This window comes from Thermodesulfovibrionia bacterium, from assembly GCA_030646035.1.
Classification (GTDB): domain Bacteria; phylum Nitrospirota; class Thermodesulfovibrionia; order UBA6902; family UBA6902; genus JACQZG01.
This window is the reverse complement of the sequence record JAUSMY010000010.1, coordinates 57,672-173,014: the sequence shown is the minus strand read 5'-3', so window position 1 is coordinate 173,014 and position 115,343 is coordinate 57,672. Positions and strand designations below refer to the sequence as shown.

Below are 115,343 nucleotides of genomic sequence, written 5' to 3'. Positions count from 1 at the left end.
TTGTCTAGGGCATTTGCCGAATCAGGTGAAAAGGTATTGCTAATTGACGCCGATCTTTTCAACCCGTTAATTGCCAAGTTATTTAAGTTAAAACATGACGTTGGCCTTATTGACTATATTTCTAATAAAAAGGGCATAGAGGACATTATATTAGAATCATCTTTTCCTAATCTTCATATTATTCCAGGGGGACTTATCCCTCCTAATCCTTCTGAAATGCTTGCTAATGAAAAAATCAGAACTTTAATTGAGGCAGTGAAGAATAATTATGACATTGTCATCATTGACAGCCCTCCGATATGCACCGCGCTTGAGGTTACAGTTTTAGGAGGGTTTGTTGATGCTATCATACTTATTATCAAGTCAGAAAGTACCCCGCGTAATCTTTTGAAAGATGTTATTGATTCTTTAAAACTTGCAAAGGGCAACATATTAGGTGTTGTCCTGAATTTTCTGCCGGTAATTCGAGGTAATATCAGTTATTATTATAAGTATTATGAGTACAATAATTATGATAATAAAGATATATAAAGTCTTTACCATCAGATTTTTCAGCACGTTACTTAGAGGTTAATATTTCACCACCCTGTATCTTGATCTTATTTTAAATGATTAAAAATGTTTAACTTTACAATGTAATAAATAAGAGTGAGCTATGAAAAAAAATAAAATCTTGGTAACCGGTGGCGCAGGCTTTATCGGTTCTCATATAGTAGACCGGCTTATTGATGAAGGCTTTGAAGTTGTTGTAGTTGATAATCTTTTAACTGGCCATAAAAGGAATATTAACAAGCATGCTAAATTCTACAGATTAGATATTCAAAGTTCGAAGATCGAATCTGTTTTTAAGATAGAGAGGCCTGGCTATGTCTGTCACCAGGCGGCTCAGAAGGATGTGCGGCTTTCTGTTTCAGATCCTGTTTTTGATGCCAAGATAAATATATTAGGCACACTAAACATTCTTCAGAATTGTGTTAAATATAAAACAAAGAAAGTGGTTTTTGCTTCAACAGGCGGTGCTATTTATGGAGATCAGGAAGTTTTTCCGGCCTCGGAAAGCCACCCTACAAGGCCTATCAGCCCGTATGGCATAACCAAGCTCACTGCGGAACACTATTTGTACTATTATAAGAAGGTTTATGGATTAGAGTATACCGCTCTTAGATATTCTAATGTTTACGGGCCTCGGCAGGATCCTCATGGGGAAGCCGGTGTGGTAGCCATTTTTATTAAGATGATCTTAAACGGTATATCTCCTGTTATTAATGGAGACGGGAAACAGACCAGGGATTATGTCTATATTGACGATGTTGTTGAAGCAAATATCCTATCGCTGAAAGATAACCTCAATGACAATGTTTTTAATGTTGGCACAGGTATTGAGACTTCTGTTAATCAGATTTTCAATTCCCTTAAGAGGATAATAGGCCCTTCAATAAAAGAAAAACATGGCCCTTCAAAACCCGGGGAGCAGGAAAGGAGTGTCATCGACTATTCAAGAGCAAAAAAATACCTGCATTGGAAACCTGCGACATCGTTAAATGCAGGACTGGAAAAAACTTGTGAGTATTTCAAAAATATACCTGCCCTTTAATATTTCTTCTTATGCTTTTCAGAAGTGTTCTTCCCGGTATCTTAAAATTACATTCAAGGGATTATTAGACAATTCATTATTCTTGGTATGAAATATAATTAATAAAAGATGGTTAATATCTCTAATATCAAATCCTGGATACTTAAACATAGTAGTTTAGTTATCGCGGTCTTCATCAGTTATCTGGTCAGTCTGCTTCTCCTCGACAACTATGCGTATGTGTTGGTAGGGGCGGTAGTAGTTGTTCTTGTCGCTATTTTTATAAGATACCCTAGGGCTTATGTGTATTTTATAGTTACTACATATCCTATAATGGGTATTCTGCAGGAATTTTTAGCATTCAGGGTAGGCGGCTTATACACCGGGTTCAACTTAGGAGGGGTATTTGTTGCTTTTGGGGTTCTCTATGGGGTTATATATATGCTTTTGAAAAGACCGCGTATATTTAAATATGAATTAACAATCCCGATATTAATTTTCTTTGGAATAGTAACGCTCTCTCTAACTTATATAGAAAAATATAAATTCTTTGCATTTCGTGACATTATAAGATTGTCTACACATATGCCTTTATATTTTATTATTCTGGATAATTTTAAAGACATGAAAGATGCTAAGAAGCTGTTAGCCGCATTAACATCTGTATTTGTGCCTATGTTCATATACTTCGTTGCAGTAATATATTTCCCCTCGCTGGGTGGCAACATAATGAGAAATATGGAGGCGGAAATAAGTTCTGAGATATCTATGCCTCGGCTTGGCGGTTTCCTGCATGCAACAAGTATAGGGTCTTACATAGTAATCTTTTTTGTAATATCCATATATTATTATTATCAATTAGAGCAAAAGGATAGATGGAAATGTTATGTCATGTTTGTGATGTTGCCTTTCTTATTGTTTAATGCCCTTGCGCGTAATGCATGGATTACTTTTGTGTTTGTCTTGATTGTAGTAGGGATATTGAGATACCGGAAGTTAGTTGTGGTTTTTGTATTGGCATGTATTTTTGTACTCATGATCAGGCCTGATGTGACAAATATAATCTGGCTGAGAATGCAGCCGGATCCCTCATCAAATTACAGGTTAATACTAAATAAACTTGGTTGGGCACTTTTTGTTCAGAAACCGATTCTTGGCTGGGGACAGGCATACGTTCACATATATACCGGGGAGAATATTTCTTCATCCATAAATCAATACGGAGTTGGCGGGGTCGATCTTCATAATGAATATCTAAGAATAATGATAGAAACAGGTATTGTGGGGCTTCTTTCATACCTGTATCTAATGTACAAAGGGGCAAAGATGAGTTTTAAGCTCTTCAGGCTGCCTCAATCAATTGCTAAGGATTATGCACTTGTCTCTCTCACAGTAATAATATCAGTTATGATAAATGGGGCAACGGGTCAAGGCTTTAGGGATATGGCTATTTATTTTTGGATATTCATGGCTATATGTGAAGCTTATCTGATCAATTTGCGGTCTCAAGCGCAGGATACACAAAATTTAACTTAACGAGTTTTTTCAATAAGTAGCAACCCCAATCATGGGTTTATACAGTTATGAACATCCTTCAGATAAATAACAATCATTTTATAATAGGCGGGGCTGCTACCTACTATTTTATGACAGCGGAGCTGTTAGAAAAACATGGACATAAATCTTATTTTTTCTCGATGCACTGGCCAAAAAACTTTCCATGCGATACAAGTGAATATTTTATGCCGTATGTGGATTTAAATGCGGAGCACAGTTTATTTAATCAGTTAAAGATTGCAGGGAGGATACTTTATTCTTTTGAGGCAAGAAGCCGTTTGTCAGATTTCTTGGATAGATACCCTGTTGATATTGCTCATCTCCATAATATCTATCATGGATTTTCGCCGTCTATTCTACATGAGTTAAAAAAGAGAAAGATTCCCATAGTCATGACCCTTCACGACTACAAACTTGTATGCGGTTCATATATCCTGTTTTTAAGGGGGGGAACTCGCGGGCATATCTGTGAGAAATGCTCAGATGGGAAATATTTTATGACGGTTAAGAACAGGTGCGTTAAAGAATCTTATAAAAAAAGTATCCTTACTGCTTTAGAGATGTACTTTCATCACAAGATTCTTGACATCTACCGTAATGTTGATATTTTTATAGCTCCGAGCCTGTTTCTGAAGAATAAATTTGAGGAAATGGGTTTCACAAAAGAGATAGTTAACCTCCCGTATTTTATTGATACTGAAAAATTGAAGAAATATGATGAAAAGATCGATAGTCAGTATGCTGAAAAAGGAAACTATATAATTTATGCCGGGAGGCTTTCTGTTGAAAAAGGGCTGTTGACATTGCTTGATGCTGTAAAGCTTTTATACGATAAAAAAAAGGATTTTGAAATAAGAATTGCCGGTGAAGGCCCCATGAATGAGTTGCTGCAGAAGAAGGTCAGGGAAGATGGCATTGATAATGTGAGGTTCTTAGGATTTCTTAAGAGTGAAGAAGTATATCATGAAATGAAAGGCAGTCTTGCGGCTGTTCTCCCTTCTGAATGGTATGATAATTATCCGATGTCGATCATTGAGACCTTTGCAATGGGGGTGCCTCTGATCGGAGCCAGAATAGGCGGAATTCCTGAGATGGTTATAGATAATGAGACAGGACTGACTTTTGAGCCAGGGAATGCGCAAGATCTGTGTCAGAAGCTTGAATATGTTCTTGATAATCCTGGCAAAGTTTCAATAATGGGTAGAAATGCCAGGGCATTTGTTGAGAAGAATCTTAATGCTGAAGACCATTATGAGAAATTAATAAGAATATATCAGCAGGCAATCCATAAAAACACAGAAAATTGATCTGTTAGTAGTTTTATTGCAAACCGGATAATACTGTAAACTTTAATGTAATTATGTCCTGAGCTATTTGTAGAAATTCCACGAGGAATAAGATTATGGATATTCATCACGACGAACTATCTGATATTCAGAGATATATAGAGAACAATAAAAACATGACCTTGGTAAAAATGGGGTAAGTTGCAATATGATGGCAGCGATTTGGAGTTGACAGAAAACTCTATATCTTGTGATAGAAATATTCAGGCGCAGGGGGATGATATGAAATTAAAGCCTTTGGTTGTTGGTATGATAACTTATCTTCCTGGTTTCAATAAGTTTTTTGGTAAAGGCACCGGCGGCACTAACTCAGCCAGATACTGTTATTCTGTCTGGATGCGCCATTTAGTAATGGCAAGGAATAACGGGCTAAATACGAACCTGAATGTGGTTGCAGAATTGGGGCCGGGGGATTCAATTGGCAGTGGATTGGCAGCGCTGTTGTCTGGTGCTGAGGAATATTTGGCTTTTGATGTTGCTGAGTATGCAAACATAGAAAGAAATATCGAGATTTTTGACGAGTTAGTTTTAATGTTCAAGAATAGAGAAGATATTCCCGGAGAGGATGAATTTCCTGAAGTAAAGCCGGATCTGGAAGATTATACATTCCCAAAGCATATACTTACTGATGAACGTCTGGAGCAGGCGACAGATGACTGCCGTATTAGAAAAATCAGGCATTCAATATTACATCCAAACCATAAAGACTCATTGATAAAATATACGGCTCCTTGGTTCGGATCTAGTATTGTGAAAAAAGAATCGGTTGATATGATCTTTTCTCAAGCAGTACTTGAACATGTTAACGACCTGAAAAATGCGTATCATGTCATGTATTTATGGCTTAAAAAAGATGGTTATATTTCTCACCAAATAGACCTTAGATGTCATGGAACGGCAGATGAGTGGAATGGACATTGGACATATTCTGATTTTATATGGAGATTAATGAGAGGAAGACGTCAATATTGGCTGAATCGGGAGTTGTTTGCATTTCACAGTAAGATTCTGGAAGAAGAATGCTTTGAAATATTATGTACTAAGCGCATTAAAACAGCATCGAATATTATGAGAGTACAGCTGACTGAAAAATATCAAGATATTTCAGATGATGATTTATCTTCAAGCGGTTTATTTTTTCAGGCAATTAAGCGGCAGTGTGCCTAAAGCAAATTTGTTAAACATATTTCTTGTCTCCTAAATTTTCTAAATAAAACTATCTCTTCCATGTATAACATTAGAAATAAAATTAAAAATTCAATTAATGACAGAAAATCGGTATTTCTCTTTACCGGTGATAAAGCTTCTACGCTTTTGATGAGTATTGTTAACGATATGGATATGAACATTGTTTTTATAGATACTGGATTCCATTTCAATGAAATTATGGATTATGTCAAAACATCTGCTGCTGATATAAATATTATTCGCAATATTAATGCCCTTGCTGATCCGGCAATTGATATGTCTGAATGTTGCAGCCAAAGAAAGGGAGGGGCTTTAAAAGAGTATCTGGAGATGGCTAAAGCAGAATGCTTAATTGTCCCATTTAGAGATGAGGAGAGAGGAAACGGGATTGAGGATTCTTATCTGAAGCGCATTGATAATATTGAAATAATAAGGCCGTTGGCTGAGTTAACAGAAAGTGATGTTTGGCTAAGGATTAAAGAAAGTAAGTTGCAGTTTTCAAGTATTTATAATAAGGGGTACAGCGTTGTTGATTGTAAGTGTTGTACGGCCCGTCATGGCAGGAAAAGGCAAGGGGAAGAGCTCAAAACTGATGTGATGGACAAGGAGACAGAAGAAAAACTGAAAGCATTGGGATACATGTGATTACTTATAAAACAGTATAACGAAAAATAGTTTTTAATTTAGAGATTGATATAGGGCAAAATGTCTGTAGATCCAATAGAACAACACAAACAAAAGGAAGATAACTTAAGAGTTGGTGCCAGGGGCGGGGCAGTGGCTTATATCCTGCAGATAGGCGGTACCGCATTGGGATTTATTAATCAAGTTGCTCTAGCAAGGATGCTGGGCACCAATGGAATAGGAGAAGTTATTTTGGCTTTGACTATTGTGTATATATCAGGTTTGTTAGCAGCTTTTGGAATGCAAGGTGCAATGATGCGTTTTGTTCCTCAATATGCTGAAAAAGAAGAAAAGGAAAAACTTAAGGGCATAATCTATTTGACGTTGATATTTTGTTCTTTGCTGTCAATAGTGTTTGCTGTTGTAATATTGATAGCTTCAAAATATATCGCACTAAATGTATTCCATGCACCTGCGCTTTTAAAGTTGTTGCCGATTGTGGTTATTGCGTTACCTTTGAATGTGTTAAACAGTTTAATACAGGCTATTTTAAAGGGATATAAGAATACATTTAAAGCATTACTGCCGCATGCGGTTATATCCCCATTAGTTAGATTAGTATTTTTCTTGCTCTTGTCTTTTTTTGAAGTTTCATCCTTATATGCGATTGTTGCTTATATTTTGGGAGAATTAATTGCTCTGGTGCTTTCTTTAACATTCTTATTTAATAAAATGAGCGGTACCAATGCATTATACCGCTGGAATGAATTCAAAGAAATTATCAGGGTCGGGCCAACAATGATAATTGCTACTTTCGGCTGGTTTCTTTTCAGTGAAGCGGATATCTGGATAGTAGGAATGTATTCCTCAACAGAAGCCGTAGGGATTTATGGTGTTGCTGTCAAAATGTGCACATTTATAATTTTTACTCTTTATGCTTTTTCCACCATTATGCCGCCTATTATATCTTCACTTCATGCATCTGGTGACACTAAAGAACTCAGAAGAGTAATTAGTGAGAGTTCACGTTGGATACTAACTTCATCAATGCCTATTGTTTTGATATTTATACTTGAGGGGGACATTATTTTGAAATATATGTATGGATCAGAATTCTCCAGCGGATATATAGTATTGGTGATCTTGTCACTTGGACAGCTTGTAAATGCAGGATCGGGATTAACAGGATGGTTTTTGCAAATGACCGGCGGGCATATGGCTTTTATGAAGATCACAATCTTCTGGGGAATTTGCAATGTTATATTAAATATTATTTTTGTGCCTCGTTTTGGGATCATTGCCTCAGCCGTTTCAACCTCATTTACCCTCTCAATGGTTAATATTATGTCTGTCTGGCTTATTTATAAAAAATCTTCAATCCTCACTCTGGCAAAAGGTTTGCAATTTGATATCGTTTTTATTGCCGTCATTGCCTCGCTGTATTTTATACTGAGGATTAACAATGTTAATGCGGGGCAGCATTATCTTTTGATTGCAGCTCTTGTTATCTACATGTGGAAATCTGTTGCCTGTGGAGATTTCCCCTGGAGGTATTTGAAAACAAAATCAATACTATAGGTGGATTCCAATGTCAAGCTATCCAGACGATGGGGGTCACTTAGACAGCAACTTTTAGAATTATGATTTAATTATGAGCATTCAGATACTCAATAAAAACAAGACGCTCATGGTTTTGCTTGTTCAATCTATTATATTTATTTTTTTAGTTTTTGTGTTTGATCTGATTCTATGGGCGTTTTCCCCTGTTTCTCTCGACAATAGAATGGTAGAAAGTTTATTAACGCAGGATTTACCTGGCTTAAAGAGTACTATTGTGTATAAGAGTGGGAAATATGGCTTAAGATCGTTATCTGAGATCGACGATGTTAAGCCGAATAATTTGATCTCTATACTATGCTTGGGGGCATCAACCACTAATCAGCCCACTCAAGAAACTCAAGATACCTGGTGCGGGATACTTGAAACTAAACTTCAAGAGTATTATGGGCATTCTGATTTAAAATTCCAGACTATGGCTTTTGGGGTAGGCGGCTTTCGGGCATCGAATGATGCTTTATGGATACAGGAGACGTTTGATAAGATAAAGCCGGATATTGTTATTACTTTGCTGGGAATAAATGATCTGGCCTGGAATGGAGGGATAGATTATAAATATAGTAGTATCAATGAAATATTCTCAAAAAAAAGAGATAGCTCAATCATAAAATGGCTAAAGAAATATTCACAGATTTTCCGGAGAGTTGTATTTATAAAAGAAAAATTAATGACAAAAATAATGTTGAAAACCGGAGGGTTTGTAGAGTGGCATAGCTCCAATCTTCCGGATCTGAGGGGTAAATACCAAAATTACCCATACATTGAAAATCTTATAAGAAATCCTGATCCGATTAACGAATTTCGTGATACCATAAGCTGGATAGCTACATTTTTAAAACAAAAAAAAGTGCAGGTGATTATGCTGGGGCAACCAGTTCTATGGAAAGAATCTTTTGACCCTATCGAATTTAACAGGTTATGGTTTTCGGTGAGTACTCCAAAAGGCCCGGTAAGACCTTCTGGGGCCTGGCTAAAAAGAGAAATGGCCAGATACAACTTCGTTCAACAATCGATCGCTTCTCAGTCGGCAATTAGCTATATAAATTTAGACGATAACATTCCCAAAACGTTAGATTATTATTTTGATGATTGCCATTTTACAGACTTGGGGAGTATGGCTGTTGCAGATAATATATTGCCTGTCTTAATTAATGTGGTTGATAATCTATTAGTTAATAAAGGATTGGAAAAGCCATGAATGTGGTCGTATCTCTCGTTTCGCTTACTTTAAATCAGCCGTCAAACTGTCCAGACAATGGGTCTACCTATACTATTAAAACTGTATCAATACTAAAAAAAACTGTAAAGACGATTAGGTTGATGAGGAGATCATGAATGTTTGATACCGAGGTAGCAGAGGGAAAACGCTTTGAATTTGGGAAGAACTGGAGGGGGTTCCTATCTGTGCTTAACGATGAACGTATCTTACAGGCGGAACTGTCTTTAAAGCAGATGCTTGAAGTTGAGGATTTGAAGGGGAAAAGTTTTCTTGATATTGGTTCTGGCAGCGGGTTGTTCAGTCTTGCTGCTAGGCGTCTTGGTGCTAGAGTCCATTCTTTAGATTATGACCCCCAGTCAGTTGCTTGCACAAGAGAACTCAAGAACCGTTATTTCCCTAAGGATAATAATTGGATCATTGAACGAGGCTCTGTACTTGATGCAGAATACCTGGAATTGCTCGGCAAGTTTGACATTGTGTATTCATGGGGAGTGCTTCATCACACAGGGGACATGTGGAAGGCATTAAATAATGTTCAAATCCCTATAGGAAGGGAAGGGGCTTTATTCATAGCAATTTACAATGATGAAGGATATAGATCGAAATTTTGGACAAGAGTTAAACAAATATATTGTTCTGGTTTTTTTGGCAGGACGATGGTGCTGGGAATCTTTCTGCCTTATTTTATATTGTACGGCTTTGCTGTTGACGTGCTGCTTGTACGGAATCCGATCAGGCGTTACTCTGATTACAAAAACAACAGAGGGATGTCACTCATATACGATTGGATTGACTGGCTCGGCGGCTATCCATTTGAAGTAGCAACTCCGGAAGAGATCTTTAATTTTTATAAAAAAAACAATTTCATGCTCTCACAATTAAAAACTGATTTTAGCTGTGGCATTAATCAATTTGTCTTCAGGAAACCATATTAATGCAGAACAGGTTTGTGGTTATTTTGACAATGATATTCGTGAAAGCAAGAATAAAATATCTGATCAGGACATTGGCGTGCCTGAGAAGTCAATAGGCATATTTTGAAGAAGAAAGTAAAGGTAGTTTTTTTAATCCCAGGATTTACTTCAGGCGGAGCTGAAAGGGTATTGTCCATTATCCTTCAATATCTCGACAGGGATAAAATCCAGCCGGTCTGTATTGTTTACGAAGATTGTCACCGTGCATACGATATCCCCATAGACGTAAAAATCTACAGTTTGTATCTTCCCGGGGTAGATAGTATTTATAAAAAAATAGTTTATGCAATTAAGAGAATAATGAGAGTAAGAAAAATAATAGCATTAGAAAAACCTGATGTTTTATTCAGTATGCTGAGCGCTGTTAATCTTATCGCAATATGCGCAGGGTTATTAACAAAAAAAAGTCTTAAAGAAAACCTGACTATAATGGCAAGTGTCAGGACATATCCCTCTATCGCGCTTGAAGGGGAACAGTATGGTTTGAAGTTTCTTATAAAGGCCCTTTATCCGATGGCTGACAGGATTATTGTTAATTCAGAGGGGATGAAAAAGGATCTTGTTGAGAATTTTAACTTGTCTGAAGATAAAGTAGACGTGATCTATAATCCACTTCCAATAGATAAAATAAAGGAGCTTTCAAATCAGGCGGTGACTGAGCACCCATGGTTCGGGGAAGACATACCAATTATTATCAATATCGGTTCAGTTGATAGATATCAGAGGAAAGGCCATGATATTTTGTTGAGTGCCTTCCGGCATGTCAGGGAAAAGATCCGATGCAGGCTTGTCATAATAGGGAAAGGGGAAGATAAAAATCTAAACATACTTAAGCAGATGGCATCAGAACTGGAGATCAGTGATGATGTGGCTTTTTTGGGCTTTCAGAGCAACCCATTTAAGTTTGTCCGGCGGTCTGCGGTCTTTGTGCTTTCTTCAAGGGTTGAAGGATTCCCAAATGCATTGCTTGAATCCATGGCATGCAGCGTGCCGGTTGTATCGACACGCTGCCCTTCAGGGCCTGAGGAGATTATAACTGACACAGTGAACGGGCTCTTGGTTCCAGTTGAAGATGAGAAAAAGCTTGCGGATGCGATCATCACGGTTCTTGATCATCGTGACCTGGCTGAATCGATGATAAGTGAGGCAGAGAAAACAGTTCTGAGCTTTGATGTCAGCACTGCAATTAAAAATTATGAGAGGTTGTTTATATCTAAATGTGCGGAATAGCGGGAATAGCAGATAGAAGAGGACTGGATCCGGAAATGCTGATAGGGATGCGCGATACCATGATTCATCGCGGCCCTGATGACGCAGGGCTTTGGATGAGCCGGGATAAAACAGTTGGCCTGGCACACAGAAGGCTTTCTATTATAGACCTGTCTGATGCCGGCAGGCAGCCTATGTCAGACCGCGAAGGTAAAATATGGATTACCTTTAATGGTGAGATATACAACTTCCAGGAAATCCATGAGCAACTGACTAAAAAGGGTTACGCTTTCAAAAGCCGCTCTGACACCGAGGTTATTATCAACGCTTACAAAGAATGGGGGACTGACTGTATAAGTAAATTCAACGGGATGTTTGCCTTTGGTATTTACGATGACAACAGGAAGATCTTGTTTTTGGCAAGGGACCGGATCGGGAAGAAACCATTATATTACACTCTGGATAAACGATCCGGCGGTTTCGCCTTTTCATCAGAGATCAAAGCGCTTCTAAGGATTAAAGACATCTCCAGAGAATTCGACCTCCAGGCGCTTAATTCCTATTTGACCTTTGGTTATGTTCCTGGTGAGATGAGTATTTTTCAAGCCATCAGGAAACTCCTCCCTGCCCATGCAATGATCTACAATTTAGACAATGGGGAGCATAAGATATGGAGTTACTGGGATGTGCCGCGGCTTGCAGAGAAGATCCCCTCTGAAGAGGAACTTCTGGAAACACTGGAAACACTTCTTACAGATGCTGTGCGTATAAGGATGATAAGCGATGTGCCGCTTGGGGCTTTTTTGAGCGGAGGGGTGGACTCGAGCCTTGTTGTGGCGTTGATGAGTAAGATTTCGAGCCGGCCTGTAAAAACCTTTTCCATAGGTTTTGAGAATAATGCACACAATGAACTTCCTTACGCAAGGATAGTTGCTGATCATTTCGGCACAGAACATCATGAGCTTATTGTGAAGCCCGATGCCTTCTCTGTCCTTCCGGATTTAGTCCGCCAGTTTGACGAGCCATTTGCTGATTCTTCAATGATACCCGCATACTATGTTTCTAAGGTCACAAGAGAGCATGTTGCCGTAGCTTTATCAGGCGACGGAGGCGACGAGATCTTTGGCGGCTATACGGTATATCTTGCAGGCCTTTTTGATTATTACGCAAGAATGCTGGTGCCCTCCTTTCTGAGGGAAGGGCTGGCTGGAGCGGCAAAACATATTCCTGATGATACGGCAGGCAGGATAAAAAAGCAGATGCTGCTCTTGAAACTCGACTTGCATGATGTTTTTGTTGAGCGCTATACCCGGGCTTTTTTCGATGAACCTGGCAGGAGAAATCTTTTAAACAAAGATATCACAAGAAGTTTAGAAAGTGCATTCACTGCTCCTGAATTATCAAGGCGAAGCTTCCTGGGACTGAGGAATAAAGATTTTATTACAAGTATGACTTATGCTGATCTAAAGACATATCTTCCTGATGATGTCATGGTAAAGGTTGACAGGGCCGGCATGATGGTCTCACTTGAAACGAGAGCGCCGCTTCTGGATTACAGGATAGCGGAATTTTCATTCGGGAATATCCCCGGGAACCTGAAGGTGAAACAGTTAACAACAAAGTATATTCTTAAGAAACTGGCGAAAAAGCTCCTGCCTGAAGAACTTGACATAAAAAGAAAATGGGGCTTTTCAGTCCCAATATCTGATTGGTTCAGCGGCCCTCTGAAGTCACATGTCAGGGAAGTTCTAATGGGTGACAAAAGTGAATATTTCAACCATTCAACTATCAAACAGTTATTGGATGAGCAGGAACACGGCATTGATCATAGTGCGCGGTTATTTAATCTGTTAGTGTTCAGTTTATGGAAGAGAGAGTATCTTGGGAGTGGATAGAAGATGAAAAGGATTCTGATAGTCTCGACATCCATTCCGGCTTCTGTCAGCGCTATGGAACCGGTTCATGTCGGAGGAGCGGAACTTGTGGCATGGAAGGTGGCTACGGGATTGCTCAGCAGATTTGAGGTGCATGTGCTGACTACAGGAGAGAGGCGTCTTGACGAGAACAAGCATGGCATGATGATCCATTATGTGCCTCATCATCGCCCCCTGGCGTTATATTATTCTACGTTAGGCAAAAAGTATATAGATGAAATATTTTCCAGGTACAATTTCGATTTGATAAGCATTCACTTGGTCATGCCGTGGGGATATATCCTTCGGAACTATCCCGGGAAGAAAGTATTGACAGATATGGGTATGAGATTCTATGTTGAGAAAAGGAACCTTCTTTCAGTCCAATGGGATAAATATAAAACAAGAGCTGCATTTAATAAGGCTTCAGCAATAACTACGGTAAGCCGGAAATTCGGGGAAGTGATAAAGCGTGATTTTGGTGTCAGGACTCAATATATTCCGATAGCGGTAGATCTGGAGCGTTTTTCTGTGGATAACAGCAATGAGAGATCCAATATAATCTTATTTATGGGCAGATATGTGGAACTTAAAGGGATTCGATATTTGCTGGAGGCTGCGAAACAACTTCCGATGTATGAATTCTGGTTTACAGGGAAAGGCCCTATGGAAGGGCTCATACAGGGAGACAATGTAAAAAATCTTGGTTATGTGGAAAAACCTGAGGATATGGTAAAGCAGGCGACTATTTGTATATTCCCTTCGCTGGTTGAATATGCGCCTCTGGTAGGGCTGGAAGCTATGGCAAGCGGGAAAGCAGTTATTGCTACGAACACTGGTTTTCTTGAATATATGGAGCACGCGAAGGACGGTTTCATCATAGAAACAGGCTCTGTCGATGCCATTGTAAATGCAATTAATTATCTGATGGGAAACAAAGAACTGCGGAGCATGATGGGAAGCAATGCGAGAAAAAAGGCGGAACAGTATTCATGGGATATTATTTGCAAGCAGTATGCAGAGCTTTTTCAGAAAGTGATCGACGGTGGAAATTTCATTAAATGAACAGCGGGATTGCTAAAAATGGGTTAGACATTTCTGACAGGAAAATACGTTCCATACGTTTTGCTGTCATGTGTAGAGGTACCTCTTTTACAGCATGGGAAGCCGACTGCCTTCAAAAGCTTCTGTCTTTGCCGAATGTGGAGATTGCCCTTCTTATTATTGACGATAATACGTCAAAGGCATATGGGAATCTCAGGAAGTTTAAGATATTATGGAGTCTTTATTGGCGGTTTCTGGTGATGTTCAGGTCACGCGCCTATCGGTGCGTGGACATGTCTTCTGCTCTCTCGCAAGTCCCTTCAATCCGCTGCATGACACTCAGCAACGGAAAACAGCCTCAGTCTTTCAAAAGCTCCGATATCTCGGAAATACGGCAATACGATCTGGATTTCATCCTGCGCTTTGGATTTGATTTTGTATGCGGGGAGATACTGGAGGCGCCGCGGTATGGGATATGGTCTTTTCACCATGGTGATGAGGAGAAGTATCGGGGATGCCCACCTGCTTTTTGGGAGATTTATCACGGTGATAATGTGACAGGTGCGGTACTGCAGCGCCTCACCGGCAGGTTTGATGCCGGGATAATCCTTAGGAAAGGGTTTTTCAGGACGTTGACAACGTCATATGTCAACAATCTTGATGAGGTGCTGTTTCAGACATCAGGATGGCCTGCTCAGGTATGCATTGATATTCAAAATGGCACCGCAGGTTACTTTGATGCGCCTCCTTCAGGCACATTCGCTTCTGTTCAAAATAATCCGGGCAACCTTCAGATGGGATTATTTTTCATTAGGATAGCAGGCAACTTTTTTAAAAAAATGTTCAGGTATCTTTTTTGCGATCAATGGAATATTGGGATAGTAGACAGTCCTATCCATGATTTTTTAACTCCTGACTTTACACCTGAGATCAAATGGCTTCCTGTGTCTTCTGACAGAAATTTCGTTGCCGACCCCTTTGGTATAAAATATGCCGGACAGATCCATATACTTTTTGAAGAGCTTGATTACCGTTCGACAAAGGGACATATTTCATCAGCAAGCTTTAACGGCCTGGATTTTTCTTCTGCCAATACTGTAATTAATGAACCTTTTCATATGTCATACCCTTACCTGATTGAGTATAAGGGTGGAATTTACTGCATCCCTGAAACGGGGGCAGCCGGAGAGGTAGCTCTCTATGCCTTTGAAGAATTTCCATTCCGTTGGAAGAAGGCAGCTACTCTTATTCGTAACTTCTCAGGTCTGGACAGCACGGTATTTCAATATGACGGACTCTGGTGGCTTTTTGCCACAGACCAGAATGACGGTTTCAATTATAAACTTAAGATCTGGCATGCAGATGATCTCTTCGGCCCATGGCAGCCTCATGCCAACAATCCGGTAAAGATGGATATCCGTTCGTCACGGCCTGCAGGTACCCCTTTTTTTTACAACGGATATCTGTACCGTCCTGTTCAGGATTGCTCCCATACATACGGTGGGCAGATCTGTTTTAACCGGATACTGCGCCTTACGGCTTCAGAATTCAGAGAAGAAACAGCGGTTGCGGTAGAACCTTTTAAGAATACTCCGTATCCTGACGGCCTGCATACTATCTCAGCAGTTGGAGATATGACTCTCATAGATGCAAAGAGAAAAGTATTCATCGTGAAGAATCTGTCCATGATGGTATATAAAATAAAAGATATTTTCAGTAAACTTAAGGGCAATTAATCATGAGCAAAGAAAAAGTCATAATCATCCTTTGTGATACACTGAGGGCGAAGAGCCTGCCGCATTACGGCAACTCACGAAATACCCTGCCGAATCTGGCACGGGTTATTGATAATGATTTTATTGTTTACAACAGGGCATATGCCCCGGCTCCCTGGACTACCCCCTCGCATTTATCTCTGTTTACCGGACTGTATCCGTCACAGGTCATGGAAACGAAGACCTCTTTTAATCTGGATCCTATATTCAAAACATTGGCGGAATTATTTCAGGATTCGGGTTACAGGACCTTTGCCTGCATCGCAAACGCCCTGATTGCAAAACAGTTTGGATTTGGCAAGGGGTTTGACACATTCCTGCAGTTATGGCTTCCGGATCCCGGCGGCGATGAGATATCTTTGAAGGTGGAGGGAAAAGACAGGCTTGAAAAGATAATGAGACTGCTGCAATCAATTGCGGCAGGCGACAATAGAATGGATGTTATAAAGGGGATGAGGGAGAGGATTCACAAAAGATACCGGGATATCCTGATAGATGCCACTTTATCAACGAATAAGGCGATGAAATCCACGAAGCGGTTTTTATCTGAAAACAGCAGCCAGCAGGTTTTCTGTTTTATAAATCTCATGCAGGCTCACAACCGTTATAATCCGCCCCGTGTAACACGGAATACCTTTGTTAAGCGCAATACAGCACATGAGCGCTATTACAATGAAAGGATACCGTTAGATCATTATGCAACAGGGCCGTTCAGCAGTGAACTGATTGAGTACATTAAACTGAAGTATGAGGAAGAGATACTGTATCTTGATCTGGTCATTGCCGATTTTATTGATTTTCTGAAAAGGAGCAGTCTGTATGATGACTGCACATTAATTATCACGAGCGATCACGGCGAGCATTTCGGTGAGAAAGGCCATGTTCAGCATCATTTTTCAGTTTATGAGCCACTGACGCGGATTCCCCTATATATAAAGTGGAGCGGAAAGGCAGAAAATCATGATAAGCATATAAACAGCTTGGTAATGCTCCAGGATCTTTACACTACATTTCTGAACAAATTAAATCACTGGCAGCCATGTCCGGAGAGTTCTTTTGATTTGAATTCTTCCGATAAACGTCAATGGGTGATATCTCAACTGCCGGATGTTACTCATGATATTCAAAGCTGCAAAGAGCGAAGCCCGTCGTTTTCTATGTCAGACATAGGCTTGGAAGATACCACCCTTACAGCTTATGTTTTCAATAATGGGGAAAAAATTATTGAGAATGGCAATAAAACCCTGTGTTATAATTTAAACATTGACCCAGAGGAAGATAAGCCCTACTCGACATCCGCCGAATCATTGAAGGTAATAAAAGAAATAAAGAGCTCCCTATAAAAAATGATGACAATCTCTGTGGCTATTCCAACAAAAAACAGATGTGAAGACCTGTTAAACACCCTAAAGAGTATCTTAATACAGGCTTATTTACCATCTGAAATAATAATAGTTGACCAGAACATTTCACCAGATGTTAATAATGCAGTATTATCTCTATTCAATAACTTGGATGAATCAACGAAAAGCGGAATCAGTCTTAAATATATTCATGCCACTGAAATAACCGGATTGGCCCAGGCAAGAAATGTAGCATTGAAAAGGAATAAAAGCGATATCCTGCTTTTTCTGGATGATGATGTGCTTTTGGAAGAGGATTTTATTTTTCATATACTGGAGACATACAGAAAAGATCCCTCTCTTTACGGAGTAGGCGGTACAATAACGAATCTTCATCAGGGTTTTATCGGCACTATCTTGTATAAATATTTTATGCGCGGCAATTTTACCGACAAACGGATGTTTATCTATTCAAATCCCCGATATAATGATATGGAATATTTAGAAGTGTCCACATTGCCGGGTTGTGTAATGAGTTATAAGAAAGAGGTTTTTCAGGAATTTTTATTTGATGAAAATTTCATTGGATACGGGTTGTCTGAAGATTTTGACTTTTCATTCAGGGTGTCGAGAAAATACAGGCTTGCGATGACCCCGAAAGCAAGGCTGGAGCATGTGTGCTCTAATGCTGGAAGAGCTGATGATAAAAAGTTGATAGAGAATGTGATATTGGCGAAACATTATTTTTATAAGATGAAGTTACATAAAAATATTTATAATTTTATCTGCTACATGTGGCTTCACTTAGGATACGCGGTCTTCGGATTTTACCTTGCAGTTGTCAGATTCAATCTCGATGGCCTTATTGGCTACACAAGGGGAGTTAGGAAAATTATTAGAGGTGAGAGTAGCGATTTTATTTTGCCAGGGAAAGCATGAATATTCTTCACATTAACAACTTCCATTACTTCAGAGGCGGGTCTGAGTCTGTCTATTTCAACACAGCAAAATTATTGGAAGAACATGGACATCATTCCGTCTTCTTTTCAACGCAGCACCCTGAAAACATACCCTGTGAAATGGATAAATATTTTATGCCATATGTGGATTTTAGTGCGAGACACAGCATCATTGACCAGCTTAAAATTGCCGGGCGGGTTATTTATTCTCTTGAAGCAAAGAAAAGGTTAACAAGATTAATCGAGGAATATCCTGTTGATGTGGCCCATCTCCATAATATCTACCATGTTTTTTCGCCTTCAATACTGCATGTTTTAAAAAAGAAGAAAATTCCAGTTGTTATGTCTTTGCATGATTATAAGATGGTTTGCGGGTCATATACGCTTTTAAGGCGGCACCCTATATATGGGACAGTATGTGAAGAATGCAGTGGAGGCAAATATTATAAGGCGGTCAAGAACAAATGTGTCAAAAACTCTTTTGCAAAAAGTCTTTTGACAGCAGTGGAAATGTATCTCCATCACAAAGTTCTTGATATTTACAAAAATGTAGACATCTTTATATGTACCAGCAAATTTGCAAAAAGCAAACTGGAGGAAATGGGGTTTAAGAAGAACTTTTTTTATTTGCCGAATTTTATTGATACAAAAAAACTCAGTGCGTTCAATTTTGCTGCTGGCAAAATTGAGAAATCAAAGGCGGTGCTTTATATCGGCAGACATGTCCCGGAAAAGGGATTATGGACTTTGCTTGATGCCGCCGGGATTCTTTATAAGAAAAATAAAACTATTGAGATTAAATTGAGCGGAGAGGGTCCATTCACTGAAATATTGAAAGCTAAAGTTAAGGAAGAGAATATCGGCAATGTCAGGTTTCTTGGATTTTTAAAGTATGAAGATCTGTGCTGTGAGATACAGAATAGTGCAGCAGTTGTATTGCCGTCAGAATGTCATGATAACAACCCTATTTCGGTAATAGAATCTTTTGCAATGAGTGTCCCTGTCATAGGGGCAAGAATGGGGGGGATTCCGGAACTTGTAAGGGACTATGAGACGGGTTTGACTTTTGAGGCTGGCAACGCTCAGGACTTAAGTGAAAAGATTGAATATGTAATTGATAATCCTGACAAAGCTGCAGATTGGGGAAAGATGGCAAAGAAATTAGTGGAGGAAAAACTGGGTGCTGAAAAATACTATGCTGACCTTATGGAAATTTATCAACTTGCAAGCAAGAAGGCTGTTAGTTATGCTTCATAGGTCATAAATCTGGAATTAATATATCCATACAAGGAGAAAATTATTCTGTGAAAACTGTAATGAGTGGGCAAAAAATATCTTTTCTCGATCGAATATCATCAATGTTGTATATTTTTCATGCTTATCGTACAGGTCTTTTTGGAGATGCAAAAGGGGAAATAAGTTTTCATAAGCAGCTTCTGGAAATTTTCAGGGCTAACGTTAATATTGATATCAATAAAGCAAGAATACTTGATTTAGGGTGTGGGCAGACTGCTGTACAAACGATTCTTTTTAAAGCTGATGGTGCTGATGTTACAGGCATAGATATGGAGGTTCCAACATATAAGATGGGGATAAAGACCTTTATGCGTGTTATAAGAGCTAATGGTATAGAACGTGCTGTTAAGTCACTGGCAAGGCATCTTTTATTTGACAGGCGATTTTTTTCAGAACTATTTTCCGGATACGGGAAAAGTATTCCGCTGAATGAGTTAGATATTCGCATTATGAATGCAACGGATCTTTCTTTTCCTGATAATCATTTTGATTTTATTTATTCTGCCTGGACCTTTGAACATATTGAAGATGTCCCAGGTGCGATAAGGGAGATTAACCGAGTTTTAAAGCCATCTGGAATCGCCTGGATCGGGATACATCTTTTCCCGAGTTTATCAGGGGGGCATCATCTTGATTGGGCTGAACCTGATAAATCTCTCTCAGACAAAGTGTCGCCATGGGATCATCTGTTAGATAACAAATATCCTGTAAATACATATCTGAATAGATATCGTTTGGGTGACTACAGAGAATTTTTCTCCAGGCACATGAAGTTATTAAACGAAAAAAGAACTTATGAAGGAGAATCACTATTAACGGCAGAATTAGAAAAGATGTTGCAACATAAAGATTATACGAGAGAAGACTTAATCACAAGGATTGTTGTCTTTTTATGCAAAAAAAATAATGTGTAATGTTTAAGTGATAATCTGCCGCATCTGTTGTGCGTTACTTTAAAGGGAAGCGGCTATTGTTATATAGGTTTAGTTTTCACTATCAACTGAAGCGCCGGAAGCCGGGAGGGAAACGATATATGAAGAATGTTATGAGCGGGCAGCGAATACCGTTTTTTCACCGCATGCTGTCATTTCTAGATATTTATCGCGCTTACAGGGCTGGGCTTCTTGGAGATGCTGCATCAGAAATAAAATTTCACAACGATTTACTGGACATATACAGGAAACACACCGGTATTGAAATCAGCCAAGCTAAAATACTTGATATAGGATGCGGCCAAACTGCTGTACAGACGATTCTTTTTAAAGCTGATGGAGCGGATGTTACTGGAATAGATCTGGAAATACCAACATATGAAATTGATCTTGCAAAGTTCATTCGTATATTAAGGAAAAATGGCATGGAACGGGCTGTTAAATCACTGGCAAGGCATCTTTTATTTGACAAGCGTTTTTTTTCAGAACTGTTTTCAGGATACGGGAAAAATATTCCACTGAATGAGTTAGATATCCGCATTATGAATGCAACTGATCTTTCCTTTCCCGATAATCATTTTGATTTTATATATTCAGCCTGGGTATTCCAGCATATGGATAATGTTGATGGAGTTGTCAGGGAGATAAGCCGCGTGCTCAAGCATTCAGGAACAGCATGGATAGGAATACACCTGTTTCCCAGCGTGTCCGGCAGTCACCATATGGAGTGGAGCGAGCCGGATAAGTCCCCTTCAAAAAAAGTACCTCTATGGGATCATCTTTTGGAAAATCAATATCCGGTAAATGCATATTTGAATAAATTACGACTCAATGAATTCAGGGAAATATTCAATAAGTATGTAGAAGTTATTGAAGAGAAGTTTATTTATGAAGGAGAAAAATTATTAACTCCAGCCCTTGAGGCCGTTTTATTGAGCAAAGGATATACAAGGCAGGAATTACTTACAAGGGTTGTCGTCTTCATCCTTAAAAAGAAATGAAATATTCACACTACACATCCAGATGGAAATGACAGTATGATGTTTGTTATCAGTCACATAATCAAGGGTGTTGCTACCCATATCCCCGGCATGTATAAACCAGTCTCCAAAGGGACCGGGGGTGGTGCGATGTTGGCAAGATACTGTTATTCTGTATGGCTAAGACACCTTGTCATGGCATACAAGAACGGCCTTTCTATTGACTTGCATACCGTTGCCGAACTTGGCCCAGGGGATTCCCTCGGAATAGGACTGGCAGCCCTTTTATCTGGAGCGGATAAATATTATGCTTTTGATGTGGTGAAACATGCCGATAATGAGAGGAATGTAAAAGTATTCAATGAGCTTGTTGAACTATTTAATAAAAGGGAGAGGATTCCCGATGAAGTTGAGTTCCCAATGCTTAAGCCTCTTATGACCTCATATGAATTCCCGCATAATATCTTAACAGCTGAAAGGATCAAGGCTTCACTTGAAAAAAAGCGGCTTGTAGCCATAAGGAATGCCATAACAAATATGGGAAGTGACAGTGGCAATAATATACAAATCGCTTACTATGTTCCTTGGTATAATGCTGATATTCTTAAGGAAAAATCAGTTGATATGATTTTTTCGCAGTCTGCTCTAGGGCATATTGATGATCTTGAGCATACCTATGAAGCCTTGGCCAGATGGGTCAAGCCGGGCGGATATATGTCCCATGTTATTGACTTCAGTTGCTGCGGATTTGCGCGGGAATGGAATGGACACTGGGCATATTCAGACCTGACATGGAAATTAATAAGAGGCGGAAGGCCATATCTGATAAACAGACAGCCATACTCTGCCCATGTAAGATACCTCGATAAATTCGGCTTTGATATAGTCAGCAGCGTGAAAACCTTAAATAATTCCGGAATCGGGAGAGAAATGCTCGCATCAGGATTTCAGAACATGCCTGATGAGGATCTGACAACATGCGATGCCTTGATACAGGCCGTAAGAAAACAGGTGTAAGGAATATCCTTTAAAGATGAAAAAAGAGCGTATAATCTTATCCGCTATTCTGCTAATTGGTTTGGCTGTCAGGATATTTATTTTCAATAACGAAGTATATGTCGGTATTGACGGCGTATCGTATATGCGTCTCGGAAAAAACCTGATAGAAAACGGCAGATATGCCTTTGGTGAAAATTATAACTGGGGTGTCTTCTTCCAGCCGATGTATCCGATATTGATCGGCATGACAGATCTCCTCTTTAATGATCTTTTCTTTTCAGCAAAATTCGTATCCTTGTTTTTCAGCGGAATAACCATATTTTTATTTTACCTGATCGGGAAGGAGTTGCATAATGAAGAATCAGGCTTGTTCGCCTCTTTTATTTATGCGTTTCACCCCTCGATGCTTGAAGTATCTGTCAGGGTTGCTACAGAGGCATTGTTCTTCTTTCTATTATTCCTTTGCATCTACCTGTATATGACTTCAATCAGAAAGAATAAATTTTACAGTTACATGCTGCTTGGAATTCTGACAGCATTTTTGTATTTAACAAGGCCTGAGGGTATTTACTTGTTGTTATTGCCTTTTCTGTCATTGGTTGGGAGCAATCCGTTTAAGAATAAAAAAAGATTGCTGGGAGTTGCCGTCGCAATTGTATTTTTCTTCCTGATTTCATCCCCGTACTTATTTTATATAAAGAATTCCACTGGCAAGTTTGCGCTGTCCGGTAAGGCTGTTTATCTTCCTGTAATCCTAGATGCGGGAGTTAAATCAGAGGAGGTCGAATATGATAAGGCAGCTTATTCGCTGAATGATAGAAAAACACACTTGCAGGCCTTTGATGTCACCAGTAAAGCGTCTATCATCAGCGTCATAGCAAAGAAGCCGGCTGAATTTGTTAGAGGTTATATAAGCAATTCAAAGATAGCATTAAAAACGGTGTTGCGGTTTTTAATGTCTGTTTTAATGCCTCTGCTTTTTGCTTTCTTCAGCAAAGATTTATTTAAAGACAGGAACAAGATGGTTCTGCTTGTATTTTCATTTGTATTTTTTGCGGTTTATCCTTCTTTTTTCATCCTTGAAAAACTCATGTTTCCAACTGCTCTATTTCTGGTTTTAATTGCATCATTGGGTTTCGTCCGCTCCACTGCGGCTATATCTGCAGCAGCAGCTTATTATTGCATCAGGGATAATAGAGTCGTCCTGTGTCTTGAGAAGAATATTAAATGCATAATCATTATGCTTTGCATTTTGACACTTTGTTTCTTCAATGCATTCAGAACCGATATTTTTGGCGAGAAAGAATTTCCGGTTGAGCATATGAAGGCCGGTTTATTTTTAAAGAACAGAGTTTCGTCAGAATATGAAAAACTTAATGTCATGCATCGTACTCCATGGGTCAGCTTTTACAGTGATGCGAGATATACTATGTTGCCGTATGCCAATTCCTCTGATGTGGTAAATTTTGCAAAGAGATATCATGTTGACTTTATTGTGATTGACGAGCGCTCATCTGTATCTGAATGGGAAATGTATAATGAATTAATAAATATGGATAAGTATTCTGATGAGGTTGACCTTGTATATGAGGACGATTCAGAGAAGCTTATCAGGATGTTTAAGGTTAAATATTAGCGGATAAACATAACTCTTCAGTATTTAATTCAGTAATCCTTCGTTTCTTATCTTCTCATATATAGTATTTGAAATAATTGAATTAGCCTTGGCATTAGCATGGGGGTCCTCAAGGCTGACCCATAAAGATTCAGGTTCCTGATCGGCAAGATACGGGAGGAGATCGAGAAAAGGCACTTTGCCTTCTTCTGAGATCTGAGATATATATTGCGTTGCAAATCGAAAAGGATAATTTTTAAGGTTATGCAGTTCCGGGATGTTTACTATAAGCAATTTTATGTTGTTTGCATTACATAATGTGATAAGTTCTTCCAGTGATTTTTTGTTTGATGCAAGGTTGTCAGGATTATGAATATACAGATCCCCGTAGTATTTTTTCCAGTCATAACTTTGATCCAAAGCTGTTTTGAATTTAATAAAGCGGTCAAGCAGGAAAGCCATGAAATAAGAATTTCTTCTTGTCTTATATTCTAATGGGGTCACATTATGAGGGGTTGGCTCAGCGTCATTAATGAAATACATAAGGATCACTAAGTCAGGGTTAAGGCTTAATCCTTTTGATTTAAATAGTTCGGTTTCCATGATGCTGTTATAGTTACCAACACCCATATTAATGACCTCATAGCTGTTTTGGTTTTCATTTAGCGATTTTTCAAGTTTTTTTGAATAAATATCTTCAAATTCAACCCCCCAGCCCAGCGTAAATGAATCCCCGATAAAAACAATTCGTTTTTTGTCTTCGGGTTTTTTGAGAGTATACTCAAAATCTCTGAAGCCCATAGAATTAGTCTTTATTTTGGCATTGTAATAGACACCTTCTTTATTAGGGTAGTGATGAAATGGAAGTCGTTTATTGTCTAATGGCTGCTTTATTTCTGCAGCATATCTCCACATCTCCATATTATAATTTGAAAATCTCGGATAAAAGGCCCTAATGCTGAACTCGCCAAAGAGAAACAGCATAGTACAGATAATTATGAAGGCAATTAATGAAAAAAGTATTTTCTTCATTTCACATCTTAATGTTGACGTTTATTGCTTCCATGTCAGCAGTCTCCATATCCATGAATATTACAAATGTGTTCTAAATGTGGTTGTTGTCAGAATTGCCTGCTTTAAAAATGATACAGTAATTAATAGGAAAAAATAAACAGGAGATCCTATAATATTATTAACGTCTTAATAATTATCAGGTTGAGCATATCACTGCTAATTACGACTCAAATTCAAGAAAAACATTCGTAGAAAGGTTAGAATACTCAGTAATTTCATAAACAGTTTCCTATAGTTATATAAGCCAAAAAAATGAAAAGTAAATTTCTCAACATAGCCATTTCCATTGTCAGTATACTTCTGATGTTGTTAGTTCTGGAGGTTGCGGCAAGGATATATAAAAGTGAATATAGTTTCAAGAATTTTGTTGATGAAAAGAGTATGTTTTTCCGTTCCGCCTATCCTGCAGAATTTGATCCTGAGTTATTGGGGTGGATACCGAAAAAAAGTGTATCGAATAAAGAAAATGTCTGGGGAACAACCCTTACAATCCTGGAGAATGGAATCCGCTCAAACGGCCAGGATAGTCCTCAGTCCGGTTTATCCGATTCTGCCCCGGTTTTAGTTGTGGGTGGTTCATTCACTTTTGGCGATCAGGTTTCAGACCATGAAACATTTCCGGCTATTTTGGGGAAGATGCTGCAGAAGAGGGTGATTAATGCAGGAGTTTTTGGATATGGGACTGATCAGTCTTTCTTAAGAGCAAGGAAGCTCATCGATATTTATAAACCTGATATTTTAATTATGGATGTTATGTATGATCATGTAATGCGTGCTGAACAGTCGGTCAGAAGAGGAGTTGGTAAACCTTATTTTGAAGCGTCAGGCGGGAAGCTAATTCTAAAAAACATTCCTGTACCACCGCCTTCTCAGGAACAGGCAATTCTGGGCAAGTTTCGCAAAGTTCTTGGGCACAGCTTTTTTATTCATATATTTATGATGAGAATAAATCCGGAATATTGGCTTCAGGGGATATGGAACGATACAACCGAACATGCTGAAGGAGTAAAAGTAACCTGTCTTATTTTTAAAGAACTTATGGATATTGCTAAAACAAAAAACATAAAGGTATATATTCTTCTTCAATATCATGACATGACATCCCAAATACATGAAGTACCGTTGCCGGAGATGCTTGAAACCATGGGCCAGCTAAAAACCTGTCTTAAGGGATCATCTCTTACTGTAGTTGATTTGTGGCCGTCACTCCTGGAGCTTAAAGAAAATAATGAAGAGGAATATAAAAGCATGTATAAAGGGCATATGACCGCAAAAGGCAATGCCTTTGTCGCAGCAAAGCTTAAAGAAGCCATGGGATTATGATGCTGTTTTTCTTTGAGTTAACCGTGGCATGGATGCAACCCTTCTTTAGTTATTATCAATATAAATGTATTGATTTGACCAAAAAATGTCCAGAAAGATATTAAGACTGAAATACAGGATTGCATGGCATATATTAGCTATAATTTCTTTCCTGTTATTTTATTCCGGGATTCTCCCTTTATACACATACCTGCTCAGAAAGGTCTTTAAAAAGCATAAAGCTGTTGTATTGATGTATCACCGGATCGGCAATAGCAATGATATACCGGATATGACAGTCCCCGTAAAAAACTTTGAGAGTCAGATATCTTACCTTAAGAATAATTATAGAATTATATCTCTGGATGAAATGGTAGATGCGTATCTGTGTAATAAGAAGTTTGATATTGATACAGTTGCCATTACATTTGATGACGGGTTTAAAGACAATTATACACATGCATATCCTGTGCTGAAAAAAAATAATGTTCCGGCAGCAGTATTTGTTGCCTCTTGCTTCATAGGGGATAAAGAAGGACTGAGCAAAGACGATATGGCCATAATGCAAAAAGGCGGGATAAGATTTGGCGCGCATACTATGACACATAAAGTTCTGGCTGAATTAATCAGAGATGCGGCTGTCCGTGAAATCTGTGATTCAAAATCAGCGCTTGAGGAAATTCTTCAGGAAAAGGTTAATTATTTCGCATATCCATATGGCAAGAGAGGAAGAGATTTTACAGATGAGACAATGCAGGTTGTTAAAGATGCCGGTTTCATTGCTGCTTTTGCAACGGACAACGGATTTATTACTGAGGAAAATGATATTTTCGCGCTAAAAAGAATAGGCGTGAGAAACTTTCCTTTGTTTGTATTAAAGGCCCGGCTTTCCGGCATATTTGAAAATAGCTTAATACATATTTTTCGTAAATGTTTTCGGATATGACAATAACAGGCAGGTCATAATCGTAACTTTTCCCCGTGAAGTTGTATAATAATATAATCTTTTCTTATAAAAATGAGGGGTAACTATTCATGGAAAGCGCGGTTGTTGTAACTTACCGGTGCAACGCGAAATGTCAGATGTGCAATACGTGGCAGCATCCGAGTAGAAAGAGTGAAGAGATCGGCCCTGAAATCATGGATAAGATCCCCTCGGGACAGCATCGGATCAATCTGACAGGCGGAGAAGCTGCTCTTCGTGATGATCTAATGGATATTGTAAGCGTGCTTGTTAAAAAAACTCCTCGCCTTGAGATCAGCACGAACGGTTTTTTCACCGAGCGCCTTGTCGCGGTCGGAAAAAAATATCCGCAGGTTACTTTCAGGATAAGCCTTGAGGGATTACCTGCGCTGAATGATGAGATAAGAGGCATTAAAAATGGTTTTGACCATGCCATGAAGACAGTCCTGGGCCTTATGGAAGCGGGTGTTAAAGATGTAGGTTTTGGAATGGTGGTTACCGATAAAAACGCTAACGACCTCCTGGATCTTTACAGGCTATGCAGTTATATGGGGGTTGAGTTTGCCACATGTGTTATGCACAATTCCTTTTATTTCCATAAGCATGATAATAAAATTGAGGATCTTGATTTTGTTGTGCGGAAAATGAATGATTTTATAACTGCCTTGCTCGCTTCCAAAAGGAAGGATCTACGGCTCAGGCTAAAGGATATGGGAAGGGCCTATATCAATTATGGTTTAACCAGATACATGAAAGGTGAGATCAGAAGTCTTCAATGCGGAGCGGCAAAGGATCTTTTCTTTCTGGACCCCTACGGCATGATCTTAGCCTGTAACGGATCTGAAGAACCATGGGTAATGGGAGATTTGAAAACGCAGGATTTTGATAATATCTGGAATTCTCCGAAAGCGGAAGAAGTCAGGCAAAATGTGAAAAAATGCGGCAAGAATTGCTGGATGGTCGGCACGGCTGTTCCGGCAATGCGTAAAACTCCGTGGATTCCCCTGCTCTGGATAACGGAAAACAAATTGCGGTTAAAGTTCAATAAAGAAATATGCCTCGATTAAAAATATCTCTGCCTGTTAACCGATCATGAAATTAAAGATAGCAGTGCTTGGCGCCAAGGGCATCCCGCATCCCGGAGGGATCGAGCATGTGATGGAGGAAGTCGGCTCCCGTCTGGTCAATAAGGGGCATCAGTTTGATATATTTGTGCGCCGGGATTATATGAAGGATCAGCCCATTAGCAGCTATAAAGGAATGGGTCTGCCCCGCAGTCCGGGCATTCACAGCAAGAATCTTGATGCGATAACCCATTCACTTACCGCCTTAGTAAAAATACTGTTTGGTGGATACGAGATAGTCTATTTTAACTCGGTGGGGTTATCGGTATTGAGCTGGATACCCAGGCTGTTTGGCAAAAAATCAGTTGTTCACACGCATGGCCTTGATTGGAAAAGAGAAAAATGGGGCAGAATTGCAAAAATGCTGATACGTTTTTCTGCATATACAACAGCCAGGTTACCGAACCTTACGATATGCTGCGGGCAGACTGATAAAATCTTTCTCGAAAAGCATTATGGCAGCAGTTGTCAGTTTATCCCGAATGGAGCTCCTCCCCCGGTTTTTCGCAAGCCTGAACTGATAAAGGAATATGGACTCAAAGGGAAAGACTATGTTTTATTCATGTCACGATTAGTTCATTCAAAAGGATGTCATTTTCTTTTAACGGCCTGGCAGGAAATGTCTTTGGAGCAGAAAAATGGAATGAAGCTGATCATTGCAGGAGATAGTAATTTCAAGAACGAATACACAGATAACCTTCGTAAAGAATATGAAAAACTGGAAGATGTTATTTTTACTGGATTTGTAACAGGAGATTTAAGAGAAGAATTACTAAGCAATGCATATTGTTTTGTGCAGCCTTCTGTACTTGAAGGATTGCCTCTCTCTGTATTAGAGGCGCTGAGTTATGGTTTATTTGTTTTGACAAGTGATATTCAGGAAAACAAGGATGCGATACGGGATTGCGGTGCGACTTTTAAAAGCGGTGATGTGGATGACTTAAAAGAAAAAATTAAGAAAATTATCAATATGAGCCGGGATGAGATTGAAAAAGAAGGTATCCGGGCCAGGGAACTTGCGCGTAATGAGTACAACTGGGATCAGGCGGCTGATAAGCTTGAAAAAAGTTTTATTAGCCTGTTTGAAAAACAGAATTCTAAAATGAAGATAGCAGTGCTTGGCGTCAAAGGCATGCCGCATCCCGGAGGGATCGAGCATGTGATGGAGGAAGTCGGCTCCCGCATGGTCAACAAGGGGCATCAGTTTGACATATTTGTGCGCCACAGCTATATGAAGGATAAGCCTATCAGCAGCTATAAAGGGATGGGTTTGCTTCAAAGTCCGGGTATTCACACAAAGCATCTTGATGCTATAACTCATTCACTTACTGCTTTAGTAAAAATACTTTTCGGTGGATACAAGATAGTTTATTTTAACTCGGTGGGGTTATCGGTACTGAGCTGGATACCCAGGGTATTCGGCAAAAAAACAGTTGTTCACATACATGGACTTGATTGGAGAAATGATAAGTGGAACAGATTTGTGAAAAAGTTGCTGCGGATCTCTGCTTATTCATCAGTTAAGTTTCCTAACATTACGTTTTGTACTAATATAAGACATAAAAATATGTTGGAAAAAGTCTATGGCATGGAAACTATTGTTTTAAGAAATGGAGTTCCTGAAGCTAATTTACGTCAGCCAAAACTTATTTTACAATATGGTATTAATGAGAAAGATTATATTCTTTTTCTGTCAAGATTAGTTCCTGAGAAAGGCTGCCATTTGCTTTTAAAGGCATGGGAAGGATTGCCGCAGGATATTAAAAAAGGAAAAAAACTGGTTATAGCAGGAGATACTAAACACAGAGATAAATATTATAAAAGACTTTTAAAATATGCAAAACATGAGGATATTATTTTTACGGGATTTGCCATAGGCGCTTTAAAAGAGGAATTATTCAGCAATGCATATTGTTTTATTCATCCTTCCATTGCTGAGGGGCTGCCGGTTTCCGTATTAGAGGCGCTTAGTTATGGCCTTTATATCCTGGCCAGCGATATACCGGAAAACCAGGATGCGCTTCATAATTGTGGCGCTGTATTTCAATCTGGTAACATAATTGACTTAAGGCTGAAGATCGAAGATATCATTAATGTTAAACCTGAGATTATGGAAAACGAAAGGATTAAAGCTATTGAACTTGCCAGAAAAGAATACAACTGGGATCCGGTAGTGGATCACCTTGAACAGCTTCTTTTGGAACAATTAAAATAAATATATGACAACTGACTATCCGGTACTAAACAGATTAGGTAAAATATTCCTTGATAATCTTCTTACAATATCTTCGTTTTTCGTTGCTATATCTTTAAGGAATGCCTCACTTAATCTTTATGAGTTCGGTTCTGCAGTCGAATGGGATCAACATCTGCTCATCCTTATAATAATTGTTATTGTCTGGAGAGGGCTTTCCGGTTATCAGGAAGCTTATACAGGGCAGCGATCTACATCTTATCAGTATGTAGGACAGAGATTTACTACCTTAAAGACTGATATCCTGATTGTTTTGAGGACGGTCTTGATTGGATCTCCTATTGTGCTCTCCATTGCCTTTTTAATAAAATCAGATTTCCCCAGAACCCTTATGCTCTTTTTCGGAGTTGTGAATTTCGTAATGCTTGCTGTAGAAAATGTAATTTTATTCCAGGTCGTTAAATACTTGCGAAAAAAGGGAAGGAATATAAGAAATATCTTAATCCTGGGGACAGGGGAGGTTGCCAGGGAATTTATTGATTCTGTTAAGATGCATGTGGATTGGGGGGTTAAGATAATCGGCCTTATCAGCAGAGAGCAGATTAATGTAGGAAAACAGTTTTTTGGCTACGAGACAGTAGGTTATGCAGGAAACCTTTCAGAAGCTTTACACTCTTATCATATTGATGAAATTGTTGTGGCTTTGCCTGCCAAGCATTTAGGAGATATTGAGGAGGTAATGGCTGTATGCGATAAAGAGGGTGTGCCGTTCAGCATTATCTCTCCTTTTTTCAAAAACCTTATTTCAAAGTCCAGGACTGAGCTTATTCACGGCATTCCGATAATTAAATTTCTGCCTGTAGAAAGAAATGATCTGGAGATGGCAATTAAAAGAATAGCTGATATAGCAGTATCTTTTGTCGGGTTGACCGTGCTTGCACCCTTATTTGCTTTTATAGCAGTACTTGTAAAGCTTGATTCTTCAGGCCCTATATTCTACAAGTGGAAGATACTGGGGCTCAATAAACGTCCCATGACAAGCTATAAGTTCAGAACGATGCTTAAAAACGCAGACATTTTGAAGGAAGACCTGATCAGATTCAATGAAATGAGCGGAGCGGTTTTTAAGATGAAGGATGATCCAAGGGTTACAAGGGTTGGGAAATGGCTTAGAAAATACAGCCTTGACGAACTGCCGCAGCTCTGGAGTGTTTTTAAGGGAGATCTGTCACTGGTTGGCCCCCGTCCTCCTCTTCAGAGCGAAGTAGAAAAATTTGAAGGCTGGCACAGGAGAAAACTTTCTGTAAAGCCGGGCATTACCTGTCTGTGGCAGATAAGCGGAAGAAATGCTATTAAAGATTTTGATGAGTGGATGAAACTCGATCTGAAATATATTGATGAGTGGAGTTTATGGCTGGATATTAAAATACTCTTCAAGACGATTTATGTAGTCTTCAGGGGTACGGGCGTATAGTATTTAGAGTGGTTGAAAGGAGGCTGGAGTGCATATATTAGTTACAGGCGGAGCAGGTTTTATCGGATCACATACTGTGGACAGGCTGATCGGGAAGGGGCATAAAGTAAGGATCCTTGATAACCTTCAAAAACCTGTCCATTTAAAAGGCAGGCCGGATTACATCAATAAAGATGCAGAATTTGTATTAGGTGATGTCAGAGATAAAACAACCCTTGAAGATGCGTTGAAGGGTGTAGACGCAGTTTATCACTTTGCCGCATACCAGGACTATCTCCCTGACTTCAGCACATATTTTCATGTCAACAGTGTAAGCACCGCGCTTATTTATGAGATAATTGTTGAGAAGTGCCTTCCTGTTAAAAAGGTCATCGTGGCTTCATCTCAGGCAGTTCTTGGTGAAGGGCTTTATTCATGTCAGGAACACGGGGAACTTATCCCTGATATCCGCCTTGAAGAACAGCTATCCAAGGGTGACTGGGAACATCACTGCCCTCACTGCAGCCAATATATGAAACACCTTGCAACGCCGGAAGAGAATATCAATCCTCAGAATCAGTATGCGATATCAAAATATACACAAGAGATCACAGCTATAAACCTCGGCAAAAGGTACGGCATCCCCTCGGTTGCAATGAGGTATTCAATCGTCCAGGGTCCGAGACAGTCTTTTTACAATGCATATTCAGGCGCGATGAGGATCTTTTCATTACATCTGTATTTCGATAAACAGCCAACCATTTATGAGGATGGAAGACAGAACAGGGACTACATTAACTATCTTGATGTTGTCGATGCCAATTTATTGGTGCTTGAGGATGACAGAGCAGACTATCAGTGTTTCAATGTGGGCGGCGGTAAGGAGTTCACTGTGCTCGATTTTTACGAAAAGGCCCAGAGCGTCACAGGAAAACGGATAGATCCTATTATTTCAAAATGTTACCGCTATGGGGATACAAGGCATATTTTGTCTGATATCAAAAAGCTGAAGTCATTAGGTTGGGCTCCCAAGGTTCCGATAGAGGAGAGCATAAGCGAATACTGGGATTATTTAAACAGCCAGGCAGATATAGAGGATATCCTTGATTACACTGAAAAGACCATGAAGGGCCGCGGTGTTGTCAGGGCTGTTAAGTAATGAAGGCCTTTTTGCTCGCTGCCGGAAAAGGCACACGCCTGCAGCCCTTGACCCTTCACACGCCGAAATGTCTCATTCCAATTGCCGGACGGCCCTTAATTGAATACTGGTTCGATCTTTTTGTGCATTACGGTATTGATGAAGTGCTGATCAATACTTCATATCTGGCAGATACCGTCATGGAATATATGAAGAAACATTCAAGGAACCTTAAGATAAGGATCACCTATGAAAGTTCTCTTCTTGGAAGCGGCGGGACAGTAAAAAAAAACTGGGACTTTGTTGAGGAAGAGGAATTTTTCTTTATTATATATGCTGATAATTTAACTAATATAAACCTGAAGAAAATGTTTGAATCACATAAACAAATAAAAATGGATGTTACACTTGCTGTTTTTAGTGTTCCAAATCCAAAAGAGTGCGGCATTGTTGAGGTGGATGAGTCATTGAGGGTGGTCTCTTTTACGGAAAAGCCTGAAAATCCTCTATCCAACCTGGCGTTTGCAGGTATCATGTTGAGCAACAGGACGCTGAAAGACTTTTTTCCGGACAGGGATATTTTTGATCTGGGGTTTGATGTGCTGCCTAATACCATAGGCAGGGCGGCGGCGTATATTGTTGAGGATTACCTGTTAGATGTTGGAACTCCTGAAAAGCTTAAGCAGGCAGAACATGATGTTATCAATAAGGTGTTCAGCATTTAAGTTTGTGGAAATTGTAAAATACATTACAGGTTATATGGTAAACAATGCGAAAGTATAGAGGAAATAATCAATGGTAATATCACAGACTCCGTTAAGGATATCTTTTGTCGGCGGCGGTACGGATCTTAAGTCATTCTACAGCAAGGAAGACGGGATGGTTCTTAGTGTAGCTATCGATAAGTATGTATATGTGGTCGTTAAAGAGCGGTTTGATGAAAAGATCTATATTAATTACAGTCAAAAGGAGATTGTAGACAATGTCTCTGAGATAAAGCATGATCTGGTACGTGAGTCGATGAAGAAGGCCGGTATATCTTCAGGCGTAGAGATCACGACCTTAGCTGATATCCCGTCTGAAGGTTCCGGGTTAGGTTCTTCAAGCAGTATTACCGTATGCCTCCTTAATGCTCTATACAGCTATGCAGGGGTACAGGTAACCAATGAGCAGCTTGCATTGGATGCTTGTGAGATCGAGATTGATATCTGCAAAAAGCCTATTGGGAAACAGGATCAGTATGTTGCTGCTTACGGCGGGCTGAATAAAATAACTTTTCATACTGATGAATCTGTATCTATTTCGAGGCTGCCTATTTCGAGTGATGATTTCAGAAGATTTGGTTCTAATCTTCTGCTCTTTTATACGAATATGACCAGAAGCGCAAATGTGATACTGGAGCAACAAAATAATGATACAGAAAATAACAGAGAGTCATTAAGAACAATGAGGAATTTAGTTCCTCGTTTTGCAGACCTTCTTATTGACGGCAGAATCGATGATACCGGGAATATCCTTCATGAGAACTGGCTTCTGAAAAAATCACTGGTAACCACCATTTCAACTAATGATATTGATAATATGTATGAAACAGCTATGGCTGCAGGTGCATTGGGAGGCAAGATTTGCGGAGCAGGAGGAGGAGGTTTCCTTTTGCTTTATGTGCCAAGAGACCGGCAGGATGGGGTTAGATATGCGTTGAAAGCATATAGAGAGCTTCCTTTTATGCTTGAAAAGTTTGGAAGCAGGATAATATTTAATTATAGAGGGTATCCGTTTAAGTAAAGTTTTCAGTGTAGCTTTAAAGTATATTCATGCTTATGAAAAAGTTTAGAAATCATATACTAACTTATGATATTAAAGTAAATTAGATAGAAATGAATAAGGTAATAAGTGTTCAATACATTGATCAGCTAAAGGAACTTTTAGATGTCTTCCCCCATGATAAATTTGCAGAGATTGCCCAGATACTTCTTTCTGCTTATGATGAGGGCAGGCAGATTTTTATTATGGGGAACGGCGGGAGCGGTTCGACAGCATCCCACTTTGTTTGCGACATAAACAAAGGCAGCTGCCTTGAACTTAAGAAGAAATTCAAGGTTATCTGTCTTAATGATAATCTTCCGACCATTCTTGCTTATGCTAATGATCTTTCCTACAACGATATTTTTGTAGAACAGTTGAAGAATTTTTTTAATCCTGGAGATATTGTTATTGGTATTTCCGGAAGCGGTAATTCCCAGAATGTGCTTATTGCAATTGCATATGCAAATAAAAACGGCGCCAGGACAATTGGCTTATCAGGTTTTGATGGAGGCAAACTGGCAAAGATTGTTGATGTTCCCTTAGTGGCTGCTATAAATGATATGCAGAAGGTTGAGGATGTACATTTAATTGTTGTTCATATGCTGATGCAATATCTCTGCAGGGTATTACATATCAGATAGAAGAATATCAAACGACGAGAATCCTTATTACACAATATGACTAAATGAAAATTGTAGTAATCGGCACGCGCGGGTTTCCTGAAGTTCAGGGAGGTATTGAAAGTTATTGTGAGCATTTATATACCCATATGGCTGAACTTGGAACGGATATAACGGTCTTTACAAGGAAACCATATGTTAACCCTGAGGTTACCACATATCAAGGGGTTTCATTGGTTGCTGTTGATTGCCCCAAGAGCAAGTATTTTGAGAATATTGTTCATTCAATCAGGAGTATTTTCAAGGCACGCAGACTTCAGCCTGACATAGTTCATATCTATTCATCTTACATATTTGCGCCGCTCGTAAAGATGCTTGGCATCAAGGTTGTAATAAATGTTATGTGCCAGAGCTATAAACATAAGAAATGGGGGTTCTTTGCTAACCTTTTCTTAAGAATTAACGAGGCACTGGGTGTTAAGTTTGCGGATAGTGTCATTGCTATATCTGAACCTATAAAATCTGCTTTAGAAGAGCAGTATCATAAGCCTGTGGTCTTTATCCCAAATGGCGTTTATATGCCTGAGCTTTCTGTTACTGATGAAATATTGCCTGAACTTGGCTTGAGCAGACAAAAATATATTCTTTCAGTAGGCAGATTTGTAGAGGGGAAAGGATTTGATGATTTGATAGAGGCTTTTATTGGTGCAGATAGCAAAGACTGGAAGCTTGTTATAGTTGGACGTGCGGATCATGAAAGTAGCTATAGCAGGGGTCTGGAAGAAATGGCGAAAGAGAATGAAAATATTATTTTAACAGGCTTCATATCTCGCAAACATCTGCAGGAACTCTATAGCTATGCCGGTCTTTTCGTTTTGCCATCGTATGATGAGGGCATGCCAACTGTTTTGCTTGAGGCAATGAGTTATGGTTTGTCTTGTCTGGTAACTGATATATCTGCAAACAAAAACCTGGGCCTGCAAGGTGACAGATTTTTTAAAGCTGGGGATACTAATAAACTTAGTGAGAGGATTGTGGAGTGCATTAATGTCCCAATCTCTCAGGATGAAATGAAAGCACAGATTAAAATGGTTGCTGAGAGGTATAGCTGGAGTAATATAGCCTCTGAGACACTTAAGGTTTATAAAAAGGTTTTATCTGAACGCTAAGATTGTTTTGCAGGTTATAAAATGAAATGTATATTTTCAGTCGATGTTGAGGATTGGTTTCATATATTAGACTTGCCGTCAACACCCGCAATAGAGGAGTGGGGTGGGCTGCCATCCCGCGTGGAAAAAAATTTTATGAGACTCCTCGATATTTTCAGTGAAAAAAATGTTCATGTCACATGTTTTTTTCTTGGATGGGTTGCTGAGAGATTTCCTCACTTGGTAAAAGAGGCTGGAAGCAGGGGTCATGAAATAGCTTCTCATGGATATTCTCATACCTTGGTATATAAAATGACAGAACAGGATTTCTTTCACGATGCCGTCAAGGCAAAAGACATAATTGAGAACATATCTGGTCAATCTGTTCTTGGATACCGCTCTCCCGGCTTTTCCACAACTGAAAGAACTCCTTGGTTTTTTGATAAACTCATTGAAGCAGGATACCGTTATGACTCATCCGTATTTCCTGCTTCCAGGGGGCATGGCGGGTTAAAGTCGGCATGCTTCTCTCCGTATTTAGTAACTCGTGGGGAGTATAGTATTATGGAATTTCCCATAACCGTAACTAAATTATTTGGGAAACCATTTTGCTTTTTTGGCGGAGGCTATCTCAGGCTTTCACCCTATTATCTTCTGAGGAGAATGACCCTAAAAACACTGAAAGAGGAGAGGCCCGTTATTTTTTATATACATCCAAGGGAGATTGACGAGGGCCAACCTCGCCTGCCTATGAATTTAAAGAGAAGATTCAAGTCCTACGTTAACCTGAAAACGACACAGGATAAGATACATAAAATACTTGAAGATTTTGAGGTTACAACATTTCAGCGATTTATGGATGGCTATACTTTTGCAGGGAGATAACTATGCCAATAAATAGAACATCTGATTTTTTCGATATGTATGCTCATGGGTTCAATGCTATTTACGGCAATAAAAATAATCTTCTAAATAATTTTATAAATAATATATTCAGAAAGAGTATGAAGATAAGATTTGTAAAGGTTATTGAAGGTTGCGAACCGGTTGAAGGGAAAAGTGTTATGGATATAGGTTGTGGCCCAGGTCATATTGGTATATCACTGGCCAAGAATGGAGCTGGCTATGTATTTGGAATAGACTTTGCCGAGGGAATGATTGAATTAGCAAAAGAGAATGCAAAATTGGCTGGTGTGGAACAGAGATGTGAATTTATTTTAGGTGATTTTATGCTGACTGATATTGAAAATAAGTTTGACTATTCAATCGTCATGGGCGTTATGGATTATATAGCGGAACCGGCTGAATTTATAGAAAAAGTGCTATCAGTGACAAGATCAAAGGCGTTCTTCAGTTTTCCTGAGGATGGTGGCGTATTGGCTTGGCAGCGCAAGCTGAGGTATAAAAAGAGATGTGATCTTGTTATGTACAAAAGAGAGAGTTTGAACGAGCTTTTCTCAGGTTTTAAATGTAAAGATGTGAGTATCGAAAAGATCAGCCGTGATTTTTTTGTTACAGCTTTTATGGAATGAAGTTAAAGCTGTCTATTTTGAATTTCTGCTGAGAGCTTTACCCTTTATCTGTAAAGGAACCTTGGGGACGTTGTTAATATCTAAGACTAAAGCCTGCAATAACAATTGAAAACCGAATATTAGGGTTACAACGGAGATCATAACAGTGCCGGTAGGAGTGGGGACAGAAGCAACAGCATTTATAATCCAGTTATAAAGGCCGAAGACAAAACCAAAGATAAAAAGTAAAGAGCCTGAAAAAAGAAAAAGTGAGACTGCGGTAAAATCAGCAATAAAATATCTCCATAATATTCTCTTAACTAAAGAACTTATCAGGAAAAATGGGAATGTCATGGATACTTCTAATAAACTCAGATGGCTTTGCTCGGTGCCGTATTGAGTCGGTATTTGTATGTCTTGAACAACTGCCTTAATTTTATATAGATTGATAAGCATATCAGACTCAAAGAAAAACCCATGGTTTATCTTATTCAGATTAAGGCGAGAGAGCGCTTCTCTGTGGATAGCTGTAAAACCGCTTGTAGGATCAATAATATCCCAATAACCTGATACAATTTTAGTAAGGAATGACAGAATGATATTACCGACAAGCCTAACCGTGGGCATCTGCCTAATAGTTTCGATATCGAGGAAGCGGGCCCCTTTAGTGTAATCGGCCTCACCATTTTTTATTGGAGAGATAATATCAGGGATTAGTTTGGGGTCCATCTGTCCGTCCCCGTCTATTTTTATAATAATATCGGCCCCTTCTTTGAGTGCATATCTGTATCCTGTGACCATAGCACCGCCAACACCGGTATTGCTCTCATGCCTGATTAATTCTATTCTTTTGTCCTTCAGTGAGGATACGGTTTCATAGGTGTTGTCTTTGCTGCAATCATCGACAACAATTATTTTGTGTATTTCTCCAGGTATCTGTCTGATAACATCAGAGATGTGTTTAGCCTCGTTGTATGCTGGTATTACGGTAAAAATTTTCATTGTATGACCTTGTGAATAGTTTTTTTATGATGATGTCTGTTTTCGTGTGCTGATAAGATTGTATATAAATATAGCAACGATAGCAATTAATAAAAGGTCAAATGGAAGCCTGTAACGAATCCTTGTTAAAAAAATCCCTAAAAAAAAGGCTTGAGATAAATAAAGAACAATAAGCAAAAGCTCATACTTGGAGATATTGAAGTGTTTTAGAAAGATTATTCTAAGAAAAAAAATAAACAATAATGGCCAGTATGTAAAGAGCATGATTATATCTTTGAACCTGCTTGTATAAGTCCCTAGTTTTCCAGAATATTCATTATGATAATTAAAGTAGTTCAGTGTTTTTAAGAAATAAAGTTTTAATGTTTTTGATTTATTATTTTTAATAAACTCAACGGCTTTTGAAGTCAAGTATGAGTTTGCTTCAGTTTCGTTCATTCCCCGTGACGCGTCATAGTATTTTAAAAGATCCTCCTTTGTTGGTCCTGAATTCGGAAGAGTATGTTCAGAGTTGCCCTGAATTAAAGCGCTTCCTGATGAGGTTGAGATAAGGACAAAAGAGTTAAAGACTGAATAGTTCCTTGCAGACCAAAGGAATATAACGAAGAATGCTGCAAAAAGAATGATGATGGAACTTCTTATTCTTCTTTCTTTCTTGAAAATCAAGACCCAAAAAGAAACAATGAACAAGGAAAAAAGGAAAGTCGGGGCAGTAAGTATAAGATACCCGAAAAGAAGACCAACCAGAAGAAAGGGTTTTACTGAGGTTGTTTCGGCCTGAAATAGGATAAATAAAATCAGCATAAATAAAGTGGTTCCGAAGGTCTGTGAATAGAGAGTTCCTGCAGTGTAAAAAAGTACAGGGTAGCATATTACAATGACAACGCTGATCAAACCTGCTGATGGAGAGGATAATTTCTTTGCTATATTATAAAGCAGATAAATGGAAAAACAAAATGCAATAAAATTTACAATACGAAGCTGGATTAGTGATGCACCAAGTGATATGAAGAGAGAAAGAAAAATCGGGTATCCAGGTGGCCAGTATGCGGTGGGATTTTCACCATCTAATGTGTAACTATGTGTCGAAATAATATTCTTTGCTATTGTGAAATAAGCTTGTTCATCCCAGAATTGTATCTTATCACCAAGGTAAAATGAATAAATTATTCCACAAAAGAGAATGAAACCGGATAAAAACAGAACCATACGGTCTTGCTTTATTTCTGTAAGTGGTAATGATTTCTTTGCAATTTTGTTTGACATTTCATTGAACAATCATTGATTAAATATAGCCACATTGTTAGAAAAAAACTTTTATATGTGAATTGATATTAAGTTGAAATAAATGTTGTTCAGGTTGGTTTTTTCCAAGCCACAAAAAGATGGTTGAGGCACCATTGTGTCCCAAAATACTTCTTTGTAATATGAATAAAACCGGCCTTTTTGAGTCTTGGAATAATTTCTTTATCTCTCAGATAATATTCCTCACCTTCCTGCATGCCGCGTTCTGAATCAAGGTCAAACTTTGTCCCCAATAACTTGTCATAATATTCGACCACCTTGTGTGTTAATAATTCAGCAAGCGGGTTCCCCATAGTCACAATAATATTACCACCTGGTTTTAGGCAGCGATATGCTTCAGAAAGTTCAATGTCTCGCAGGTGTCTTGGTATATGATTAATATTTGCAATGAAGGTAACAGAATCAAATGTGCTGGCATCAAAAGGGAAGCTGGTAGGGTCTTTCAATATATGCTCATCAGAAAGTCCTTCGTACTGATAAACATCTATTCCCACTCCATTTCCGTTCAGGTACTCATTTATAAATCTATTATGTCTGCCACAACCCACATCAAGACAGTATCCGGTTACTTCAGAACTCACATAATCAAAGCGTTCAGAAGCAAGTGAGGAAAACCCTATTTTATCTTTATCAATAAGAGTAAAGGCTCGAATTGGAAAAGACAAAAAGTCTTTGAGCTTTTTTTGTGGTGATCTCTTGAGCATGTTTTCAATAAACAGATGTAATGCTTTACCGTTAACAAAACAGTGATTACAGTATTACAAGCGGACGATTTTCTAAAACAGGGTATAGATAAAAGGTGCCAGCGCTGAACCTTCTGAGAATATTATTAAAGCTCCCAGTAAGATCATGAATATAACTATTGGTGCCAGCCACCATTTTTTTCTAACTCTCAAGAAATCCCAGAATTCTGACAAGATAGATAATTTGCTCATTTAACCTTTCACCTCACAATATAGAATTTAGATTATTTAATACGTAAATCTATCAGAACTGTTTTTCATATCTATTTTTCTCTAAGGTTGTTTGTTCCTTTGTAATCCAGTAACTCTCAGCGTCAGTATGAAATTTCTTATCAAGAAAATGTTTTCCAAAGAGACCGGCGATAAGTCTTATCGGGGTAAAGACAAGGAAATACAGGATAGCGAGAATCACTCTTGTCATGAACCAGCCCATAGTAACTGCCATGCCCATCCATGCTTTCTGTATTGGTTTTAATATGGCTGGAGCAAGTAAACCTGAAAGGATAAGGCAAGCTGCAAGGGTCAGAAAATAAACATAATAGTCTTTCCCGCGCCAGAATAGTAATCCTCCAAAAATTCCGAAGACAATCCCGACAGTCAAACCGAACTTCCTCAGGTCGGTTGTTTCACTCCTGATATTTTTGATATCTTCTTTAAGCATCGTATCTTCTTAATCCAGTTCGAACTCTTTCTGCCATTCAGTATCTTTATCCAATGGTTTCTGGTCATTTTTAGCCAGGAGAAAGTTGCCCATTATCAGGTAATCCATATTGGTCCGCATAAAACAGCGATATGCATCTTCAGGAGAACATACAATGGGCTCTCCTCTTACATTAAAAGATGTATTGATGATTGCATAGCATCCGTGTTTTTCACCCAGCTTTGAGATCATTTTATGATATAAGGGGTTAGTATCTTTGTCTACTGTCTGAACTCTGGCTGAATAGTCAACATGTGTTATAGCAGGTAAGCTTGAACGGACAACATGTAATTTTTCCATGCCGAAAAGTTTCTGCTCGTTGTCAGTCATCTCACGGCGTATATCCTTTTTCACCGGTGCTACTAAAAGCATGTAAGGGCTTTCACTGTCTAATTCGAAATAGTCTGAAACTTTTTCCTTTATAACAGAAGGTGCGAATGGTCTGAAGCTTTCACGGAATTTGATCTTTAAATTCATTATCTCCTGCATCTTGGATGATCTCGCATCACCGATGATAGAGCGGGCGCCGAGGGCTCTTGGGCCAAACTCCATCCTCCCTTCAAACCATCCTACTACATTTTCACTTGCTATAAGATCTGCTATCTTTTCCGGCAGTTCCTCGTCTTTTAATTCTGTATATGGAATGTTTTCACGTTTGAGGTAATTTGCGAGAGATTCTTTATCAAATTCCGGGCCAAGATATGAGCCTTGCTGAAAATCTTTTTTCCCGTCAGCCTTTCTGCTGTTCTCCAAATACTGGTACCAGACAAAAAGTGCAGTCCCGAGAGCATTGCCGGCGTCACCTGCAGCCGGTTGTATCCAGATATTTTCAAATGGGCCTTCGCGTAAGATCCTGCCGTTGCCAACGCAATTAAGAGCGACTCCGCCTGCAAGGCAGAGGTTTTTCTGCCCTGTAACTTTATGGACATGGCGTGTCATACGCATCATTACCTCTTCGGTCACTTCCTGCACAGAACTTGCCAGGTCCATTTCTCTTTGTGTCAGGGCTGTTTCAGATTTTCTAGGGGGAGATCCAAAGAGTTTATCGAATTTTCTGTTTGTCATTGTCAGGCCGACGCAATAGTCGAAATATTCCATATTCATTCTGAAAGAGCCGTCTTCTTTCAGATCCATCAGCTCAGTAAGTATCAGGTCCTTGTATTTAGGTTCACCATAAGGAGCTAATCCCATAACTTTATATTCGCCTGAATTGACCTTAAATCCGGTGTAGTAAGTAAAGGCTGAATAGAGAAGTCCGAGAGAATGGGGGAAGTGGATCTCAGATAGAATATTTATATTATTGTCTTTGCCTATGCCAAAACTTGTTGTTGCCCATTCCCCCACTCCATCCATTGTGATAAATGCTGCTTCCTGAAAAGGGGAGGGGAAAAATGCAGCTGATGCGTGTGATTCGTGATGCTCAGTAAATAATATTTTTCCATTATACCCAAGATCATCTTTTATCAGTTCTTTAGTCCATAGTTTTTGCTTTATCCATAGAGGGGCGGCTTTAATAAAGGAATTAAGGCCAAAAGGCGCATAAGAGAGGTATGTCTCAAGTATCCTTTCAAACTTTAAGAATGGTTTGTCATAAAAGGCTACAAAATCAATATCGCTTGGCGAAAGCCCGCTATTGCTTAAGCAGAATTCAATTGAATTAATTGGAAAGGAAAAATCATGTTTTTTTCGGGTAAATCGTTCTTCCTGAGCTGCGGAGATGATTTTGCCATCCTGCACCAGGCAAGCGGCACTGTCATGATAAAATGCTGATATGCCAAGTATATTCATTAGTTATTATCTTAAGGAAAAAATATTAATATAGCTAATAAGCTTAAAAGTTATTATTATATTAACATTTAACTGTTTTGAAAACAAATTGCTTTAAATCTTCCTTTTCCGGTTATTACTTAGAAGGGAGGAAAGAGGATTTGTTTTGTTCAAACTCCTGGACGGCTTTTTCATAATCATCTTTATTCCCCATATCAAGCCAGAAGGCATCTGAGGGGAAGCCTATAACCAGTTCTTTAGCCTCGATCAGCCTTAGAACAAGTGTTGGAAGATCCAAGTATGTATTGGGTTCAATAAAGTCTAATGCACGGGGCCCGTAGACATATATTCCGGTACTGACTGGAAATTCTTTTACTGGTTTCTCATCATAGCCAATGATCCTGTTGCCGTTATCCAAGTGTAAAACACCCAGGTCTATCTTTACACTTTTTTTTGCGATGGCAATTGTAAGTGCAGCGTCTTTCTCTTTGTGGTACTGAATCAATTTAGAATAATCAAGAGATGTAAGTATGTCCCCGTTCATAACAAGAAAGGAACTATCAAGACCCTCAATAGTAGCTAATGCACCAGCAGTGCCTAAGGGCTTATTTTCTCTATGATATCTGATGGTAAGTTCTTTGGAAAGCTGGTTGTTCATGAAATAGGCCTGAATTAATTCCGCAAGATACCCACATGCAAGAATTGCCTCTGAAAAACCGTAGTGTTTTAGTTGTCGGAGGATTATCTCCAGAATAGGTGTATCCCCGATAGGCAGAAGCGGTTTTGGAAAAACTGTTGTATATGGAGCTAACCTTGTTCCTTTACCGCCTGCTAATATTACTGCTTTCATTACTGAAGTAACCTCCTAAACATGGTATGTATCAGTGCTGTAGAAACTCAGGTTTTGCTTAATCCACTCTATAGTTTGCTTAAGTCCTTCATCCAGGCTTACTTGTGGAGTCCATTCAAGAATTTTCTTTGCCTTATCAGTATTGGCCATTAATCGTTCAACTTCACTTTTTTCAGGCCTGAGCCTCTCCTCCTCGGTTATGAGCCGGGGAGATTTATCGAGAAGATAAAATATTTTCTTTGCTAGGTCTCCAATTGAAATTTCACGAGATGAACCTATATTTATTACCTCACCAACAGACTCAGGTATTTCTGCAACTTTTAAAAATCCATTAACTGTATCTTCTACGTAATTAAGGTCTCTTGTCGGGCTGAGTGCTCCAAGCTTGATTGTATCGGATTTTAGTGCCTGTGAAATAATGGTTGGTATCACAGCTCTTGAGGGCTGCCTGGGACCATAAGTATTAAAAGGCCTGATTATTGCAGCTGGAAATTTAAATGCACAATAGTAGCTTTCGACCAGTTTGTCTGCTGCGATTTTGCTGGCAGAGTATGGAGACTGCCCCTGTAATGGATGTTCTTCATCAATAGGAACGTATCTGGCAGTGCCGTAAACTTCGCTGGTGGAAGTATGAATGAATTTTTCAATATTTTCTGAGAGACACGCATTAACCAGATAAGATGTACCAAGAACATTTGTCTGAACATAATCTATAGGGTGTACATAGCTATAAGGTATCCCGATCAAGGCAGCAAGATGAAATACAATCTCTTGGCTTCTGACAACTTTTTGAACTGCGTCAGGGTCTTTAAGGTCACCCATCACAACTTTTATTTGTGACCTGATATCATTGGAAAGGAGTTCGAGTGAACCGTGGCTGCCTCTGGAGTTATAACGGATAAAAGCGGTTACAGAAGCGCCAAGCTTTACCAGTTTTTCAGTAAGATGACCTCCAATAAACCCGCCGGCCCCTGTTACTAAAACTTTTTTATTTTGCCATTTCATTTAATATCCACCTTTTTTCTATTATAAACCAAAATATCTTCTAAAGTTTTGTCTAAGGGTATAAGTGGCTTCCAACCGGTCTCATAGAAAATTTTAGAGTTGTCGCCAGTCTGGATATTTATCTCACCTATTCTTATTCTTTTAGCAGATGTTTCTACCTTAATCATTTCATTGCTCATTGATAATAATTTATCAAGAATGAATTTTATAGGGTAAGCAGTTCCAGAACATATATTGTATATTTCACCATTTCTCCCTTTTTGAGCTAATAATGTCAAACCTTTGACTGTATCTCTTACATCAGTAAAATCTCTCATATCATCCAGATTGCCGACACTAATAACGGGCGCCTTGATGTTATTTTCAATATCAACGATCTGCCTGGCAAAAGCTGTACATGCTAAAAAAGGATTTTCCCTTGGGCCTGTGAAATTAAATGGCCGAGCTATTACTACATCCAGACCATGATTTCTATTGTAATACAATGCTATATTTTCCTGGAATACTTTACTTAAACCATAATGAGTGGATGGGAACAACTTGTTGTCTTCAGATAATTTAAGTTTGTCTTTTTGAATTCCATAGACAGCGCTTGAACTGGTTAAAACGATTCTGGACCTGCATGGATTTTCTGCCAGAGCATCAAAAAAGGTGAGTGTTCCTTCAACATTTGTATGTGTTATTGCTTTTATGCTTTCCGAGCCCAATGCAGACGCTAGAAAATATATATGGTCAGGTTCAGATTCACGCAAGATGTTGATTATGTTTTTTTTATCACTGAGGTCGATATTGAAGACTTTGATTTTCCCAAGAATATCATTAACATTTATTAACGAGTCGCTTTCTCGTTTTGTTCCGAACACGTTATGTCCGCTTTCAAGCAGAAATTCAGCCAAGTGGCTGCCTGCACAGCCTGTTATTCCAATAATTAAGGATCTCAACATATTGTCTCAGTTTAAGTTTGTGTTACTGTCTCTAACAGAAGGTTCCTGAATAATGTAATAAGATTTACAATAAGTATAAATATAATTTATACTATTTTAAAGATAAAATACTTATATATCTTCTTACGCTATATACTTTTACGCATACTTGAAACTATAAATTCATTACATCATTGTAATAGCATACTGATTTTGATCAAAAACTTTAAGTTATGAAACTTGAAACAGTTAATTTAGAAATATTGAAAGGCATATCGGCGCAGGTTGTCGATGGTCTTGACTCAGACCTGTCATTTTGCCATCCCGGGATAACAGGTATTAATAAAATTGATCCTGTAAATGGAACGATAGTTCTTGAAGTCCGTGGTGATTTATCTGAGGATGATCTCGCTGACCTTAGAAATCAGGCTGCTAAAGTTGTTAAAATGTCAATTGAATCATTTCGATTTGTCGAAGAAACCTCTCCACTTTGGCACCACAGACCAAGTGTTGCGTATAACGGAAATGATTCGGTAAAAGCGTTTACAGAGCTTCATATGACAACTCTTGGCCCCGGGCAGTATGCTTATCACGGGCCTGCGAACAGACTCTTTATATATTTTTCTAACAGGATAAACAAAATAGCTCAAGAAATGAATGCGGAAGGATGGTTTTTGCCCAGTATTGAAATGACCAATGATCTGATACCTGAGACCGGGTATTTCTCATCTCATCCGCAACTTATCACCTTCGGTTATCGTCTTCCTCCGCATTATGAAAAGATAAAGAGTTTCGCTGAAACTGCAAAAGAAAAAAAACTTACCGCTCCTGAAGACTGCGGGATTCTTGAACCTACAGGTTTTATTCTTGAGCCATTTGTATGTCACAATATTTACCGCAGTCTGAAAAATGAAAGGATTGACGGAGGAAGGGTAATATCCGCGCAGGGGAAGTGTTATCGTTATGAAGGGTTTCGTTTTTCTCCGCTTTTACGGCAGTGGGAATTTTCAATGCGTGAGATTGTTCTTGTTGGTGAGCACGATTTTGTTGTAAAGACAAGGCAACGCGGGATAGAGCTTACTCAGGAAATGGTTTCAGAACTGGATATTGATGCAAACCTTCAGATAGCTACGGATCCATTCTTTGTAAGCACTGCTGCTTCTGCAAGGACTTTTCAAATGATGCAATCTACCAAGCTGGAGCTTTTACTGCGTATTGATGATGGTAAAAGAACAGCGGCAGTATCTTTCAATATTCACGGCAAGCATTTTACAACTCCTATGAAGATATACGATAAGGACGGTGTGGAGCTTGAAACATCCTGTCTGGCATATGGGATCGAGCGTTGGATGGCAGCTTTTATTGCCCGATGGGGTGAAGATCCTGCAAAATGGCCTGATTTTGTAGGAGCCTGATCTTCAGAATCTCACATGCTAAATAATCAAATTTGGAGACTCGGGAAGGTATGACAGATAAAAAGTTCAATGCTACACTGTCAGAGGTGTTGAAAATAGGTGAAGACACAATCACTGATGAAACTTCGCCTGATAATGTTGCAACATGGGATTCTATGAATGCTCTGCTGTTAGTGACAGCATTAGAGACCGCTTATAACATTAGATTTACTGCAAGGGATATAGTTGGCGTAAAAAATGTTGGAGATATAAAGGAAAGTCTTAAGCGGCATGGGGTGAATTTAAGTGCTTAGTGACTTTGTGATTTTATTACTATCTACTTACACGCTACCTGAAATATATAGACATAACAATTTCCCCCCCCCAGACTTTGAAGCAGTAGCTGTCTCCTCTATTTACTATGTTATTTAATTCCGTAAATTTTGCAATCTTTTTCATCTTTGTTTTTGGTATATATCTTGTGCTTAACCATAAGTGGCAGAACAGGATGCTGCTTATGGCCAGCTATGCATTTTATGCTGCATGGGACTGGAGGTTTTTATCCTTGATTCTGACATCAACTGCCATTGATTATTTTTGTGGTATTCAAATTGATAGTTCGTTAAATATTAAAAGAAAAAAAATGTTTTTGTTGTTTAGTATAATCGTCAACCTGAGTATTCTGGGTATCTTCAAGTATTTCAACTTCTTTTTTTACAACTTACAGGCACTTGCTAATATTCTCGGCTTTTCTTTTGAACCTCGTTTTTTCAATATAATTCTTCCTGTTGGAATCAGTTTTTATACATTCAAGACTATGACATACACAATTGGCATATATTGGGAACAGATTAAACCGACAAGAAAGTTTCCTGAATATGCACTTTTTGTAGCATTTTTCCCGTCTCTTTTATCCGGTCCTATTGACCGTGCAGACAGCCTTCTGCCTCAGATTCTTAAGCCAAGAGAAATAACTTATGACAAGTTTTATAAAGGCAGTTTTTTAATATTTTGGGGTTTGTTTTTAAAGATGTTTATTGCAGATAACATGGGAAGCATTGTTGATCCCGTATACTCGACACAGGCCATTTACAATGGCACAGAGGTTTTGCTTTCTATGTATGCTTATGTATTTCAACTTTACTGTGATTTTGCGGGCTATTCATTTATTGCAATAGGGCTTGGCAAAGTCATGGGATTTGACATGATAAATAATTTCAACCTGCCTTTATTCTCTTCCAATGTGGCAGATTTTTGGAGGCGGTGGCATATAAGTTTGAGCAATTGGGTAAGAGATTATATATATACTCCATTATTTTTAAGTCTAAGAAATATTCAGGGGAAGATGAGATTGTATGTGACGTTGATGATTACAATGTTTGTGCTTGGATTATGGCATGGTGCTGCGTGGCATTTTATTATTTTTGGGATATATTATGGAGGCCACCTTGTTCTTTATCATGTTTTTCAACCCAGAGTTGCAAAGATTATGAAAACCGGAAACCCGGGTTTAAACATTATTTGGCTGATTGTAAGCATAGTATTCATGTTTCATGTAACTGCAGTAGGATTTTTACTTTTCAGGGCAGAATCGATCTCACAAATATGCAGTATGCTAAACAGTTTGATCTTTAATTTCAGGCTGGCTGATTTCTCTTTTATAACAGCGGGGAAGATAATCTCTTTTGCTTTATTGTTACTTATAGTAGAGAGTATTCAGTTTAAGAAGAATGATTTGATGATTGTTTTACAATGGAATACCTTAACAAGGGCGACATTCTATTTTATATGCTTTTATCTGGTAATTATCTTTGGGGTTGAAGGTGGAAAAGAATTTGTTTACTTCCAATTTTAATAAACTCCCAAAGGGATTTATAATTGCCTTGATTCTTATACTTCTCTTGGAACTTGTCAATTTTACCTTTGATAATTATTTTTACAATCCGCATATGGCATTATTGACTGGATTACAATTTAAGATCAAGAATGAGATTGCTCTATCAGAAGAAAATAATTTTGATCTCTTAATCTTGGGAGATTCACATAGCCTGAACGGTTTTATCCCACGGGTGATTGAAGAGAATACCGGATTGCGCAGTTTTAATTTTGCTTTATCCGGTAACCAGAAGCTCATAGGGTATTATTTGATTTTCAAGAACTATATTAAGGCACACTCAACTAAACCAAAATATGTCGTTATCGGTTTTGTGCCTTATACAACATACCCTGTAACTAAATCCGATTATAGCAAAGATGCAATCAATCATTTGGCAAGCTTAAAAAATGGGAATGTCAGGGAATTCATAGAAGAGTTCGGTATAGTTCAAGGTGTTAAATATATATTCCCTTCCTTAAAGCATCAGGCCCGTTTTAAAGATTTTATTAAAGCCCCTTTTTCTTTTAACTTTCTCAATAAGGCCCAGATTAATGAAGTTGTCAAACAGATTTATGATGGCAAGGGATATTATCCGCACCCTGGCGAAAAAAGAATATATAATAGTGACAGAGTTAATGAAAGATTCATGGATGAATATAACTCGTTTTCAATAAAAGATGATGTCACAAACTTGACAATATCCCCTTTTTCCTATAAATACTTAAAGGCCATTTTAGACCTTGCCAAGGAGAATAATATAACTCCTATATATTACGTTCCTGTTTTCCCCCCGGTTATTTATGATGAATTTAAAAAATATGTGTATTTTAAAGAGCTTGATGAATTTCTCGACTCTTTAAAGAAAGAGTATCCAGAACTTATTGTTTTTTATGCCCAAAATATCCTTAACGAAAACAATATGTACAAAGATATATATCATTTAACTTCAGAAGGTGCCGTTGTATTGAGTGAGGCATTATCCAACAAAGTTAATGAGATAGAATAGGAATAATCATGAATGATAAACCGTTAATATCATATATCCTCCCTGTATATCAGGCTGAAAAATTCATTTATGGCAATCTGTCTCTTTTTAACAATTATATTGCTGAATCTGGTTTGATTAGTGAGTTAATAGCTGTCAATGACGGGAGCACCGATGGCACGCATGCTATGGTTGAGAAATTCATAAGAGACCAGAAAGATGTTTCATCGATTAAATATTTAAACCTTGAGAAAAATGTAGGCAAAGGGCTAGCCATAAAAAGGGGATTTGAAGAAGCAAAAGGAGAATATATCGTCTTCACCGATTGTGATTTGCAGTATTCATTTAATAATATAAAAGACCTTGTTAATGCTTTGGTTTATCGCAAGAAGAAAATAGTTATTGCAAATCGAATGCGCAGGGACAGTGTTTACAAGATAAGATCAGAAAATCTCACATACATATATATAAGGCACACTGCAGGAAGGGTCTATAACTGGCTGATAAATTTGTTTACTAATTTAAATATAGAGGATACTCAGGCTGGTCTGAAAGGGTTTGATCGTGATACAGCGGAATTGATTTTTAGTAAAATGACAATATCAGGTTTTACTTTTGATGTTGATATATTGGTCTGCGCTAAGGAAAATAACATTGATATCTCATCCATCCCCATAGAATTCAATTATGCCGAAGAGATGAGTACGGTAAACTTTGTAAAGCAGATATTTATAATGTCACTTGACCTTTTTAGGATTTTATTTAAACGTATTTTAGGGTTTTATAAGAGATAGTACTTATGGGTGTTAGAATTATTGCTGATGATTACGGCATGTCTCTTGAAATTAATAACGCTATTTCCGACCTTATTAGCAGGAATATTATTTCTAAAACAAGTGTCATGGCAAGTGATATTTGTACGTATGTACCGACTGATATAGAAAAAGCAGAAACAGGACTGCATATCGATTTTGCAGTTCCGATGAAAGGCGCTATAATTAGTACCCCACCACAAATCAGCCTTATTAGGCTGCTTTTTTTTATATTCATAAATAAATTTAAAGCTGGGCATATGATAGACGTGATCAAGTATCAGCATGATCTGCTGAAATCAAAAGGCATTAAGGTTTTATATCTGGATACTCATAAACATGTTCATATAGTTCCCAGAATACTTAATGCGTTGATATTTTATGCAAAGAATAATGGCATAAAATCTATACGCTGTCTTACAATGGAAAGGAAGTATTACCTGTATTATTTACGTTCATTGATTAGGCATGGTTTTTTAGCGCAGATACCGAAGATGATTTTACTGTATTCTTTAGGTGTATTGATGAAAATGAAGTTGGATAAATCCGAAATCCATTACAGTAATAATCTTTTCCTAATGCCCTTAGCTTTGAGAGGTAATTATTCAGGGTTATTAATGGATTTGTTAACTAAGCTTAAAGATGAGGATGCTGAAATAGTAACACACCCTGGATTGGAAACTGAATGTATTGGTGCAGATACTTATATAAAGGGGAGGTATATTGAATATTCTTCTCTGCTAAAGTTGATTTAAGCGGGTATTATTTAAGATTTATTAAAAAAACAATCTTCACTAAAGTCATCTGGTGTCTGTTAGCACTAAGCTATTAATTCAGTTTAATGATTTTTCCCTGACTTTTTCATTTCTCTGTAAAATTTAAAAAGATCACGGAAAGCCTTAAAGACCACTTTGGGATTTGCGCCGGATTGTTCCCCTTCTAACCTGGGATAATGGCTGACAGGAATCTCTTTTATTTTGTAGCCAAATGATCTTGCCTGTGCAAGTATTTCAGTGCTCACCATTGCACCATTTGAAGAAAGTTTCATGTTTTGAAAAATTGATTTGCGGAATAATTTAAATGCGCAATCAATATCTTTCACCTTAAGACTTAGTAAAATATGTATCAACAAGTGCCAGCATAACGCATTGACGCGTCTATGGAAAGGATCCTTGCGCTTTACCCTGTAACCAACCACTAAATCATATTCATTTATCCACTCCAACATTCTTGGCATCTCTGTAAGATCGAATTGCAGGTCAGCATCACATAGGAATATAAGGTCGAACCTGGATCCATAGATGCCTGATTTGACCGCCCCTCCGTATCCAACGTTTGTATCGTGCTGAATAAGTCTGACCTGGGGATGTTTTGATGCTACTTGTTGAACTATTTCAGCTGTTTTATCTTTGCTGCCATCATCTACAACAATAATTTCATATTGTTCAGCAAACTGAGGTAAAATTGTAAGTGCTTGGTTAATGCTCTTGGCAATATTTGCCTCTTCATTATAAGCAGGAAAAAACAATGAAATGCTACTGCATTTTTTTATCTTATCTGGATACATATTAATCATATTACAACTAGTTTATAATGGTTAAAAAATGAATACGCATATTTATTATCAGATAATTATTAGGTACTATTAAGAACTATTTTTTTGATTGAGATTGTCACAGTTGTATTATCTATTATACGTTAGCTAACTATATTTCTGCCATTAGTAATGTGGTGACTATTGCCGGGATGGATTCTAAACTTATTTAATCATCACTAAGAATATATTTAACCATATTGGTATTAAATAGTAATATTGCCGGTAATATATTAAAATACAATCTGTTCATATATGGAAAAGGGAAGAATTACAGAGGAAAATAAGTTTTTTAATTTTAACCTGATATTGGTTATTGTCATATACCTGGTCTCAGACATTATATTGCAATGGTATTACCGATATGAAGGATTAAACGCAAACACGATCGGATATTTAACCGTGGCTCTGGAATATTCAAGGGGTCATTTTCACAACGCTGTAAATGGATTCTTCCCACCGCTTATTTCATGGTTGATGGTGCCGTTTATTAAGCTGGGAATGACGCCTGTCTTTGCCTTTCGGGCTCTGAATTTAGTCACTGGGCTGTTTATCCTGATAGGGGCAAAGGCGTTGTCGTATAAATTCAATATTGCCGACGGCATCAGAAATGCCCTGCTGCTGGCTCTTGTCCCGATTCTTCTGTATTATTCAACATATCTTTTCCCTGATATGCTTGCTTTGTGTTTTCTTGTCTATTATACAGTCATTATCTTTGATAACAAGTATCCTGACAGGGTAAAGAATGGTTTATTATGCGGGGTGCTGGGCTCATTAGCGTATTTCAGTAAAAATTATGCCTTTCCTTTTTTTGTCGCGCATTTTTTAATGTTGAACGCTCTCTTTTTTCTAAGATGCAAGACGGCAATAGAAAAGAAAAATGTCTTTAGGAATGCCGTTGTGGGCCTGGTTGTGTTTTTCATGGTCAGCGGTGTATGGGTTTACCTCATAAGCAGTAAATATGGCTCTTTTACATTCGGAACAGCAGGGGATTACATGTCTAAACTATTGGGGCCGGAAGTGAGGGCTGATTACCAGTTTGAAGACACGCAGGAAGATGATCCTGTATACTGGGCCGGACTTTTAAAACCTTCTTACGAAACTGCGCTGAGCGCATGGGATGACCCTTCGTTCATGCTGAATAAGTTTTATCCTAAAACCGTAAAACTCACGAGCGATCCGAAGTATCTTGTTCAACGCATGTTGAAAAACACACGTATTGTTATCCAGACAGTATTTGTTAAGTGGTTCTCATTTTTATCTATACCGATTATCATTGCGTATATATTGTTTTGCATCCAACCGCTTGATAAACTTCTCCAGCGGGGTGATATTATTTATCCGCTTGCAACCGTAGTTTTGTTTTCGGCGGGATTGACCCCGTTTGTTGTCAATATTGACAATGTCAGATATTTCTGGTTCGACAATATATTGCTGTTGCTCATGGGCGGGCAGGTGCTCAGTGTATTGATTCGCAATGAATTCTTCAGCGGCCTCAGAATGAGTATCTTGATAATTTTCTTTGTTCTTTCGTTTATTGCAGGACCTCTGAGGAATGTTATTCAGAAACCGGCCAGGGGCGAAGATAATTATGCCTTGTTTGAAAAATTGAAGGCCTATAATGTTCAAGGCAATATCGCTTCAGATGACAAGTGGAGCGATGCTCTGCAAGTGGCGTATCATCTAAAATTGGATAACGATGGTACTTTTTTTTATGGCGTGCCCAAGAAAAATCAGAGCGGGGAAGCGTTATTGCATGAACTGAAGTCCCATAATATTGATTATTATTTAGTATATGGTGAATCAGGCCTGCCTGGTTATAAAGAGATAACTGATGGCAGGATTCCGGGTTTGAAAGTATTTTCTATGAAAGAAGGGGAAAAGTGACGGGAAGAAAATCCTTTCTTTTCATACTGCGAATATTCTTTGTATTGTTCTCACTTCAATTTCTTCAAGATGCATTCTATAAGTGGGATGGGTTTTCCTACTATATGCGATTTGCAGATTTCCTCCCTGATCTATCATTGGCATTCTTTTTATGGACAGTATTGGGTCTAATCCTATCGGTTATCTTATGGTCTGTTATATTCATATTTTATAGAATTATTCCGAAATCTATATTTCATATTAGCCTTGATCAGGTAACTGTATTTTTTGTTTGTATTTTGCTTTTGATTTTTGTAAAACAAGTATTACTTGGCACTTTTTCTTTATCTTATTATACCGGTTTAAATCACTATTCACTGTTAGCCATTGGGTTTATTTTAACAATTTTGACGTTCTGGATCAGTAGAAAATATATTATAAATAATGCTCAAAAGGCGTTAGATGGCTTAAATACTCATATTACTCCCTTAGTGTGGTCATTTGCTCTTTTGTTTGTTTTGTCCATACCGTTATCAATTTTAAGAACTGAACCTTCTGATATTGTAAATGAAAATGGCATTAACGTTCATTCAGTATCAGATAAAGAAAGTTCGTATTCTGACTCAAACAAAATGAAACGGCCAAATATTCTTTTTATCGTTTTAGATGCACTTACAGCAAGGGATATGTCTCTTTATGGGTATGATAGGCCTACAACACCGTTTATATCGAAGTGGGCAGATGATGCTATCGTATTCAACAGGATCTACGCTTCTTCTAACTGGACAAGTCCAACGGTTATGAGCATGATGACCGGGCAAAGGCTTTGGACGCATGGAGTTTGGTATGCTGCCAATCGCCATGCAAGCCGAAATTATGAGTCCAATTTACCTAGAGTCCTAAAAGATTATGGCTATGACGTATACGCTTTTGTCCAAAACCGGTATGCACATCCTGAAACATTAGGTATTAAGGAAGCTTTCTCAAAAAGAGAAAATTATCATACTTACTGGTTAACAAGCGGTTGGTGGTTTGACGATATAGCAAAGCTTTTTGTAAATAGAAATATTGTGATGGAGTGGATATTTGAAACCAATGCTTATGCGGAGTTTATAAATTCATTCAGGCCGCCTAATGATTCTACTCTTGTTCCTCCAGAGAATGTTTATAATTATTTTTTAGAGTTCATTTCCAAGGCAAATCAGGAAGGGACGTCTGCAAAAGTAAATAAACCATTTTTTGCATGGCTTCATATTTATCCGCCTCATGAACCTTATTTGCCACCTCCCCCCTATTTTGGCAGGTTTGGTGATGCCGACAGATTTTCTAATGACATGGAGCTGAAGGAGAGTGGAATAGTTGAGACAGAATACAAAACTGAGATGCAGGCACAGGTAGATATCCTCAGAAAGCGTTATGATGAATTCATTATGTACTCTGATAACCAATTTGAGATATTTATGACACGTCTTGCAGGCGCTATCGACCTGTCAAATACTATAATTATTCTTTTGTCAGATCATGGAGAAAGTTTTAACCATGGCTATCAGGGGCATAGCGGTTCTAACCTATACGAATCGATGGTTCATGTCCCTTTAATAATAAAACTACCATTTAATACGGAAGGTAAAGTAAGTAGTATGCCTGCAGAGCAGATTGATATAACACCAACCATACTTGACCTTATTGATATCCCTGTGCCTGAATGGATGGAAGGAAGGTCGTTGTTTCCTTTTATAAAAGGGATACCTATGAAGCCCAAACCTGTTTTATCTATGCAGTTTATAGAAAATCGTGCTCTTGGTGAGCCGATAACCAAAGGTACTATAGCTGTGTGGGAAGGAGACTATAAACTTATACACTATCTTGAGGAAGACAAGTCTTTGCTTTTTAATCTAAAGAGTGACCCGGATGAGATCCTGAATATTATTAAGGATCAACCTGAAATAGCAGAGGAACTTCTTGTATTTATCAAAGAGAATCTTTCCCAGGCGAATAAGAAAAATAATGCAGTCAAATAAAGTGAGTGGAGTAACATACTGAATTTGATGCTGCGTAATTAGAAAGATAGCATTTATATTTCAGGGAAAAAGGAGATCAATGACAGCTAAGAAATCTTTTCTCATAATATTCCGGATAACTCTTATTTTATTCTCGCTTCAATTTCTTAAGGATGCCTTATTTAAATGGGATGGTTATTCCTTTTACATGCGTTTTATCGATTTTCTCCCGGAACTTGCATTGGCTTATGTTTTGTGGACAATCACAGCTATAGTCATTGCAGTCTTTTTATGGTTTATATTATTTGTCGTTTATAAGCTCATTCCTGAAACTCTTGTTCCAGCATCTCTTGAATACCTTGTTTTTTTCATGATCTTTATTTTATTCCCCATATTCATAAAACGAACCTTTTACAGTACTCTATCTATAAGTGAGTTAATCGGTTTAAGTCGTTTAGCAATCATATTTATGGGTATTTTTATTGTGGCAATTGTTATATTGTTTGCCCGTAGAAATATTAATAAAAAAATAAGCGATATACTTTATGGCCTTGATAGCAGGATAACGCCTCTGGTGTGGCTTTTTATATTCATATTTTTCATTTCATTGCCGATGTCTTTTTTTAAGAAAAGCTTTTTTGAGAATGAGTACAAATCCGGTACGGACATTTCTAATAGATTACAGATTAATGTTAAAGAAGCCAGCCGTCCCAACATAATCTTGATCATCATGGATTCTTTATCATCAAAAGACATTGATGTATACGGCTACGAGCGTTCCACTATGCCTTTCATATCGGAGTGGGCAAAAAATGGCGTGGTATTCAAGAACATTTATTCATCATCTAACTGGACAACACCTGCTACCATGAGTCTGCTGACAGGCCAAAGAGTGTGGACACATAAGGTATGGTATAGCGCTTTCAATTCCCCAGTTAAAAACTATAAACATAATTTAGCCAGGGTGCTTAAAGAAAATGATTATAATGTTTATGGCCTTGTACAAAATGGGAATGCGCATCCAAGCACATTAGGGATGCAGAATGATTTTTTATTTAGTGATAATTATCTTTCATTTCAAGTGACTAAAAAATGGTGGTATAGCAGGTTTCAGAATTTATTCCCTGACAGGCCTATTGTTAATAAATGGATTTTTCATGACAGTTTTATTGCTAAAAAAATAGCTTCTTACAGCCCTGAAGAAAACTCTAATACTAAGCCAGCTGAAATGGTATATAACAAATTTCTGGACTATATGTCTGAAATAAAGCAAAAAAAAACTCAGCGTCCTTTTTTTGCTTATCTGCATGTCATGCCTCCACATTACGCATATCTGCCCCCTGCGCCTTTTATGGGTGTGTTCGGGGACTCTGAGAAATTCTCTTCAGACGAGGCACAATGGAAGGGTTTTGCTTTTAATAAGGAATATGATTTTAATAAGCAGAAAGATGTAAATGTTCTCAGGAAGCGCTATGATGAATTTGTTTTATATTCTGACAAACAATTTGAGCTGTTTCTATCTCATCTCAATGACGTTATTGATATGACAAATACTATAGTCATCTTTTCATCAGATCATGGAGAAAGTTTTTCACATGGCTGGTTGGCTCATAATGGCCCTCATCTTTATGAGCCGCTTGTGCATATACCTCTAATAATAAAGATGCCCGGCAATACAAGCGGTAAGGTAGTCGATCTAACTGTTGAACAGATAGATATTGCTCCTACAATCCTTGAACTTGCAGATATCAATGTCCCTGACTGGATGGAAGGGGTATCTTTATTGCCGTTAATTAAAGGAGAAAAAATTGCAGCCCGTCCTGTGTTGTCAGTGGATTTTCAAAGAAACCGTTCTTTTGGACATCCTATCACGAAGGGGACCATGGCTGTTTGGGATGGAGAATATAAGCTTATTAAATATATAGAAGATAATAAAATTCTTCTTTTCAACCTGAAGAATGACCCTGATGAGTTAAAAAATATAGCTGATGTTCAGCCTGAAATAGCAGAACGGCTTTCAAAATATATTGATCATACCCTTGCCGTAGCAAATGAAAAAATTGTTGGATTTAAAGAATAGTAATATTCATTTAATCTTCTCTGTCATCACTTCTGAACAGAATCAGGTATTGGTTTTTACCAAGCTGTAAAAATATTAATAAGTAGTATAATATTATACTAATCCATCAGACTGTAATGAGTTGCTTTCTGATAAAAAACAGGGATAAAGATTGACAGCTAAAAAGTCGTTCTTAATAGTTCTGCGATTCCTCTTTCTTTTATTTTCACTCCAATTTCTCAGAGACAGTTTTTATAAATGGGACGGGTATTCTTATTACATGCGGTTTACCGATTTTCTTCCCGATCTATCTCTTGCGTATATTTTATGGACAATTATGGGTGCAATTGCAGCGGTTGCTTTATGGTTGATTGTATACGTGATTTATAAAATAATCCCTAAATCCATCATTCATATCCGCCTTGAACATGTAATATTCCTTCTATTTCTGGTAATAGTCCCGCAATATATTAAAAGGACATACTTCAGTAATTTTTCTTTTAGCGGATCTTTCGGTATAAACCGTCTGGTAATTATTACAATTGGAGTCTTGATATCGGCAGTTATTATCTGGTTTGGATATAAATATATAGAAAAAATAGTCTATGAAGTAAACAGCCGCATCACGCCTCTGATATGGATTTTTGGTTTATTTTTATTTGTTGCAGTTCCTCTTTCTTTTATGGGAGGAGAATCTTCTCAGGCTGGACGCAAAGCTGACAATATTTCACAAGATGTTTCGCAGTTCAACGCCGGCGCAAGCAGTAAACGACCCAACTTTATTTTTATTATAATGGATACGCTGGCTGCGCGCGACATGCAGTTGTACGGATATAAACGCCCGACAACGCCGTTTATTTCAGAATGGGCTAAGACCGCAGCAGTTTTTAACAGGGCATATGCGGCGGCTAACTGGACGACGCCTGCTGCGATGAGTATTATGACCGGGCAAAGGGTGTGGACCCATGGGGTCTGGCATTTAATTTACTATCATCCTTTTGAAAATTACGATAACAATCTTCCAGCGTTATTGAGGGATTCGGGATATGATGTATACAGTTTTGTTCAAAATCCTTTTGCACATCCTGACACTTTGGGGATTAAAGATCCATTTTTGTTAAGAGACAAAGCACATACCTTCTGGTTACCTCCGGAATGGTGGATGGATATTCTGAAAGGATTTTTCCTTAATAAACCAGTTGTGAAGGAATGGATTTTTGAAAGGAATGTTTTTGCGAAAAAGATAAACTCTTTCCGCCCCGAGTCTCATGTCACTGATGTCCCACCGGATATTGTTTATAATAAATTCTTGAAATTTATTTCTGAAAGGCAGCGTGAGAAAGACAAATCACAGACTCCATTTTTCGCATGGCTGCACGTTTTTCCGCCGCATGATTTCTACCTGCCTTCGGAACCGTATATGGGCATGTTCGGCGATGCGGAAAAATATAATTCAGACAAGAAGCAGTCAGAGATAGAGATGCTCGGCAGTGCATATGCGCCTCAATTGCAGCCTGATGTGGACATATTGAGGAAACGCTATGATGAATTTGTCTTATATTCTGACCAGCAATTTAAAACATTTATATCAGGCATTGCAGAGAAATTAGATTTATCCAATACGGTTATTATTCTGCTGTCAGATCACGGGGAAAGTTTTTCGCATGGCTGGCTGGCTCACAAGGGCACGCATCTTTATGAATCCCTGGTACATGTGCCTCTGATAATAAAATTGCCGGGGCAAGCGGCAGGCAGGACAATTGATATGAAGGTTGAACATACTGATGTTGCTCCTACTATACTTGAACTTGCAGGCATTTCAATACCGCCATGGATGGAAGGGCGGTCTTTGTTTCCTCTTTTGAACGGGGAAACCATGCAGTCTCAGCCGGTTTTTTCCATGCAATTCAGCAATAACCCTGTGATCGGCAGCCGTCATATTGACAAAGGGACAGTGGCAGTGTGGGATGGAGATTACAAGCTTATTAATTATCTGGATAACAAGAAATCATTGCTTTTTGACCTGAAGAATGACCCTGATGAGAACAATGACCTTTATTTAAGTAACCCTGAGACAGCGCAGCGTCTTTTGCAATTGATCACAGACAATATAGACCGTGTCAACAAGAGGATTACTCATTGAGGCGATATGGGAAATGATTTGTTTTTTGAATCATGGGGAAGATTTCCAAAGGTGTCGCACCTTGGGATGTTTGCCCCGCAATGTGTTGATAAAATCAATGATTTGATTCAATCATCTGATTCCCTGATTTTGCCGAGAGGCTTGGGGCGGAGTTATGGAGATTCATGCCTTAATGAGGATGGTTATCTGCTTTCGACAAAATGGCTTAACAAGTTTTATGCCTTCGATGAAAATACAGGGATCCTTAAATGTGAAGCAGGGGTTACCCTTGATGAAATACTTCAGACCTTTGTGCCGAGAGGCTGGTTTTTGCCGGTAACGCCCGGGACTAAATTCGTTACAGTCGGCGGCGCTATTGCCAATGATATACACGGGAAGAACCACCACACTGCAGGCACTTTTGGAAATCAAGTGATCCGCTTTGAACTGCTTAGATCAGACGGGACAAGGCTCCTCTGCAGCAGGGAAACCAATCCGGACTGGTTTAAAACTACGATAGGCGGGCTTGGTTTAACCGGAGTTATTACATGGGCTGAGTTGCCGCTGAAACCGATAAAAGGGCCGTATATTGAAATGGAATCCATTAAATTCAACAATCTCAATGAGTTTTTCAGTATCTCCCGCGAATCTGCAACTGATTATAAATATATTGTTTCATGGCTGGATTGTATTAACAGCGCTGACATACGAGGCATATTTATGAGGGGCAATCATTCCAACACTACGGAAACTGATGCATCAAAGATATCTCATAGTGTTTCCTCATGGAAGACCTTCCCGGTGGATGCTCCTTCATTTTTGTTGTCCGCCGCAACAGTTAAATTGTTTAATATGTTGTATTACCATAAGCAGATTAAAAAACATGAGAAGAAGATTGTGCATTATGACCCATTCTTTTATCCTCTGGACGGCATAAATCACTGGAACCGTATGTATGGGAATAGGGGTTTTCTGCAGTGGCAGGGTGTAGTGCCTTTTACAGAAGAGAATGAAGCGATTCGGACTATTTTAAGTGAAATTATAAAAAGCGGACTTAGTTCGTTTCTTGTTGTTCTAAAGGAGTTTGGCAGTATTCCACCCTGTGGGATGCTTTCGTTCCCAATGCCCGGAATAACCCTGGCGGTAGATTTTCCAAATGTGGGCGGGCGCCTGTTCTCGCTTTTTGACAGGCTGGATAAGGTTGTCATTAATTCCGGCGGCAGGCTTTATCCTGCAAAGGACGCCCGTATGGCACCTGAAACATTCCAGAGTTCATATCCTGATTTTGAGAACTTCAAAAAATATATTGATCCCAGGTTTTCATCGAGTTTTTACAGAAGGATAAGGGGAGAGAATAATGGCTAATCCATCCAGTATTTTAATTTTTGGCGCTACATCTGCAATCGCATATGAAACCTCAAAGCTTTTTGCAAAAGACGGTGTATCGTTATACTTATGCGCAAGGGATGAGGTTGATTTAAAACGTCTGTCAGATGATTTAAAGGTCAGGGGAGCTAATGATGTCTGGTATTCTGCTTTTAATGCATTAGATGATGATTCAGCTATAAGAGCTATAGATAACTGCCTCAAAAAATTCCCCGGCCTTGACAGTGTGCTTGTCGCGCACGGCTCTTTACCGGATCAAAATAAATGTGAGGCAAATGCTGATGAGACTAAGAAAGCCATACATATAAATTTCACTAACATTGCTGTGTTACTCAATTACATTGCTAATCATTTCGAGAAGCAGGGTAAAGGGACTATTGCCGTTATTTCATCTGTTGCCGGAGACCGTGGCAGGCAGAGTAATTATGTCTATGGCTCTGCAAAGGGCGCTCTCACGGTCTTTTTATCAGGCTTAAGGCATCGTCTTTGTAAGTCAGGCGTTAAAGTAATTACGATTAAGCCTGGTTTTGTAGATACGCCAATGACTGTGGATTATGAAAAAGGGCTTTTATTTGCAAAACCGGCCGCAGTTGCCAAAGGCATTTATAAGGCGATGTCAAAGGGAAAAGAAGTAGTTTATTTGCCATGGTTCTGGAGGTGGATCATGCTCGTTATCAGGAGTATCCCGCCAAAAATATTTAACAAAACGAAGTTGTAAATAGAATTTATACCTCAGTAACCCATTTTACTGTTGATTTGGTTATGATATTATCGGATAGAATTGTAGAACTTTATATTAAAATGTTTAGAAAAGGAATTGCACATGTTTAATGTTGGATTGATACCTGCAGCCGGACAGGGATTAAGACTGTATCCTTACAGCACAAAAATGCCCAAGACGCTCATTGAGATCGGCGGTAAATCCCTTATGCAGAGGAATCTCGAAATCATGAGGGACAAGCTGGGGATAAAGACAGTTTATATTATAACCGGGCATCTCGGCGAAATGATAAAGGAAAAATTCGGCAATGGTTCAGGTCTTGGAATAAAAATAGAGTATATAGATTGTAAAGATATAAATAGCGGTTTGGCAAAAGGCATTTATCTGGCAAAGGATTACATAAAAACAAAATTTGTTGTCATGCTAGCAGATGAATTTTATCTTAACTCCAATCATGAGGAATTAATGAAATTCTCAAACACGGATTTTAACGCAGTCTGCGGAGTAAAAATTACCGGAGATACTACGATCATCAGGAAAAACTATTCTATAAAGATAGAGAATAACAAGATTGTATCATTGCAGGAAAAGCCAAAGATAGTTGAGAACAACTTCGCAGGCTGCGGCACCTATCTGTTCACGCCTCTTATCTTTGATTACATAGAAAAAACAGAACCATCTCATGAGACCAGCCGTGTGGAGCTGACTGATGTGATAAATAATATTGCAAAAAATGAAGACAAAGTTTATCCGTTTTTCTTAAAGGGAGAATATACGAATCTTAATACTTTTGATGATGTCAATAAAGCAGTTTATATATGCAGGGGAGCGACTCTCAAGGATTACAAGGTAAGCGTAATCATACCTGCATATAATGAGGAAGCTTCAATCGGGCATGTTATAGACGAATTTAAAAACATGGTTGATGAGGTGCTTGTTATGGAGAATTGTTCGAAGGATAAAACTGCTGTTATTGCCAGAGAGAAAGGAGCCAAAGTAATATCAAAAGAACTGAAAGGATATGGCGACGCATTGAAGCAAGGAATGGATAATGCGTCAGGAGATATTTTTATCCTTGTAGAGGCTGATGCTTCTTTTAAAGCGCATGATCTCCCAAAGATACTGGAATACCTTAAAGATGCTGACATGGTGATAGGGACGAGGACCACCAGGCAGATGATAGAGCAGGGGGCCAACATGGATTCTTTTCTCAGATGGGGGAATGTGTTTGCAGCAAAACTGGTTGAATTGTTATGGTGGAATAAAGAACCCCGTTTTACGGATCTTGGCTGCACATATCGCGGCATCTGGAGAGATGCGTACTTGACCATTCGTGATAACCTTAAAGGCGAAGGGCCTGAGTTTTCTCCGGAGATGATGGTTGAAATACTCCGTGCCAGTAAAAAGGTCATTGAGATACCTGTAAGTTACAGGCCCCGCATCGGAGGAGAGTCAAAACATTCAGGCAGTAAAATTGGTATCCTAAAGACCGGCTTTAAAATGATGAAGCTTGTATTAAGAAAGCGGTTTAATTTGTCTTAGACATATAAGCTTTTGAGCCTTATATGCCAACCGAGAATAATAGTGAAGTGCACCTAAAAACATCTTTCAGGATGAAAACCAATTATCAGGAACTGACATCTAAAGTTTTACGGCAAGTATTATTGGCAGGTGCGGTTCTATACATTATTATTTTCTTAATTCTTGTGTTTTACCGTATCCGATATCCTTTTGAACTTGAATGGCAGGAAGGATCCATGGTTGATCATGTACTGAGGATTCTTAATGGGCAAAAATTATATACAAGCCCGTCCATCGAATTCGTAGCATCAATATATGCCCCTTTATATTTTTATGTTGCTGCTGCAATTTCAAAGATTACCGGAATAGGATTTTTTCCGCTGAGACTGGTTTCTTTCATCTCATCACTCGGTAGTTTCATTACAATTTATCTCATCGTCAAACGGGAGACGACAAGCAGTTTTGCAGGCGTATTGGCATCCTGTTTGTTTGCGGCTACTTTCCAGATAAGCAGTTCATGGTTTGATATTGCAAGGGTAGATAACCTCTTTCTGTTTTTGCTGCTGATAGCCCTTTACTTGATCAGATTCCGAAACTCATCCGGCTCACTCGTCCTTGCGGGAGTATTTATCTCACTTTCTTTCCTGACAAAACAAACTGCATTGTTAATTGCTTTGCCAATGATGCTTTATTCTTTTTTGCGGGACAGGCGTTCAGCTAATTTCTTTATATTCAGCTCGCTGTTACTAATGGGCGGAAGCACTTTGATTCTTAATTATATTCATAAAGGATGGTATAACTTTTATCTTTTTGATCTTCCGAAACAGCATCCTATGGATATGGGAATGCTTACAACCTTCTGGACGCAGGATATATTATCTCATCTGTCCATTGCATTTATTATGGGACTGGTTTATTTACTTACATTGTTGTTCTCTTGTGACAAAGAAACTATTTTTTTTTATTTCTTAATGGCAGCCAGCATGATAGGTGCATCCTGGGGCAGCCGGATACATGTTGGAGGCGCTGAGAATGTTTTATTGCCAGCTTATGCGGCCATCTCCATTCTGTTTGGACTTGCATTCCATACAGTTTCTCAATTTATAACGGCTATCTCCACAAACAAACGGAATTTATTAATGGCATCATTTCTTTTATTGTGCACTTTTCAATTTTATCTGCTTAAATATAATCCTATGCGGCAAATTCCGACCGAAGAAGATTTAGAGGCGGGCAGGAAATTTATTAATATAATGTCGCAAATAAAAGGCGAGCTATTTATGCCTGAGCATGGGTATTTGCCGACGCTTGCCGGGAAGAATGGATATGCATTTTCAATGAGTATTAACGATGTCATTAGAAGCAATGCGATAGAGGTTAAGGGGACACTGCTTGCCGAAATTAGACAGAATATTCAGGAGAGGAGATATGCCTCTGTGATCCTCAGCGACTTTGAACCGTTTCAGAAAGATTATATTGAACAATATTACAAAGTTGAAAGAAAAATATTTGATAGCGAAGATGTCTTTTATCCTGTTGCAGGGCTTAAAAGGAGGCCTGAATATATTTATGTTCCTAAAAACAGTGTTCCTATTGAAATAAATAATGATTTTTTAAAATGATATTGAATTAAGAACAGGATGTCTTTTTGTAAAATAAAAACCTGTTGAAGGACTTTTCTAAAATCATACAGCAGTAGATAAATATTGGTAATAAGATTAAAGTGATAAATATCCCCGGATACCACCCGTATTTTATTACTCCTAATTTGAATAAGCTTTTGTAGAAGAAGAGGTGAAAAAGATATACGGAGTATGAATAATTACCTAGTACTATAAATATCTTCTTAAGGGGCAATTTCGGATTTATCGCAATAAGACATAGACAAAAACTTAAAGCAGATATTATTAACAATGGCGCAATATAGGTCGCTGTAATTTCAAATGTGTTTCGGTTGAAATTTATCGCAAGTAAAAAGAATATTAATGATATATAAAGTAGACGCTTATCATTGAATTTATTTTGGTATCGTGAAATTATGGAAGGCAAAGCAATGCCGAACGAAAAAAGAAATATATGTCCTAAGAAGAATCGTCTATAGACAAAAGGGAATAGGTTTTCTCGTAATGATGTGTTGATATAAAACAGATAAGCCAACAACATTAATAATGAATTAATTATTATGTATTTCTTTAATCCAATTTTATTGAGACAAAGATAAAGAAACGGCGCAACCAGGTAACACTGAAAAAGTAATGTTATGAATATATAAACTTGATCAAGGTGGCAAAATGGGGGGATTAGAAAATAATTTCTAAGTTGGCATAGCCTGTGAACAGCAAAGTATGATAGAGATAAAGAGAGCCAAAAAAGCGGAATTATCCGACCGATACGATTGTGAAAATATATAGTGATACTACTGAGAGTTATCACTTTGTTTTTTTGTAGAGAATGGAATATGCCATATCCGCTTACGATAAAGAACAATGCGATTATTCCATTTGCATATCCTCGATATCCTTCCGTAAAATATAAATTAATAAAATGGTTAATTAATACAGATGTGATGGCAAGCCCTTTCAGGTATGATGTTATTTCTCTGTTTGTATTAACTTGTATTGACATAGAGTTTAAGTAAGCATATCTATTTCAGTAAAGATTATTTAAGGTCGAAAACTTAAACAAATGAAAGCGCTATTATTTTAACTCAGCCAGGTCTTTGGGGATTGTTTTATTGTTAGATTTTATTATTTGTTCAATTGACGGCATTATTGTTTTATAAATACTTTCTGCATATATTTTATGTGTTTTACTGTTGGGATGCCTGTCGCCGACATAAATAATTGCTTCCTTTTCATTGGAGCCGTAATCTTCATTATATGTGTCAACAAGGCCAAATCCATATTTTTGGGATAATTTTACTAACTCACTGCTAACTCCAAGCTTTTCATTGAAGAATTTCATTGGGCGTAATGCAACTAAAAAAACTCTTTTCTCTGATACGATTTTGTTTATTTGATCCAAATAGTAGTTTATCGTCTCTTCCGGAGCTAAATAATTTGACATGGATTGAAGTATTATAAATTGGCGCGTATCAACAATTGGTATTTCTTTATATATTTTTCTCTCATAATCAAACATGAAAAAATTCTTTATTTTGCTTATTGAAACGTTAATAACTCTTTCTTTTATTCGAAGCATGAATTCATTAGCAATGGCTCCAACAAAAAAGAATTCTGAATATGGCCTATGTAAAATAATCTTTATCAAGTCTACCTTATTTCCCTTAAATTCCTGAGTCTTGTGAAATCCAGTTTTACCCCACCCATAAGCATCGATCAGTATTATATCCGGATCGAATTTCATGCCAAATGTTGACAAAACATTTATTACGTCATCCATGCCATAGCCCGCAATAGCAAGATTAATTACCTCATAATTGATTAAGGGATCCTTATTGTTTTCATTGAGTATTCTTTCTAAATGTCCTGCGTAAGCGTCCCCCTGTTCAACCCCTGAACCCATTGAAGTTGAAGATCCACAAACTATGATCCTGACTGTATTATTGTCTTTTATGAAAGACCTGTCTTTATCTCTAAACCCTAAATTATTAACATAAAATGTTTTGCCTTTTAAAATTCCTGTGGAACCAGTTTTCAATCCAGTAAATGAATTATTATCATGCTCAATATTAGCGTAAGTTAATGGATCGCCTGCATCTGTTGGAATATATCTTTGGAAGTGCCTTATTCCGTCCAGTCCAAAATAGTTTAATCTAAAATAGACTTCCCCAACAGTTAAAAAAACAATTCCTGAAATAAAAATAATTGAATATATAGAACGATATTTTTTATGAATAACGAATATTGATAGCAGACAAATTCCCCCAAAAGCTATTATATTAAATTCTGCAATCCCGCTAGTAATTAAGTAATATGTAAGTATCAGATAAATTACGCTATAAAGACAAAGTGTCATATTATGTTTTGAAATAATATTTTTTATATCACTTACGTTGTTTTTAAAATTGAAAATAGATAAAATCACGACCGCCTCCAATCAAAGCATCTTCGCCAAGCGCCATTACATATATGAATAAATATGAAATAATCAAAACAAAAGAGGTTTTGGCATATGTAGGCCACTTTAATACAACCATAAGGTCATCATAAATATACTGAAATATTTGAATTGTTAATAGGAAAAATATAAAAAATATAAAATAAAAAAGCATATGAATAACATCTGGAGTGATTGAAAAATTAAAGAATAAGCTATTTAGCATTTCAAGTACCTGTGAAATGGATCGTGCTCTGAATATGAGCCACCCAACGCATATTACCTGAAAGAAGAATATGATACGTATTAAATGCCATATCTTGGTTATAATTATGTTGTGGAAGGAAAAAGTTTTTATAAGAGGCTGAAATATTCTCTGTAAAACCAGCAGTATTCCATGATATGCCCCCCAAATTACAAAAGTCCATGCCGCTCCATGCCAGAGTCCTCCTAACAGCATAGTTAAGAATAAATTTCTACATGTTCTTATAACGCCTTTTCGGTTGCCTCCCAAGGGTATGTAAAGATAGTCTCTAAGCCAGGTAGACAGGCTGATATGCCATCTTTGCCAGAATTCGCGGGGATTTGTTGAAAAATAAGGCATGCGGAAGTTGACCATTATATCGAATCCCATTAGTCTTCCGAGCCCTCTCGCTATGTTGCTGTATCCAGCAAAGTCACAAAAAATCTGGAACGCAAAAGCATATATCGCTAAAAGTACTGTAGCGCCGTTATAAGTTGGGCCGGCAAAAACAGGATTGACTATCCTCGCTAAGTTATCCGCAATAAATACTTTTTGAAATAATCCCCAGAATATGAGATAACAACCTTCATAAAACCATGTTAACTTCAGTTTTCTGGTGGCCACTATTTGTGGGAGAAGCTGATTAGTCTTTTCTATTGGACCTGCGATAAGTTGAGGGAAGAAAGAAACGTAAAGTGCGAAATCCAAGAATTTCCTAGCAGGCTCTATCTCTTTTCTATAAATATCAATAGCGTAGCTCATTGCCTTGAAAGTATAAAATGACAAGCCGACTGGAAGAATAAAATTTAAAATGCTTAATTCCACGGAAACGCCGAAGTAATCGAGTAGGCCGCCGAGGCTGCTTGCGAAGAAATTATAATATTTAAAAAATCCTAAAATAGATAGGTTACCTAATATGCTTAGGAATAGAAATGCTTTTCGCTTTTTTATCTCTGTTGATTCATGTATTTTTATACCGCAGATGTAATCAAAAGTTGTTGATATAAATATTAACGATAAAAACTTCCAGTTCCATGTTCCGTAGAAAACATAGCTTGCCACAAGCAGCATTCTATTTTGCCACTTATTATTAAGTAGGAGATAAAGGGTGTAAACAATAATAAAAAAAGCGGCAAATTGAAAAGAATTGAAGAGCATTATTAATTATATAATATTAAAATAGCACTATCATGCTTGGATAAGAATATAATTTTTATTACACAGAAGAGTATTATCTGTTACAGAGAGAAATCTTTACACTATGATTATATCTTTCCCAAATCTTCAAGCCAGTATTCAACAAGCTTTAATTCATCTTTCGGGATTATTTCATCTTTACTTAGCTGCTCATAAGCCTGATACAATCTGTTTTCAACAGAACCAGAAAATGATATGGAATTTAAGATATCAATGATGGTTTGATTATTCAGGTAACCGGGTATCTCCTGCTCGAAATCCTTTAGAAGATTATGAACGTTACGCTCCTGATAAACAGTAGATGAATGGAAGCTGAGCAGCCATCCTTTTGACCACATCACTGCTTGTGAAATAAAACTTCTCCAAATATCTGTCATTCGAAAAGAGACATTAGAGGGCAGATATAATAGAGGAAAAGCATCTTTGTAGGTGACAGTATTCTGAGAGTTGAAAGGGCACATAGTGCCTTTGTCAAGAATCACAGGGCTGCGCTTTGAAAAGTTTATATCCCTGTATGGATGAATAAGCCTGAAGACTGCATCAACATCGGGGTTTCTATCTGCAAGGAACTGCTGTATATGGCATTCACAGGAGAAAGAATTTTTATCAGCCTTTGTTTCACTGCTGACCTTCTCCAGAGGGAAGCCTCTGGGCCAGATATGCTCATTGGAAAACTCTTTATAGACGTTGAACCATCCTTTTGCAGAAATAAGCTCACCATTTACAATTATTTTAAGATCCGTTCCAAAATCTTCATATGGAATGTTGTCATCATCAGTCTCAAGTATAAGTTCTGCCCCATCTTTTATAGCGATTAGATAACCGATATTTTTCCTGGCATAATGGTTGAAGGGAAGGGCAGCAGCAAGTTTTAATCCGGAAGCCTCTTGATCTTTAATACTAAGGTAACCGGCATTAGTTACAGAGAAGTCTTGAGGCGATTTTTTATCTCCAACAATAACAATATTAAAAGAATCCCCCAACTGTCTGCATATATCATTAACAGCTTTGGTAGGATATTGAATGGTTGTTATAACAACTGCTTTGCTACTCATATGCCACGCCTCTCACTCTCTCAATAAAACATACCAAAAGGCCCCAAAGCGCATTCAGAACATATTTGCGAGGGACCCTTTTAACTGGATTAGTATAATTAATCGGGACTTCAGTGTAAAAGAGATTTTTGGCTCTAAAACGAATTTCTGTTTGAAAAAAATGTCCGGTTGAAACCATCTTCCTTGAGATAATGGTTTTAAGAATATCTGCCTTGAAAGCTTCGAATCCGGAGGTGGTGTCTGTCAGTTTCGTCCCCAATAAAGCATTGGCGATGATGGTGCCGCCTCTACTGAAAAAAAATCTTTTAAAGCTTGCTTTCATTTTGGCATTCTTAATGAATCTGCTTCCAAAAACACAATCATAACCCTCGATCAGCTTATTTACGAAAAGTGGTATTTCATGAGGCAAATGTGTATATCCTCCATCCATTTCCAAAACAAAATCAGATTTGTCTTCAATTGCAGTTCTGAAACCTATCAAATATGCATCTACTACTGACCTGTTCTGCGGAGCCCAGATAAGATGTACCCGCTGATCTTGCGTAGAGAGGGCTTCAACAATTTCGCGGGTGTTGTCTTTACTTGCGTTGTCAACAATAAAAAGAACTTTTATCTCCAGTTTATCTGCAAATTGTGCGATGTTTTCTGCAACTTCTTTATAAAAGCGTTCCAAAGTTTCAGATTCATTTGCGACTGGGATAACAATAGATAATTTTTTCTTAATTTTATTTTCCATTCTAAATTTACTTCTTCATGATTGGGGAAAAGAAGTTTCTCTAACATACCAGTTGTATGTCGTTTGTATCCCGGATCTCAAACCTATATTAGGTTTCCATCCAAGAGATTCTATTTTTGATACATCAAGGAGTTTTCTTGGTGTTCCTTCAGGTTTTGAAAGGTCATATTTTATTTCGCCCTCATAGCTGACTATTTCTTTTATAAGTTCTGCAAGATCTTTTATTTTAATATCTTCACCTGTGCCAACATTTATAAATTCACCGATAGCCTCGTAATCATAATTTTCCATTAGATAAACAGATGCATCCGCAAGATCATCTACATATAAAAATTCTCTGTATGGTTTTCCAGCCCCCCATAGCGTTACATGCTCTGCAGAAATGCCGAGTCTATCTAGAGTATTGACAAGGGTTTCATTTCTTTCAGGAATTATATTTCTTTCTAATTCGAATCCCAAAGGATGACACTGAAAATCATTTTTTATTCCGTTAAAGTCCTGATTTCTCATAAGCTTGGCAAGATGAAACTTTCTTATAAGTGCCGGAATAACATGTGCGGTTTCAAGATTGAAGTTATCGTTTGGGCCATATATATTTGTCGGCATGACTGATATATAATTTGTACCATATTGCTCATTGTAATATCTGCATAATTTAATAGCGGCAATTTTTGCTATAGCATAAGGTTCATTCGTAGGTTCTAATGACCCAGTAAGTATATTTTCCTCTTTCATAGGCTGCGATGTAAATTTCGGATAAATACAGGAAGACCCAAGGTTTAGAAGTTTTTTTACTCCATATTTATATGAAGTGTGTATTATATTTGTGGCAATTGCTATATTGTTATAGATAAACTCCGCCTTATATGTGTTATTGGCCAGTATACCGCCAACTTTTGCTGCAGCTAAAAAAACATATTCAGGTTTTGTTCTTTCAAAGAAGAGTTCTACGTCGGCTTGCCTCGTGAGGTCAAGTTCAGAATGTGTTTTTGTAATGAGGTCATTATATTTTTTGTGTTGGAGCTTCCGTACAAGGAAAGAGCCTACCAGTCCTTTGTGACCTGCCACATATATTTTTGAATCAATTTTCATATTTAATGAAAAGAGGAAAAGATCAGATAATAATTGCCTGAAAAAACCTATATTATAGTTACTCGGTTGGTTGTCCAGTAAATCTCTTTACTGCTTAATATGACTTTACCTTCACCAGGCGGATCAAGACCTATCAACTCAAAATCTGCATCTACCATTATTTTTATCAATTCTTCAAACGTAACCTTAGGCTCCCATCCAAGTTTCTTTCTGGCTTTAGAGATATCTGCAAGAAGAAAATCTACCTCTGCGGGACGGAAATAACGAGGGTCTATCTCCACTAATACATCGCCGGTATTTACAGGCAAGTTCGGCGCAGATGAACGGACAACGCCTTTTGTGTCCAGCCCATCCCCCTTCCATTCAAGCTCAATCCCTGAATAATTGAAGGCATGTTCTGCAAATTCTCTGACTGAATGGCTATTGCCTGTACCTATAACATAATCATCAGGCTCATCCTGCTGAAGCATCAGCCATTGGCACTCTACATACTCCGGTGCAAAGCCCCAGTCTCTTTTTGCATCAAGGTTACCGAGATAAAGTTTTTTTTGTTTTCCTGCAACAATATTAGCAACTGCAGATGTTATTTTCTTAGTGACAAATGTTTCACCTCTCCGGGGTGATTCATGATTGAAAAGAATGCCGTTGCATGCAAACAGATTATACCCTTCCCTGTAGTTTACAGTCATCCAGTAAGAATATACCTTTGCAGCTGCGTAAGGGCTTCTTGGGTGAAAAGGTGTTTTTTCATTTTGAGGAGGAGGCGTGGAGCCGAACATCTCTGAAGATGAGGCCTGATAGAATTTTGTTTTTATTCCGCTTCGGTGTATGGCTTCAAGAATTCTTGTAGTACCGATGGCAGTAATATCTCCAGTATATTCAGGCATATCAAAACTTACCCTTACATGGCTTTGTGCACCAAGATGATAGATTTCATCTGGCTGAATATTATAAATAAGATTTGTAAGCTGTCCGGAGTCAGATAGGTCGCCATAGTGAAGGAAGAGCTTTCTGCCCGGGATATGCGGATCGATATAAAGATGGTCAACTCTTCTTGTGTTAAATGTGCTTGCTCTGCGAATAAGGCCGTGTACTATATACCCTTTTGATAGAAGCAGTTCTGCAAGGTAAGAACCATCCTGTCCAGTAATGCCGGTTATTAAAGCTGTTTTTGATGATAAACGCTGAATGCTGGATTTTGTTTTATCAGGGAGTACCATGCTTTTCCTTATTTTTTAATATACCTTACGGTGTCGTTTCTTTTCAACGAGTCTTAAAAACTATCCTAATATTGTAATAAACTTAATTAATAAATTATAATTAATTATACAGTGTTTTTTTACTTATTTGTAAACGATTACCAGATAATAAATGAAATCAGATAAAAAAAAGAGTTATTATTTTTGGTACGCCATTCCGGCTGGAGTTGTCTTGGCAGTTCTTTTTTTTATGCGGGGAATTCCTTTTGAGGACGATATTTATATTTTATACCGCTATGCCGAGAACTGGGCTTCAGGACATGGGCCTGTTTTTAATATCGGCGAGCATGTAGAGGGAGTTTCCACTTTTTTATGGGAAGCCATTGTAACCTTGGGCGTTTACTTCTCATTGGATCCTGTCAAATTTACCCCATTACTAAATTTAATAGTAGGGCTTATGTGTCTTTTTCTTATAAGCCATCTAAGCAGTTATATACAATTTTCACGGCCCAGATTCATGGCCTTCTTCCTTCCTCTTTTATGCGCGCTGTCTTATGGTTTCTATTATTATGTTGCTTCCGGTATGGATGCGATAATCTTTTCACTTATTTTAATGATTTGCATATTAAGCCTTTATAAAATATTTATCAGCGGCAAATATTTTCATGCTATTATCCCTCTTATTTTAATGAATCTTGTAAGGGCAGAGGGCTTTATTTACTCTGTTGTTCTGATTTTCATGCTTCTGTTATTTACTTTTATTAACGATAAAAAAATATCCAGGCAGCTTTTTTTGACGACCTTAATATTTACAGTGATCACATTTATGTTATTTGTACTTCGCTATAGCTTTTATCATGAATGGATGCCTGCAACTGTAATGGCTAAAGGTTATGGTACTCATCTTTTAAAAACTGCGATATTAAGCGGGGATCTGACAGCGCTGAAGGAGTTCCTGATAGTAATCAGAAGCGGTATTAAGTATGAATTTTTTCTTGTGGCATTGGGGGCATGGATACCATTTATTCTGCTCCTGTTCAAGGCTAACAGGGGCAACTTTCTTCTCTGGCTTATTGCCATTAGTATTGGTATGAATGTTTTTGTTACTGTCCTGGCAGGCGGTGATTATTTCTTTTACAAAAGGCATTTCATTGCTGTATTGCCGTTAATGATTATTTTTTTTGGATGGGCAGTTGATCTATTGTTTCAAAAATACTGGGATGGCTCAATTTTCAGGAAGTCGTTTTTGGCTGTATCATTAGCTTTACTGCTGTTGTCTTGGAGTGTTTTTTTAATTAATCCTGCTATTTTTCTCAAGGATTATAAATCAGAAGAGGGCCGTTCATTATTTCTCAGGCAGTTAGGAGAAGCTATGCGTGATATTCCAGAGAGGACGGTATTGCTCAGCCAGATGCTTGGAAAGATATCATATCATGCCGGCACAAATGTTTACTCAAGAGATATTTTGGGCTTGACTGATATACATAATGCTAAATATGGTGATGAGTGGGGGTTTAATGACGATGGCAGGGGGCCGTGTGGGAGAACGGACTTTGATTATTCATTCTCTACCCCTTTTGATGTTTTTTTCTATAATTCCAAAAACATGCATAAGAGGTTCAGTTCTTTTTGTAATGAAAACCCTTCTAATTGTGAAAAATACAGATTTTTCATTAAAGACGAGTGGATCAATTCAGCATCTTTTGTTATCGCAAACATAAACCATCCTGTTTCCAAGGTGTTGGAGGACAAATTCGGGGCTGTTGCTATTTCTATTGATGACAGTTTGAAGTATGTTTTGGAGGCGAATTGATCTGAATTTAGTGTGACACCAGATTAATTTATGCGTGCTGTAAGAGGGAAAGAAATATAGCTCATCACTATTTGTATTCATGCCATAATCATGAATGATACAGGTTGTTCAAAAATAAGTTAAGCCTTTAATAGCATATGTATTTTTAAATCAGAAACAGCCCCAACTTATTGGTATCTAAATAGTATTTCATGTATTATATATAATAATTATATCCTAACATTAAGAAGTTTTAACTATTCATTCACCTATGCATAAATCATTTTATTCTGGAAAAAAAGTCTTAATAACTGGTGGTAATGGATTCATTGGTTCAGCACTTGCCGATAATCTAATCAAGTCTGGTGCAGAGACAACGATTGTCGGGCAAGCTTCCAAAAGCAGCCTGAATAATGTATTTAGGGTCTGGAATAATAACAAGCTGAAATACAAGCAAGAAAGCTGGGGCTATCAAGCAGAAGATGGCAATAAGTTCATAAGAGTAAACTTAGAATATTTTCAGGACACACTTAACGCGCTCAAAAATCAAGAAATTGTATTTCATTTAGCAGCAAATTTTGGAGGGCGGGGTTATATAGAAAATTATCCTGCAGATTGTTGTGAAAATTTCGCTATTAATCAAAATATTTTCAAGGCAGCGCATTTAGCTGGAATAGAGAGAGTTCATTATGCTTCATCGGCCTGTGTCTATCCTATTGAACTTTTGGAAGACTATGACTCTGAATATTTATTAAAAGAAGAGGATGCTTATAGAGGCAACTGGGCCGGATCCGATAGTGAGTATGGATGGGCAAAACTTATGGGGGAAAAAAACCTGCTGGCATATATAAAGCAATATGGATTAAAAGGGTCGATTGCTCGTTTTGTAAATGTATATGGTCCTTGGGAAAATGAAACTCATGCACTCATGGCTCTGATAAGAAGAGCATTGGCAAAAGAGGATCCTTATTTAATCTGGGGGACAGGCAGGCAGACGAGAGATTTTACATATATAGACGATGTTATCAGAGGGAGTATGAAGGCTTGTGAAATAATAACCAATGGAGAGGCTGTAAATTTTAGCATTGGCAAACGTTATACTATTGTGGATCTGGTTAATACGATCTTTGAAATAATACGCTGGAGACCGAAGAAGATATTCTTTGATACGACAAAACCTGAAGGATCAAAATCAAGAGCTCTTGATATTACAAAAGCGAGAAAACTTCTCGACTGGGAGCCTGAAGTATATTTGAAAGAGGGATTAGAGAGAACTATTGCGTGGTTTATTAAGGAACACACTAACTCTATTGAAACAGTTGTCAAATGACATTAAATAATATCTTAGATTTAAATATAATTCTTCCTGTACATAATGAAGTTAAAAGTATTGAGAAGGTACTTAAAGAATGGAAAGACGAAGTAGATAAGCTGGAGATCAGTTATGAATTTGTTATTTGTGAAGATGGGTCAACTGATGGGACAAAAAATCTATTAACTAACCTAAAAGACAGCTATCCGATAAAGCTGAGTCAGGAAGATACGCAGAGAGGTTACGGTAAAGCTGTTATCGATGGGATCAGGATGGCAAATTCGCAATTTGTTTTGTGTATTGATTCTGATGGCCAGTGTAACCCGAATGACTTCAGTGAATTTTGGCGTAATAAAGATACAGCGGATGTATTGATTGGTTGGCGGACTAACAGGCAAGATACTTTTTTGCGGAAGCTGTATTCCGGATCATTTAAGAAATTTTTCAATATGCTTTTTTCTCCTGATTTACATGATCCAAGCGCCCCATTTGTTTTATTTCAAAAACAAAAGATCATTAATAATCTTAATTACTTGTATTTTTTACAGGAAGGTTTTTGGTGGGGTTTTGTAGCTATGTGTTACAAAAAAAAATTGGTGATAAAAGAACTTCCTATTAATCACAGGCTTAGAATAGATGGGGGAACCAGAGTATTTATATTTAGCAAAATTCTAAATATAGCTTTAAGAAATCTTGTGGGCCTGGTTAAGCTAAAATTAGCTAAATAGATTTGAGCCTGCCTTATGAAAACAGCACTCTTTCTTTCTCTATTTTAGACTCAATCCAATTATATAGCCTGCGTAGTCCTTCTTCAAAATCAACAGAAGGTTCCCATCCCAATATTTTTTTTGCCTTATCATAATTAGCGCATCGCCCTTTATCCCCCTCTGGTTTAGCCGAATCATACAGGATCTTAATATCTTTCTTTGATATTTTTACAATGGTTTCAGCAATATCTTTTATGGATGTACAAACATCCGGCCCAATTTGGATTGTTCCTTTTCCGAGCCCTTTCTCCATAGTTAATATGAGTGCATTGACAATATCATCGACATGGACAAAGGCTCGTCCCTGAGATCCGCTGCCAAAAACAACAAATGGAATCTCCGGAGAAAAGATAACTTTACGGATCAGAGACGGAATAACCTGACTCTTTTCTTCTCCAAAATCACAAGGAGCCCCATAGACATTATGCAAAACAAGTACAGAAACAGGGATATTGGACTCAAGCTCCATTAAAAGAGCCTCATATTCACCCATTAGTTTGCACCAGCCATAAGCAGATTCGGGAGCAGCAGGGTATTGTTCTTCCTCCTTTAGCGGCAGTGCATCTACTCCAGATTGACGAGATGCTGGAAAACTGCATGCAGTACCGGTATAAATAAATCCTTTGACCGGATATCGCCTCACAGATTCTATGACATTAGAATTAATAAGCATATTCTGACGAAAAACAATTCCTTGATTATTAAATACATACTCGATACCAGCTACTATGTCAGCCAGGTGATAAACATAGTCAACTCCATTTAGGATATCATCACACATTCCCGGCTTGGATAGATCACGATTGAAAAAATTCCTTTTTAGATCAATTACCGGTTTTCCATGAACATCGTGTAAATATTCCAGTTTCCCTCGCCAAAGATTATCCACGACCGTCACTTCATGCTCAAGGGCAACAAGTCTTTTGACTAGATTTGACCCTATCATGCCGGCACCACCTGTGATAAGTATCTTGCTCATTTGATTTATTGGGAAAAATAAATTAATTTGTTTTTCAAGTTATTATATGGATTATCTCTTTTTTTTATATTTCATTTCTGTTTCAGGTGCCTATCAATCGCTTCAGCAAATAATTTATAGCCCTCAGCATTATAGTGACCATACAGCCGGAGCGGGATAAGAGAAAGAGGGTCTTTATGCTTTGCAAGTACTTCCTCATGCAGGTCAATGATCGGAATCTCTAATTTTCGAGCTATTGATAATACATCTTGCCGGTGACGCAATTTGTCATAATCCGCATTCTTGGAATATCTTTGAAAGTGAGGCAGATATACAAAATATAAGTTACCTCCCCATTGAGAAACTCTATCTCTGGCTTGCTTGAGAATTTCCTGGAATAGGAGATCCGGCTGGGGAGTTGAGATTGTTTCAGTTTCAGCGCCTTTATTAAAACGAATCAGCATAGTTTGTATGTGGCTTAACCTTAAAAAGTTTAACAACTTATTTTGGGTTCTGTAATTATTGTTTTCATTTTCTATTTCTTTTTTAATATAATCTCTAAGAATATTATCTATTTCTTCCTGACGGTTAATCAGATTTTGTAAAAAATCATTTTGCATATACTTAAGAAGAATAGTGGATTCTTTCTCTTTTTGGAAGTCTATTAAATCATTGTCCTCATAATAAACCCAAAGCACATTTTTAGGTCTCATCGGTTCAACATATTCTTTTAAGGTAGCCAATTCAAATAATGGTCCATTGCCGCCCATTCCAACATTTAATCCATTCCATCCTAATTTACGCAATTGTCCTGTCATGTCTTCTCCTGGTTTTACGCAAATACCCTGAACAAATGAATCTCCAACCATCATTAAGTCCGGTTGGCCTGTTTCCCAGCTGTCGGGCGGATTATTAAAACCGTACTTATCAGACAGATAGATCACATATTCCCCGCCTTCGTTGCAAAGGATTGTTGTAGCTTTGGAGATATTACCAAGGAAATAAAAATCAGGCTTTAATCCTTTGGGAAGAAGACGGGAGGGGAATACGATAGGATAAGCATTAACTCCATTTTTACGTAAATCATGAAGGACCTGCAATTTTGTTCTGCGGTCAAAAGAAATACCTGCTTCTTTAGCATCCTTAACTATATCGATACGGTTTTTTGGCACCCACAAATAGATGAAGATTTCAAAAGCATAAAGGGATAATATTAAAGAAATTAATATAAGGGTTACATTGACCTTTATTTTAGCTTTTAGTTTCAGGGCTGATAAAAATAAAATCAAGCATATAATAGGAGCGATTATTTGTTTAGTTATTACTTTATCAAGTGTGAAATTGCTTTTCCATAAGACGAAGAGTAGAACGAATAAGCAGACCAATGCTCCAACTAAAAAGATCCCATTGGCGATTTTAACACTCTTTGTCAATGCTTCTTTTGTTGTCATGGCTTTTCATAAATATTATATAAGAATATAATGGATAGACACAATATTGATTGTTTCAACATCAGAATGCTCCTCATGATATCGAATTGTAAACCTCTACCAGCTAACGTATAATAAGTTTGTTAATAAGGCATATTTATTGATTATTTTGTATTTATTATTAAGCTGCAATGGGTTGCCGACATTTAATTGTCAGGTTATTTGAATTTATTAAAACCGCAACTTACGGCAATAACTGTATCATATTTCATTTTTAAATAATTTTGAATTCTTGCATCTGTATTGGTTCATAATACTGAAAATATGAAAATCAAAAAGCCCCTGCTTTCTGACCAACGCATCATTACCTGTATTATCGTTTTGTCACTTGGTTTGTTCTCATTTCTGACCTACTATGACATCCTTGGATTTTATTTTACCGGGACTGATACGTTAACTTTAATTGATACAGGACGAATCAACTCATTTGACGATCTGCTAAGAATCTTTAGTGAGCCGATGATGAATAGTACCGGATTTATTGACATTGCGAGATTTTACCGTCCGATATCAGTGCTATCACATAGTTTGGATTACTCAATTTGGAAGCTGAACCCTTTTGGGCATCATTTGACTGATTTATTTCTTCATAGTTTAGTTTCAATATTGGTTTTCTTTATTATCCGATATATCACACATGGCAGACACTTCACAGCCTGGTTGGGTGCTTTAATATTTACAACGCATCCTGCTTTTATTCAAAGTGTTCCTTCAATCGAAAACAGACAGGACATTATAGCTGCACTTTTCTTGCTTATCTCTTTATTATTATTTTTAAATTATTTATCTGCGGCATCGCACAGAAAAAGCTATCTATTTTTTTCGCTATTATCCTATGTACTTGCATTAGGTGCAAAAGAGATTGCAGTTATCCTTCTACCGCTTATCTTCATTTATGTGTTAATTAACACGTTTTCAGATAAAGAAACTTTCAAGAGTAGATGGTTGAATTCATTTAAGACATGTCTCCCATATTTGGTTCTTACCATTGTCTATCTTGTTTGGCGCACATATATTTTAAACGGGATAGGCGGTTATGTTAATGAGCCATCAGGCATCTTTTCGGCAAGTAAGCAGATGTTTCAAATTGTTATTGTTTATTTTCAATTATTGCTATATCCAGTTGATTTTTTCTTCTATAAAGCCAGGGATATATTATTGATTTCATCTTTATTTGTTCTACTGTTATCAATATGTTGTTTAATAGGGTGTTATCAGTACGTTAAGCTAAAAAAACATGGTTTTAATGTGATACATGATAGATTAATAGTTTTTTTATTTCTTTGGATGTTATTGCCGCTCGCGATTCATATGTTAACGTTAAACATTCCTTATTGGGGGATGTATATTCCCGGGATTCCTTTTAGTGCTATCTTTTCCATCATGTTGGTTGATAGTTTTCAATATACTATGAAAAAAATAAAGGGGTACTGTTTTTCAACTTTTACCCTGCGGTCATTATTTATTGACACAAGAGTTTTAAGTTTCTTGTTAATGGCAGCATTACTGATCTCACTATTGGCGCATTCCCCTCTTGTTAGAAAATACAGGGGATGGGAAGAGAGCGGAACAGTGTCTTATCTTGTTTTGGATAAATTACTGAGAGTTGTTGATAAGATACCAAATGACTCCGTTATTGAAATATATAATCTTCCTAAGGATGTTCCTGCATATGAATTCGATATCCTTCATACAGTTCACATTATATTTTTATTACATAATCATAGTATAAAGTCATGGTTAGATTTGAATTATCCGGACAATAATTTTAAAGTTTTTATACGCAGTAGATTCAAACCTGCAACTTATCCTGAAGATTTTGATTTGGAAGTAAAAGCCGGGAAAACCGGCAATATGGAAATGAATTTCAATTACTCCAAAGCAGGGGAAAACGTAAAATAAGAATGAAGCTTAAAAATATTAATATCGCTAATAAAAATATCTTAAACGTACTTATGGTGTGTTCAATAGCCTTAATTACATTTCTTGCTTATAAAGATATTCTTAGCTATTTTTTTACGGGCCTTGATAGTTTGAATTTAATTGAGGAGGGCAGGTTTCAATCATTAAGTGATGTTTTAAAATTATTTTTTAGGCCGATGACACAGGAATTTGCCTGGTATCGTCCGCTTGCAGAACTTTCTTACGGGATAGACTATTTTATTTGGGGGCTCAATCCTTTTGGTTTCCAATTAATGCAGTTATTGTTACATATTTCTGTATCTATTTTAGTATTCTTTTTTGCTCGATTTTTGCTAAATGGTAAAGATGATATTTCTGCTTGGCTTTGTGCCCTTATCTTTTCTCTTCACCCGATACACGTAGAGGTCATTCCAGTAACAGCAAGAAGGAATGATATGATAATAACCCTTTTCATTTTACCTTCGTTAATGTTGTTCATGAAATACTTCACTTCAGGTTTGCGCAGAAGGAGCTATTTGCTCCTTTCCATTTTCTTCTACGCGCTTGCTCTTCTTACAAAAGAGCTTGCGGTTATTGTGCCTGTCATGATTTTCTCCTATGTTTTTATTTTCTCTTTTACGGATAACGCATCTTTTGTTAAGACGTTTATATATTCATTAAAGAGATGTATCCCATACTTAGCTATAACTGTAGCATACCTGTTGTGGCGCATGCATATTTTAAGCGGAATGGGTGGATATGCTTCATCATTTGGTGAGTCCCGTGGAATTTTGACTTTAACTTACTCCGGCTTTGACATTGTCTTTTCCTATTTTCAGGATCTTATTTATCCTGTTGATTTTTTGCGTCTGGATCTATTATTTGATCCTTTCACGACAATATTTAGACAAACTGTCTTTGTCTTAGCTTTACTCGTTGCTTTTATGGGGCTTTGCTTTTACAGAAAGAAAGTGTTTGATATAATGTGTTGTGAAGAAAATAGAATAATTAATAATATTAAAATACTTTTAATGACAGTAATGATTTCATCTGTAATCTCAATTTTAATGTATCCCATAATTTCTCCTTCTATTAACAGTGTAATACAGCAATCTTATATTGGGAAAGGGCTGGAAATTCTTTCAAAGGCAATGAGTAATGTGGGCAGTCATACGGTTGAGACCTATTTTTATAAAGCAAGAGATATCATCCTGAGACCGCTTCTTTTTTTAATCCTCTTTTCTGTTATTTGTTTAATGGGAATCCATAAGCGGAAAAAGTTATTGGAGTTTTTCATTTGTTCGGAACATGGGAAATTAATCACTTTTCTTGTAGTCTGGATGTTAATACCTCTTGGTATCTACATCGCTACGCTAACATTTGACCATCACGATATGTACGTTTCTGTAATACCTTTCAGCATGATAGTCTCTATTGTTTTATGTGGAAGCTACAGGACTGTTTTGCAAGGGATTAGAAAATCCCGGGCATCTTCCTATTCGCTGAAAATATCTTTTCAAAATACTAACATTCTTAAGTTAATAGTAATAGCTGCTATGGCAATCTCTCTCTTTCTGTATTCACCACTTTTAAAAAAATACGGGGAGTGGGAAGCCACAGGTACAATTTCTAGGGAGATCCTTGAGAAACTTTCAAATATCATCACTGAATTGCCTGATAATGCGGTAATTTATTTGGTGGACTTCCCAAGTGGCATAGCCTCTTATAAAAAGTTAATTCCTCATTCAAGAGAGGTTGGGTATTATGCTGAATTCAGTATAGAGTCATGGATAGTTATGACTTATCCGGATCGTCGCATAAAAGTTCATATAAACAGTAAAAGAGAGCTGTCTGATTATCCAGATGACATAAAGCTTCAATTGGATTATATATCGGATAATAATGTGATAATAAATATCATTTACAATAAAGAAGAAACCCATAACTTATGAAGATGTCTTTGTTCATTACCGGGGCAAGCGGGTTTATCGCTATGAATTTTCTTAAAAAGATCAATTTTAAGGAATATGATAATGTTTATTGTCTCAGCAGGAACGAAAACGTGACTCTGGGGTCTTTGTCAAAGTATAAAAATTTCAAATTTATTAAAGGCAGCTTGTTTGATACTGATCGTTATGCGCATCTTCTGGCTTCTGTTGATGCAGTTTTGCACTTTGCAGCAGCAACAGGAAAAGCAAGGCCAGAAGATTATTTCAGGACTAATGTAGAAGGGACAGAGCTTTTAATTAAATTGTGCGAAAAGGCATCGGTAAAAAACTTCTTATTTATCAGCTCGATATCTGTTAAATTTGATGATATTTCAAAATATTACTATGCTCAGTCTAAAAAAACAGCAGAAGAATCAGTTAAGAAATGTACAATGAATTACACAATTGTAAGGCCAACGATAGTTATAGGAAGTGGGTCTTCAATTCTAAAGAGCCTGCTGAAACTTGCAGATAAATCAATAGTTCCGATATTCGGAGATGGAAAATCAAAAATACAGCCTGTTTATGTGGATGATCTGTCTGACTGCATCTTATCAATTATTAATGAAAATATATTCAATAACGAGATTTATGAAATTGGCGGGCCGGAGGTGATTACAATTGAGGCTTTCATAAAAAGTATTCATCGTCATATGTTTAATAAAGAGCCCAAAACCTTTCATATTCCTTTGAATTTTGTCATAAATATACTTTCTGTTTTTGAAAAGTTTTTTTATTCCTATTTGCCTGTTAATATAGGACAATTATCCTCATTCCGCTATGATGGGACTGCTGAGGATAACGCAGTTTTATTAAGGCGTATTCCAAAGATGAAAAGTATCGATGAAATGCTCACGCTGGCATTGAATAATATTTAATTATGAATTCAAGCAGATTAGATAATGAATGCAAGGCGTTTTATCAATACCTTATAAGTGGAAATCCTGATAAATATGTGCTTGAAAAGTATAACAATGCTCACACTTTAGGCAGCCCGGGCCAGAGTGGTTTGAGTAATTTTGACAAGGTTCTGCTTGCTGTTGCCCAAAGAGGCACCTTTTTCACTAAGCTGGTTGATGTGTACACAACTATATTCTTCAAGAATGCCATCTTCAGGAAAAAACTGATCTTGCTGATAGCAATCCTTGAGAGCTATGCTCCTGTATGCTACAAACTTGATTCAGTGACTGTACGGAGTAAAACAATCTTTTTCATTAAGGTTTTCTCATGGTTCCTGGTTTTCGCCTTCAGCCTTCTTATTGCGGTAGTATTATTTATGCCGTTACATGTTTTTCAGAAATTTATTCCAAAGGCAGATAGTTATTAAATTATGAATAAAGTATTAATTGTCGGCTCAGGCGCAAGCGGTGTTCACTTTGCATTATCTGTGTTGAAAAAGGGCTATGAAGTGACAATGCTTGACGTAGGGTATAAGAAGCCTGAGGCTGTAAATCCTGATGATACTTTAAATGGCCTCAAGGAAAAATTAGATGACCCTGTTAAATATTTTCTCGGAGAAAACTATGAGGCGGTTATCTATCCTGACTATGGATCTGAGTATTATGGGTTCCCTCCCAGTAAAAATTATGTTTTTTCCAAGCCACCCGGTTTTGGGCTCAGCTTGAAAGGATTTTCACCTGTTTTATCATTCGCCCGCGGAGGGCTTGCAGAGGCATGGACGGCAGGTGTTTGCCCTTTTGATGATGTAGACCTTGCAGACTTCCTGTTTAACTATAATGAAATAGAACCTTACTATAATGAAGTAGCTAAGAGGATTGGGGTGACAGGGGAAAGGGATGATCTTGTGAAATTCTTTCCATTTCATGAGAATTTATCAGAACCTCTTAATCTGGATGAGCACTCAAAACTTCTTTTGTCTGAGTATGAAAAAAATAAGCACTATCTTAACAATAAGCTTAGATGTTACATGGGACGTTCCAGAATAGCCGTGCTCAAGGATGATTATGAAGATCGTAAAGGATGCAGTTATTGCGGTAGATGCCTATGGGGGTGTCCTTTGAGGTCTCTTTATACTCCGTCTGCCACTTTGTATCAATGTCAACAATATGACAATTTCAAATATGTTCCTGATGCATACGTAAGTCATTTCAAATATGACTCAAAAAACCATATTACAGATGTAGTTGCTCAGTCTATTACTGGAGGAATTAACCACGAGTTTCCTATTGAAAAACTTGTCCTTGCCGCCGGGACATTATGTTCCTCAGAAATTTATTTAAATTCGGTTTTTAAGAATACCGGTGAGATAATTAAATTGCGCGGGCTTATGGACAACCGTCAAATTTTCATACCATTTGTAAATCTAAACATGATAGGAAAGCAGTTCAACCCTGAAAACTATCAGTATCATCAGCTTTCAATGGAACTTGAACGGGAGAACCCTAAAGAATATATTGATATTCAACTCACGACATTAAAGACTGCAATGATCCATCCTCTGATCCAGAGTATGTTTTTTGATCTGAAAACTTCTTTGTCTATTTTTGGGAATATACATTCAGCGTTGGGGCTTGCCAGTGTCAGTTTTTTTGACAGCAGAAGGACAGAGAATTACCTTACTCTTGAGACTGACGACAAAACTTCACGATTAAGGCTGGGGATAAACTATTCATCAATGTGTGTTGAAGATAAAGAAATTAAAAAGGTTCTTAAAAAGATAACAAAAGCTTTGCGGAAATTAGGATGTATAGCTCCGTCTGCGGCTAATCACATACGTCCTATGGGGGCCAATATTCATTATGCCGGTACGATTCCGATGTCTTTGGAAAGAACCCAAAACACATTATCTAAAGATTGTCAAAGCCATGATTTTGATAATCTTTATATTGTTGATGGAACCTCTTTCCCATGGTTGCCGGCAAAAAATTTAACATTTACCCTAATGGCGAACGCAGTCCGGGTATCAGAAAATGCATTTTAGTTTATGAGAGGCAGGTTTGGGAATAACCTCTTCAAAATCTTTATAACAGTTTTTCCGCTTCTTACCGTAGCCCTTATAGCTATTCTGACTTATCAAGATATTCTTGGTTGTTTTTTTACCGGCATGGATGCCATATCTTTAATTGATACATGCCGGATTAATTCCTTCAGTGACATATTTAGAATATTTACTGAGCCGGGACTTAATGCTATTCCGGATGCACTGAATTTCCATAGATGGTACCGCCCTATTTCCGTATTATCATATAGCATGGATTATTACATGTGGAAACTGGATCCCTTTGGTTATCATTTGACGGATCTGATTCTTCATTGTTTAGTGTCTGTTCTGGTTTTTATGATTGTAAAATTTCTTGCTAATGGCAGGCAAACCATAGCCTGGTTAGGAGCAATTATCTTTACAACCCATCCACTTTTGGTTGAAACTGTACCGGCTAATGTTCGAAGAATGGATATTTTATCAACACTGTTTGTGCTGCTATCGATATTATCATTTTTTAAATATTACTCTATGAAATCACGCGGAAGAATATATTATTTATTTTCTGTTTTGTTTTATTTGATTGCAATTGGTGCAAAAGAGATAGCTATTATATTACCGCCTTTGGTTTTCTCATATGTAATGATTTCATATTTCTTAGATAATAAATCTATCAGGGCAGGGCTGGTTCAATCTCTTAGCAAGTGTTCTCCATACTTGATAGTTACCTTAATATATTTTTCAATGCGTATATATGTGTTAGGCGGCATCGGTGGATATGCTGAGAGGCCGCATGGAATTCTCGAAATATCTAAAGTTCTTATTGAGATTCTTTCGAGATATTTTATAGTCCTTATATATCCTGTTGATTTCCTTAAGTTCGGCACATCAGTCTCTTCCCTCTCCCCTGTTGCGGTACAAATATTTGTAATTTTAGTTTTTGGTTTAGCTTTTATAAGAGGAAGTTATCATAGTGAAAAAATAGTAAAATATTTTGTTGAAATAAATCATTTGAAAGCGGCAGCTTTTTTACTGATTTGGCTGTTTTTGCCTCTTTGTGTTTACATGGCGACACTAATATCCGGCCGTTACTATCTTTATATCTCCACAATTCCCTTCAGTGCGTTACTCTCAATTTTACTCATTGAGAGTTATATTTCTCTTGTTCAAAAGATAAGAAAAGGAGGTTTCGGGACTATTCACGGCAAGTTATCTTCTGTTAGGGTTTCTGCCATAATATTTACATCAACATTTGTGATATCAGGCTCACTTTTATTATATTCGCCGCTTATTAAAACCTATGGAGAGTGGAAAGATAGTGGAGAGATATCCGATTTACTTTTTGGAAGAATTGCTGAAACCCTGCCAACATTGCCTGATAATGCAGATATATATATATATGATTTTCCTGATGGTATCGCTTCTTACGGAAATAAGATTCCATATGCCAAAGAAGTTGAATATCCAGCCGGATACAGCATCAAGTCATGGCTGGATTTGAATTTCCCTAACAACAGTACAAAAAAAATTGTTATTAAAAGTAAAAAAACAATAATGGCATATAGGGACAAACTGTCTTTAACTGTAACGAATGATTATTATAAAGATAATATAGTAATGTTTACTGTTGAATTTTAATGGCAAAAGCGTAATATGAAAGTCCGGAACCTTTTTTTAATTGAAAATATTGTTTAAAGAATAATTAATTTTTATACTTATTGTCTATTTACATAATGTTGAATATCAATTATTGAAAATGAACCAGATTAAAAACTTATTTATCAACATCATTCTGATTTTAGCCAGTTTAATCTTATTGCTTGTATTTTTAGAATTTATTGTTTTTCGATTTATATTATTCCCTTCTGAATTTCCTAAACTTGATTTTGTTAATGGTGTCATAAAGTACACACCTAATCAAACCGGTGTGTTTAGGGTTAAAAATGAGGTTGCAGCTAAATACCGTGTTAATGCAAATGGATGGAACTCCGGGCATGACAACTACACACTTAAGAAAAATTCAGACAAATACAGGATAGCTGTTATTGGCGATTCATACGTTGAGGCTCATGTATTGGATTTTGATGTAAGTCTGTCGGAGAAGCTGGAGAGCAAGCTTGGAAATAATAAATTTGAAGTTTATCGTTTTGGCATTAGTGGGGCTCCTATGTCCCAATATCTTCATATGCTGAGAAATGAAGTAATGAAATATGAGCCTGATCTGGTAATTGTAATATTGGTTCACAATGACTTTGATGAATCATATGAGTTTTTACAGGGATCCTATGCAAGTAATTTTATGAAATTAAAAATTGAAAACGGTGATGTTATTGAAGAAGAGCCTAAACAGTTTGTCAGGCCATGGTATTCCTCACTAAGGGAAAGTGCCATATGGAGATATTTAGTTTTCAGGCAGAAAATACCTATTGACTATATTAAAGATATTCTTCTTGGCAATAAAATCTACTATCAGGGGAATATCTCTATTACTGCCATCAATGCTAAAAAAACCAGCAATGAAATAGTTACTAACTATGTGTTCAGTGAAATGAAAGAATTATGTGATAATAATAATGCAGAGTTATTGATAGTTATGGGCGGTGTTACCGAAGTAGTTTATGGTATGGTTGATAAAGTAGAAAGCGTTAAAGCAGGTGCGTTGAGTTTGAATTTAATTGCAAAAGAAGCTGCACGTCAAAATGGCATTGATTTTCTTGATCTTGAGCCAGTTTTTGAAGATTATTATAAACAGAAGCAAAAAAGGCTGACCTTTATACATGACGGGCATTGGAATGAATTCGGCCATGAGATTGCAGCGAATGCTATTTATGAGTATATGAATAAACAGGATACTTTTGAGAAAAAATAATGAGATGGATACTGAAGAATATTCTTGGAGTGACAGGAGGAAATAGTGGTTAAAGAATATATTGAACCGTCTAAGATCAAGCATAATTATAAGAAAGTTATTCTTCTTGGTATGGATGGACTGGATCCCAGGATTTTATCTGCTTTAATGAAAAAAGGTGAACTCCCGAACTTTTCCAATCTCAGCAAGTCAGGTTCTTTTTCTTCATTAGCAACAAGCAATCCTGCGCAGAGCCCTGTCGCATGGGCTTCGATAGCAACTGGGAACAATCCCGGGTATCACGGGGTATTTGATTTTATTGGCCGCAGAGCTGTTGATTACATGCCGGAGCTGACCATTATGAAGGTGAATCCCAAGAATATGTTCGGGAAGAGGGAATTGATGTTCCTGCCCGTCATGCATGGAGATGCTTTTTGGGACATTACTTCCGCTAATGGAATTTCTTCTACGATATTAAAATGGCCTGTAACTTTTCAGCCAAAACAGAATAAGGCTAAATTGTATGCCGGCCTTGGAGTGCCTGATATAAAAGGAGGGCTTGGGAAATATTCTTTTTATACTTCCAGACAGGTATCTAAAAATGAGGAGGGTATAGAAAAGGTCATTAAAGTAAATATAAATGAGAATAATATAAAGACATATATATCAGGCCCAAGGGTCGCAAAATTAAATAGCAGGGAAGAAGCTAAAACTGAGATGGCCGTCAGCATTTTTTCGGATGATTCAGGGATTGAAATAAATATTGACGGCAATAAAGTAACTGTAAAAAGGGCGGCCTGGAGTGAGTGGGTAGAGGTTAAATTTAAAGTCGGCCTGATGAAGACAGTATCCGGCATAGTTAAATTTTACCTGAACGGGATAAAGCCTGATTTTGAACTTTATATGTCTGCCGTTCAGATCAACCCAAAGGACCCTGCCTTTGTGATTACCAGTCCTGACGAATATATTCGCGAACTTGCCGGGGATCTTGCCCTTTTCTATACACTGGGCATGTCTGAAGATACCAAGGCCCTTGAAGAGGGTAGGATCGATGAAGATGCTTTTATAAAAATGTGTGACGAGATCATTGATGAACAGGAAGAGATGCTCTGGAGTGAACTTGAGAAATTCAGGGAAGGATTATTTGCGTTCGCGTTTTTTACTACAGACAGGGTACAGCACATTTTCTGGTCAACAATCGACCCTGAACACCCGCTTTATGATGAAGGGTATGCAAAAAAATACGGCCATGTAATTGATGACTATTACAGGAGGATGGATCGTATCCTCGGGCAGACGATGGAACACCTTGATGATGATACCGCTTTTATGGTTTTCTCTGACCATGGGTTTTCAACATTCAGAAGGGTAGTGCACCTTAACTCATGGCTTGTTGAAAACGGATTTATGACATTAAAACAAAAAGTATTGCCCGATGATAAAGAAGGCGGGCCTCTTTTTAAGTATGTTGACTGGAATAATACAAAGGCTTTCTCTACCGGCTTCGGCAGCATATACCTTAATATCAAAGGCAGGGAAAAGCTCGGGATCGTGGATCCTGCTCAAGCTGATGAAATAATGGATCGGATATCAGAGAAGCTTCTTGCTCTGACTGATACAAATGATGGCAAGCCGGCAATTATGCAGGTTTATAAGAGCAGGGATATTTATTCAGGCCATCAGCTAACCAGTTCCCCTGATATGGTTATTGGGTTTCATGAGGGCTTCAGGGCGTCATGGCAGACCGCGATAGGCGGTTCCCCATCGAATATTTTTGATGATAACCTTAAAAAGTGGAGCGGTGATCATATAATGGATCCCTCTATTGTTCCCGGCATTTTGCTTTCCAATTTCAGGATAAACAGTGATTCTCCCAGTTTGATGGATATTGCTCCTACCGTATTATCCTGCTTTGGGATGTCTTCCCAAGATATGGAGGGTAAAACATTAATGCCTTAATTAATGTATATAAATGCAATTCATCAATCTTGAATTTAGCAAAATTGGATGGTTTGAGTTATTGACTATGAAGGCATCCTGTTGTTATTATAAAATTAGTAAATATATTTATAATAAGTGGCTCACACTGGAGGGATTATGAAGAGTTATAGTGAAAAAAATAGTTATTGCAGGTATGTTATGTCCTTGATTGTAGTTTCTTCCTTCTTTTTTGTACCAGATAAAGCGGAGGCTTATATAGACCCTAATACAGGGGGTATATTCTTCACATCAGTGCTACCCTTTGTATATGGCATACTTGCAGCTATTGTGATATTTTGGAAGCGTATTGTAAATATTGTAAAAGGTTTCTTTTCCAAGAAAAACAAAGATAAAATTGACAGCTAAGAAGTCTCTTATAATCCTTCTTCGAGTAGTATTTACATTATTTTCACTCCTGTTTATAAAAGATGCGTTCTATAATTGGGATGGGTATTCCTATTACATGCATTTTATTGATTTCCTGCCTGACTTGTCATTGGTATATATTATATGGACATTTGTCGGAGCTGTTTCTGCTTTATTAGGGTGGATAATTATATATTTGCTGTATAAAACAATCCCCAAATCCCTCCTTCCTATCCGATTAGAATATTTGATCTTTATTTTTATTTTTGTTGTGATTCCCATCAGTTTAAAGAGGGTTTTTTTTAGCAATTTTTCCATCAGTCATTTTATAGGAATAAATCGTATATTAATCATAAGTTCAGGTTTTGTGATTGCGGCAGTTTTCTATTGGTTCATACGAAAGGATGTTACGAAATATATAGTAAAAACATTGGAGGGGCTGAATAGCCGGATCACCCCTCTTGTCTGGTTTTTTATTGTCCTACTTGTTATTGCCTTGCCTTGTTCGTTATTAAGTAACACTCCATCTAATAACAATATGATTTCTGGCAGTAATGACCTTTCCAAAGAATATATAAAATCATCTACTCGTCCCAATATTATTTTAGTGATATTTGATTCCTTGACTTCCCATAATATGCAGTTATATGGCTACGAACGTCCCACCACTCCTTTCTTAACAGAATGGGCAAAAAGCGCCATTGTTTTTAACAAGGTGTATTCAGCATCCAACTGGACAACACCTGCTACACTAAGCCTTATGACAGGGCAAAGGGTGTGGACGCATCGTGTCTGGAATGATGTATTTTACCGTCCTGTAAATAATGTTGAAAACAGCTTGCCTAAAACGCTTAAGGATAATGGTTATGATACTTACAGCTTTGTACAAAACAGATATGCTCATCCATATACATTGGGAATTCAGGATGCTTTTTTAAAAAAAGATAAATATCAAACATTTTGGCTACCTCATGAATTCTGGTTTAATAAGCTGACTGATTTATTATTAGACAGGCCGATTGCACACGTATGGATTGTAGGCAGTTTCTTTGCTAATTATATTGATTCATATCGTCCATTTTTTCACACAACATACGCTACGCCTGAAATAGTATTTAATAACTTTCTGGACTATATTTCCAAAGAAAAACAAAACAGGTCACAGAAACCTTATTTTGCATGGCTGCATCTATGGGCTCCGCATTTTGAATATTTGCCTCCGAATCCCTATAGCGGTTTTTTTGGAGATGGTGAGAAATTTAATTCAAATCAGCAACAATGGAGCAATTTTACTTTTAACAAGGAATATGACCCTGAAAAACAGGCAGACATTGATATATTAAAAAAACGATATGATGAATTTATTCTATATTGTGACAAAGAATTTGAGTTGTTTTTATCACGTCTTGGTAAAGTTACTGATTTGTCTAACACAATTATAATCCTTTCTGCTGACCATGGAGAGAGTTTTTCACATAATTTCTTAGGCCATGCCGGCCCTCATCTTTATGCCCCTCTTGTGGATATTCCTTTAATAATTAAGATGCCTGAAGAAATTAACGGTAAAATATTAGATATGCCTGTTGAACAAATTGATATTGCACCTACCATACTTGAACTTGCAAAGATACCGACACCAGAATGGATGGAAGGGCGATCTCTGTCTAGTTTAATAGAAGGGAATCCGCTTGATCCACGTCCGATTTATTCTGTGCAGTTCAGGACAAACCGTTCGTTTGGCCACCTGATCAGCAAAGGCTCTATGGCGGTATGGGAGGGCGACTACAAGCTTGTTTATTATTTAGATGAAAAGAAATCCCTGCTTTTTAATCTAAAACTCGATCCTGACGAAACAGACAATATCTTTTATGAAGAACCAGTGATAGGTAATCGGCTTTTATCATTAATAAATAGCGCACTTGATAGCGCAAACAAAAATATGACAATTCGGTAAAACTGTGCCGTGACATAAGTCATTATGTTACTTGAATGAACGCAATATTTGTGGTAAGGGGTGGTTCAGGGTTTGATTTTAGGTGGAAAGGTGAACGCAAGTTTTAGATTCTCCACAAGATCATGGTTATTATAGATTTTGCGTTCAATTATCTCAATACTTGCTAAATTCTTTTTTATCCATTCAGGCGCACTCCCATCTTCAACCGCCTTTCGATACATGCCTGTCCCAATAAATGCAGATGATTTATGTATTGCTATAAGGTCATCACCTAAAGGCCTCAATCCAAATTTATGTGCCGGCAAATCAGACTTCATATCTGTATGGGCTAAAATTGCATCTGTCAGGCCTAATCGATGTATGATTTTTTTGTTGAAAGCGATATAAGCGAACTTACAGCCAAATGCTTCAATCGTGTCTTCATATTTAAATTCATTATGCAGTTGTTTGTATTCCTGCATCATCTTAATGTTAACCATTGAGCCCCAATCCAGGTAGTTTGGGTACAATTCTTGTCTTATATTCCCTTGGGCAGCGTCATAGATTCTTCCTATCCTTGTAGCTTTTGCATTTTCAGGTGTTATAAAAACAGGGTGTCTGTCAAGTTGAGGCGGATATAGAAAAAAAACAGCAACCGAAATAGCTATCCCCACCAGTGGAGAGATTAGTTTATATTTATTTAGATTATATGTTTCAATGAATTTTTCCATTATGCCGGAAAAAGCGCAAACAGTAAGTATGAAAGGGAAAGCCACATAACGATAATGCGCCCAGTCTCCTCCTATTTTTATTACATATAGTATTATTGGCAATGAAGCTACAATCATCATCATACGTTGTGCTAATTCAAGATGAACATGTTTTCGTCTTAGTAAAACAATTAGAGATAAAAAAATGGCAGCAACAGTATAAAATTGATAAGTATGTAATGTCTCGTGTACGTATGCGAGTCCGCCATTAATGTCGACCATGTCTTTCAGGTAGAAAGTATTCGGAAATATATCAGCGTAATAATAGATAGTGAATAATACCCACGAGCCGACGAAAGCTATTGACATAAAGACCATTCTGAAAGGAAATTCCTTGTAATACAGCCAGGTCCATAAAGAACAGAGAGCAAAAGGGATAATGAGTTCATGCCGGATAAATGGGGATAAAGCTAATAGTATCTGCAACATTATGGAAGACGGGTTAAGTATATATAATGCATAGGCAACTGCGATTATTTGAACAATTGTTGATTCCATCCCTGACGAAAAATAAGTAAGAACTGCATAATTTAATGCAAGATATGCCAAAGGGAAATTCACAACAGTTTTACCCGAAGAAAGTTTTCTGTTAAGCTGCACAAGCATAAACCAGAAAAGCACAAAAAATACAACTGACAATAGCCTGAAGATCGCCCAGTAGCTTAGCTTGGTAGCTCTCAGCAAGGTAATAAAAACTGCCCAGAACGGACTGCTGTAACCCTCAACATATTCCCCCTGATTATAAACAAAGCCTAAATCAAGAAAGAGAAAATTATCTATATACCTGAAAAGCACGTAAATATCATCCATAAACCAGAAGTACCATTGGATGAGGAACAACCCAACCAAAAAATAAAACCATTCTATTGGTTTGGGCATGTAATATTTATCTTTTTGAATAAATAAATACAACGAGAAAGCTAAGAAGAAAATAAATAGTGCAGATGCAAGGCTTATGATCTCAGAAAATATCCAATCTGCTTTAGCAATAAAACTCTCCAGTGGATAATCATTACGGCCTTTCATGAGGTCAAATCTCTTCAGGAGGCCATTTTCTGCCCCTCCTTCATATAATGTCTGAATAAATTGATGCCCATAGAGGTTATATGCACTCCATCCCGCTATCAAACAAAATAGCATTGTTATAAGGCATGTAAGCATTATCGCATCAATTTTAGTCCACTTTAGTTCCATAACCTCGGCTTTCAACCTTCTCTATTATATTAAATTTTCAGAAGTATCAATTATGGCATATTTCTAAAAGATTGGGGTAAGATCATTATTATTCAAAGCTGAAAAGCTTATCATCAGGAAGCTTGTTTCTAACGCCCATTCCTCCGCCAAGCCACATGTATTCGACTCCTTTCAATCCAGAAGGCTGCCATTTCCGCCACGCGCCCATAGTAATAGGATAAATAATGACTGACTGTTCGGGCTTTTCCTGGTAGATTTTCATCTCCAAAGGTGCAGATGTATGATTTGCATAAATATCTAATCGCAACATTCTGTTTTCAGAAGAAATGTCCCACTTGTAGTTATGAATACCCGGGACACGTGTCCACATATCGTTTTGAGTCAGGTTAAACGAGTACCCTTCGGAGTCTGTTTCTATATTTATGGCGTATGGTTGCAGAGGTTCAGAAGCTCTAAATATTACTTTATCAACGCAGTCTGTACTAGTACCGAGCATGTTGTCTATTTTCAATATCAGCCCGCAGTAGTGGCTTGATGGCTTCAGATATACTCCAAGCACAAGGGGAAAGCTTGTTAATACTGCAACCAAAACAAGAGTGGTTATCAGCGCCATAGCAGTTTTGCGTGGCAATGACAGGGATTGTTTAATATTTACTGCGCCGTATCCTGCAAAAGGCAGTAAAAGGGCAAAGAGCGGCAGATTAAACCTTGATACTCCAAATGCGACAAAAGAAGGCGCCATTCCGCCAAGCACCATTAAGAGGATAAGGTTTTTTTTAGAAAACTCAGAACTCTTGGCCAATAAGCCGTAAACTGCAAGTAAGAGAATAACAATATAGCTGATAAGTGTAATGCACAATATAAAAGCTGCAGCTGCCTGAGGTATCGGCGGATAAGCTGCATAGAAGAGACGGATTAAAACAAAAATGTCTACTGACCAGAACATTCTTAATTTATATATTCCCCTGATAATAAAAGCCTTGAAATCTTTTTTGATTTCCTCTGACGCCAGTATGCGCTGGGCCTGGTCAAACTCTGTCCCCGGATGTGCACTGCTGTATTCCTGCGCAGCTTCGACCATGGGGCCACGGCTGTCATGCTGCCATGATGACCCGTATCCATCCGGTATCCAAGGGTTATTTCCTATGTGGGCATACCATCCGGTTATATTTGTTAGAATTCCGGGGCTTTGCTCTTTTTTGATAAGATAAGTTTGCCAAGGGACAAGGATGGTGAGATAGGATATGACAAAAACAGATGTGAGGAGTATTTTGCGTTTTCTGCCCTTTAAAAATATTATAAGCCAGAAGGGGATAATAAAAAGGAAAGGCAGTACCGCTGGCCTGGTAATGCCGCACAAACCCAGGAATAGGCCGGAGAAAACAGCATACCAAACAGCGTTTTTCTGCTTCTGTTTGTCATATAGCAACAATGCAAAGTAAACGGAAGACATAAGGAAAAAAATATAAGTTGTTTCCGACAGAATGTAATGCGAGAAAGCGATATAAGAGACATAAAACATATGAATGAGTGCGGCAGCGAGCGCTGCCTTTGTTGTCACGAGCCTTGAAGCTATAAGATAGATAATGGATGTTGTAATTGCGGAGAGTACAACCATGAGGAGCCGCGTTACAATGATGTGTTTGCCGAAAATGAAAGCCATGAGCCCTAAAAGAAAAGGGTGAAGGGGAGGCCAATTTCCATAGCCATACGCACGCTGGCGCATCTCAGGTGAAGGAGAGTGCGAATCCGATAGATCACTGAGAATGTGTTCATATCCAATGGCACGGTCCATGTATTCATTTTCATCGGTTATGAGAGGGATATCGTAGATATAAAAAGGTATTAAAAACAAAAGGCGGATAATAAGGGATATTAAAAATAGAAAAATTATTGTTCTGGATTTAGATTTTGTTACATGATCAATGAATTTCTTAATATGCATTTACTTATAGTTCTGAAAAAGATTGTTCCAAATAATTAGGAAGTTATATGAAATAATTTTTTATTATAGCATTTATAGAATGGTCTTTAGATTTATAGGAATATGAGCGCAGTTTAAAAAAAAAGGGGTGACTGTTGTCACCCCTTTTTCTGAAATCCAAAAAACTTTATCTGCTAAAATGGACTGTCAGTAGTCCAGCCGCCAAACCAGTCCAAGCTCGTAGCATCCGTGAAAGTACAATTATAATCACAATAGTATTTGCTTCCGCTGTTGCCGGATCCTGAGTGATCCGCAACGGTTAAGCCGCTGCCGCCGTTAAATTTCCAATAACCCTTTAGTATTTGGTTATCGATCCCGCAGGTGCCGGGTGTTACGCTAAGTTCCTGCGCCATACACGTATTAATTTCGAGTACTGTTCTTGATGTGCTCCAGAGTCTTACGTCATCAACAACTGCATTGAGTTTGGTAAATCCATTAATCGGGAATTCAGGAGTTACCACACCCCAACCTGAATGAGAACCTATCAACTCAATGGTTTCTTTTAGTTCTCCGGTAGTGTTATCTGTTTTGTCTATACAACTGCCGGTCTGCTGGTAGGTAAGAGAATCAGAATAATTCTCCATTGTTGCCGCACAGCCTTCATATTCGCCATCTACATATAGGTCTAAATGCGGTATCTGTTTTCTGCCGTCAGTTGAGATTACTGACGTCGCCCAGCTACCAAGGGTATTATCGGCATATTTAAGGGCGTAAGTGGTCGCATCGAAATAACTTATATGCGCCTTGCCTGACGAGTCTATCGCTATGTCATTGAATTTACCCACGTCGTTTGCAGCGTCAACAGGAGTCGTGGCTGTCCAGCTTGGGCCTGAAGTGCAGCTTGCAGAGCATGAGGAATATTTAAGGTCAGAAAGTGTTGCATCATAGTAACTGACATGCAATTTGCCGGATTTGAAAACAAGCGACGGGTAGTTGCCTACGATGTTTGTGACGCCATTGTCAATTGTTGCCGCCACTGACCAGTTGGCAGTAACCGTGCAATCTGCAGACGAACAAGTTGTATACAAGAGGTCATTTGTATTGTAATATGCTACATGAAACTTATTTGGGGAAACCGATGTATCTATTGCCAGTGACATGTTAGCAAGCCCTGAAATCGTACCGCTAATGCGGTTTTTTACCCATGAGCCTGTGGCGTTAGAAGCAATTCTGATGCGTGGAGCTGACCCATTCCCCGACATATCACCAAAATAAAGCATATTGACCTTGCCTGATGAATCTAATGCAATAGAGATATATTTGGCATTCTCTGAGTGCCCAAAATCCAAATCCTCAATCTGCTCCGTAACCCATGGCCCGGTCTTGTTTGTTGCATAATAAACATCATTATTCGACGTATTTTTATAACTTATATGCACCTTGTCTGATGAATCTACTGCTATAGAGTTATATTCACCGCTATTCCCCAGTATGTCAATTGTTGTAGCTGTCCATGCGCCATCAGCATTTGTTGCATACATCAGATTAAAGTCTGTTCCTCCAGCAGTTGGCACGGTTATGTTCTGGAAACTGACATGAGCCTTATTATTACTATCTAATGCCAATGAAATATATGTGCCGATATCCGCATCTAAATATATTGTCTGAACAATAAAAGAAGATCCTGCTACTCCGGCATTTGTCGCATACATCAGATCCTTGGTTAGTTCATCTACAAAAACAATATGGATCTTGTCATTAGTGTCAACAGCTATAGAGGTTGTTTTAGCATTATAGGTTGTTGCGCAAGCATCATGAAGAGATGTATGGTCCTCTGCAACAAGCGTAGCTGCGACATGGTGCCATTCATTATCAGCCAGCGCTGTGCTGCTTTGCACAATGTAAACAGGACGAGCAGAAGGGGATATGCACTTTCTCATTCCAAATGCAGGCTTGTTAGCATCAACGTATAAACTTATGCCATTCCAGTCGGAAACTCTTGAAAAAATAGCGCCTTTCAAAGGATCAGATTGTCTCTTTAGCCATGCTTCGACAGTAAATTCTTTATCAGCTAAACTCGGAAGACTTTGCCCCATTGCAGCAAATCCGACTTCAACAGCATCAGTAAAATCTTCGCATATCTGATTACCCTCATCAGGGGTATCACCTGAACCGTCTGTAGCAGCGCATGTTTCTGCCGGGCCTACTATTCCAAGATCAGCACAGGTCGTCGGAGCGGTATTAGAGCCGTAAAAAGTATATTTTGTAAAGCCGGAAGTGACCCTGCACTCTTGAACCTTTGCGGTACGAGTGGACCCTCCGGTATAAGTCGGAAAGCTGCCATCAGTACAATATTCATTGGCTTTATCCGTAGGCACAGAACATGCTAAAGGATCAGTTGTCTTGCCAAGGTCTGCACATGTAACAGGGGCTTCTGATGTTCCAAAATAGGTGTTGTACCAGCTTATTGTAACCTCACATTCTTTAACTGTTGCCGTTGGACTTGTGTCAGGCGGGGTTTCGTTGAAGTCAATTGCAAATATACCTGCATTGGGTTCTTCAACCTTTCCTGTAGGGCCATTACCGCAGCCTGTCAGTAAAAAACTCAGGCCTGTCATCAGGGTCAAAAGTATAAAAAGAACTGATTTTCTTTTGTTCAACCTTAAAGCATTCATCGTTTAATATCCCCCTTTATAAATAAAATATTTCAAGATTTGTCAATGATTTTGAATATAAAACGCTTTACTATAAAACATGGGATTAGAGGTTGTCAAATGTATAATATATATAGTTTTATATTAAGTAATCTAAATCTAAAGCATAGTCCTTTCTATAAAAAAAATTGAGGCAATTTAATGAAAAACCTGTTATTGATTTAGTTGGAAAGTTGAAAGCAGTGAAACACTGCATGAGAAAAGGTTACAGTATATATCTGCTAAGGTCCTCATCCTTAATGATAGCGCCTAATTTATCCTTGACATACTTTGCGTTGATGGTCACTTCTTTCTTTTCCATGTCAGGGGCATTAAATGATATGTCTTCAAGCAGTTTTTCAAGTACTGTGTGAAGCCTTCTTGCGCCTATCTGTTCGGTTTTTTCATTGACTATGGCGGCGATCGATGCTATCTCTTTGACACCGTCTTTTGTGAAATTGATATTTATGCCTTCAGTAGCAATCAAAGCTACATACTGCTTTATCAAGGCATTTTTAGGCTCCATGAGGATTCTCAGAAACTCTTCTTTTCCGAGCGCGTCAAGTTCAGCCCTTATCGGGAAGCGCCCCTGAAGTTCAGGAAGAAGGTCGGAAGGCTTTGCCGCGCTGAATGCGCCGGCTGCGATAAAAAGTATATGGTCTGTCCTGACAGCTCCGTGTTTTGTATTGACCGTAGAGCCTTCAACTATCGGCAGAAGGTCTCTCTGCACGCCTTCGCGTGACACATCAGGCCCGTGAGAGGAACCTTTAGAAGCTATCTTGTCAATTTCATCTATAAATATGATCCCGTTCTGCTCGGTTCTCTGTATCGCTTCCTGCACAGCCTTGTCCATATCTATGAGATTGTGTGCTTCATCCTGTATAATGATCTGAAGCGCCTCCTTGACCTGTACCTTCTTGCGTTTTGGCTTTTCAGGGAGAAAATTCCCTAACATCTCTTTCAGGTTGATCTCAAGATCATCCATGCCGATGTTAGAGATGACCCCGAAAGGCATTGCCTTTTCGCGGACCTCAAGGTCAATATACCTTTCATCCAGATTGCCTTCACGCAGCTGAGCCCTCAGTTTTTCACGTGTCTCATTATATTTGGCTTTTTTGTCTTCTTCTGATTCGGGATTGGCATCAACTTGAGTATTTTTTACGGGCCTGGGCTGCGGCAGCAGGAGGTCAAGCACCCTCTCTTCAGCAAGTGATTTAGCCTTTTCCTGTACGCTCTCCATCTGCTCTGCTTTTACCATGTTGACACCCAATCCGGCAAGATCCCTGACCATTGATTCAACGTCTCTGCCTACATATCCGACCTCAGTGAACTTGGAGGCCTCGACTTTGACAAAGGGCGCGTCTGCCAGTTTTGCAAGCCTTCTTGCTATCTCGGTCTTTCCAACACCGGTAGGCCCTATCATAAGGATATTTTTCGGCATCACTTCATCCTTAAGGTCTGCGGGGAGACGCTGCCTTCTCCAGCGGTTTCTCATGGCTATCGCCACGGCTTTTTTAGCCTTGTCCTGGCCGATTATATATTTATCCAGTTCTTCAACTATCTTCTTGGGGGTAAGATTATCCATTAAGTTCCTCTATATTGATTGCGTCATTTGTGTATATGCAGATATTTGCTGTTATCTTCATCGCCTCTGCGACGATCTTGCTCGGTTCCAGTTTTGAATTATCTATAAGAGCCTTTGCCGCTGCCAGCGCATACGGCCCTCCGGAACCGATAGCAGCTATGCCGTCATCAGGCTCTATCACATCACCGGTTCCTGAGATAATAAATGTGTGGTCTTTGTCAGCGACAATGAGAAGGGCTTCAAGACGTCTCAATATCTTGTCAGTCCTCCAGTCTTTTGCCAGCTCAACAGCAGCCCTTTTGATATTGCCCCTGTAGGTCTCCAGCTTTGTCTCAAACTTTTCAAATAGGGTAAACGCGTCGGCAGTAGCGCCGGCAAAGCCCGCAAGCACATTGTCGTTGTACATCTTTCTGACCTTTTTTGCATTGTGTTTTAATATGGTCTGGCCAAAGGTCACCTGCCCGTCGCCGCCCATTGCGACCTTATCTTTCTTTCTTACACACAGTATGGTTGTTCCCTTAAACATTTATCTCTCCATTTAGTGAAAACGTATTATATTATCATCTCTTCTTCTTTGCAAGCGGATGAGCATTGTCATAGACTTCCGCAAGATGAACATTATCTACATGAGTATATATTTGAGTGGATGATAACGACGAGTGGCCCAGAAGTTCCTGTATGGTCCTGAGATCCGCGCCTCCGTGGAGCATGTGAGTTGCAAATGTGTGCCTCAAAACATGAGGGCTGATCTGGCCGATGAGGTTTATCGTTCTGCTGTACTCTATCAGCAGGCGGCTGACGCTTCTCTGCGTTAATCTTCCGCCGCGGCTGTTAAGAAATAGCGCTTCTGTTTTTTTCTTGACCGATACCCTTTCAGGAAGATAGTTGTTAATAGAGTCCAGGGCTTTTGCGCCTACCGGGACGATCCTCTCCTTTCTGCCTTTTCCCTTGACCCTTATAAGCGATTCCTTGATATCGAGATCGCCTATATCCAGCGATGTCAGTTCAGATATCCTGAGCCCGCAAGAGTAGAGAAGTTCAAAGATGGCCTTGTCTCTTGTCGCCTTGAAGGTTTCCCCGACGGGGGCGTCTACAAGAGAGAAGACCTCATCAACTGACAGGAACCGCGGCAGTTTCTTTGGTATCTTTGGTGTTGCAACGAGCTTTGCCGGGTTATGCTTTACGTATCCTTCCCTGTGGAGGAATTTAAAGTAGCTTCTTATTGTAGCAAGCTTTCTTGCGATGGATGTCTTTTTCAGCTTCTTCTGATGAAGTGCAGCAAGAAAACTCCTGATGTCAAGATTGTCTATCTCTTTTGGTCTTTTATCAACAAAAGAGAGAAACTCTTCCAGGTCTTTTGTGTATGCCCTGAGAGTGTGCGGGGATACATTGATCTCAGCCTTTAAATAGTTTTTGAAATTTTCAATATCGATTTTCAATTCAATAGCTCAGTGTAACAAGTTGTATTGGATAATATAAGCTGCCGCGCCGGATAGATATCCGATCAGTGCGAGCGGGCCGATGCGGCGGGCGTACCAGAAGAACTCGATCTTTTCAAGCCCCATTGCAGCCACACCGGCAGCTGAGCCAATGATCAGGATAGAACCACCGGTACCGGCGCAGTAGGTCAAAAACTCCCAGATAAATGAGTCTGCCGGGAACTGTGCAAGCGGATACATACCCATGGAAGCTGCCACCAGAGGAATGTTATCAACAATGGCGGAGACAAGGCCGATGATAATGACGATCATAGACTGGTTGCCGAGTTTGAGATCAAGCCATTGGGCCAGCGCAGGGAGCATGCCGTTGGCAGAAAGGGCAGCCACGGCAAGCAGGATACCGATAAAGAAGATCACTGATGCCATATCAATGCGTTTGAGTGCTCTGGTCAATGTGAGGCGCTCGAAATCCTCTTCAGGTTTGTTGCGATGCAGAAGTTCCCCAACCAGCCAAAGCACACCGAGGGACAGCAGGATACCGAGGTATGGAGGCAGATGCGTAATAGCCTTGAAGACCGGAACGAAGATAAGGCAGCCCATGCCCATAAAGAACATCAGATTCTTTTCGAACTGAGAGGCGGCAACTAAGCTGTTTTCAGTCTTTTGGAGAGGCACGATGTTTCCTTTGAGCATAAAGGAGGCGATAATAAGCGGAACCACCATATTGATAATCGAAGCAATGAATACACCTTTTATAATATTGCCTGTTGTGATCTGTCCGCCGATCCAGAGCATGGTTGTGGTCACATCGCCGATAGGGGACCAGGCGCCGCCGGCATTGGCGGCAATTACTATAATGCCTGCGAAAAAGATTCGCTGTTTACTGTCATTGAGAAGGCGTTTCATAAGGGCGACCATCACGATGGTCGTCGTCATATTGTCAAGAACGGCAGACAAAAAGAAAGTAATGAAGCCGATGATCCAGAGCAGGCTTGTCAGCTTGGTTGCCTTAATGCGTGAGGTGATGACCTCAAAACCGCCGTGGGCATCGGTCACCTCGACGATGGTCATGGCGCCGATAAGGAAGAATACGATGGCAGCTGTCTCGGCAAGCTTTTCAGTGAGCTGGCCGGTTACTCCTTCCACGCCCAGCGGGCTTGCAAAGGAGTACATTGTCCACATCAGTCCGGCAGCTATCAGAGCTGTGGCAGACTTGTTTATCTTGAGGGGGTACTCAAGCGCGATCATCGCATAGCAGAGCACGAAAATTACTGCTGTCATGATCATCACAGATTGAGCCCTCCTTTGCGTTAGTGAGATTATAGCAAAAAAAATGCCCCGATGAACGGGGCATTTCCGGATCTGAAATTATTATTGGTATTGCAGTTTAGTTCGGTACGATCAGTACCTTGCAGCCGGCGTGGGAGATCACCTTTTCTGTGACGCTGCCGATAAGGAGCCTTCTGAGCCCTTTTTTCCTGCCGTGTTTGCCCATGACTATCATGTCAGCCTTGAGCCTTTCCGCTTCTTCAACAATGAAGTGGGCAGCATCTTCACCGCGGTGCACAATGATGCTGCATGAAACCTTTTCGCGCTCAGCGCAGCTCTTTGCAGCATCGAGGAACGTTTTTGCCTCGTTGTCCGACTTCTCCACGAGCTTTGGCGCAAGCGCCTCATACTCTTCATTGACCTCGACGACAGTCATAATGTGGAGTTTTGTGCCGCATGATTTAGCAAGGTTGATCGCTTCATGCAGCGCCTTTTCGCTGGAGGCCGAGCCGTCAAATGCTATAAGAATGTTTTTCAATCCGGTTATGGGACATGCGTCTATCATATTAGTGGCCTCCTGCGTTAAGCAGTCCTGATGAAGCTCCGGCGAGGACGATTACCTCGATTATCGCAAATATTATGTAAGCTGTATCCTTCTTGCGGATAAGCCCGGGAAGAATAGCGAGGTAGCAGATAATCGTAAGGAATGAAAGAAAAGCTATAGGAAGAAAGTTGAGCATATCGCCGTGATTGAGATTCCCTGCCCATGCCCAGCCGGTATGTATGCCGGTTTTTTCCAGATATTCCGCAACGCCGCCCGGAAGATTCCAATAGTTCTGTACCTGATCAATAGGGATTATCGGTTCTAATATGCCTAAAGCGTATACGGTAAATGAGACAACGAGCCCTATGAGGCCCACGATCATACCCTTGTTAAGAATGTTTGCATATATTACTTGTTCTTCTGTCGCTTCCGTAGCCATATAATCCCCCTTATTAATGATCTATTGCTTTAATTAATTAGTTGTTATTAGCCTATTCCCAAGCCTTTAGTAAGCGCTTTAATACCGGCAATTCCGAGAACTACTATAACCATTATCCTGATCACCTTGGGCTTTGTAACAGCAAGCACCCTGACACCGACGAGTGAGCCGAGCATTATGCCTATGACAGAAGGCACTACCATCATAGGGAGCACTGCGCCGTTATTCAGATATATCCAGGCGGCTGATGTATCGGTTATTGATAAAAGGAATTTGCTTGTTGCAACTGATATTTTAATAGGGGCGCCCAGAACAAGGTTAAGCACCGGGACATTCGCCCATCCTGCGCCAAGACCGAACATGCCTGCCATTACGCCTATGATAACGAAGAGCATTAAACCTGTCGCAGTCCTGTGTATCTTCCAGTTGACTTCCTCTTTTAAGGTCGGCTCATAATAGACGCCCATGATCCTTAATGACTGAGAGAGCTTATCAGGCTTTTGAACATTAGGGTATTCTGATTTTTTAGCCATGATGATAATGACAACGATAAGAAGTATGGTAACTCCAAGCATTGTCTGCACGATGTTTGTCGGCAGAGCAAGGCCTATCATGGCGCCGACTATAGCGCTGGAAGATGCAATGAGCGCCATCGGCATTGCCAGTCTAAGGTCAGCCATACCTTTTCTGAGCAGGCCCGGGCCTGCGGCAAGGGCTCCTGCAAGAGCAACTATCAATCCTGCGCCTCTTACGAAATCAAGATGGAACGGCAGAAATCCGCTGACGATAGGCACATACAGAACGCCGCCTCCGACACCTGCAAGAACAGCGAAGACACCGAGGAAAAATGAGAGGACCAGCAGGATCAATGGCCAGAACCACCAGGCATGCTGCGAGGTCACGGCAACCGCTTCCTGAGGATGTGCGGCAAACACATCTGCAACACCAACTGCCAAAACTGAAAGAAGTAGCAACGGCAAAAAAATCTTTGAGTACTTAAAAATCTTCTTTAGCATTTTATCCTTTCTGTTAAAAAATTTTGAATTTTTTAAAATTAATGATGTTTCATAATGTTTCATATAGCAACATTGGAGGTTATTTTAAATCAGAGATAAAAAAAAATCAATAAACTGTTAATGCAGAGACGCTTTTTTGTGAAGACTGAATATCAGCCACCCGATCAGAGGAAATATTGCCAGGCTTAATGTCGCAGTTTTGTAATCAACAATCTGGCCAATAAAAGTCCACCATATAGGCCCTATGATAGCTGCCATCCTTTCTGATATGGAAAGGAACGCAAAGCGCGTGGCTACTTCTTCTTTCGGCGATATTTCAATAAGCACAGGCCGGATAGTTGTCCAGACCGCTCCCAGCAGAAGCCCGAATGTTATTCCCATTACATAAACTAATATTTTGGGGATAAAGGGGAATATGCAGAAAGCGAGCGCCCAGGCAGGGAAGAGCATACTAAATACTTTCTTTGCTCCGACCCTGTCAGATAGCTTGCCTATCAGCGGCGAACCGGCAGCACTGACAATTGCAGCCGTTGCGATAACAACTACAATGCCCTGGCGGTCCATATTATAGACCTTGTCCAGATATATTGACATGAAGATTATTATCGTATGGGCTGCCTCTGTAAGAAAGAGGCAGGACAATATAAATAACAGAAATTTCCTGTCTTTGAGTATGCTTCTTACAGATACGCCGTTAATAGCCTTTACCGGTTTTTCCTTCACATAAAAACCTGTTGGAAGCGAGAATATGAAAAATGCTGCAGCAACGAACAGGAAAGCCGATGTCTCGGTTGAGCTGAACTTTGATATGAGGAAAAGGCCTACTGCTCCTCCGACATAGCCGATGCCCACGCCTATTCCGGAAGAGAATGAGTTGTTCTCTTCATCTGATACCGAGGTAAGCAGAGAGTTGTAAAGAACAAGGCTCTGCTGGTAAAAGAGATTCACAAAGAAGAATGCCGTAAGGGCTGAATATAATGTGCTGCATCTTGAAAGGATGACGAGCCCCGAGGCAGAAAGTGCAACCGAAGCAAGAAAGAGAGGTTTTCTGGCTGCATTCTTATCTGCATATCTTCCTATGTATATTGCCATGATGACAGAGACGAACAATGAAGCTGAATATACATAGCTGTAGTGATAAGGCTGCCCCCCGAGCACCTTCGTAAGCCAGAGAGGGAAGAAGACAGAGAGGATGTTTGCGGAAAAGATCGTTTCGGCAAAATCGAATGATGCCCATGATAAAAGCGGAATGATCGTCTTTTTTTTATTTAACATAACCCATGGTTGCAGGCACTTTGATATAGTATATAATAAATAAAAAAGCAGCTGGTTTATTTTCTTTTCACATATGAAAACCCGGATAGACTTTTCATCAGACAGAAACGTTTCGATCCACGCAATATCGATGCACCGTCGTTTTGTCTACATCCTCTTATTTGAGGTCATTGCCGTAATTGTAGCTGTTATCTATGGAAAGTCTGTCGGAGATATAGAAAAGCCTTTTATGGAAGGCGAGCTTCTTACGGGTTTCTCCTTTATTCAACTGCTTGCCGTTTCAGGATACTCCTGGGGAATATTCAGGATCCATGAGGTATCTTTCAATATTCGTGTCCTGAAGGCAAAGCATCTAGTATGGTTGTTCATCTCACTTGGTTTTCTATTTCTTGCCTTTGATGAGTTATTTGAGATACATGAGAATATGGATTATCTTATTCATGAGGTTCTGCAGCTAATTGAAACCGGATTTACTGACAGGATCGATGACCTTATCATTTTATTGTATGGCTTGACAGGCATGTTTGTGATCTATCATTACCGTGACGGATTAAAAAAATATGTGTCTGCTTTGCCTTATCTGAAATGGGCCTTCACTTTTCTCTACATAATGATCCTGCTGGATGTAATAACAAACAGGGACGATATTATCTTCTTTCTTATTAAAGATAGTTCATTGGCAGATTCGGTCAGCATGTGGCTCCGCATTGCTGAAGACGGATTTAAACTTATTGCAGAGGGCGCTTTTTTCGGGATCGCTTTTCGCTGCTCTCAGATTGTTTATACCGATCCCCTGATAACGACAAGCACATCGATAGATCTGTATAATGCGATAAAGAAGATACACCATAAATATAGCAGATATGGGCAAAATTACGGGATCATAATTTGTGATATCGATGATTTTGACAACTATGTGAATTCATACGGCCATGTTCAGGGAAACAATATTATCAAATTTGCAGCCGACAGAATAAACAACTCTCTCAGGTATTCAGATGATGTCTTCAGGAGAGGCGGCAGGGAGATCCTGATCATCGCCAGTCATCAGAACCTGAAGGAGACGGCATTTGTCGCTGAAAGGCTCAGAAGAGATATCGAGTCTCTTAAAATCGAGCACAAAGGCGCTGACGGCGGGATATTAACCATGAGCTGCGGAGTTTCTGCCTTTGATAAAGAACATATCACCAACTGGAAATCTGTAATAATCAGCGCTGACAAGGCATTGAATAAAGCAAGGTCATCAGGCAGGAACCATGTTTGCCATTCAGGTGACATGGCTGCATCATAAATGCCTCTTTGATTTTTCTGAAGTAATACATCTTATCTGATAAAATAACTCATGCCTCTTATTCTTGTAACAAACGATGACGGCATCTCTTCTGCCGGGATCAAAGCCCTTGCAAAGGCTCTTGAAGCCGCAGGCGATGTTTATATCGTTGCTCCTGATTCAGAGCAGAGCGCGGTTGCACATGCGCTGACACTTCACAGGCCGCTTAAGTCCGCAAAGACAGGCAAGAAGAAATTTTCAATCAACGGCACTCCTACCGACTGCGTTATCATTGGTGTTAACAAGCTTCTTCCCCGGAAGCCGGATATACTTGTTTCCGGGATAAACCACGGCGGAAACCTTGGGGATGATGTCACTTACTCCGGTACCGTGGCTGCCGCAATGGAGGCTACGCTTCTCGGCATACCTTCTATCGCAATATCATTAGCTATCGACCCTCAGAGCAATGGGGACTTGAATATAAAACCTTCAAGGTTCAGGCAGGCGGCTGACATTGCGGTTAAATTTGCAGGGATAGTTCTAAAAAAAGGGCTGCCTAAAGATACTCTGCTGAATATCAATGTCCCGGATCTATTGAAAATTAAGGGTGAAAAGTTCACAAAGCAGGGCAAGAGGGTATATGACAGTTCCATACAGGAATTGTCTGACCCCAGGGGAAAAAAGCATTACTGGATAGGCGGCGGCATGCCGATATGGGAGCCGGGGGAAGAGACTGACTTTGAAGCTGTTATCAACGGATTTGTCTCTGTCACTCCGGTGCATCTTGATATGACGAATTACAGGGCGTTAAAATTTATCAAAAAAAACTGGAAAGTTTAAAAGTTTATGAAAAATTATGATGTAATAATTGTAGGCGCAGGCCCTGCCGGTATCTTTGCCGCGCTTGAACTTGTCTCTTCAGGCAGGGAGATCAATATTCTACTAATTGAAAAGGGCAGGGAACTGGAAAAGAGGATATGTCCTTCAGAAACCAAAGGCGTATTCTGCAATGAATGCCCTCAATGCAGTCTCTTATGCGGTTGGGGAGGAGCAGGCGCATTCAGTGATGGCAAGCTGACTCTGTCAAAGGATACAGGCGGCAACCTTTTGCGATATATTGACAGCCCTGAATTAGATGAACTTCTGAAATATGTAGATGACATATATGTGAAGCACGGCGCTCCGGAAAAGGTTTACGGCAATGATACTGACAAGGTTGAAGAGCTGAGCAGGCTTGCCTCAGCAAACAGCCTCACTCTCATCCCTTCAAAGATACGGCACATAGGCACGGACATGTGTCCTGCTGTTTTGACAAACATGAAGCTCGCGCTGAATTCAAATGTTGATATCATTTTTTCCGAAGATGTCAGTTCGATCCTGTTTGAAAAAGATAAGGTCATCGGGATCAAGACAAAGGGCGGAGATATCTTTCATTCTGATTTTGTGGTTATCGCTCCCGGCAGGGAAGGCGCGCTCTGGCTTGAAGAGCAGGCGAGGGCGATGGGGCTCTCCTTATTGAAAAATCCTGTGGATATAGGCGTGAGGGTAGAACTTCCGGCAGAAGTGCTGAGGCCTTTAACAGAGGTTGTATATGAGCCTAAACTTATCTTTCAATCAAGAAAGTTTAATGACAGGGCAAGGACCTTCTGCGTTAATCCTTACGGCGAGGTGGTAAAGGAGTATGTAAAGGGCATCTGGACAGTGAACGGCCACAGCTATTCAAAGAAGAAGACGGAGAACACGAACTTTGCAATACTTGTAAGCACGAGCTTCACAGAACCTTTTGACGAGCCGCATCTTTACGGAAGGAGCATAGCGTATCTTGCAAACCTTCTCGGCAGGGGGATAATACTTCAGAGGCTTGGTGATCTTCATGCGGGACGGAGATCAAATGTTAAGAGGATAGCACAAGGCCGTGTGAAACCGACTCTTTCAGATGCAACACCGGGAGACTTAAGTTTTGTATTGCCGTACCGGTATGTATCCGACATTCTTGAGATGCTTGAGGCTATGGACAAGATCGCTCCCGGCGTTAACAGTGCTGATACTCTTCTGTATGGTGTGGAGGTGAAGTTCTATTCCAGGCAGATCAAACTTGATTCTAACCTTGAGACAGAGATCAAGAACCTCTTTGCGATAGGTGACGGCGCAGGTGTCAGCAGGGGGCTTATTCAATCTTCCGCATCCGGGGTGATTGCGGCAAGGGAGATTTTGAAAAGGATAGGCTGATCTTATAACAATGTCCGGTGATAAATATTACAGCGAACGTATGTTGATGGTCGAGACACAGCTCAGGCGCAGGGGCATACTGGATGAGCGTGTGCTTTCAGCAATGGAAGAGATACCCAGGCATGTGTTTGTCAGCGATGACCTGAAGTATATGGCGTATGATGACTGCGCCCTTCCGATAGGAGAGAACCAGACCATATCCCAGCCGTATATGGTTGCGCTTATGACAGAGCTGCTTGCACTGAAAGGCGATGAAAAGGTTCTTGAGATAGGAACCGGCTCAGGTTATCAGACCGCTCTCTTGTCAAGGCTCGCATCCAGGGTGTTTTCAGTTGAAAGGATCGAGGCCCTTGCGCTGAGAGCAAAAAAGGTGCTGGATGAACTTAATTACGGTAATGTGAAGATATCCGTCAGTGACGGAACGTTAGGGCTGCCCGAAGAGGCGCCCTACGACGCTATTATCGTTACTGCCGCTGCCCCGGATATCCCGCAGGCTTATATCGGCCAGCTCAAGACAGGCGGCAGGCTTGTGATCCCTGTAGGCAGCCGCTATTCACAGGTGCTTCAGCTTGTTGAAAAGACATCATCAGGCATAACTGTCACAGAATCAACAGGCTGTGTCTTTGTGCCTCTTCTGGGCAAGGACGGCTGGGGATGATGACGTAAATATCGCATTTTTTATTGACAATGAATTTGATTTTATGCAGTATAGATTTTAATTATTTTATCCGCACTTTCAGGAGGAGAAATGTTTAAGGGCCTAAAAAAAATATGGATGGATGGAAAGCTCGTTAACTGGGCTGATGCAAATGTTCACATTTTAACCCACACACTTCATTACGGCATGGGAGCGTTTGAGGGGATCAGGTGCTACAAGACAAAGAACGGGTCAGCCATCTTCAAGCTGCAGGAGCATGTGGACAGGCTCTTTGACTCCTGCCATATATTACAGATCACGCCTCCTTTCACGCCTGATCAGATCAGCAGCGCGATAATCAAGACGATAAAGGCGAACGATCTCAAGGAATGCTATATCCGCCCGCTCGTATATATAGGTTACGGCGTCATGGGCATATACCCAAAGGGCAGCCCTATAAATGTCGCTATCGCCACATGGCCCTGGGGCGCTTATCTCGGAGATGACGGAATAAAGAACGGCATCAGGGTGAAGATAACCTCATTTGCCAGGCTTCATGTAAACATATCCATGACCAAGAGCAAGACCTGCGGTGATTATGTGAACTCCACACTGGCAAAGCGCGAGGCTATCGCAGGCGGTTATGATGAAGCTCTCTTCCTCGATACCAACGGCATGGTCTCTGAAGGCACCGGGCAGAACATCTTTATCGTCAGGGACGGCGAACTTATAACCCCTCCGCTGCCGTCTGTGCTTGAGGGCATTACCAGAAAGAGCATAATGGATATGGCTCGTAAACTTAAGATACCGGTAACAGAGAGAGGCATTACAAGGGATGAGATATACATAGCCGACGAGGCATTTTTCACAGGCACAGCTGCCGAGGTTACGCCTATCAGAGAGGTGGATAACAGGATGATAGGCAGCGGCAAGCCCGGGCCGATAACAAAGAAGCTTCAAAAGCTTTTCTTTAAGATCGTGAAGGGCGAGGAGAAGGCCTACAAGTCCTGGCTTACCTATATTTAAGAAAAAAGATTTGCATCTGTTGTTTTTTTAACGTACTATCTTGAAATATTAAATACTTAATTTAAAGATATGGAAAAAAGAACATTTGAAAGAGTTCCGGTCAAGCTGTCAGCCAGGCTGGTTTATAACGAGGTCTCGTATCCCGGTGTTGTGGTGAACCTTTCCAATAAAGGCGTCTTCATCAGCACAAGGTTAAGAGTTCCTGAAGGCTCTGTTGTTGAGATTGACATGCCGCTAAAGGATAAGGTGCTGATAGCCCCTTTCAAAGTTAAAAGAAACATGTCATCACCTGACTTCAGGGAATACAATGAACTCAACGGCCTCGGCTGTGAGGTCATGAACGTCACCAGTTGTTTTGAAGATTATATAAAAAGTTTGAAGACGACGCATTAGGATTTTAAACAACCTCTCTGTCAAGCGTCCTGTACTGTATCGCCTCTGAGATATGTTCTGCATTTATACCCTCAGACCCTTCGAGGTCAGCTATTGTCCTGCTGACCTTGAGTATCCTTGTGTATGCCCTTGCCGAGAGTCCGAGTTTGTGCATAGCTGCTTCAAGTATGCTTTGAGCGTCTGCCTCAAGCCTGCAATATTTCTTTATCTGCCTTGAAGCCATCATGGAGTTTGAGTAGATATGCTCTTTGTGGAATCTTTCGGTCTGTATCTCTTTTGCCTTTTGAACTCTTGCGCGGATGATATCTGAAGACTCTCCGCAGTATTCGTTTGAAAGTTCCTTGTACGGCACCGCCGGAACTTCTACGTGTATATCGATCCTGTCGAGCAGCGGGCCGGAGACACGCTGCCTGTAACGGTGTATCTGGGACGGGGAGCATGTGCATTGGTGTTTCGGGTCGCCGAGATAACCGCACGGGCACGGGTTCATCGCGCAGACGAGCATTATAGAGGCAGGGTAGGTTATCGAACTGACAGCCCTTGATATCGTGACAGAGGCATCTTCAAGCGGCTGCCTAAGGACCTCAAGGACATTTCTCTTGAACTCTGGAAGCTCGTCAAGAAAGAGCACTCCGTTATGCGCGAGGCTGACC

At 38.8% G+C, this 115,343-nt stretch carries 96 protein-coding genes (2 of these 96 cut by a window edge); 65 read left to right on the top strand and 31 right to left on the bottom strand.

Annotated elements, in window-relative coordinates:
- The 20 genes from Q7U10_01710 to Q7U10_01615 form a co-directional block, all read left to right on the top strand.
- Positions 1 to 531, top strand: the 3' end of a protein-coding gene (locus Q7U10_01710) for a polysaccharide biosynthesis tyrosine autokinase (protein MDO8281336.1). The gene continues 1,077 nt to the left of window position 1, outside the view; the window shows 531 of its 1,608 coding nt (coding positions 1,078–1,608); the start codon falls outside the window, past its left edge; it ends in the stop codon at positions 529 to 531.
- A gap of 124 nt (positions 532 to 655) precedes the next feature.
- Entirely contained in the window at positions 656 to 1,594 is a 939-nt protein-coding gene (locus Q7U10_01705) for an SDR family oxidoreductase (protein ID MDO8281335.1), read from the top strand.
- 108 nt (positions 1,595 to 1,702) lie between these two features.
- Positions 1,703 to 3,109, top strand: coding sequence for an O-antigen ligase family protein (locus tag Q7U10_01700; GenBank protein ID MDO8281334.1), 1,407 nt, complete (start codon positions 1,703 to 1,705; stop codon positions 3,107 to 3,109).
- Between the two features lie 47 nt (positions 3,110 to 3,156).
- A complete protein-coding gene (locus Q7U10_01695) occupies positions 3,157 to 4,437 on the top strand; it encodes a glycosyltransferase family 4 protein (GenBank protein ID MDO8281333.1) in 1,281 nt (426 codons plus the stop codon).
- A gap of 180 nt (positions 4,438 to 4,617) precedes the next feature.
- Positions 4,618 to 5,643 (top strand): methyltransferase domain-containing protein, encoded by a 1,026-nt coding sequence (locus Q7U10_01690; protein MDO8281332.1) that lies wholly within the window; start codon positions 4,618 to 4,620, stop codon positions 5,641 to 5,643.
- Positions 5,644 to 5,703: 60 nt separating this feature from the next.
- Positions 5,704 to 6,309: a phosphoadenosine phosphosulfate reductase family protein gene (locus tag Q7U10_01685; protein ID MDO8281331.1), complete on the top strand. Its 606-nt coding sequence runs from the start codon at positions 5,704 to 5,706 to the stop codon at positions 6,307 to 6,309.
- A gap of 60 nt (positions 6,310 to 6,369) precedes the next feature.
- A complete protein-coding gene (locus Q7U10_01680) occupies positions 6,370 to 7,866 on the top strand; it encodes a flippase (protein ID MDO8281330.1) in 1,497 nt (498 codons plus the stop codon).
- 73 nt (positions 7,867 to 7,939) lie between these two features.
- Positions 7,940 to 9,103, top strand: coding sequence for an SGNH/GDSL hydrolase family protein (locus Q7U10_01675; protein ID MDO8281329.1), 1,164 nt, complete (start codon positions 7,940 to 7,942; stop codon positions 9,101 to 9,103).
- Between the two features lie 137 nt (positions 9,104 to 9,240).
- A complete protein-coding gene (locus tag Q7U10_01670; protein MDO8281328.1) occupies positions 9,241 to 10,059 on the top strand; it encodes a methyltransferase in 819 nt (272 codons plus the stop codon).
- Positions 10,060 to 10,161: 102 nt separating this feature from the next.
- Positions 10,162 to 11,328 (top strand): glycosyltransferase, encoded by a 1,167-nt coding sequence (locus Q7U10_01665; GenBank protein MDO8281327.1) that lies wholly within the window; start codon positions 10,162 to 10,164, stop codon positions 11,326 to 11,328.
- Entirely contained in the window at positions 11,316 to 13,202 is a 1,887-nt protein-coding gene (gene asnB, locus Q7U10_01660) for an asparagine synthase (glutamine-hydrolyzing) (protein MDO8281326.1), read from the top strand. Before Q7U10_01665 ends, asnB begins: the two co-directional genes overlap by 13 nt.
- Positions 13,203 to 13,205: 3 nt before the next feature.
- A complete protein-coding gene (locus Q7U10_01655; protein MDO8281325.1) occupies positions 13,206 to 14,285 on the top strand; it encodes a glycosyltransferase family 4 protein in 1,080 nt (359 codons plus the stop codon).
- Positions 14,282 to 16,000, top strand: coding sequence for a hypothetical protein (locus Q7U10_01650; protein ID MDO8281324.1), 1,719 nt, complete (start codon positions 14,282 to 14,284; stop codon positions 15,998 to 16,000). Before Q7U10_01655 ends, Q7U10_01650 begins: the two co-directional genes overlap by 4 nt.
- 2 nt (positions 16,001 to 16,002) lie before the next feature.
- Positions 16,003 to 17,382, top strand: a complete 1,380-nt coding sequence (locus tag Q7U10_01645; GenBank protein ID MDO8281323.1) for a sulfatase — start codon at positions 16,003 to 16,005, stop codon at positions 17,380 to 17,382.
- A gap of 3 nt (positions 17,383 to 17,385) precedes the next feature.
- Entirely contained in the window at positions 17,386 to 18,321 is a 936-nt protein-coding gene (locus tag Q7U10_01640) for a glycosyltransferase (protein MDO8281322.1), read from the top strand.
- On the top strand, positions 18,318 to 19,598 hold the full coding sequence (locus Q7U10_01635; protein ID MDO8281321.1) for a glycosyltransferase family 4 protein: 1,281 nt from the start codon (positions 18,318 to 18,320) through the stop codon (positions 19,596 to 19,598). The genes Q7U10_01640 and Q7U10_01635 overlap by 4 nt, the downstream gene beginning before the upstream one ends.
- Positions 19,599 to 19,645: 47 nt before the next feature.
- Entirely contained in the window at positions 19,646 to 20,551 is a 906-nt protein-coding gene (locus Q7U10_01630; GenBank protein MDO8281320.1) for a class I SAM-dependent methyltransferase, read from the top strand.
- A gap of 119 nt (positions 20,552 to 20,670) precedes the next feature.
- On the top strand, positions 20,671 to 21,570 hold the full coding sequence (locus Q7U10_01625) for a class I SAM-dependent methyltransferase (GenBank protein ID MDO8281319.1): 900 nt from the start codon (positions 20,671 to 20,673) through the stop codon (positions 21,568 to 21,570).
- Between the two features lie 36 nt (positions 21,571 to 21,606).
- On the top strand, positions 21,607 to 22,566 hold the full coding sequence (locus Q7U10_01620; GenBank protein MDO8281318.1) for a methyltransferase domain-containing protein: 960 nt from the start codon (positions 21,607 to 21,609) through the stop codon (positions 22,564 to 22,566).
- Between the two features lie 16 nt (positions 22,567 to 22,582).
- A complete protein-coding gene (locus Q7U10_01615; GenBank protein ID MDO8281317.1) occupies positions 22,583 to 24,184 on the top strand; it encodes a glycosyltransferase family 39 protein in 1,602 nt (533 codons plus the stop codon).
- A 24-nt stretch (positions 24,185 to 24,208) separates the two neighbouring features.
- Here Q7U10_01615 and Q7U10_01610 read toward each other — a convergent pair whose 3' ends face one another.
- Positions 24,209 to 25,195: a GDSL-type esterase/lipase family protein gene (locus Q7U10_01610; GenBank protein MDO8281316.1), complete on the bottom strand. Its 987-nt coding sequence runs from the start codon at positions 25,193 to 25,195 to the stop codon at positions 24,209 to 24,211.
- Positions 25,196 to 25,489: 294 nt separating this feature from the next.
- Between Q7U10_01610 and Q7U10_01605 the strand changes: the two genes are divergently transcribed.
- The 12 genes from Q7U10_01605 to Q7U10_01550 all read left to right on the top strand — a co-directional run bounded on the left by Q7U10_01605 (position 25,490) and on the right by Q7U10_01550 (position 38,518).
- On the top strand, positions 25,490 to 26,560 hold the full coding sequence (locus Q7U10_01605) for a hypothetical protein (protein MDO8281315.1): 1,071 nt from the start codon (positions 25,490 to 25,492) through the stop codon (positions 26,558 to 26,560).
- A 349-nt stretch (positions 26,561 to 26,909) separates the two neighbouring features.
- Positions 26,910 to 27,485, top strand: a complete 576-nt coding sequence (locus tag Q7U10_01600; GenBank protein ID MDO8281314.1) for a polysaccharide deacetylase family protein — start codon at positions 26,910 to 26,912, stop codon at positions 27,483 to 27,485.
- Between the two features lie 89 nt (positions 27,486 to 27,574).
- On the top strand, positions 27,575 to 28,570 hold the full coding sequence (locus Q7U10_01595; protein ID MDO8281313.1) for a radical SAM protein: 996 nt from the start codon (positions 27,575 to 27,577) through the stop codon (positions 28,568 to 28,570).
- A 25-nt stretch (positions 28,571 to 28,595) separates the two neighbouring features.
- Positions 28,596 to 30,842: a glycosyltransferase family 4 protein gene (locus tag Q7U10_01590; GenBank protein MDO8281312.1), complete on the top strand. Its 2,247-nt coding sequence runs from the start codon at positions 28,596 to 28,598 to the stop codon at positions 30,840 to 30,842.
- A 4-nt stretch (positions 30,843 to 30,846) separates the two neighbouring features.
- Complete coding sequence (locus tag Q7U10_01585) at positions 30,847 to 32,295, top strand: sugar transferase (protein MDO8281311.1); 1,449 nt, start codon at positions 30,847 to 30,849, stop codon at positions 32,293 to 32,295.
- Positions 32,296 to 32,323: 28 nt separating this feature from the next.
- Positions 32,324 to 33,433 carry an NAD-dependent epimerase/dehydratase family protein gene (locus Q7U10_01580; protein MDO8281310.1) on the top strand — a complete coding sequence of 370 codons (1,110 nt, stop codon included), beginning with the start codon at positions 32,324 to 32,326 and terminating at the stop codon, positions 33,431 to 33,433.
- A complete protein-coding gene (locus tag Q7U10_01575; protein ID MDO8281309.1) occupies positions 33,433 to 34,137 on the top strand; it encodes a nucleotidyltransferase family protein in 705 nt (234 codons plus the stop codon). The genes Q7U10_01580 and Q7U10_01575 overlap by 1 nt, the downstream gene beginning before the upstream one ends.
- Before the next feature lie 70 nt (positions 34,138 to 34,207).
- Positions 34,208 to 35,197: a GHMP kinase gene (locus tag Q7U10_01570; protein ID MDO8281308.1), complete on the top strand. Its 990-nt coding sequence runs from the start codon at positions 34,208 to 34,210 to the stop codon at positions 35,195 to 35,197.
- 92 nt (positions 35,198 to 35,289) lie between these two features.
- A complete protein-coding gene (locus Q7U10_01565; protein ID MDO8281307.1) occupies positions 35,290 to 35,859 on the top strand; it encodes an SIS domain-containing protein in 570 nt (189 codons plus the stop codon).
- Positions 35,860 to 35,903: 44 nt separating this feature from the next.
- Positions 35,904 to 37,007, top strand: coding sequence for a glycosyltransferase family 4 protein (locus Q7U10_01560; protein ID MDO8281306.1), 1,104 nt, complete (start codon positions 35,904 to 35,906; stop codon positions 37,005 to 37,007).
- Positions 37,008 to 37,028: 21 nt separating this feature from the next.
- Positions 37,029 to 37,871, top strand: coding sequence for a polysaccharide deacetylase family protein (locus Q7U10_01555; GenBank protein MDO8281305.1), 843 nt, complete (start codon positions 37,029 to 37,031; stop codon positions 37,869 to 37,871).
- A 2-nt stretch (positions 37,872 to 37,873) separates the two neighbouring features.
- Entirely contained in the window at positions 37,874 to 38,518 is a 645-nt protein-coding gene (locus Q7U10_01550; protein ID MDO8281304.1) for a class I SAM-dependent methyltransferase, read from the top strand.
- A 12-nt stretch (positions 38,519 to 38,530) separates the two neighbouring features.
- Here the strand turns inward: Q7U10_01550 and Q7U10_01545 are convergent, their stop codons facing one another.
- The 9 genes from Q7U10_01545 to Q7U10_01505 form a co-directional block, all read right to left on the bottom strand.
- Complete coding sequence (locus tag Q7U10_01545) at positions 38,531 to 39,499, bottom strand: glycosyltransferase family 2 protein (GenBank protein ID MDO8281303.1); 969 nt, start codon at positions 39,497 to 39,499, stop codon at positions 38,531 to 38,533.
- A gap of 24 nt (positions 39,500 to 39,523) precedes the next feature.
- A complete protein-coding gene (locus tag Q7U10_01540) occupies positions 39,524 to 40,765 on the bottom strand; it encodes a glycosyltransferase family 39 protein (protein ID MDO8281302.1) in 1,242 nt (413 codons plus the stop codon).
- An 89-nt stretch (positions 40,766 to 40,854) separates the two neighbouring features.
- Positions 40,855 to 41,508 carry a methyltransferase domain-containing protein gene (locus Q7U10_01535; protein ID MDO8281301.1) on the bottom strand — a complete coding sequence of 218 codons (654 nt, stop codon included), beginning with the start codon at positions 41,506 to 41,508 and terminating at the stop codon, positions 40,855 to 40,857.
- Between the two features lie 72 nt (positions 41,509 to 41,580).
- Positions 41,581 to 41,739 (bottom strand): DUF5989 family protein, encoded by a 159-nt coding sequence (locus Q7U10_01530; protein MDO8281300.1) that lies wholly within the window; start codon positions 41,737 to 41,739, stop codon positions 41,581 to 41,583.
- A gap of 52 nt (positions 41,740 to 41,791) precedes the next feature.
- Positions 41,792 to 42,208: an SxtJ family membrane protein gene (locus Q7U10_01525; protein MDO8281299.1), complete on the bottom strand. Its 417-nt coding sequence runs from the start codon at positions 42,206 to 42,208 to the stop codon at positions 41,792 to 41,794.
- Positions 42,209 to 42,217: 9 nt separating this feature from the next.
- Complete coding sequence (locus tag Q7U10_01520) at positions 42,218 to 44,035, bottom strand: carbamoyltransferase (protein MDO8281298.1); 1,818 nt, start codon at positions 44,033 to 44,035, stop codon at positions 42,218 to 42,220.
- 115 nt (positions 44,036 to 44,150) lie between these two features.
- A complete protein-coding gene (locus Q7U10_01515; GenBank protein ID MDO8281297.1) occupies positions 44,151 to 44,864 on the bottom strand; it encodes a sugar phosphate nucleotidyltransferase in 714 nt (237 codons plus the stop codon).
- A gap of 15 nt (positions 44,865 to 44,879) precedes the next feature.
- Positions 44,880 to 45,869: an SDR family NAD(P)-dependent oxidoreductase gene (locus Q7U10_01510; protein MDO8281296.1), complete on the bottom strand. Its 990-nt coding sequence runs from the start codon at positions 45,867 to 45,869 to the stop codon at positions 44,880 to 44,882.
- A complete protein-coding gene (locus Q7U10_01505) occupies positions 45,866 to 46,813 on the bottom strand; it encodes a GDP-mannose 4,6-dehydratase (protein MDO8281295.1) in 948 nt (315 codons plus the stop codon). The genes Q7U10_01510 and Q7U10_01505 overlap by 4 nt, the downstream gene beginning before the upstream one ends.
- Before the next feature lie 212 nt (positions 46,814 to 47,025).
- Here Q7U10_01505 and Q7U10_01500 point away from each other — a divergent pair, with 212 nt between their 5' ends.
- The 6 genes from Q7U10_01500 (at position 47,026) to Q7U10_01475 (ending at position 52,614) form a co-directional block, all read left to right on the top strand.
- Complete coding sequence (locus tag Q7U10_01500) at positions 47,026 to 48,207, top strand: hypothetical protein (GenBank protein ID MDO8281294.1); 1,182 nt, start codon at positions 47,026 to 47,028, stop codon at positions 48,205 to 48,207.
- A 50-nt stretch (positions 48,208 to 48,257) separates the two neighbouring features.
- A complete protein-coding gene (locus tag Q7U10_01495; GenBank protein ID MDO8281293.1) occupies positions 48,258 to 48,500 on the top strand; it encodes an acyl carrier protein in 243 nt (80 codons plus the stop codon).
- A gap of 203 nt (positions 48,501 to 48,703) precedes the next feature.
- Entirely contained in the window at positions 48,704 to 50,041 is a 1,338-nt protein-coding gene (locus Q7U10_01490; GenBank protein MDO8281292.1) for an MBOAT family O-acyltransferase, read from the top strand.
- Positions 50,010 to 51,068, top strand: coding sequence for a hypothetical protein (locus tag Q7U10_01485; GenBank protein MDO8281291.1), 1,059 nt, complete (start codon positions 50,010 to 50,012; stop codon positions 51,066 to 51,068). The genes Q7U10_01490 and Q7U10_01485 overlap by 32 nt, the downstream gene beginning before the upstream one ends.
- 8 nt (positions 51,069 to 51,076) lie before the next feature.
- The gene (locus tag Q7U10_01480; GenBank protein ID MDO8281290.1) at positions 51,077 to 51,841 is read left to right on the top strand and encodes a glycosyltransferase; all 765 of its coding nucleotides are present in this window, start codon (positions 51,077 to 51,079) and stop codon (positions 51,839 to 51,841) included.
- 5 nt (positions 51,842 to 51,846) lie between these two features.
- The gene (locus Q7U10_01475; protein MDO8281289.1) at positions 51,847 to 52,614 is read left to right on the top strand and encodes a ChbG/HpnK family deacetylase; all 768 of its coding nucleotides are present in this window, start codon (positions 51,847 to 51,849) and stop codon (positions 52,612 to 52,614) included.
- An 83-nt stretch (positions 52,615 to 52,697) separates the two neighbouring features.
- Here Q7U10_01475 and Q7U10_01470 read toward each other — a convergent pair whose 3' ends face one another.
- Entirely contained in the window at positions 52,698 to 53,426 is a 729-nt protein-coding gene (locus Q7U10_01470; protein ID MDO8281288.1) for a glycosyltransferase family 2 protein, read from the bottom strand.
- 429 nt (positions 53,427 to 53,855) lie between these two features.
- On the opposite strand from Q7U10_01470, the gene Q7U10_01465 reads away from it, so the two are divergent.
- From Q7U10_01465 to Q7U10_01430, 8 genes are all read left to right on the top strand, one after another.
- On the top strand, positions 53,856 to 55,340 hold the full coding sequence (locus Q7U10_01465; protein MDO8281287.1) for a hypothetical protein: 1,485 nt from the start codon (positions 53,856 to 53,858) through the stop codon (positions 55,338 to 55,340).
- A gap of 104 nt (positions 55,341 to 55,444) precedes the next feature.
- Positions 55,445 to 57,340, top strand: a complete 1,896-nt coding sequence (locus Q7U10_01460; GenBank protein ID MDO8281286.1) for a sulfatase — start codon at positions 55,445 to 55,447, stop codon at positions 57,338 to 57,340.
- A 79-nt stretch (positions 57,341 to 57,419) separates the two neighbouring features.
- Positions 57,420 to 59,399: a sulfatase-like hydrolase/transferase gene (locus tag Q7U10_01455; protein MDO8281285.1), complete on the top strand. Its 1,980-nt coding sequence runs from the start codon at positions 57,420 to 57,422 to the stop codon at positions 59,397 to 59,399.
- 358 nt (positions 59,400 to 59,757) lie between these two features.
- Positions 59,758 to 61,521, top strand: coding sequence for a sulfatase (locus Q7U10_01450; protein MDO8281284.1), 1,764 nt, complete (start codon positions 59,758 to 59,760; stop codon positions 61,519 to 61,521).
- 6 nt (positions 61,522 to 61,527) lie between these two features.
- Positions 61,528 to 62,865: an FAD-binding oxidoreductase gene (locus Q7U10_01445; protein MDO8281283.1), complete on the top strand. Its 1,338-nt coding sequence runs from the start codon at positions 61,528 to 61,530 to the stop codon at positions 62,863 to 62,865.
- Entirely contained in the window at positions 62,858 to 63,604 is a 747-nt protein-coding gene (locus tag Q7U10_01440; protein ID MDO8281282.1) for an SDR family oxidoreductase, read from the top strand. Before Q7U10_01445 ends, Q7U10_01440 begins: the two co-directional genes overlap by 8 nt.
- Before the next feature lie 105 nt (positions 63,605 to 63,709).
- The gene (locus Q7U10_01435) at positions 63,710 to 65,149 is read left to right on the top strand and encodes a sugar phosphate nucleotidyltransferase (protein ID MDO8281281.1); all 1,440 of its coding nucleotides are present in this window, start codon (positions 63,710 to 63,712) and stop codon (positions 65,147 to 65,149) included.
- 215 nt (positions 65,150 to 65,364) lie between these two features.
- Positions 65,365 to 66,750 (top strand): glycosyltransferase family 39 protein, encoded by a 1,386-nt coding sequence (locus tag Q7U10_01430; GenBank protein MDO8281280.1) that lies wholly within the window; start codon positions 65,365 to 65,367, stop codon positions 66,748 to 66,750.
- Between the two features lie 1,075 nt (positions 66,751 to 67,825).
- On the opposite strand, the gene Q7U10_01425 is transcribed toward Q7U10_01430, so the two are convergent.
- The 6 genes from Q7U10_01425 to gmd all read right to left on the bottom strand — a co-directional run bounded on the left by Q7U10_01425 (position 67,826) and on the right by gmd (position 74,731).
- Positions 67,826 to 69,175, bottom strand: a complete 1,350-nt coding sequence (locus Q7U10_01425) for a hypothetical protein (GenBank protein MDO8281279.1) — start codon at positions 69,173 to 69,175, stop codon at positions 67,826 to 67,828.
- Positions 69,150 to 70,502 carry an MBOAT family O-acyltransferase gene (locus Q7U10_01420; GenBank protein ID MDO8281278.1) on the bottom strand — a complete coding sequence of 451 codons (1,353 nt, stop codon included), beginning with the start codon at positions 70,500 to 70,502 and terminating at the stop codon, positions 69,150 to 69,152. Before Q7U10_01420 ends, Q7U10_01425 begins: the two co-directional genes overlap by 26 nt.
- Before the next feature lie 194 nt (positions 70,503 to 70,696).
- Positions 70,697 to 71,683: an STELLO glycosyltransferase family protein gene (locus Q7U10_01415; GenBank protein ID MDO8281277.1), complete on the bottom strand. Its 987-nt coding sequence runs from the start codon at positions 71,681 to 71,683 to the stop codon at positions 70,697 to 70,699.
- Positions 71,676 to 72,419, bottom strand: a complete 744-nt coding sequence (locus tag Q7U10_01410; GenBank protein ID MDO8281276.1) for a glycosyltransferase family 2 protein — start codon at positions 72,417 to 72,419, stop codon at positions 71,676 to 71,678. Before Q7U10_01410 ends, Q7U10_01415 begins: the two co-directional genes overlap by 8 nt.
- A gap of 15 nt (positions 72,420 to 72,434) precedes the next feature.
- Entirely contained in the window at positions 72,435 to 73,511 is a 1,077-nt protein-coding gene (locus Q7U10_01405; protein MDO8281275.1) for a GDP-L-fucose synthase, read from the bottom strand.
- 47 nt (positions 73,512 to 73,558) lie between these two features.
- Positions 73,559 to 74,731 carry a GDP-mannose 4,6-dehydratase gene (gene gmd / locus Q7U10_01400; protein MDO8281274.1) on the bottom strand — a complete coding sequence of 391 codons (1,173 nt, stop codon included), beginning with the start codon at positions 74,729 to 74,731 and terminating at the stop codon, positions 73,559 to 73,561.
- An 859-nt stretch (positions 74,732 to 75,590) separates the two neighbouring features.
- On the opposite strand from gmd, the gene Q7U10_01395 reads away from it, so the two are divergent.
- The 3 genes from Q7U10_01395 to Q7U10_01385 all read left to right on the top strand — a co-directional run bounded on the left by Q7U10_01395 (position 75,591) and on the right by Q7U10_01385 (position 78,542).
- Entirely contained in the window at positions 75,591 to 76,523 is a 933-nt protein-coding gene (locus Q7U10_01395) for a hypothetical protein (GenBank protein ID MDO8281273.1), read from the top strand.
- Positions 76,524 to 76,773: 250 nt separating this feature from the next.
- Positions 76,774 to 77,832 (top strand): NAD-dependent epimerase/dehydratase family protein, encoded by a 1,059-nt coding sequence (locus tag Q7U10_01390; protein MDO8281272.1) that lies wholly within the window; start codon positions 76,774 to 76,776, stop codon positions 77,830 to 77,832.
- Complete coding sequence (locus Q7U10_01385; protein ID MDO8281271.1) at positions 77,829 to 78,542, top strand: glycosyltransferase family 2 protein; 714 nt, start codon at positions 77,829 to 77,831, stop codon at positions 78,540 to 78,542. The genes Q7U10_01390 and Q7U10_01385 overlap by 4 nt, the downstream gene beginning before the upstream one ends.
- Before the next feature lie 13 nt (positions 78,543 to 78,555).
- Here Q7U10_01385 and Q7U10_01380 read toward each other — a convergent pair whose 3' ends face one another.
- Together Q7U10_01380 and Q7U10_01375 are read right to left on the bottom strand one after the other, a co-directional pair.
- Positions 78,556 to 79,560: an NAD-dependent epimerase/dehydratase family protein gene (locus Q7U10_01380; GenBank protein ID MDO8281270.1), complete on the bottom strand. Its 1,005-nt coding sequence runs from the start codon at positions 79,558 to 79,560 to the stop codon at positions 78,556 to 78,558.
- 71 nt (positions 79,561 to 79,631) lie between these two features.
- Positions 79,632 to 80,990 (bottom strand): hypothetical protein, encoded by a 1,359-nt coding sequence (locus Q7U10_01375; GenBank protein MDO8281269.1) that lies wholly within the window; start codon positions 80,988 to 80,990, stop codon positions 79,632 to 79,634.
- 303 nt (positions 80,991 to 81,293) lie between these two features.
- Between Q7U10_01375 and Q7U10_01370 the strand changes: the two genes are divergently transcribed.
- The 10 genes from Q7U10_01370 to Q7U10_01325 all read left to right on the top strand — a co-directional run bounded on the left by Q7U10_01370 (position 81,294) and on the right by Q7U10_01325 (position 95,008).
- On the top strand, positions 81,294 to 82,931 hold the full coding sequence (locus Q7U10_01370; GenBank protein MDO8281268.1) for a hypothetical protein: 1,638 nt from the start codon (positions 81,294 to 81,296) through the stop codon (positions 82,929 to 82,931).
- A gap of 2 nt (positions 82,932 to 82,933) precedes the next feature.
- Complete coding sequence (locus Q7U10_01365) at positions 82,934 to 84,883, top strand: hypothetical protein (protein MDO8281267.1); 1,950 nt, start codon at positions 82,934 to 82,936, stop codon at positions 84,881 to 84,883.
- Complete coding sequence (locus tag Q7U10_01360) at positions 84,880 to 85,797, top strand: NAD-dependent epimerase/dehydratase family protein (GenBank protein ID MDO8281266.1); 918 nt, start codon at positions 84,880 to 84,882, stop codon at positions 85,795 to 85,797. The genes Q7U10_01365 and Q7U10_01360 overlap by 4 nt, the downstream gene beginning before the upstream one ends.
- 2 nt (positions 85,798 to 85,799) lie before the next feature.
- Positions 85,800 to 86,246 (top strand): hypothetical protein, encoded by a 447-nt coding sequence (locus Q7U10_01355; protein MDO8281265.1) that lies wholly within the window; start codon positions 85,800 to 85,802, stop codon positions 86,244 to 86,246.
- Positions 86,247 to 86,249: 3 nt separating this feature from the next.
- Positions 86,250 to 87,860, top strand: a complete 1,611-nt coding sequence (locus Q7U10_01350; protein MDO8281264.1) for a GMC oxidoreductase — start codon at positions 86,250 to 86,252, stop codon at positions 87,858 to 87,860.
- A gap of 3 nt (positions 87,861 to 87,863) precedes the next feature.
- Complete coding sequence (locus Q7U10_01345) at positions 87,864 to 89,498, top strand: hypothetical protein (protein ID MDO8281263.1); 1,635 nt, start codon at positions 87,864 to 87,866, stop codon at positions 89,496 to 89,498.
- Between the two features lie 118 nt (positions 89,499 to 89,616).
- Positions 89,617 to 90,729 carry an SGNH/GDSL hydrolase family protein gene (locus tag Q7U10_01340; GenBank protein MDO8281262.1) on the top strand — a complete coding sequence of 371 codons (1,113 nt, stop codon included), beginning with the start codon at positions 89,617 to 89,619 and terminating at the stop codon, positions 90,727 to 90,729.
- A 45-nt stretch (positions 90,730 to 90,774) separates the two neighbouring features.
- The gene (locus Q7U10_01335; protein MDO8281261.1) at positions 90,775 to 92,667 is read left to right on the top strand and encodes an alkaline phosphatase family protein; all 1,893 of its coding nucleotides are present in this window, start codon (positions 90,775 to 90,777) and stop codon (positions 92,665 to 92,667) included.
- A gap of 138 nt (positions 92,668 to 92,805) precedes the next feature.
- Complete coding sequence (locus tag Q7U10_01330; GenBank protein ID MDO8281260.1) at positions 92,806 to 93,054, top strand: hypothetical protein; 249 nt, start codon at positions 92,806 to 92,808, stop codon at positions 93,052 to 93,054.
- Between the two features lie 97 nt (positions 93,055 to 93,151).
- On the top strand, positions 93,152 to 95,008 hold the full coding sequence (locus Q7U10_01325) for a sulfatase-like hydrolase/transferase (protein ID MDO8281259.1): 1,857 nt from the start codon (positions 93,152 to 93,154) through the stop codon (positions 95,006 to 95,008).
- Positions 95,009 to 95,073: 65 nt separating this feature from the next.
- On the opposite strand, the gene Q7U10_01320 is transcribed toward Q7U10_01325, so the two are convergent.
- From Q7U10_01320 to Q7U10_01270, 11 genes are all read right to left on the bottom strand, one after another.
- Positions 95,074 to 96,951: a hypothetical protein gene (locus Q7U10_01320; GenBank protein ID MDO8281258.1), complete on the bottom strand. Its 1,878-nt coding sequence runs from the start codon at positions 96,949 to 96,951 to the stop codon at positions 95,074 to 95,076.
- A gap of 88 nt (positions 96,952 to 97,039) precedes the next feature.
- Positions 97,040 to 98,896 (bottom strand): glycosyltransferase family 39 protein, encoded by a 1,857-nt coding sequence (locus Q7U10_01315; protein MDO8281257.1) that lies wholly within the window; start codon positions 98,894 to 98,896, stop codon positions 97,040 to 97,042.
- 173 nt (positions 98,897 to 99,069) lie between these two features.
- Positions 99,070 to 101,550 (bottom strand): LamG-like jellyroll fold domain-containing protein, encoded by a 2,481-nt coding sequence (locus Q7U10_01310; GenBank protein ID MDO8281256.1) that lies wholly within the window; start codon positions 101,548 to 101,550, stop codon positions 99,070 to 99,072.
- 244 nt (positions 101,551 to 101,794) lie between these two features.
- Complete coding sequence (gene hslU / locus Q7U10_01305; protein MDO8281255.1) at positions 101,795 to 103,153, bottom strand: ATP-dependent protease ATPase subunit HslU; 1,359 nt, start codon at positions 103,151 to 103,153, stop codon at positions 101,795 to 101,797.
- Complete coding sequence (gene hslV, locus Q7U10_01300) at positions 103,146 to 103,679, bottom strand: ATP-dependent protease subunit HslV (GenBank protein MDO8281254.1); 534 nt, start codon at positions 103,677 to 103,679, stop codon at positions 103,146 to 103,148. The genes hslU and hslV overlap by 8 nt, the downstream gene beginning before the upstream one ends.
- Positions 103,680 to 103,713: 34 nt before the next feature.
- Positions 103,714 to 104,592, bottom strand: a complete 879-nt coding sequence (gene xerC, locus Q7U10_01295) for a tyrosine recombinase XerC (protein MDO8281253.1) — start codon at positions 104,590 to 104,592, stop codon at positions 103,714 to 103,716.
- Positions 104,593 to 104,601: 9 nt separating this feature from the next.
- Complete coding sequence (nhaD, locus tag Q7U10_01290) at positions 104,602 to 105,873, bottom strand: sodium:proton antiporter NhaD (protein ID MDO8281252.1); 1,272 nt, start codon at positions 105,871 to 105,873, stop codon at positions 104,602 to 104,604.
- A 106-nt stretch (positions 105,874 to 105,979) separates the two neighbouring features.
- Positions 105,980 to 106,426 carry a universal stress protein gene (locus Q7U10_01285; GenBank protein ID MDO8281251.1) on the bottom strand — a complete coding sequence of 149 codons (447 nt, stop codon included), beginning with the start codon at positions 106,424 to 106,426 and terminating at the stop codon, positions 105,980 to 105,982.
- 1 nt (position 106,427) lies between these two features.
- On the bottom strand, positions 106,428 to 106,844 hold the full coding sequence (locus Q7U10_01280; protein MDO8281250.1) for a hypothetical protein: 417 nt from the start codon (positions 106,842 to 106,844) through the stop codon (positions 106,428 to 106,430).
- A 47-nt stretch (positions 106,845 to 106,891) separates the two neighbouring features.
- Positions 106,892 to 107,860 (bottom strand): sulfite exporter TauE/SafE family protein, encoded by a 969-nt coding sequence (locus Q7U10_01275; GenBank protein ID MDO8281249.1) that lies wholly within the window; start codon positions 107,858 to 107,860, stop codon positions 106,892 to 106,894.
- A gap of 117 nt (positions 107,861 to 107,977) precedes the next feature.
- Complete coding sequence (locus Q7U10_01270; GenBank protein MDO8281248.1) at positions 107,978 to 109,135, bottom strand: MFS transporter; 1,158 nt, start codon at positions 109,133 to 109,135, stop codon at positions 107,978 to 107,980.
- A 73-nt stretch (positions 109,136 to 109,208) separates the two neighbouring features.
- Here Q7U10_01270 and Q7U10_01265 point away from each other — a divergent pair, with 73 nt between their 5' ends.
- The 6 genes from Q7U10_01265 (at position 109,209) to Q7U10_01240 (ending at position 114,690) form a co-directional block, all read left to right on the top strand.
- A complete protein-coding gene (locus Q7U10_01265; protein ID MDO8281247.1) occupies positions 109,209 to 110,426 on the top strand; it encodes a diguanylate cyclase in 1,218 nt (405 codons plus the stop codon).
- 51 nt (positions 110,427 to 110,477) lie between these two features.
- Complete coding sequence (gene surE / locus Q7U10_01260; GenBank protein MDO8281246.1) at positions 110,478 to 111,245, top strand: 5'/3'-nucleotidase SurE; 768 nt, start codon at positions 110,478 to 110,480, stop codon at positions 111,243 to 111,245.
- A gap of 6 nt (positions 111,246 to 111,251) precedes the next feature.
- Entirely contained in the window at positions 111,252 to 112,634 is a 1,383-nt protein-coding gene (locus Q7U10_01255) for an NAD(P)/FAD-dependent oxidoreductase (GenBank protein MDO8281245.1), read from the top strand.
- 10 nt (positions 112,635 to 112,644) lie between these two features.
- Positions 112,645 to 113,292 carry a protein-L-isoaspartate(D-aspartate) O-methyltransferase gene (locus tag Q7U10_01250; protein ID MDO8281244.1) on the top strand — a complete coding sequence of 216 codons (648 nt, stop codon included), beginning with the start codon at positions 112,645 to 112,647 and terminating at the stop codon, positions 113,290 to 113,292.
- 90 nt (positions 113,293 to 113,382) lie between these two features.
- Entirely contained in the window at positions 113,383 to 114,297 is a 915-nt protein-coding gene (locus tag Q7U10_01245; protein ID MDO8281243.1) for a branched-chain amino acid transaminase, read from the top strand.
- 69 nt (positions 114,298 to 114,366) lie between these two features.
- The gene (locus tag Q7U10_01240; GenBank protein ID MDO8281242.1) at positions 114,367 to 114,690 is read left to right on the top strand and encodes a PilZ domain-containing protein; all 324 of its coding nucleotides are present in this window, start codon (positions 114,367 to 114,369) and stop codon (positions 114,688 to 114,690) included.
- 4 nt (positions 114,691 to 114,694) lie between these two features.
- Here Q7U10_01240 and Q7U10_01235 read toward each other — a convergent pair whose 3' ends face one another.
- Positions 114,695 to 115,343 carry the 3' end of a YifB family Mg chelatase-like AAA ATPase gene (locus Q7U10_01235; protein ID MDO8281241.1) on the bottom strand. It continues 884 nt past the right edge of the window, so only the last 649 of its 1,533 coding nucleotides appear in the window; its start codon lies beyond the right edge, outside the window; its stop codon occupies positions 114,695 to 114,697.

Excerpts from the sequence above, each read along its gene's own strand:
- Q7U10_01555 (MDO8281305.1), top strand. The coding sequence starts at position 37,029 with ATGAAATGTATATTTTCAGTCGATGTTGAGGATTGGTTTCATATATTA.
- Q7U10_01515 (MDO8281297.1), bottom strand. The coding sequence starts at position 44,864 with ATGAAAGCAGTAATATTAGCAGGCGGTAAAGGAACAAGGTTAGCTCCA.
- Q7U10_01315 (MDO8281257.1), bottom strand. The coding sequence starts at position 98,896 with ATGCATATTAAGAAATTCATTGATCATGTAACAAAATCTAAATCCAGA.
- Q7U10_01680 (MDO8281330.1), top strand. The coding sequence starts at position 6,370 with ATGTCTGTAGATCCAATAGAACAACACAAACAAAAGGAAGATAACTTA.
- Q7U10_01490 (MDO8281292.1), top strand. The coding sequence starts at position 48,704 with ATGGCCAGCTATGCATTTTATGCTGCATGGGACTGGAGGTTTTTATCC.
- Q7U10_01345 (MDO8281263.1), top strand. The coding sequence starts at position 87,864 with ATGAGAGGCAGGTTTGGGAATAACCTCTTCAAAATCTTTATAACAGTT.
- Q7U10_01310 (MDO8281256.1), bottom strand. The coding sequence starts at position 101,550 with ATGAATGCTTTAAGGTTGAACAAAAGAAAATCAGTTCTTTTTATACTT.
- Q7U10_01605 (MDO8281315.1), top strand. The coding sequence starts at position 25,490 with ATGAAAAGTAAATTTCTCAACATAGCCATTTCCATTGTCAGTATACTT.
- Q7U10_01355 (MDO8281265.1), top strand. The coding sequence starts at position 85,800 with ATGAATTCAAGCAGATTAGATAATGAATGCAAGGCGTTTTATCAATAC.
- gmd (MDO8281274.1), bottom strand. The coding sequence starts at position 74,731 with ATGGTACTCCCTGATAAAACAAAATCCAGCATTCAGCGTTTATCATCA.
- Q7U10_01495 (MDO8281293.1), top strand. The coding sequence starts at position 48,258 with ATGACAGATAAAAAGTTCAATGCTACACTGTCAGAGGTGTTGAAAATA.
- Q7U10_01360 (MDO8281266.1), top strand. The coding sequence starts at position 84,880 with ATGAAGATGTCTTTGTTCATTACCGGGGCAAGCGGGTTTATCGCTATG.
- Q7U10_01320 (MDO8281258.1), bottom strand. The coding sequence starts at position 96,951 with ATGGAACTAAAGTGGACTAAAATTGATGCGATAATGCTTACATGCCTT.
- Q7U10_01480 (MDO8281290.1), top strand. The coding sequence starts at position 51,077 with ATGAATGATAAACCGTTAATATCATATATCCTCCCTGTATATCAGGCT.
- Q7U10_01350 (MDO8281264.1), top strand. The coding sequence starts at position 86,250 with ATGAATAAAGTATTAATTGTCGGCTCAGGCGCAAGCGGTGTTCACTTT.
- Q7U10_01475 (MDO8281289.1), top strand. The coding sequence starts at position 51,847 with ATGGGTGTTAGAATTATTGCTGATGATTACGGCATGTCTCTTGAAATT.
- Q7U10_01645 (MDO8281323.1), top strand. The coding sequence starts at position 16,003 with ATGAGCAAAGAAAAAGTCATAATCATCCTTTGTGATACACTGAGGGCG.
- asnB (MDO8281326.1), top strand. The coding sequence starts at position 11,316 with ATGTGCGGAATAGCGGGAATAGCAGATAGAAGAGGACTGGATCCGGAA.
- Q7U10_01625 (MDO8281319.1), top strand. The coding sequence starts at position 20,671 with ATGAAGAATGTTATGAGCGGGCAGCGAATACCGTTTTTTCACCGCATG.
- hslV (MDO8281254.1), bottom strand. The coding sequence starts at position 103,679 with ATGTTTAAGGGAACAACCATACTGTGTGTAAGAAAGAAAGATAAGGTC.
- Q7U10_01705 (MDO8281335.1), top strand. The coding sequence starts at position 656 with ATGAAAAAAAATAAAATCTTGGTAACCGGTGGCGCAGGCTTTATCGGT.
- Q7U10_01375 (MDO8281269.1), bottom strand. The coding sequence starts at position 80,990 with ATGACAACAAAAGAAGCATTGACAAAGAGTGTTAAAATCGCCAATGGG.
- Q7U10_01650 (MDO8281324.1), top strand. The coding sequence starts at position 14,282 with ATGAACAGCGGGATTGCTAAAAATGGGTTAGACATTTCTGACAGGAAA.
- Q7U10_01545 (MDO8281303.1), bottom strand. The coding sequence starts at position 39,499 with ATGAAAATTTTTACCGTAATACCAGCATACAACGAGGCTAAACACATC.
- surE (MDO8281246.1), top strand. The coding sequence starts at position 110,478 with ATGCCTCTTATTCTTGTAACAAACGATGACGGCATCTCTTCTGCCGGG.
- Q7U10_01560 (MDO8281306.1), top strand. The coding sequence starts at position 35,904 with ATGAAAATTGTAGTAATCGGCACGCGCGGGTTTCCTGAAGTTCAGGGA.
- Q7U10_01520 (MDO8281298.1), bottom strand. The coding sequence starts at position 44,035 with ATGAATATACTTGGCATATCAGCATTTTATCATGACAGTGCCGCTTGC.
- Q7U10_01670 (MDO8281328.1), top strand. The coding sequence starts at position 9,241 with ATGTTTGATACCGAGGTAGCAGAGGGAAAACGCTTTGAATTTGGGAAG.
- Q7U10_01330 (MDO8281260.1), top strand. The coding sequence starts at position 92,806 with ATGAAGAGTTATAGTGAAAAAAATAGTTATTGCAGGTATGTTATGTCC.
- Q7U10_01530 (MDO8281300.1), bottom strand. The coding sequence starts at position 41,739 with ATGAGCAAATTATCTATCTTGTCAGAATTCTGGGATTTCTTGAGAGTT.
- Q7U10_01455 (MDO8281285.1), top strand. The coding sequence starts at position 57,420 with ATGACAGCTAAGAAATCTTTTCTCATAATATTCCGGATAACTCTTATT.
- Q7U10_01285 (MDO8281251.1), bottom strand. The coding sequence starts at position 106,426 with ATGATAGACGCATGTCCCATAACCGGATTGAAAAACATTCTTATAGCA.
- Q7U10_01525 (MDO8281299.1), bottom strand. The coding sequence starts at position 42,208 with ATGCTTAAAGAAGATATCAAAAATATCAGGAGTGAAACAACCGACCTG.
- Q7U10_01370 (MDO8281268.1), top strand. The coding sequence starts at position 81,294 with ATGAAAATCAAAAAGCCCCTGCTTTCTGACCAACGCATCATTACCTGT.
- Q7U10_01600 (MDO8281314.1), top strand. The coding sequence starts at position 26,910 with ATGGTAGATGCGTATCTGTGTAATAAGAAGTTTGATATTGATACAGTT.
- Q7U10_01615 (MDO8281317.1), top strand. The coding sequence starts at position 22,583 with ATGAAAAAAGAGCGTATAATCTTATCCGCTATTCTGCTAATTGGTTTG.
- Q7U10_01685 (MDO8281331.1), top strand. The coding sequence starts at position 5,704 with ATGTATAACATTAGAAATAAAATTAAAAATTCAATTAATGACAGAAAA.
- Q7U10_01410 (MDO8281276.1), bottom strand. The coding sequence starts at position 72,419 with ATGGAAAATAAAATTAAGAAAAAATTATCTATTGTTATCCCAGTCGCA.
- Q7U10_01415 (MDO8281277.1), bottom strand. The coding sequence starts at position 71,683 with ATGAGTAGCAAAGCAGTTGTTATAACAACCATTCAATATCCTACCAAA.
- Q7U10_01575 (MDO8281309.1), top strand. The coding sequence starts at position 33,433 with ATGAAGGCCTTTTTGCTCGCTGCCGGAAAAGGCACACGCCTGCAGCCC.
- Q7U10_01440 (MDO8281282.1), top strand. The coding sequence starts at position 62,858 with ATGGCTAATCCATCCAGTATTTTAATTTTTGGCGCTACATCTGCAATC.
- Q7U10_01535 (MDO8281301.1), bottom strand. The coding sequence starts at position 41,508 with ATGCTCAAGAGATCACCACAAAAAAAGCTCAAAGACTTTTTGTCTTTT.
- Q7U10_01640 (MDO8281322.1), top strand. The coding sequence starts at position 17,386 with ATGATGACAATCTCTGTGGCTATTCCAACAAAAAACAGATGTGAAGAC.
- Q7U10_01565 (MDO8281307.1), top strand. The coding sequence starts at position 35,290 with ATGAATAAGGTAATAAGTGTTCAATACATTGATCAGCTAAAGGAACTT.
- Q7U10_01620 (MDO8281318.1), top strand. The coding sequence starts at position 21,607 with ATGATGTTTGTTATCAGTCACATAATCAAGGGTGTTGCTACCCATATC.
- Q7U10_01550 (MDO8281304.1), top strand. The coding sequence starts at position 37,874 with ATGCCAATAAATAGAACATCTGATTTTTTCGATATGTATGCTCATGGG.
- Q7U10_01700 (MDO8281334.1), top strand. The coding sequence starts at position 1,703 with ATGGTTAATATCTCTAATATCAAATCCTGGATACTTAAACATAGTAGT.
- Q7U10_01385 (MDO8281271.1), top strand. The coding sequence starts at position 77,829 with ATGACATTAAATAATATCTTAGATTTAAATATAATTCTTCCTGTACAT.
- Q7U10_01275 (MDO8281249.1), bottom strand. The coding sequence starts at position 107,860 with ATGCTAAAGAAGATTTTTAAGTACTCAAAGATTTTTTTGCCGTTGCTA.
- Q7U10_01420 (MDO8281278.1), bottom strand. The coding sequence starts at position 70,502 with ATGCTGCTTGTGGCAAGCTATGTTTTCTACGGAACATGGAACTGGAAG.
- Q7U10_01405 (MDO8281275.1), bottom strand. The coding sequence starts at position 73,511 with ATGAAAATTGATTCAAAAATATATGTGGCAGGTCACAAAGGACTGGTA.
- Q7U10_01500 (MDO8281294.1), top strand. The coding sequence starts at position 47,026 with ATGAAACTTGAAACAGTTAATTTAGAAATATTGAAAGGCATATCGGCG.
- Q7U10_01570 (MDO8281308.1), top strand. The coding sequence starts at position 34,208 with ATGGTAATATCACAGACTCCGTTAAGGATATCTTTTGTCGGCGGCGGT.
- Q7U10_01280 (MDO8281250.1), bottom strand. The coding sequence starts at position 106,844 with ATGGCTACGGAAGCGACAGAAGAACAAGTAATATATGCAAACATTCTT.
- Q7U10_01510 (MDO8281296.1), bottom strand. The coding sequence starts at position 45,869 with ATGAAATGGCAAAATAAAAAAGTTTTAGTAACAGGGGCCGGCGGGTTT.
- Q7U10_01390 (MDO8281272.1), top strand. The coding sequence starts at position 76,774 with ATGCATAAATCATTTTATTCTGGAAAAAAAGTCTTAATAACTGGTGGT.
- Q7U10_01540 (MDO8281302.1), bottom strand. The coding sequence starts at position 40,765 with ATGTCAAACAAAATTGCAAAGAAATCATTACCACTTACAGAAATAAAG.
- Q7U10_01255 (MDO8281245.1), top strand. The coding sequence starts at position 111,252 with ATGAAAAATTATGATGTAATAATTGTAGGCGCAGGCCCTGCCGGTATC.
- Q7U10_01585 (MDO8281311.1), top strand. The coding sequence starts at position 30,847 with ATGACAACTGACTATCCGGTACTAAACAGATTAGGTAAAATATTCCTT.
- Q7U10_01460 (MDO8281286.1), top strand. The coding sequence starts at position 55,445 with ATGCGATTTGCAGATTTCCTCCCTGATCTATCATTGGCATTCTTTTTA.
- Q7U10_01590 (MDO8281312.1), top strand. The coding sequence starts at position 28,596 with ATGAAATTAAAGATAGCAGTGCTTGGCGCCAAGGGCATCCCGCATCCC.
- Q7U10_01340 (MDO8281262.1), top strand. The coding sequence starts at position 89,617 with ATGAACCAGATTAAAAACTTATTTATCAACATCATTCTGATTTTAGCC.
- Q7U10_01430 (MDO8281280.1), top strand. The coding sequence starts at position 65,365 with ATGGTTGATCATGTACTGAGGATTCTTAATGGGCAAAAATTATATACA.
- Q7U10_01675 (MDO8281329.1), top strand. The coding sequence starts at position 7,940 with ATGAGCATTCAGATACTCAATAAAAACAAGACGCTCATGGTTTTGCTT.
- Q7U10_01595 (MDO8281313.1), top strand. The coding sequence starts at position 27,575 with ATGGAAAGCGCGGTTGTTGTAACTTACCGGTGCAACGCGAAATGTCAG.
- Q7U10_01695 (MDO8281333.1), top strand. The coding sequence starts at position 3,157 with ATGAACATCCTTCAGATAAATAACAATCATTTTATAATAGGCGGGGCT.
- Q7U10_01240 (MDO8281242.1), top strand. The coding sequence starts at position 114,367 with ATGGAAAAAAGAACATTTGAAAGAGTTCCGGTCAAGCTGTCAGCCAGG.
- Q7U10_01635 (MDO8281321.1), top strand. The coding sequence starts at position 18,318 with ATGAATATTCTTCACATTAACAACTTCCATTACTTCAGAGGCGGGTCT.
- Q7U10_01245 (MDO8281243.1), top strand. The coding sequence starts at position 113,383 with ATGTTTAAGGGCCTAAAAAAAATATGGATGGATGGAAAGCTCGTTAAC.
- Q7U10_01445 (MDO8281283.1), top strand. The coding sequence starts at position 61,528 with ATGGGAAATGATTTGTTTTTTGAATCATGGGGAAGATTTCCAAAGGTG.
- Q7U10_01505 (MDO8281295.1), bottom strand. The coding sequence starts at position 46,813 with ATGTTGAGATCCTTAATTATTGGAATAACAGGCTGTGCAGGCAGCCAC.
- Q7U10_01655 (MDO8281325.1), top strand. The coding sequence starts at position 13,206 with ATGAAAAGGATTCTGATAGTCTCGACATCCATTCCGGCTTCTGTCAGC.
- Q7U10_01470 (MDO8281288.1), bottom strand. The coding sequence starts at position 53,426 with ATGTATCCAGATAAGATAAAAAAATGCAGTAGCATTTCATTGTTTTTT.
- Q7U10_01395 (MDO8281273.1), top strand. The coding sequence starts at position 75,591 with ATGGCTAAAGGTTATGGTACTCATCTTTTAAAAACTGCGATATTAAGC.
- hslU (MDO8281255.1), bottom strand. The coding sequence starts at position 103,153 with ATGGATAATCTTACCCCCAAGAAGATAGTTGAAGAACTGGATAAATAT.
- Q7U10_01435 (MDO8281281.1), top strand. The coding sequence starts at position 63,710 with ATGTTTAATGTTGGATTGATACCTGCAGCCGGACAGGGATTAAGACTG.
- Q7U10_01365 (MDO8281267.1), top strand. The coding sequence starts at position 82,934 with ATGAAGCTTAAAAATATTAATATCGCTAATAAAAATATCTTAAACGTA.
- Q7U10_01265 (MDO8281247.1), top strand. The coding sequence starts at position 109,209 with ATGAAAACCCGGATAGACTTTTCATCAGACAGAAACGTTTCGATCCAC.
- nhaD (MDO8281252.1), bottom strand. The coding sequence starts at position 105,873 with ATGACAGCAGTAATTTTCGTGCTCTGCTATGCGATGATCGCGCTTGAG.
- Q7U10_01270 (MDO8281248.1), bottom strand. The coding sequence starts at position 109,135 with ATGTTAAATAAAAAAAAGACGATCATTCCGCTTTTATCATGGGCATCA.
- Q7U10_01250 (MDO8281244.1), top strand. The coding sequence starts at position 112,645 with ATGTCCGGTGATAAATATTACAGCGAACGTATGTTGATGGTCGAGACA.
- Q7U10_01325 (MDO8281259.1), top strand. The coding sequence starts at position 93,152 with ATGCATTTTATTGATTTCCTGCCTGACTTGTCATTGGTATATATTATA.
- Q7U10_01610 (MDO8281316.1), bottom strand. The coding sequence starts at position 25,195 with ATGAAGAAAATACTTTTTTCATTAATTGCCTTCATAATTATCTGTACT.
- Q7U10_01380 (MDO8281270.1), bottom strand. The coding sequence starts at position 79,560 with ATGAGCAAGATACTTATCACAGGTGGTGCCGGCATGATAGGGTCAAAT.